The following is a 115,343-nucleotide window of genomic DNA, read 5'->3' as shown; positions in this document are numbered from 1 at the left end:
AAAATTTTATCAAACCGAAAAATTTGTTCGTGTCCTGCCAAAAGGTACTACTGCAAATTTAAAAAATGTGAAATACTCCAATTACTGTGATATTTCACTCCATTTGGATCCCCGTACTAATCGCCTGATTGTAGTTTCTACCATTGACAATATGGTAAAAGGTGCAGCGGGCCAAGCAATCCAAAATATGAACTTATTGATGGGGATACCAGAAAATACTGGATTAGACTTTATCCCACCAGCATTTTAAGAATAGGAGAAAATTATGGATATTAAATTTAGCAACTATCAAGTAATAGAAGGTGGCATTTGTGCTGTAAAAGGATTTCAAGCTGCAGGTGTCCACTGTGGAATCCGGAAAAACAAATCAAAATTAGACCTTGGTGCTGTATTGTCCGATGTCCCATGTCACGCTGCTGGATGTTATACCCAAAATAAAGTAAAAGGCGCCCCAATTATCATTGACCAAAAAAACTTGAAAAACGGGATTGCACAAGCAATTATTGTGAATAGCGGCAATGCCAACACCTGTAATGTAGATGGGGAAGAAAAAGCATGGAAAATGTGTGAACTAGCAGCAGAAGCTATGAAAGTAAAACCAGAAGATGTGATTGTTTCCTCCACTGGTGTCATTGGGGAGATCCTTCCGATCGAACCAATCCAAGAGCATATTCCTGAACTAGTCGATCAATTAGAGGAATCAGGCCATTTAAATGCAGCTAAAGCGATTATGACAACCGATACCATCCCAAAAGAATTTGCTATCGAATTTATGGTTCACGGCGTACCATGCCATATTGGTGGCATGGCAAAAGGAAGCGGTATGATCCATCCTAACATGGCGACCCTTTTATGTTTTCTCTCATCTGATGTCAACATCAGTGTGCCCATGTTGCAAAAAGCACTAAAATATGTAGTAGACCGTACCTATAATATGATTAGTGTTGATGGTGATACTTCCACCAATGATACTTTGACCATTATGACCAACTGCAAAGCTGGTAATCCAGAAATTACAGAGGAAAATGAGGACTACGAAGCGTTTTTAAACGGTTTATACGTTGTATTGCAGCATTTTTCCAAAGTGTTGGCAGCGGATGGAGAAGGCGCTACCAAATTAATAGAATGTGTTGTTACCCATGCCCCTACCGAATCTTTGGCACAAGCAGTAGCAAAATCTGTGATTACATCTAGCCTGTTTAAAGCAGCTGTGTTTGGAGAAGATGCCAACTGGGGACGTATCCTCTGTGCGATCGGCTATACGGAAGGCGATTTTGACATCAATAAAATCAGTGTAAAACTCGCCAACCATACCAAAGATATCCTGGTCTGTAAAAATGGACGTGGGGTAGAATTTATAGAAGAACAAGCAAACTTTATCCTGTCTGGGGATGAAGTGCGGATTATTGTCAACATGCACGATGGCGATCAACAGGCTACTGCTTGGGGATGCGACTTAACCTATGAATATGTAAAAATCAATGGAGAATACAGGAGCTAAAACATGGAACGGATTAAAGATATTTCAAACAGTGCAAAGGCGCAGGTATTAACTGACGCCTTGCCCTATATTCAAAAATATTACAATAAAACCATTGTCATCAAATACGGTGGGAATGCCATGATTGACGAACAGTTAAAAGATTCTGTTATGCGGGACATTGTACTGCTCTCATTAGTTGGTATTCGAGTAGTTGTCGTGCATGGTGGTGGTCCAGAAATCAGCGGTATGTTAAAAAGAGTGGGAAAGGAATCCCGCTTTGTCAATGGTTTAAGGTATACAGATAAAGAAACAGCTGAAATCGTCCAGATGGTTTTGGCAGGCAAAGTAAATAAGGATTTAGTAAGCCTGCTTTCTCAACATGGAGGGAAAGCAATTGGACTATGTGGAATTGATGGTAAAATGTTAGTTGCCAGAAAAGCGGATACGGAAGAGGATTTAGGATACGTAGGTGATATTGTAGAGGTAAATACCGATATTATCAATGATACCTTAAACTGTGGCTATATCCCAATTATTTCTACTGTTGCCACAGATAACGAAGGGAATGTTTATAATGTCAATGCAGATACTGCCGCTTCTAAAATCGCTTCTGCCCTTCATGCTAAAAATCTGATTTTAATGACTGATATTCGTGGCTTATTGCGGGATAAAGATGATGATTCTACCTTAATTCCTGTTGTAAAAGCAAGTGAAGTCCCTTCTTTAACCAAGCAAGGGATTATTTCGGGTGGTATGATTCCAAAAGTGGATTGCTGTGTGGAGGCTGTCCGTCGTGGAGTTGATCGAGTTTTTATTATTGATGGTCGTGTACAACATTCCGCTTTGATAGAAATATTCTCCAATGAAGGAATTGGAACCATGTTAATCGGATAACAAAAGGGGGATTATGATGAATCCAATTGACTTGAAACAAAAAGACAAACAATATATCGCAAACACCTATGGACGGTTTGATCTCTGCATTGAAAAAGGGGCAAACGCAACCTGTAAAGATTATCAAGATAAATTTTATATTGATTTTACCAGTGGAATTGGGGTAAATTCTTTAGGATTCAGCAATCAAAAATGGTATACAGCTGTTGCAAAACAGGCGGAAAATTTAAACCATGTATCCAATTTATACTATTCTGAGCCCTGTATCACATTAGCTGAAAAATTAATCAACCGCACTGGTTTCTCCAAAGTCTTTTTCGGCAATTCTGGAGCGGAGGCAAATGAAGGCGCTATTAAAATAGCAAGAAAATATAGCTATGACAAATATGGATCCGGACGTTCTACCATTATTACATTGGTGAATTCCTTTCATGGTCGTACCATTGCTACTCTAGAAGCAACAGGGCAGGAACATTTCCACCAATATTTCTTCCCTTTTACCGAAGGATTCCGATACGCAAAAGCAAATAATCTTACAGATTTACAGGAAAAGTTAGATGGTTCTGTTTGTGGGATTATGTGCGAATTGATCCAAGGGGAAGGCGGCGTCAACCCAATGGAAAAGGATTATATCAAAGCCGTAGAAAAACTCTGCAAACAAAACGATATTGCTTTTATTGTAGATGAAGTGCAAACCGGAATGGGACGTACTGGCAGTTTATTATGCTGTGAACAATATGATATACATCCCAATATTGTAACTCTGGCAAAGGGTCTTGGTGGAGGTTTACCAATTGGAGCAATTCTCATGGACGAGGCTTATTCTTCTGTTCTAAAACCAGGAGACCATGGCTCCACATTTGGGGGAAACCCGATTGTATGCGCCGGGGCAAATGTAGTAATGGACTATATGACAGATTCCTTATTCCAGCAGGTAAAAGAAAAAGGACATCTTATCCGAAAATCCTTGCAGGATATTCCAGAAGTTGTTGGTATTACAGGAATGGGTCTGATGTTGGGTATTAGCCTGAAAAACAAGAAAGCTGGAGAAGTTGCAGTGGAATGTATGCAAAATGGATTGATGGTATTAACCGCAAAGGAAAAAATCCGTCTGCTTCCTCCATTGACTATAACTGAATCTGAGCTGGAACAAGGTCTAGAAATCTTAATAAAAGTATTAACTGTATCATAAATATCTTCGTATTGCTATCTCAAAACACTTTTATTTTCTACAATACACAAAACAGGTATTCCAACTAGGGATACCTGTTTTGTGTTAAATACCATTAATATTTCTCTAAAGTAATCTTTCCAAGTTGTTATTCTGGGTCTGTAAAATGAAATGGTTTTACGGTATCATCAAGTGCCCGGAACTCATATCCAGCAGCTTGTAAATCCACAATAATACTCTCCAAAGCCTGAGCTGTGTTTCCTTTTGTATCACTGTCATGAAGCAGTACCACAGATTTATTATTCTGCATTACAGCGGAAACTACATTGTCATGGATGGATTGAGGGGTTGCATTTTTCTTAGTATCCCCTGAGTCCACATTCCAATCGTGATAGGTAAAGCCACGGCGCTGCATCTCGGCAATTAACTGGCGATAAATCGTCGTATTATATGAGTTAATACTACCGCCTGGAAAGCGGAATAATGTAGGTTCTTGTCCAGTAACCGTTTTTAAATGTTGGTAAATCGTATTAAAATCCTCTAAATAATCATCGACTGACGCATAAATGGTTTTATATTCATGGGTTGCTGTATGGATTCCCAAACTATGACCACGTTGCACAATATCTTTGTAAAGTTGGGTTGATTGGTCCGAATCATAATTGACGACAAAAAAAGTAGCTTTTACATTGTAACGGTCCAGTAAATCCAACGTTTGGGTGGTATATTTCGATGGCCCATCATCAAAAGTCAGATATACGACTTTTTGGTCCGCATCTTTCTTCTCTTGAACATCCTTCACATAAAGGTCAGGATATTTTGTTTGATAAGGGAAGCCTTCTGACAAATTGGCTTTTGAATACTTTTCCAACTCCTTTTGAGTATCCGATAAATCCACCTGCAATCCAGCTAATTGTTTTGATAAAGACTTGCTATGTAAATTTGACACACAAGAAGTACAAGCCAGTGTAACCACAAGTACAATTAAAATCAAAAATAAAATTAATCTTGTCAAAGCGTACCAGGATATTTTTGTATGTTTTAAATGGATTCCCTGCTTCATTTTATTTTGCAGATTTGTTAATAATTTCATTCTATCTTCACTCCTATTTGGATTGACAATTTTATTATATCATAAATTAGTCGATAAAAAAAGAAATTATTCTCATTTTTTCCAATGAAATTCCTATAATTTTTTTATATGAAATAAAATATTATAACAAATACACAATATTATTATAAAAACAAAAACAAAATCGGTTTGTTTTTCGTTGACGATTATTTCAAAGACTGTTATAATAAAATGAAAAAGAGCCGAAAAAGGAGGTCAAAAACCATGGCAAAATATGCAATTGGTTTAGACTATGGTTCCCTATCTGTACGCACCTTATTGATTGATATCCACACAGGCGAAGAGCTGGCAACCAGTATTTATGATTATGACCATCAAGTAATGGAAACAGAACTTCCATGTGGGGTAAAATTAGGGGAAAGTTGGGCATTACAACATCCCCAGGACTATTTAAACGGTTTGTATGCTACGATTCGGGAAGTAATCACGATTTCCCAGGTCAATCCAAAAGATATTGTAGGGATTGGTGTCGATTTTACTTCTTGTACCATTCTTCCTACTAAAGCAGATGGAACCCCTCTATGTTTCCTTCCAGAATTTGCACAAAATCCTCACGCATATGTAAAGTTATGGAAACACCATGCAGCGCAACCCTATGCTGACCAATTAAATCAAACTGCAGAGAAAATGGAAGAACCATGGCTTCCCCTTTATGGTGGAAAAATTTCCAGTGAATGGATGATTCCAAAAATTATGCAAATTGTCAAAGAGGCGCCAGAAGTGTATGATGCCTGTGACCGTATCTTAGAAGCTGGAGACTGGATTGTATGGCAGTTAACTGGCGTAGAAGCCAGAAGTGCTTGCAACGCAGGATACAAAGGGTTATATCATCATACAAATGGATACCCTTCCCATGACTTTTTCAAATCCCTTGACCCTAAAATGGAATTTGTGGTAGAGGAAAAGCTGAGTACCGATATCCATCCTTTAGGAGGCTGCGCGGGAACAATTACATCAGAAGTTGCTGAAAAGACTGGACTTTCCCCAGATACAGCAGTAGCAATTGGCATTATTGATGCCCACGCATCCGTCCCAGCGTGTAAAATTGATGGACCTGGAACAATGTTAATGATTATGGGCACTTCCACCTGTCATATGTTGCTATCTGAGAAAGAAATGGGGGTACCGGGTACTTGTGGTATTGTAAAAGATGGAATTCTTCCTGGATATTTCGGATATGAAGCTGGCCAAAGCTGTGTAGGTGACCATTTTTCTTGGTTTGTTAAGAATTGCTTGCCTGCTTCTTACTATGAACAGGCAAATAAGCAAGGAATAAATATCCATCAATTTCTGCGTTCTAAGGCAGAAAAATTACGGGTTGGAGAAAGCGGATTAATTGCTCTTGACTGGTGGAACGGCGTCCGTTCTGTATTGATGGACTTTGATTTAAGTGGCCTTATTGTAGGAATGACACTGCTCACCAAACCGGAAGAAATCTATCGCGCCTTAATTGAGGCAACCGCTTATGGAACACGGCAAATTATAGAAGCATTTGAATCCGCTGGCGTTCCAGTGAATCATCTGATTGCAGCTGGTGGTATTGCGGAAAAAGACCCTATGACTATGCAAATATATGCGGATGTCTGTAAGCGTCCTATCCATATTTCTGGCAGCCCACAATCTGGTGCATTGGGTAGTGCTATTTTTGGAATTGCAGCTGCTGATCCAAAACGAACTGGATATGATAATGTTCACCAAATTGCCCATAAACTGGGGAAACTAAAAGATGTTGTTTACCAGCCAATCCTCAAAAATTCTACTATATATGATTCCCTTTTTGCTGAATATCAACAACTTCATGATTATTTCGGCAAAGATGGAAACCAAGTAATGAAACGGCTTAAAAAAATAAAAATGCAATACAAATAATCTCTTCTAACAGGCAGTTTTTCTGCCTGTTTTTTATTATAAATCTATACTATCTGTTAATGTTTAATGTTTATCCCCCTCCTTTCTCCATAATCTATGGATATGGTATCTCGTCCCATTTGATTCCCATCAAAATAAACAAAATTTTAATGTCGATTTTTACTGTAAAATGATTTACCTTTTTCACATAAAATGCTATAATACAACTAGTCGAATGGACCGATTGGTCAAAACATAAAATATTGAAATGAAAGGAATGATTACCATGCCAAATTATTACCAACCTGAGATTGAATGCGCCTCTCGGGAACAAATTACTGCATGGCAAAATGAACGTTTGGTTCAAACCGTTCAACACGTTTATAAAAACGTCCCTTATTATCGGAATTTAATGGAACAAAAAGGAATTACTCCTGATGATATTCAATCAATTAAAGATCTACACAAACTTCCATTTATTACAAAACAAGATTTGCGGGATGCCTATCCATATGGTTTGCTGGCAACCCCATTGGAGGATTGTGTCAGAATTCAATCTACCAGTGGTACTACTGGTAGAAGAGTAGTTGCTTTTTACACACAACATGATATTGACCTTTGGGAAGACTGCTGTGCCCGTGCCATTATGGCTGCCGGAGGCACAAAAGAGGATGTTGTCCATGTATGTTACGGATATGGGTTATTTACAGGTGGCCCTGGATTAAATGGAGGTTCCCATAAAGTAGGTTCCTTAACTCTACCAATGTCTTCTGGCAATACCGAACGCCAGATTCAGTTTATGTGTGATTTGGGTTCTACTATTTTGTGTTGTACTCCATCTTATGCCGCTTATCTGGCAGAAAGCATTTGTGAAAGGGGCTTACAGGATCAAATTAAATTAAAAGCAGGTATTTTTGGCGCGGAAGCATGGACAGAAGAAATGCGCCGTGATATTGAGCAAAAATTACATATTAAAGCATATGATATTTATGGTTTAACAGAAATTTCTGGACCTGGAGTTTCATTTGAATGTGAAGCCCAAACCGGTATGCATATTAATGAGGACCATTTTATCGCAGAAGTAATTGATCCTAATACAGGAGAAGTCCTGCCAGATGGTGAAAAAGGGGAACTTGTATTTACCAGTATTACCAAACAAGCATTTCCATTGATCCGTTACCGCACTCGTGATATTTGTGTATTGTCCCATGAAAAATGTCCTTGCGGCAGAACCCATGTAAAAATGACCAAGCCAATGGGCCGCAGCGATGATATGTTGATTGTAAAAGGCGTGAATGTATTCCCATCCCAGATCGAAACTGTATTGTTGAATAGAGGATATCCAGCAAACTACCAAATTATAGTAAGCCGGGAAAATAACAGCGATAAACTGGAAGTCTTGGTGGAAATGACACCAGAAATGTTCTCCGATGCCCTTTCAGAAGTATCCGCAAGGGAAAAAGAATTGATAGATGCATTAAAAGCAATGTTAGGCATTTACGCCATCGTAAAACTGGTTGCTCCAAAAACAATTACCCGTAGTGAGGGAAAAGCGGTACGTGTAATTGACAAACGTAACTTATATTAAAATGAAAAAGGAGAGAGACCGTTATGACAGCGAAACAAATCTCTGTATTTTTGGAAAATAAACCTGGACAGCTTTCCGAATTTACCAAGTTATTAAATGAAAATAATATTAATATGTGTGCCCTATCTCTGGCAGATGCAGAGGACTTTGGGATCTTGCGTATTATTGTTGATGATATGCACAAAACAGCCTGTGTTTTAAAAGAATCCGGCTATGTATTCTCCATCACTCCAGTATTGGCAGTTGAAATGTCCAACAAACCGGGAAGTCTGATGAAAATACTCGAAATTTTAGGAGAAAACCAAATTAATTTGGAATATTCCTATTCCTTTACTATCAAAAAAGCGGATAAAGCTTATATGATCTTCCGCGTTAACGATACCGACGGGGCCGCTAAAATTTTAACCCAAAATGGCGTCAAATTAATCTGCCAACATGAACTAGCTGAATTGGTATAATTTTTCAGCTATTATTAAATAGAATCACAAAACGAGAACTGTGGCTCCACAGTTCTCGTTTCCTATAAACTACAACTTTATAATAATACACCAAAATAACTTCTTTTAAAGAATATAGCAAGATATATGAATAACTTCTCGCAATTGTAAAAGGATTAATATTTATCGAATTGAAAGCTCGGATAAGTATGGGCAAAAAGTTTATCAACTATATCTTTTACACCACCAGCACCATTGTCCGTTCCATCTAACAACAAATAACTTGGTTGCTGATTTGGCTTGTTTTGCCCAAGAAAACCATAAAGTAGTTTCAATTGAACTATTGGAAAGTGGGAATTATGATATCCAAGGCTTTATCTCAGAAATAAAGGATACTATTATTACAGTGGAACAATTAGATGATTACGGAAAAAAGGATGGAATAAGCATAATATCATTCAGTGATATCACTAGCATTTCTTGTGACTCTAATGAAGAAATCGCTTTAACATTATTAGCTGAAAAACAATAATATCCCTTACGATGCAAAAAAGATGAAGAAGGAGTCTCCTTCTTCATCTTTTATTTCTTAAAGTAATGCGGCATCATGGTGTAAAATATGTTCTAGCAAGCAAGTACACCCTTCATACACATCATCATAGGTAACATCAAAATTTCCTGTGTACCAAGGGTCTGCAATATCTCCACCCCGCTGTGTAAAATCCAGTAATTTGTGGATTTTTTGTTGTGGATCGGATGGAATAATACGGGTAATATTAATCATGTTGTATTCATCCATCACAATTAGGTAATCATAATTTTGATAATCACTATACCGCAGCTGAACAGCATATTTTCCACTGGTGTCAATCCCATAATCCCGCAATTTTTTCCTAGTTCCAGGATGCACTGGGTTTCCGATTTCTTCTGTACTGGTTGCGGAAGAAGCTATGAAAAAAGAGGATGCTAACCCTTTTTTCTCCACCATATCACGAAACACAAACTCGGCCATTGGGGAACGACAAATATTGCCGTGACAAATAAACATTACCCTTACCACTTTTATTCCTCCTTAATTGACTGTATTTTTAGTCATCCTGTTTTTTTATTTGAATACTTCTTTTCAATGATTCATGTGAACAAAAATAAATTTGTTTATAAACTTAATTATCTTATCTTCAAGTAACACGAATTATTATTGTAATTTCGTTTTATTATAGCATATTTTACGCTCTGTTTCTACTATACAATTAGATTCAATTTCGATTACTGATATAGCTGTTCAATAAATCCTGCTTTAAAATTTTTCTTCTTTGAGAAGCAATCTTTGATAAGTAAAGTCCATCCCCAACGCTCCAAGTGGCGCTGTAATCAAAATTGCCAAAACAGCCACAGAAAGAACTATCTTCCCACAAGGCAATCCCATCGCAAGCGGAACAGAACCAATTGCAGCCTGTACCGTTGCTTTTGGCAAATACGCAATTATGCAGAAAAGGCGTTCTTTTCCATTTAACTGTGTTTTTAACAGGCAGATAAATACTCCGATCGACCGAAAAACAAGCGCAATCAATATCATTCCAATAGCAACAACACCTGCTTCCATGGTATAACGGATGTCAACCGCAGCCCCTACCAACACAAATAATATCACTTCTGCTGCAATCCACAGTTTTCCAAATTTTTCAGACAACCTATTGGAAACAGAAGCAATACTCTTTATTTTCACTACGCATGCCATATTGACGATTGCCAGTAATCCAGAAATAGAAACAATCCCTTTTGTCCAGGTTTCAATCGCCATCAATAAAAACGATATCCCTAATACAATGATAACTTTCATGCTGTTCCTCACACAATGTTTATGGGCATATGCGGTTTCAAAAAACAAGCTAAGAAGAAATCCAACGATAGCACCTAAGATAATACCGAGTACAATCGAAATTGGAATACTCAAAAAATCCATTAGGTGCGCACTTCCCCCTTGTGCCATACTCACAAATGTTGAAAACAATACAATTACAAAAATATCATCGCAAGACGCACCGGCCATCACTAGTTGAGGAATACTTTTTGAAGTACCGTACTTCGTATCCATAAGCTGGACCATACGTGGTACAACCACCGCTGGGGATACCGCGGCAAGGACAGAGCCCATAACAGCAGCTTCCATCCTTGTAACTCCAAGGAGATATGGAGCAAACAAGAAAAAAGCGAGTATCTCAAAACTAGCTGGTACAAACGACATCATAACAGCAGGACGCCCCACTTTTTTAAGGTCTGCCAAATCCAAAGAAAGCCCTGCTTTCAGCAAAATAATGATAAGTGCCATTTGCCGCAGTTCTGATGATATAGAGAGAATAGATGGGTCCAGTAAATCCAAAACATATGGTCCCAAAACAATACCAGTAACCAACATCCCGATGATACGGGGCAATTTTATTTTTTGGCAGATCGCAGCCATCGATAAGCCTACCAGAAAAATAAGTGCGAGTGATGTTAACATAATCATTTCCTCCTTTAGGCGCAAAAAGCTGATGCCTCCTGCGACCAATAAAATCACAGAAGTCATCAGCCTGATCAGCGGTTTTGGTTTCCCAAGGGAGAACTTCATTCCCGAAGTTTATTATACAGGATCACTAAAAATTTGTAAACCTTTTTTGGTTGATCAAAATTTATTGTAGAAAAGGCATGATTTAAATAGATTCTAACTCTATAAAAACCGATTACTTTTAATGATTATTTTTCAGCATCCAGATAGGATAAAATCTCAGTGGCATTTTGGTCAGGTTTTACCTTATTCCATACCTGTTGAATCATTCCCTGCTCATCAATCAAATAGGTAGTACGGACAACCCCCATACTTACTTTACCATACAATTTCTTTTCCTGCCACACATCATAATCTTGAATCGCCTTTAAATCTGGGTCGGACAACAAAATAAATGGAAGCTGGTATTTTTCTATAAAACGGACATGGGACTTTTGGCTATCCTTACTGATTCCAATCAGGACAATATCACGTTTTCGGTATTCCTCAAATTGTTCCGCAAAAGCTACCGCCTGTTTGGAACATCCAGGGGTATTGTCTTTTGGATAAAAATATACCACTACTTTTTTCCCTAAAAAATCAGATAACTTTACTTCTATCCCATTTTGATCTGGTAAAACAATTTCTGGGGCTTTCACACCTGTATTTAACATCCTTATTCCTCCTATTTCAAAAATATAAAATGGTCTTTTTGAGATAAATCAGGCTGATATTGGTACCCTAAACGGTCAAATTTCTGGATACCTTCTACATCTTCCAGATTGTGTTCCGCCATAAAACGCACCATCTGCCCTCTTGCCATCTTTACATAAACACCCTTCTCCTTAATTTTTCCATCAACCCACTCTCCAAACGTGCAGTCAATCCATCTTATTCTAGGGGAAAGGTATTTTTTAACAATTTTACTGTATTCTTTCGATGCCAAGTTTAATATGGTATCATCTTTGTGGGCTAAAGTTTGATACAAAGAATCTCCCCAATATTCATATAAATTATGACAGCCATCTATTTTTAGCTTAGCCTGCATCTCCAACCGATAAGGTACTACCCCATCAAACGGTTTTAGAATCCCATAAAATCCAGATAAAATACGTAGGTGCTCCTGGATATACTGAAAATAATCCGTTTCAAACACTTGAGGCGCCATATATTGATATTGAATCCCCTCATAGGCCAGGATTGCCGGCGTCAATTGATGAAACAAATCCATATTTTGATAACGCTGAAAATTCTGCTGCGCTATTTGATCATTACAACTTAAAAGCTGTTTTAAATCTTGGTAGGATAGGGATTGTAAATATTCCTTTAACCGTTCTGTTTTTTCCAAATATTTTGGCAATCCGTTAGGAGGTAAAAAATCCAAATCCCGCTTCATTTTTTTGGCTGGAGAAATTATAATCTTCATTGATCTGCCCCCTATTCTGGAATCAGTATAACACAAATAAGAGCGGAATGACAAGTACATAAAAACAAGTATCCTATTAGGAACCGTCGGCAATACCAGTATCTGAAAAATTATCCAGTATCTTTGATATCACTTGCACTACAAACTCCTATTCTTTACCTTTTTCACGTTGCAAATATATCGTTCTTTCTTCTCTCAACATGCGCAACAAAAAGTTTTTGCTTTCCTTGATAAAAGCAGGCATTTTGTTTTATGAAAGCAGATAAAAATGGCAGTAGTAAACACTACTGCCATTTTTGATTCAATTAGTTTATTTGCGTTTTTGGAAAGCTGCTACTGTAATTCCAGCTAACCCCAACAGAATCAGTCCAGCAATTGGGGATACATCCCCTGTGTTCGCCGCTTCTATTGGTTTTGTTTCTTGACTATTTTCGTTGGATGGGGTAATATCTACAAATTCCGTAGAATCTGTTTGTTTACCAATTAATCCTTTGTAAGCGGATTTTAAATTGGATACTTGCTGATCCACAATCTGCTGATCCTCTATACTGATATTGTCATCAGACAGTATTGTTTTTGCCTCCGCTAAAACAATTTGGAATGCCGCTACACTTTCTTCTGTATATTGGCTGAAATCCATTTCTTCTAATTCAGCAATTAAATTCTGTAGCAGAGATTTATCTGCTTTAAACCGCAATTGCAGCATGCCGCTTAAAAGTTCATCCACTGCTGCATTGATTTCTTCCTGTGTTGCATTGGCATTGTCATAGACTTCCTGAGCTTTCTTCTGGATTCCTTCGAATACTTCCCACGTTACCGGGGTGTATTCTTCTTTTTGGTATCCTGCACATTCGTCCAGCAGCGCTTTTAGCTGGCTCTTGTCGGCCAATTTTTCCAATGCTTCATACGCTGATTTCAGATCGTTGTACGCTTTGTCTATTTCATTTTGTAATGCGTTTTCATCCGCTAATACAGTTTCTGCGTTTACCAATGCTGTTTTGAAGTTCTCTTTCGCTGCACCGTCACGGTACTGGCTCAGATCGATGTCTTTTACTTGATAATACAGTTCCTGTAAGGCCGTCTTATCACCTTTTTGGAATCCTAGTTTGTGAATTTCTTCCATCAGGTTCATCCATGCGGTATCCACTTCTTTCTGGGTTGCAGATGGATTGTCATACACAGCCTGCGCATCTGCCAACACTTTATCAAAGCTTTCTTTTACTGCTGGGATGGCATTGGTATATTCTTCTGTCTCTTTCAGACGGTTTGCTTCTGTAATTACTTTATCCAAGATGGTTTTATTAGCATCGCCAACTGGTGGTTCTGGTGTTCCTTCGGTTACATAGCCATCATTAAGAGCTACTGTCAATCCATTATTTTCAACTGAGAATTGGTATCCACCAGCTACTAATTGGAATACCGCTACAGAATTTCCATATCTGGTATCCCATCCAGTAAAGGAAACACCTTCTGGCAGATCTCCAATCACAGTGTTCTGATCCATTGGCAGATACAGAGTTGCTGTAGTATTTGCTGGAACTTCCGCTTCATATGCAGTCAATTTACCTTGATTCACTTTCCAATTGGAAGTAATATGCCCATAAATGGAATCATATCCACCATTGACATAGGTGAAATCTCCACCCAGTGTTGGCTGTAAAATAAACTGTTGGAATCCAGGATGTTCTTCATCACTAGTAATTCCCACATGGTCGTTCATCATCCATGCGCCAACCGCACCGGCTGCATAGTGGTTAAAGGAATTCATATAGTTTAATCCACTAAATCCATTTTCAATGGTATAGCCGTTCCAACGTTCCCAAATAGAGGTTGCTCCTTGGGTAACTGGATACAACCAGGAAGCAAATTCTGTTTGTTCAAACATTTTATAGGCAGTGTCCACTTTACCCACATCAGTTAATGCTGGCAACAATGGTGCTGTTCCAATAAATCCGGTTGTAATGGTATATGGAACATTATTGTAACCACGTTCACAAGCCTGATCCAATAATTCTGCTGCTCGATCACGGTTTTCATCGCTGATTACGTTGTATTCAATCGCTAAAGCATAAGAAGCCTGGGTATCCTGGATACCTCCACTGGAATTCTGAGTTTGTCCAGTTGCGGCATTAATAAATACCTGATTCCATTCTTCTTTTACTTTTACGCTTAAATCACCATAATGCTGTGCAAGTTCATCTTCTCCAATTGCCGCAGCCATTTTGGAGAAAAGCCCTAACATATAGGCATAGAGCACATTGGAACATAGAGGGGAATCTGTTCCAACTAAGGCCAGATGTTCGGTTAATGCGGTGCCCTTGGTTAAATAACTATCTGGCGCGAATTTATCATTTCCAATAGAATCCAAAAATGCTTTCATCGCATCCAAATTGCTTTCAATTACACGGGTGTTGCCATATTGTTTATAGATTTCCCAGGTTGGGATAACAATTGCTGCTGGCCAGGCTACCTCCACACTTGCTCCCCAACCAAGGTTTGGAGCTGTTTGAGGAATTGTACCAGATGCTGTTTGAGCATCACGGATGGTACCTTCCCATCCTTCATACAACAGATTCATATCGCCATAATAGGTAGCTGTTCTGGAAAACACTTGAGCGTCCCCTGTCCATCCCATACGTTCATCACGCTGTGGGCAGTCTGTTGGAATGCTGACATGGTTCCCCAGCAAAGAACGTTGGATATTTTTGTGTAGTTGGTTGGTTAACTCATTGGAAGATTCGTAGGTAGAAGTTGTACCTTCAATCGAGCTTAATACAATCCCTTTGATATTTTCTTCCGGTAATGGTTCCTCTAACCCACTGATTTCAATATAGCGATAACCATGGAAAGTAAAGCTTGGACGATAGGTTTCCCCGCCTTTTGTTCCTTTCGCAATATAGGTATCAGTACACAAGGCAGCTCTCAGGTTTTCTGTCAACAGTTTACCTGACATTTCCCCATAGTAATAAGGATTGCTTGGATCCAGTTCAGGATAATAAATTTCCGAATACCGGATGGTAATTTCGGTACCTGCCGGCATTTCTGGGAAGGTGATTTCAGGAACACCTACCATGTTGGTTCCCATATCATATATATAAATATTGGGGTCAGGTTCTTTATCAAATTTTGCGGAGAGTGTTTCCACATGGCGTACCGGTTCATCTACCCGGGCAATGATATGAGGATTTGCGTTTTCTGGCAATGGAACGATAACGGAAGCATTATACCAGTTTTCCCCTGTATATCCTGGCTGGTTCCATCCTTCAATCGTTGCTTCTTTCCGTGCGTCATACACCTCACCATTGAAGAATCCCGCATAGATAATTGGACTATCCGTATTGTTATAGCTCCAACTTTCATCCGTTACAATTGTATCTTTGGTACCATCGGCATAGGTAACAACTACTTTTGCCAACAAGGATGGTTTGTTGCCCCAATAATTGTATTTGGACAAGTCAAATGTCATTTCATCATGCCACCAGCCAGATGCCAGGCGTACACCAATCGCGTTGGTTCCCTGTTGTAATTGGTCTGTAATATCATAAGTAGAATAGGTAATGGTTTTATTGTATTGGGTAAAACCAGGGTTAAACCAATCTTCCCCAATCCTTTCGCCATTGACATATGGTTCATAAATGCCACGAGAAGTAATATATAAACGTGCTGACTGTATTGGTTGGTCCGCATTAAATTCTTTCCGTAATAACTGATTGGATTTATAATCAGGCTCTGCTAAAATTTTTACCTGTTTTGCCTGGTCCCCTACCATAATAAAATGATCTTGTACCGAAACACCATCCTGCCCTTCAAAAATAGAATAGGTTGCCCCTGTTGTTTTATCAAACATCACGGCATGAGCAGTATCCCAAGTACGGATTTCATAATTTTGGAATTCTGCCTGCTGGCCTGGCTCTGTCAAAAATCCAATGGAATTCAGGTAGGTATAGCAAGGCTGGTCCTGTGTCCCACCGGTAGGATTGATGACAACTTCACCATAATTTTGGTCGTTGACATAAATCCGGAAACCGCCGCCATAGCAGGTTAAAGAAAACCGGATTGGTGTTGTATAAAGGTTCTCTGCAGTTACCCCGATATTATCCAGGGAAAAACTTCTCATTAATGTAGTAGCGTCTGGATTCTTATAATCGTCAGAACAGAACCCTTTCCGGTACAAGTTTAAAACTGGTGAACCTCCAGCAGATACATTAGAAGCGTCCAGCTCAAAGGAAAGATAGCTTTCCCCTTCCACACGATAGTTATTTTTTGTTTTGTCCATTAAGCGATAGTCGTTTCCGCAAACCAAAGCAGCCGCTTTGGTGCTTCCTTCTACTAACTGCAAATCATAATACAGGTTATAGACAGGAATTTTTCCGGAATCTACCGAGATTTCCGGGGAGCCAATCCATTGTGCTCCACTCCATCCCAACACTTCTTCAGTTTCATTTTGGAAAAACAGCCCATTTTCCGCACAGAACCAGCCATCTTCTGTAATGGAACCGGAAGGAAATGTAGTGTTATATGGGGAAGAAAAATCATCCTCCAATAAGATACTGCCATTTTCTCCAACGATTTTTAGATTGTCAATCAGTCCAACCTCATTGGATACATGGTCTTTCATCTGACGGAATCCAAATTTCCCCACACTAAAAGGGGATAATTGGATGGTATCAATCAATTGTGGTTGTTCGCCAATTTTATTCAAATACGTTTTTACCTCGCCATTATTGGCTTGGATTGTCATATGAAATGGTACACCTTCAATTGGCTGTCCTTCCCCGAACACAGGGTCAAGGCTTACTTGTTTTAAAGTAGTAATATTTCCACCACTCCATTGATGTGGTTTAAAAACACGTTCTGCAGCGTTAATCTGCCACATATAAAAGTTGCTGTTATCCTGCCCGCCAATCAATGGCCCCAAAGCAGTATTTACTACCTGGCCATCAAAATCAATAGTAAATGTTGTATTTTCCAGTTCGGTGTCTTTCTGGAACACTAAATTGGTGCTATTCATTTTCAACTGTCCATTTTCAACGGTACCACCATCAAATGGATTCGAAGTTTGATCAGAGAAATCCTCCTCAAACACAACCTGTCCGTCCTGATCTTTTACAGTAATCTGGTCAATATCAACGCTTTCATTGACAGCTTGACGGAAACCAATCCGCCCCAATTTTACTTGACCAATGGAAAGGGGTTCCCCAATCTGGACATCATTAATCCAACTAGTCACAGTTCCTTCTTCCATTTTCATGGTTAAATGCAGCGGAGTTTCCAAAATGGAATCCACTCCTAAAGCATCTTTAATGCTGGGATGTGGAAAGTTCGTATTAATTCCCCCATTGCTCCATTGATGAGGATTAATAGAAAGATCTCCGGCATTAATCTGCCACATATAAAAATTATTGCTATCCTGTACCCCAAACAATAACCCCATACATCCGCTGTGAATGACAAAGTCGGTATCAATCGTATAGCTGGTTAAATCTTGAATGGATGGTTGTTCTTCCGGAATCAAACGGTCAGCCATTAATCCGGTAGTAAAGGTTGCTGTATCGGACAAATAGGCTTTTCCATTGCTGTCATACACGGTTACATTCCAATTATAATCCGATTCCGGGCTTAATTCTTTTCCAGCATATTCAATATACTGGGAAACATTGCCTTCTACTTTACCGCTGTCCCACATTGTTTCGCCAGAAAATTTTTCTGTTACTATAACATGGTATGCAGTTTGTTTTTGCCCAACTAAATTAGAATCCATCCTCCAGCCAAAAGATGGAGTGTCATCATCCAATCCCTGTGGATTGGTACGATTGTTTACAGTAAGGTCCAAAATCTCCATGGTATAAAGGGTTTGATCCGTTGCTGATACTGTAAACGCCATCGTAAACAACATACATACTGCCAAAATAGCGGCAATGGATCGATAAAACTTCTTCATTTTTTCCTCCTTACGCTTTTTAATATCAATGATTTTTTATATTTTAAATCGTATCTTGAATTACTTCCTATTTTCCCCCCTTATTCTATGTATTAAGATACGGATTTTAAATATCCATTTATATATTGCACTCTTTTAAAATTCCCCCTAACTTTTATTTAAAAATAATGCTAGGGGAATTTATAAGAAAAACAGAAAGAGAAACACTTGATTAATTTTATATTTTTCACAATCAAGCAATTATTTCACAAATTGATTATATATCATTAAATTAAATATATCAACCACATAAATGATTTTTGTGTAATTATACAAACAAAAAGGCATATCCCTTAATTTGTCATTCATATATATTTTTTTATAATATAGAAGTCTATAACTTTTTTCTTCTTATATATTAAAAATTTTGAACGAAAAAGTAAGTTTAATCGTGCGAATTAAAATAAAAATACTTATATAATTATTAATCATTAACAAATATATCCATAAATTAATGTGTTTTTTGTGATAGAGAAAAGGAAAAAAACTGAGAATGTAAAAATTTCGATATCTAATCTATTTTTATATTGATTGAGTTAAAAAAATCAGTACATTGGTAATTGTATTTTAATCTAAACAATTAATGATAGAAAAGTTGCCCATTACAAAAAAATGAGCCTGAACATCCTTGTGTTCAGGCTCATTTTGGAGCTGGAAGTGGGACTCGAACCCATGACCTGCTCATTACGAATGAGCTGCTCTACCGACTGAGCTATACCAGCATTGATTGTTTGATAAACAAACATTATTTAATAGTATAACAAAAATCTCCAGATAAGTCAATCACCATTCTGACTATCCAAAATGATTTGAAATTCCGTCATATATTTCCAATAACGTTTTGGCATATGATTACGGCGGCAAACTGGATTATACCGTTCTTCGATTCCAATCGTATCATAGTATTGTTTCCATAGTTTCTGATATTGTTTTTCCTCAGAAGCTGTAGAAAATAATTTCAAGGAGTCCAAAGGGAAAATATTGGTCCGATTTGGTTTATGCACCAATGCCATATGGTGGGACTCATCAAAAATCAAAAAAGACTCGTTTGGGTAACGGTTACAAAAATGCCGCTGGATCATTGGCAAAACAATATTATTGGGATGTACCTTGCTTACTAGCATGCCATCATAATCTGAAAAACGGATAAACTCTTTCATAAAATGGCTTTCATTTTTTAAATATTTCACTGCCTTATGCAACTCTCCTACAACAGGATGAGTTAGCAAAGACAACACTTTTTCCCGATACTGGAATCCCATTTGCACATAGCACAGCATCAGCCATTCCTTTTTTGGATGGCAGGTTAAAAAACTCATATGGAAAAACGTTTGGCATTTCCTTGTAAAATTTTTTTGTATCCCTTTGACCACCCGTTTTGCTTTTTCCAAATCAGTCGCAATCCATCTGGAAGGCGTTAAGGACATTTGAAAATTTTCTTCCACCACTATGTCAACTGGGGTTTCTTTCCGCTGAAAACTTTCAAAGATACAGCACAATAGTGCCTCAAAACTGCCATCATATTGATAAATTATGTTGTGGTTGGGAAACATTTTTGCAACTCCTCTACGGTAAGTCGGTTATTTCGGAACAAACTCAACTGTTCGTATTGCTGTACGTCACATTCTTTGGAAAGATAATTTAATCCCTGTTCTGAGATTAAACTGCGTATCATTCCATCCTGAGTAATCCATAATCCTTCATTCTTTTTTCCACTACAGGTAATAAAATATTGAGCACGTTTTAATACCACTCCTAATTTTTTTAATCCCGCAAAATTTAAAGGTCCCATACGTCGTGCAACAACAATCCGTTTGGCACTTGTCACACCAATACCGGGGACACGTAATAAACTGTTATAATCCGCCTGGTTCACATCTATGGGGAATAAGTCCAAATGGTTTAATGCCCAATTGCATTTGGGGTCTACTAATGGGTTAAAGCTTTGGTGTTGCTCGTCCAATAGCTCACTTGCTTTAAAACCATAAAAACGCAATAACCAATCAGCTTGATACAATCGATGCTCCCGCAGTAAAGGCGGTTTGGTATCCAACGCTGGTAACAAAGAATCCTGTACCACAGGAAGATAAGCGGAAAAATACACCCGTTTTAACCCATAATTCCGATAAAGTCCTTCGGTCAAATTTAAAATTTGGAAATCGCTTTCCGGTGTAGCGCCAATGATCATCTGAGTACTTTGTCCAGCTGGTGCAAATTTGGGAGCATGACGGTATTGAACCAAATCAGTGGCATTCTGCTGAATCCGTTTATGAATTAAGGACATAGGTTTTAAAATGGATACTTTGCTTTTATCCGGCGCTAGTTTTTCCAAACTTTGTTGAGTTGGCATCTCAATATTCACACTCATTCTATCCACCAGCAAGCCCAGTTGTTCAATCAGTTTTCCATCCGCCCCAGGAATTGCTTTAGCATGAATATATCCATAAAACCGGTATTCATTCCGCAGTATCTCCACACATTGAATCATTTGTTCGCAGGTATAGTCTGGATTTTTAAACACTCCGGAGCTCAAAAACAGCCCTTCAATATAGTTTCGGCGATAGAATTGTATTGTTAAATCTGCCAGTTCGCGGGGGGTAAATGTAGCCCGCTTGATCTGGTTAGAACGGCGGTTAATACAATATTTACAATCGTAAATACAAGCGTTACTCATCAATACTTTTAATAAGGAAACACAGCGTCCATCCGAGGCAAACGTATGGCAGATGCCACAGGAAACAGCGCTCCCGATTCCATCCTTTGGCGAATCACGGTCTACCCCGCTGGATGCACAGGATACATCGTATTTGGCGGAAGCAGCCAATACTTTTAATTTATCAAACAGATCCACAATATCCCCCCTTATTCTAATCTTATTATATAAAAGAACATATGTTCTTGTCAAGAATAATTTTTTATAAAGCTATAAAACTATACAGAAACAGCACTATTTCTGTTGTATCCATTTACGAAAATACAAAACTAATGATGCCTATTAGTACAAATTCTATCACAGTATTGTACACTTAACTCCTCTTTTTATTGTAGATCTAAGCATAATTTCTAATAAATCAAAATAGTTGGAGTTTCCTTTTGGAAAATCTCATGCTTAACAAGAAGATTTATCTGGTTTTACTAGTATTATTGCCATTAAAATTATAAAAAAACGGTACTGCCATTGAGAAAACAGTACCGGTATATTTCCTTTATTTTCCTAAATCTCTTAAGTAACGGATGGCAGCAGTACCTGCCAGTGCGCCATCACTAACCGCTTTGGAAACTTGTAATAATCCACCAACGCAATCCCCTGCGGCATACAGTCCGGGTATATTGGTTTCCATATTCTCATTAACGATAATCTTATTGCCTTCAGTCATGGCACCAATTTTCCGCGCCAGATCACTGCTTCCTGCCACCCCTTGTGCAACAAAAAATCCGGATATTGTCAAAGCTGTTCCATCCTCCAACAATACCTGTTCTAAAGCTTCATTACCGATTAACTCGCTGATTTTTGCCTGGTTAATCTGCACTTCTTCTGGGAACACAACTTTAGGTTGACTTCCATTAGTCAGTAAAGTAACAGAACCCACAATAGGAAGCAGTTCTTTTACTTCGTGAAGGGCATACTCCCCATCCCCTAAAACAGCCACATGCTGTCCACGGTAGAAAAAAGCATCACATATGGCACAATAGCTGACGCCCATTCCTTCAAACTCTGTTAAGCCTTTGACTTTAGGCCGTACCCTTTGGGAACCAGTAGATAACAAAACACTATCCGCTTTGTATTCCCCATTTGCAGTTTGTACTACAAATTTACCATCAAATGAAAGTCCCACTACTTCATCTTCCACAAAATGCGCTCCCAAGCGTTTAGCGTGTTCCACTCCATTCTGAATCAACTGTTTCCCAGAAATCGGCTGTGGAAAGCCATAGAAATTATCAATGGATTCCGCTTTTTCCAATGCGCCGCCATCCTTCGCAATAATGGTAGTTTCAATCCCCGCACGCAAAATATATAACGAAGCTGAAATTCCAGCTGGTCCTTTTCCGATAATAATCATATTTGCCATTTATCATCCCTCCATTTGCTTTTATCATACCATATTTTATGGATACAATCAAACAAGAAAAAAGGCCAACATCACCCTAAAAATGACGTCAACCTTTTCAACAACTCACCTGTAAGCTGTTCAAAAACTATTCGTAATGTCCATTTAACATAATTTTTGCAGCTTTATAAATATCACCGCAGCCTAACGTAATCACCAAATCACCTGCTTTGGCATGTTGCAATACATAATCCGCTACTTCCTGTTGAGTTGGAAACCAAACGCAGCCATCAATTTTATCCGCCAAATCTTTTGCGTAAATATGGTAGGTATTTTTTTCACGGGAACCCATAATCTCGGTTAACACAGTGTGATCTGCAATCGATAGGGCTTCCGCAAAATCATCCAATAACATTTTGGTTCTGGAGTAGGTAAATGGTTGATGTACTGCCCATACCTGGTTAAATTTTAAAGATTTCGCCGCCTTAAGGGTTGCGGCAATCTCCGCAGGATGGTGGGCATAATCATCGACAATGGTAACGCCGTTTACTTTACCCAATAATTCAAACCGTCTGCCAGCACCCTTAAATGCATCCAATCCTTTTGCCAGTTTTTCTACTGGGGTACCTGCTTCCAAAGAAGCAGCACATGCGGCCACGGAATTTCCAATATTATGGTCTCCTGGTACATGGATGTCCAGTGTAGTTAAAAACTCCCCTTGATGATATAAATCATACCTAGTATGAAGCCCATCAATATGGGTAATATTTTTTGGATAATACTCATTGGTATCCATAATCCCATAAGAAATTTTCTTTTTTCCCTGGATGCGTTTTACTACTTCAACTGTATTTTCATTATCCCCATTATAAATAATTGCCTTGGACGCCTTATTGCAGAACTTTTCAAAAGATAATTTTAAATTATCCATGGTTTTAAAATAATCCATATGGTCACAGTCAATATTAAGTACCACTGCAATATCTGGAGAAAGATGCAAGAAAGTGTCTACGAATTCGCAAGCTTCACAGGTCATAATCTCAGAATCACCAGAACGCCCATAGCTGTTGATGGATTTTAATTTTCCTCCAATCACTGCGGAAGGGTCCATGTCAGCATCTAATAAAATTTGAGTCAGCATAGCGGTTGTAGTGGTTTTCCCGTGGGTACCGCTGACACAAATACAATCTGAATAACGCTCCGTAATGATCCCCAATAATACACTGCGCTCAATGGTAGGAACGCCACTGGCCTTTGCGGCAATCAGTTCCGGATTATCCTCCATAATAGCAGCTGTATGGACAATTAAATCTGCGCCTTCAATATTTTCCGCTTTCTGTCCCATGGTAACCGGAATACCTAAGGCGCGAACCATCTTTAAAATATCGGATTCGTTGTTGTCCGACCCTGTTAAATAGTAGCCCTCTTTGTGCAAAATCTGCGCCAAAGGGAACATTCCAGAACCACCAATCCCAATAAAATGTATATGTTTTTTTCCTTGCAATAAATTGGATTTTTCAGCCATTGTGCTTCACTCCCTATTATGAATACCATTCTACCAATTATGATAACTATAAAAATAGATTTCTATTATAACACATATTTTATATTATATTGCAAATGGACAAAAAAATAAACCTATAAAGCCGAAACTTTTTGTTTTTTTTAAATATTTTTTAGAAAAACAGGAAAACATGGTTAAATTTTCTACTTCTGCCCATACTACTGTTACAAAACACCCTTTTGATAAGACAGGAGGAAATACAAATGACCATAACAGACGTAAAAATTAGAAGAACCTTTACAGAAGGCAGATTAAAAGCGATCGTATCCGTTACCATCGACCAATTGTTGGCAATTCATGAAATTAAGGTGATACAAGGTCCAGAACGGTTGTTTATTGCCATGCCTAGTAAAAAGGATGGAACGGTATTCCGGGATATTGTACACCCAATTTCACCAGAATTCCGTTCTATCTTGGAAACAACTATATTACAGGAATATCAAAAACATATGAATGGCGATTCTTCTGAATCATCCTCCTCCGGAAAAACAGCATAATGCTGGGATTCCTCCATTTGAAACAGCCCAAAGAATGGGCTGTTTTTTTGTTGTAGAACGCATCATTTCTACCAGTAGGGATATCCTATAAAAACTTTCCTTTAAAATATCAAGTATAACAAGCTGCAAATAGCAATCGAATAGCATCGATTCGAACAACAATCCCCAGGCTTATGAGTTGTGAAGTGAGTAATTATAAAAAAGAACATTAAAAAATTGGCAATGAACTTACAGAAAAACAAGCTTGATACATATAAATGTTCACAATATAAAACCTGTTTTATGAATCAAAAATTTCTTTCTATGGGGTTACATAGGAAAGATAAAAAATGCTCCCTTTTATCTAAACATTTTTACATTTATTATCTAATAGAAAAATACCGGTAAGATCTTATTCCTACCGGTATCGTATGTTCAACAAGAAGAGTCCCACAACACTAGTTTCCCCTGTTTTCTAGTCTGGTTTAAATCAATAATCCGTTGGTTTTCTGAACCACGAAACTTTAATTTTAAATTCCGCAATTCCAGTACAAATTGGCCGTCCACCAATACATCCACATACTGGATAATTTCTTTTTGGAAAGGATTCAGATCTTCATACCGGTACCCAGTCCACATCCAAATCGTTTTTCCTGTCTCCTGTTTAATTCTTCTTACAAGGTGAAGCATATCCTCATCCTGTTGGAGGGGTTCCCCGCCTAAGATACTGGCGCCAACTATATTTTCGTTTTTTAAATAGGTCAAAAATTCTTCTTCTGCTTGTTCACTCCAAGGCTGACCAGCAGAAAAATCCTGATATTCTTCATTAAAACATCCTTTACAGTGAAAGCGGCATCCTGTTACAAACAGCGTAGAACGGATACCAACACCGTTTGCCACATCATATTTCCGTATCTGTGCGTAACGAATTTTAAGCTTCCCCCTTTTTTGAATTATAAATGTAGTACCCTTTGTTTCATCTCTTTGGTTTTGCCTTCATTCCAGAAATGGAGCCCTAAATAACCGCAAGTACGCCGTACTACTGTCAATTTGTTTTGGTCACGATTTCCACAATTTGGACATTCCCACTGGTTATCATCATTGATTTTAATCTCCCCATCATAACCACAAACATGGCAGTAATCTGATTTGGTATTAAATTCAGCATACTGAATATTATCATAAATAAATTTTACCAATTGTTCCAGTGCTTCTAAATTATCCTGCATATTTGGAATCTCAATATAAGAAATGCAGCCACCTGTACTAATTTTCTGGAACTGGCTCTCAAACGCCAATTTAGAAAATGCATCAATTGGTTCCCGTACATCTACATGATAAGAATTAGTATAGTAACCTTTGTCAGTAACATCCTTAATATTTCCAAACTTTTCTTTATCAATTTTAGCAAAACGGTAGCAAAGATTTTCTGCAGGAGTGCCGTATAGCCCAAAACCAATGCCTGTTTCCGCCTTCCATCTGTCCACAGTATCTTTTAAGTGGTGCATTACTTTTAGCGCAAATTCCTGGCCTTTTTCACTGGTATGGCTTTCTCCAATCATCAGCTTCGTCATTTCATAAACACCAATGTACCCTAATGACATGGTACAGTATCCATTTTCCAATAATGGGTCAATGGTATCTTCTGCATCCAAACGGGCGATTGCACCATCCTGCCAATGAATTGGAGAAACCGCTGCTTTTGTCCCCTTTAGTAGTTTGTGTCGACATAATAAAGCTTCATAACAAAGGTCTAAACGGCGATCCAATAAACGCCAAAATTTCTTTTCATCTCCGTGGGAAATGATAGCAATTTGAGGCAGATTTAAAGAAACAACACCTGCGTTAAAGCGCCCTTCAAATTTCACATCACCATTTTCGTCCGTCCAAGGAGATAGGAAAGAACGGCACCCCATGCAACTGAATACATTTCCATCATAAATCTGCCGCATTTGTTTCGCGGAAATATAATCAGGATACATCCGTTTTGCACTACATGGAATCGCATAATCACGGGTAATATAGTCATATTTTCCACCTTGTAAACAGTTGTTTTCATCCAATACATAAACTAACTTTGGAAAAGCTGGGGTTACAACTACTCCCTGACGGTTTTTTATTCCCAGAAGGCGTTGACGAAGAATTTCCTTAATAATCAAAGCAACTTCCCGTTCATATTCATAGCCTTCTTCAATATGCATGAATATCGTTACAAATGGTGCCTGACCATTGGATGTTTGTAATGTATTAATTTGATATTGGATGGTTTGCACCCCAGATTTTAACTCATCCATCATTTTATCTTCCGCCAACTCTTTACACAAAGCTTCATCATAGCCTTTTTCTTTAAAATGGCGGTATGCTTTATCATGAGTACGGCGAAGATATTTCCCTAAATGCTTGATATTTACCGATTGCCCACCATATTGACAGGATGCAACCTGTGCCATAATCTGCGTCATAACAGTACAAGCAGTTTGAAAACAGGTTGGAGACTCAATCATAGCATCGTTGATAACAGTTCCATTATCCAACATATCCTCAATATTAATTAAACAGCAGTTAAACATTGGACTCATGGAATAATCCAGATCATGGTAGTGTAAAATACCGTTTTGATGCGCCTGTACAATTTTAGTTGGCAACAAAATCCTTTGTGTAATATCTTTGGAAACCTCACCGGCAATCAAATCACGCAAAGTAGAATTCAGTACAGGATTTTTGTTGGAATTGTCCATTGCTACCAGATAGTTTGTGCCTTTTAATAAACCTAAAATTTCGTCGTCTGTCGTGTTAATAGAACGCTTATATTCCTGGATTGCACGGTAACCTTCGTAGCTTTTCGCAGTTAATTCCTGCCCTTTTTGAATCAACTTGCTATAAACGGCATTTTCAATTTCCCGAATCGTAATATCATCAATCCTATTTGCTGCTTGCAGTTCAATTTCATCTGCAATAATAGCAGCGGAATCCTCATCAATAATACCGCTCCCATAGCTCATAGCTTTCATAATTGCATTATAAATTTTTTGTTTGTCAAACGCAACAACTCTGCCATCCCGTTTAATTACTTGCGTGTTCATGAGTTTAACCCTCCTACTTTGTATTTTTTAATCGTACCCTATATTGCCATTTATTAGCGCTTGATTGCCCAATCTGGTCGCCAATAAATGGCACAAAAAAAGCATACCCTGAAAAAGGCATGCCTACAGAAAATATTTCATACCAGCATACCTGTTGCCATGACCCGTAGCAACTGGATGATACAGACGGATATTCTGACTTAAGGTTTCATACAAATATAACGCCTTCCCAGAAAACCAGTGGCAAATGCTATATTTAACCCTATCACAGCGGCGGCACCGTTCAGGAATTTCACCTGAATTCCCCGTTATACTCTGTATACAGATTTATAACACCACAATATGTAGTTGTTTTATAAAATTATTACAATATATATTGTAACACTATTTTATCTTCTGTCAATAGCAAAAAAGTTTTTCAGCATTTCGCACCATAATAAGTATAAACCTAGGGTAAGATTTGGCCAAAGGTTAGGAATTTATTTTTATATATACAAAAGGCTAAAATTTGACAATCAAAAAAACAAATACTCCTTGTTGATTTATTTATATATACCTTTCTTCCAAACAATTAAATATTTACAAATAATTTGCTGCTAGTTTCACTTATATCATTTTCTATATATAATAAAACAACTAGTGTTGTAAAAATAAAATGTGTAGTTATCCAATGCTATACCCGATTATAAAAAATATAGAAAAAAGGCCCAGTAAATTACTGAGCCTTTTGGTTTTAAAATTCGATTTTCAAATTAAGAAATATCAAATTTATTTGTTGTGTTTTTTGCGCAGTGCAATTACAGATGCACCTGCGATACTTAACAGAGCCAAACCAGCAATTGGAGCAACATCGCCTGTTTTTGCTGCGTTTGCTTTCGTTGTTGTACTTTCTTGACCTGTTTGGGTTGTATTATCAACAGTATTATCTTCTGCTGTGTTGTTATCCACTGCTACCAGTCCGCTCATTGCAGCCTGTACGTTTGCTACTGCTGTATCTACTTCTTCCTGAGTTGCATTTTCATTTGCCAATACATCATTTGCTTCTGCAACTGCTGCTGACAATACTGCATAGCTTTCTGCTGTATATGCGTTTGCATCTACATCATTTGCTTTTGCCACAACTTCTTCCAGGATAGATTTATCCGCTTTGTATCTCAGGTTTAACATTGCGTTCAACAGATTAGTTTCTGCTGTTTCGATTTCTGCTTGCATTGCGTTATCTTTATCCGCAATCAATGCTTCTGCCGCTGCCAATGCTTCTTTAAATTCTGCTTGGCCAGCTTCTACATATTTGCTTAAATCAAATTCTTTTGCTGTAGCTACCAACTGTTCCAAAGAAGTAATATCGCCTTTTACAAAGCCTAATTTATGGATTTCTGTCATCAATGCTTTCCATGCTGCATCTACTTCTTCCTGGGTTGCCGCATTGTTTTCTGCTACTTTCTGTGCTGCTGCCAATGCTTCATTGAAAGATTCCTGTACATCTTTAATCACATTGTTAAATTCTTCACTGTTTGCTGCATTTTCCGCATATGCGATTACTTTGTTCAGGATATCTTTATTGGATTCTACTGGTGGTTTTGGAGTTTCTACATTTGGAGAGTTGTAAACTTCCATTTCGGATAATTGCAGGTAGTAATAACCAAAGTCTGTTACTTTTGGATTCAAGTTATATGCGTACAGTTTTACATATTTTGCATCAACTTCATCAAAACTGAATACGATTGGACCATAACTTGGAACTGGATAATCTTTTTCAGATGCTACAGTTGTCCAGTCTTGTCCATTGGTGGATACCTGGATATCAAATGTTTTTGGGAAACCATAGCAAGTTCCAGGAGTGGATGGGGATTGTGTTGGAGCGTAGAATACAACAGAGTTGATTTTTTGTACTTCGCCTAAATCTACGCTTACCCATTCCTCATGGTCTTTGGTACGAACTTCACCAACATCACTGGAGTAACCAGTATATTCGCCTTTTTCAGTCAGATTTTTACGGTCGCCATCTACTAAGAAGGCTTTACCCCAACCCCAATCTGGGCTTTCATAAGTAGAACGAGCATCTACTGCTCCGTTCTGAGCATAGTTTTCATATTTATTGGCATCTAAGTCAGCAATTGCTTTTTCCAAATTCGCTTTTAATTGATCCAACTCTTCATTGGTTTTATTAATATCACCACAAGCTTCTTCTGCTGCTGCCAAAGCGTTATTGAATGCATCAATATATTCTTGTGGATGAGCAACTGGGTTTGGACTTTCTGCATTTGCTACCAATTCTTTCAAAGCTTGTCTGCTTTGATTAATATGAGTTTTTACTTCTTCAATCGCAGCTAAAACTTTTTCAGTCATAGTATCAATTGCAGTTTGATCTGCTGTTGAGTCGTTTACTAAAGCTTCTGCTTCATCAATAACAGCTCTGAATGTTGCCCAAGCATCTGCATCATAATCAATTTGGTCTAATCCATTTGCCTGGTTGATTGCAATCTTCAAATCCAAAGTATCAACAGCATTTTCATCTTTCACTACAGAAGTAGAGAACTGATAGGAGCCTGAAGTTACTGTCAAATAAGTTTTACCGTCTTTTGCTTCAGAATTCAAAATACCTTCTACACCTTTGCCTACTGCTACTTTATCAACAGAATCAGATGGTAAAATAACAGTTGCTGTAGAACCTACTGGAACTGTGATATCAAAGGTAGCATTGTTGCCATCCCAAGTCCAATTACTAGTGATAGTACCACGAACAGTATCAACAGAAACATTTGCGTAATCTTGTGTACCGCCTACCATTGGTTCAATAGTAAAGGTCTTGTAGCCATCTTTCATATCTTTGATACCACCAATGCCTTTAAACAGCCATTCGTCATAGGTACCTAAGAAATAGTGGCCCAAAGAACGGGAAGTATCTTCCCACATTTCCCACAGGGAAGTTCCGCCTTTATGGTTTGCCATATAACCCCAGCTTGGATAAGAAGTTTGTTCTAAAATCTTGTAAGCTACATCAGCATAGCCGTTTTCGCTTAAGACTGGCAAAATCAGTTCTGTACCAACACAACCGGTATCCAAGTGATAATTTTTATCTCTAATATCTTTTACCAGATTGAGCAATACACCTTCTTTGTATTCTTCTGGAACCAAACCAAATGCCAGAGGAACCAAGTTAGAAGTTTGACGGTATTTGCTTCTGTGTGGACCAATATTGCTCCAAGTTGTTGTCTCATAAATTTGCTGTTCTGGACGATAGAATTTAGCGTTGAATGCTTCATAAATATTAGCCATTGCTTCACGGTATTCAGCAGCATCTTCCGGTTTATTTAATTTATCTGCCAAGTCAGCCATAACACTTAATAGGCGGTAAGCAAAACCGGTACCAGCGATACCACTACCTTCATTTGGACTCTCACTATATTGTAAGCCAGAGTTTTCATCGCCTTGACCCATTGGGGATACCCAGTCAGCCAGCTGCCCATCACTCCATGTCCATCCATTGCTCTTGCTATATTCAATATCTTTTAGCGCCAATTCTCTCATTGCTGGATATTGTTCTTCAATGTAGCTTTCAATACCATAAGTATCCCACATTTGGTCTACACCAAACACAAAGATGGAATTCCATACAACAGTATTGTCATTTCCCCATCCCTGTGTTGGAACCATGTTTGGAACATTGCCCAGTTCATCCTGGCAGTCTTCCATGGTTTCAATAAATTGGGTTAACATATTTTCATAGCCATAGTTATAGGCCATTGTTTGTAAAGCAACGTTAGCATCACCAAGCCAACCATTTTTCTCCCATACTGGAGTATCAGTTGGTTTGCCCTGCATATTGTTTGACATGGTTGTCATCATCATATCATGCAGATGGTTAATCAGTTCATTAGAACTTTCAAAATGACCTGTGATTTCCATATCATTGCTAGTACGATAGCAAATAATATCTTCTGCTTTTAGTTCTCCTGGATAGTTATCAATCTGAACATATTGGTAACCTTTATAACTAAATTTTGGTTCAAAGGTTTCGGTTTCTCCACCTTTACAGATATAGTTATCCTGTTGGTTGTAAGCTTTTGGCCACCAACCGGAGTTAACGCCATCTTTACCACCTAATTTTTGAACAGTTCCATCTTCATTTAATTTTTCACCATATGTAATGGTAACTTTTTGGCCTGGTTCCGCATTGTGCATGTTCAGTTTAATCCAACCGGCCAACATTTCAGGAACATATAAAACATAGGAGCCATTATCCAGTTTCTTCACTTGATCCTGGGATAATGTAATTGACTTAGTACGACGGATTGGTTCCATCACCTGAGCGGTCAGTTCACCTGTTGGAGCTTCCATCTCCTGAGCCGGAGCCCAATCTTCTTCATTATAGTTTGCTTGATCATAACCTGTTAGTTCTTTACGGGCATCATAAGTTTCACCATAGTAAATACTATTTGTTGTAATTGGACCATCTTTGGTAGCTTTCCAGCTCTCATTATCAGTAGCAATTGTTTGATGGGTGCCATCGGTGTATTCAATATCCAGTTCCATTCGAAGTTTTGGATCATCTCTCCAGGCAGCATCTTGCCAGTTCCATACAGAACAGGTTTCATTATAGAAGCTATTCCCTAATTCAACACCAATTGCATTATTACCTTCCTTCAATAGGTTGGTTACATCAAATGTACGATACAAAACAGTTTGAGTGTATTGGGTATTTGCTGGATTCAGAACAGAATCGTCTGGTAGCTGGCCATTGATCTTCATTTCAAAGAAACCTAAACCAGCAACATATGCCCGAGCATTTTTGATTTCTTTGCCTTCAGTTGTAGAAAATTCTTCACGTAGTACCGTTGCAGCAAAAGCATCTTCTGGGCTTGGTTCTACACCTGTACCCCAAGGAGACTCACCATATTTTACAACCTGGTCAGGAACTAATCACTGGCTATCATCAAAATCAGCGGAAGTCCATCCTTCTACTGGTTCGGTCTCGCTTACTTTCCAACTGTCATCCGTTACAAAAGTATCTTTTGTGCCATCGGTATAAGATACTTCTACTTTAGAAAGTGCCCCTGCATAGCCGTTGGTGCTGTTAAATGCGTCAATCGCAATTACGTTGTTACCATCTTTATTAATTTGTTTACCAATCTCAAACAGCTTACCATTTTTCCAGGAGTCAGTACCACCATTTTCACCAACTTTTTCTCCATTTACATATAGAGAATACTCATCATCAGCAGTTACACCAACATATACGCTGCTAATCTCTTTTTCAGTATTCACAGTAAATGTTTTTCTAAAATACTGGTGCCCTGCTGGAACTCCTGAAAAACCGGAACCATTTCTTCTCCAAATCCAGTTCGCCCCATCAAAGGTCATGTCAGTACCGTTAATACCAATCCATTCCCCTTTCCATTCGTCCTGGTTCAGAATACCGGTCTCAAAGGTGGATACATCACTCCAACCAATACTGTTTTTGTCTTCGTCCCAAACTTCTACAGCCCAATAATATTTTGTCTTAGAATCCAATGCAGGACCAGCGTAAAGGACATCGTAATTATCTTCACTTTGGATTTGTTCAGAGTCCCATACATCCCCTTTGTGGGCTTTTGCATTCTCTTCTGTAGAAGCCACAATAATACGGTAAGCGGATTGTCCTTTACCATATTCATTGGAACCTAACTGCCAACTAAAAGTTGGTGTTTTATCGATTCCTAATGGTTGATTCAAACTGCTTACCTGCAAACTATCAATATCCATTTCTCCATTTGTTGCCGCAAAAGCATTTAGTGGGGTTAATGTAGTTGCAGTAATAGCAGCTGCCAGTAAAACAGCCAGCAAACGTCTGCTTTTTTTCACTGTTTCTCTTCCTCCTTTGTAATAACATCACTGCCACTCTTTCTCTTGAGTGATAGATAAAATGAAATAATGATGTAAATAAAAAAGGAGGCTGTAAAAATGGAAATTTCCTTTCTAATATGTAACAGCATCCTCCCTTGTATCATCGTGAATAATCATAACACTTTGAGCTTTTAAAGTCAATAAAAAAACCTCCATTTTTCACAATTATTATAATAATAAGATGATTTTTATGGAATATTAAACAAAACACAATTACACTTATTGGTGATAGTGCCAAGATATTGCAGTTGTCAACTATAAAAAGCTTTTTATCCCCAATACATACTATATTTTTAAAATAAAACGTTTATTTTTCAATTGTATTTTTATATATAATATAAGTCTATCGCTTTTCTATTGGGGTTATCAAAACATTTGTAATTTGGTGTTATACATATAAAAAATCAGCACTAACGCTCAAAGTCAGTGCTGATCAATAGCTTTTTATTCTGTTGCGCCATCAGTAGAAGCCGCGGCATTTGCATCAAGGTAGCTTCTTAAGTCTGGTATTTCTAGCTGAACTTCATCCCCATATTGTTCAATACTGTAGCTTACCCGATATTCCGCATGTAACGTTTCCCCTTCTGCAGTCATGTCAGTTTCCAATTCATAACGGAAAGATTTTGGTTCACCATTTTCTCCTACTGTAACCGTACAAACCAGTGAATCTACATCAAAATCAACCGGTACCTGTTCTGTATCTATATAGGAAATAGATTCCATTAACCATGTTGCGAGATTTACCGCATTTTTTCGATTTAATGTAATTTCATAACTGGTATTTCCTTCATCATTTTTAGTGGATACACTTTTAATATCCTCTGCTTTAAAATCTGTCCCGATTTTACCATAACCAGTCATCTGTTGAAATTGTTCCTGAGTAAGCTCCTGTACAGTGTTCCCTGTACTAGTTCCATCTGCTGAACTAGAACTGCTTCCACTTTCATCAATAACACAATAGTTTGTTCCGTCAGACTCTAAAATCGTGCTAGTTGGTTCTTGAGTAGTGGTACTAAAGGACAAATAACTTTCTACCAACTGTTTTCCATCCTGATTTTTTGTAGTATACCGTGAACTAATTCCCTGCATGGAAGAGTTGTCGTTATATTCAGTTGTTAAAGAACCAAATAGACTAAATACATATCCTGAAGATTCATTAATTGTTTTTGCTGCATCTTGGAATGTTTGATATGCTCCTTGTTTTTCTTCTTCGCTTGTTCCACAGGCAGTACAACACCCTACTAATAATGTACCTGCCAATAATACTGCTAATACTTTTTTAAACATGATTTTTTCCATCCTTTATTTGTGATGATAAAGCATTATAATGCCAAATAAAATAGTTCCCAAATAAGCAATTCAGCTTATAGCTAAAGTCTATTTTTATTAAGGGGTATTTTATTTTTGTAATTTATTATAACATATCAAAACGAGATTGACTATGTTTTTATATGATATTTTTGAATGATTTTTATGACATATTCTATGGATAGAGCCAAAACAATTATATATTTTACACAAAAAATAAGCAAAAATTTTTCTAAGATAAATTTTGTTACTACTTTGATTCATCATTTTTATATCCATTATAAGGAAGAAATCGTCTTTTCACTATATTAAATAATACTCCATTTTTATAAAAAGAACGTATTTTAAAATAGTTTAATTGTTTTTTATTTTGTAAATGCTACTAAGCCGGCCTGATATGGATGATCCAGGTAAAGGATATCCTCAGCTCTATTCTGAAAGCGCAATAATTTAAAAATAATAGCTAAATCTCCTCCGCCAGCAAATATCATCACAATACCAATGATAAATGTTAAAGCAGAGCCTATGAAAATTGAAATAATGGAAGGAAAAATTCCTAAAAGTATGGTAGGCATTATAGCTCCAATGATATATTCTACTTTATTCAGTGGTTGGCTACAAGAACAGTAAGGAGTTAGGTATTGGAGGATAAAACCAAATGATATGGATTTCCAATGATTTTTTGCAAATATACCCCAGAAAATTCCATGAATAAGCTCATGGATGACAATTAACAGAACTAACAAAACAAATGCCAAAAACGCCTTATCAATTTGTAATAGAATGGAACTGACTGGATGTTTTATGAAAAACCAGGCTGTTAATAATAAAGCGATAGGCATCCCTAATACTATTGCCATAACATTAGCATAAACCAGCCCGATTGTTAGGTTATGAGAAACATAACCGTTGGACTCCAACTCTTCTTTTACTACTTGAAATTTTTCTTTTCGTTGTTGTTCAGATTTTGTCAGTTTCCTTTGGCGTTCTTTTTGGTATTGGTTTTTCAATTAGATACCTCTTGTAGTAGTTTAAAACAAAACAACAAATTAATAATGCCCTTCATTTGTCTTTTGTTTAATCAAACCGTCTCGATAAGCATTGAGTAACAGGGATAAATCGTATATTTTATCGCTTAACTCGGTACCAATATCTGTATCCATTACCTTCATGCGTTCTTTGATTGTTTCAAAAACTGTAGAGTTGGATTGAATGTCCAGGTTATTTTTAATTGCTTTATCTACGCTTTCAAAAGGCTGATGGGACATAAGCCGCATTCCATAGGAATTGTAAATCAGTGTATATCCCGCAATCCCAGTTGTTGGCTGGTATGCCCGACAAAAACCACCATCAATTACAATCAAGCGGCCATTTGCACGGATTGGATTTTCCCCATCAATCGCTTTGACAGGGACATGTCCGTTGATAATATGGGATACCCGTTCGTTTAAGCCAAATTCACGGATAATTTTAACAGCGAATTCCTCTTGTTTGCTTACCACATAATAGGGATTTTTTGCTTCTGTCCAAGTGGATTTATCTTCAATAAACAGGCGTTCAAAGGTAGTCATTTTAGAACGTCCAAATAATGGAGAGCGTTTTCCACACCATAAATACCACATAAAATCACAACAAGAGCGTTTATATTTGGTTTCTTCCATGTGGAAATATGCCTGGCGTGCAGTAGAATCTGCTAAGTCCATCAGGGCTTTTCCTTTTGCCACAGTGCCGTTGACGTTTACTTCCATGAAATCACCATTTTCTTCCATAGGCAAACAGCCATGAAACAATAAATTTTGGTTGAAACAGGAATAGATGCTCCCATGGGAATATAAAAAGCGCACGTGTTCGTTTAGATGAGTACTTTCCCGAAAAGACTGCTTTAGGTCTTTCATTAATTCTTTTTCTTCTGATGTTAAAGCGTAAGGGTCAGCCTCATTAATCGTAGGGAAGAAGGTGTCATTCATAGGATAGGATTTTCCCTCAATGATAACAGTACCTTTTGAGAAATCAATTTTATCCAGAAGCAAACGATTTTCCATATCATATTCTGGATGGCGTTTAATGACAGCTCCCTCTAATTTAAATAAAATAATCGCAATTGCCTTATGCATTTTAGCAACTAGCTTTAAATCCTTTTGTGCAGTATGTTCAGAACGGATTGCACGGGGGGCAAAGTTCTCACAGTTTAAATAGTGATTTTCCGCAAACAATGCTAATGGTCGCAGATTAATCCCATACCCCTGCTCTAATACTTCTAAACGATTGAACGCAGCACAGTTGTTGATTACGGTTGCGATACAGGCAGAACTTCCTGCTGCTGCCCCCATCCATAAAATATCATGATTACCCCATTGGATATCCACAGAGTGGTGGTCCATTAACATGTCCATAATCAGGTCAGGGCGAGGACCACGGTCAAAGATATCCCCTACAATATGTAAGCGGTCTACTGCCAAGCGCTTAATTAAGGAAGATAATGCAATAATAAACGCATCCGCATTATGTAAATTGATAATGGTATCCATAATTTTGGTATAATACATGGTTTGGCTTTCTTCGCCATATTCCGCATGAAGAAGTTCATCAATAATATATTGGAACTCTTTTGGCATTGCTTTACGCACTTTAGAACGTGTGTATTTTGATGCTACTTTTTTACAAATTTTTAGTAAACGCTGCAATGTAATCATATACCAATTGTCAGTATTGGCTTTTTCTTTTTTAATCATTTGCAACTTTTGTTCAGGATAATAGATTAAAGTACAAATTTCGGACCGGGTTTCTTCGTCCAAAGTATCGCCATATAACATATCTACTTTTTCGCGTATTACACCAGAACAATTATTTAAAATATGCTTAAATGCTTCATGTTCCCCATGTAAATCACTCATAAAATGCTCGGTACCTTTTGGTAGATTGATGATAGCACGCAGATTGATGATCTCGGTACAAACACTTTGAATTGTTGGATATTCTTTGGACAAAAGATCAAGATATTTGCGGTTTTTTTTCACTTCATCCGTTAAATAGCTCATTATTCCCCTCCTGCGAATCGATTAAGTTAGGTTTAGTATACTATAAAATTATGAATATTATGTAAATAGATGGATGTTATTTAGCAATTCAGACTAAAAAATGAAAGAAAAAGATTGTTATTTTTATAACATTATATTGTTGCTGAATCAAACAACGCATTCTATTGTATCTTAGATAATTGAAATAATTTGTCATATAAAATAGGAAAGCAACTTAAAATAATAGAGAAATAGCAGCCTATTTAGAATCATAAGCTGCTTAGAAAGATGAAACGATAGATTCTTGACACATCTTCCGGTATTGCCTTGGGGTTAAGCCAAATTTTTCTTTAAATAACTTAGAAAAATATTGGCTATCTTGGAAACCGGATTCTTCCGCCACCTCTACAATGCTAGTATCCGTAGTTTTGAGGATTTCCCGGGCGTGTTGGAGTTTAGCATTCTGGACTAGCTGTGTAAAGCTTTGTCCGCAATGTTGCTTAATCATCCTGGAAATATAACCGGAGGAATAGGAAAATCTTTCCTCTAAAACAGATAAGTTGACAGTGTTGCTATTTTGATTGATATAGCTAATAATATCCAGTAATGATGCTATTTTAGGCTGCGTTTCCGCATTGATATTATTTTCTTCCGCATGTATTCTTGCCAATAGGGTAAACAATACAGCAAGAAGATATTGTATTACATTTCCATTCCCAGAAGAGGAACGTTCACGGACTTCATAGATTAAATTTGTTACAATATCATCCACTTGGCCATCTTGTTGAGCAGGAAAATATAAAAATTCCTGGCTGGTATTGATTTGATACATATAGCTGACAATAAAATTACTGAATAATTTATTATCTGATAAAAGAAGCAACATTGATTCTTCAAAAAGGGAACGGCTAAGCATAATATTAAAGACACAATCCTGCTCATGTAAAGTATGTAAACAATGTAATACATTAGGGTTTAATAGAAGGATGTCTCCTTGTGACAGAATAACTTCATGGTCACGGAAGGTATTGACGCATCCTCCACGGTAAACATAAACCATTTCGTAGTAATCATGGTTATGGAATACTGGAGAATGTTTTGTTTTGATAGGAGGACCATGCAGAATAATGGATAATCCATTGTTCATGGGATTTTGCTCATTTTCAATGGATACCGTAAAAAATCCATATTCATTCAGTTGCTGTCTATGCTTTTTTATAACAGAATCGCTAAAACTTAAATGGAGTACTTTTTCTCGTTCTGATGCAATTAAATGGTCAATATACATAAAAACTTTCCTTCTTAATTTACTATATTACACATAGTTGGTATTCTTATTCCCTGTTTTCGTGTTGTCTATTCTCTTGTTTCCAAAATAGATGTTCTGCTACAATTATTATAACACAGAAAAAGAGATTCGGTAACTTGATATGAAATATTATTGATGCTATTTTTGTGTAATTGAAACCATTTCAGAGAGGGAAATGGGTAGTAGGTTATTTTAGGTATAGGAGGCATGATTGCCAATAATACCTGTATTGAAAGGAGAACAATGGAATGAAAAAAACAAAACGCTACGCAGCGGCTTTATTGGCAGCTGTTATGGTTTTATCCCAAGGGGCTGTTGTAAACGCTGCAACATTTACAGGGGAAACAAATAATTTAACTGCTTTTGAGCAGGAATTCCTTTCCCCGGATAAGGATGCGAAACCATTTATGCGGTGGTGGATTGCACCAGGACGTATGAACGAAGAGGAAATTCGCAGGGAAGTAAAGGAATTTGCAGATGGGGGCTATTCTGGCGTAGAATTACAATGTTTGGAACTTGCAAAGAATTGTTCAATCAATGATGAAACATGGAACCAGACAATGAAGTGGATTTTACAGGCTGGATTAGATTACGGCGTACAGATTGACTGTACCATTGGGCAGATGTGGCCAATCGCTACCCCAGAAATTACAGATGTAGACGATATCCGTGCAGAACAGTTATTACTGAATGCAAGTGCTGATTTTACTGCTACTGCCGATGCAATGATTTATACGACAGAAAGCTATGTATTTCCAAAGAATTTAGATCAAAACCGCGATTATGAACTGATTGCGGTGACAGCAGCGAAGAAATTAGCGGATGGAAGTTACGATTCTTCTACAGCATTAAATTTATTGGATGGAAATCAGGAAATAGATTTTAACCAGGAAACTGGTAAAATGTCTTGGACAGCTCCTTCTGAAGGGGATTGGACTGTATTCTATTTTTATCGCCAGTCTGCTAACCATACAGTTGGGTTTGGGGTAGAACAATATGTAATCGACCACATGAGTGCAGATGCTACCCGTGCTGTTACACAAAACTGGGAAAACGCAATGAACAGCGATCCAGAATTGAAACGCCTTTATGAAGAAAATGCTGGAAGCTTATTTGGTGATTCCTTTGAATTAAAGAGCAATTTGTGGACACCAAAAATGCTAGAAGAATTCCAAGCCCGACGTGGTTATGATTTAACCCCATATTTACCTGCGATCAACAGTAATTTTAGTGAAATTGGAGACCGTGTACGGGATGACCTTTATACTACTATGACAGAACTTTTGGCGGAAAACCATATGGGCGTCTTCAATGAATGGGCGGATTCTCACAACATGACTTTGCGCTATCAGGCATACAGCAGTAAGGGGAGTAGTCCATTTGAATTGACTGATCCAGCACTTTATACCGATATTGTAGAAGTAGAATCTTATGCGTTGAGTGGAACCAATCCAGATTCTTATCGCCAGCTTAGTGCCGTACCAAACATGAGAGGGGATAAAATCTTTTCCGCAGAAGCAGCGGAGATTGGAAACGACTCTTGGCGTGAAACCTGGACGGATACTCAATTGCAGAGCGGAAGCGATAACCGTCATTTAGGATTTATGCACTATGCTTATCGGCTTTTCTCAGCTGGTGTAAATAAGGTGGTATTCCATGGTTCTACCTATAAATTTACCGATACAGAAAATATGTTTTTCCCAGTCCAAGTGACTTGGCCAGGATATTCTGCAATGTCCGCTTTAAGTTATGGTAACGAATGGGACGATAAAACTCCAATGTGGGAAAATGTAGATATAATGACAGATGCACTTTCTCGTACTCAAATGGTACTGCAACAGGGACAAGGAGATGTTGACTTGGCAGTATACCGCTGTATGTATGGAAAAGGGAATATCCAATCCGATATTACACCAATTGAACAGGCTGGATATACCTATGACTATGTGACCCAAGCAATTTTGAATATGGACAATGCTGTTGTTGGAACTGAAGATGGTAAAACAGTTCTTGCAGCAGATGGCCCATCCTATAAAGCGTTAGTAATTGAGCCAATGGGGGATGGCACTGTACCTGAAATGTCATTGGATGTTGCAGAAAAAATCCTAAATTACGCAAAAGCAGGATTGCCAGTTGTCATTGTAGGGGAAGCGCCAAGCAAAGTAAATTCTTATCCAGGAAGTAACGAAAATGTAGGTTCCTCCGAACTACTTGCGGATGCTGACGCACAGCTGGTTGCTTATATGGATGAATTAAAAGGCCTTGATAATGTAAAAACAGTTGCAGACCGTGCGGAATTAGTTACTGCGCTTTCTCAACTGGAAGTTTCACCGGATGCTCAGCCGGAAACACCTTCTAATATGTATTATAACCATCGCACCACAGAGGATGCGGAATTATACTTTATGTATAATGATTATGAGAATGAATTAGCTGAAACTGTAACCTTAAAAGGAGAAGGAACTCCTTATTTACTTGATCCGTGGAGCGGTGAAATTACACCAATTGCAGAGTTTATCTCCAGCAATGGAATGGTTACCATTAATGTTGATTTGGATTCCCAGGACGCAATGATGGTTGCCATTGCCAAAGATGGTTGGAGCAGTAAAACATTAGAAAATACAGTACAACAGACCAACGCAGATAATGCAGTATACAATGTGGATACTGACAGTTTGGCATTGCGTTCCACTCAAGGAGGAAATTTGGATGCAGTTTTGAATGATGGAACGTCTGTTCATGTAACAGCAGAAGCTGCAGAAAATCCAATGGACTTAACCAACTGGACAATGGTATTAAATCAGTGGACAGAAGGGGAAAACGTCCATGATACAAATATTGTTCAGAGTGATACCTATGATTTATCTGAAACAGGCCTGGTACCTTGGTATGAAATTGATTCCAATCTGAAAAACGTAGCAGGTGTAGCGGAATATACTACCTCATTTGAATTGGAAAAAGGATGGGAACAAGGACAGGGTGCGTATCTCGACTTTACCGATGTTTCTGACGTTGGACGTCTGTTCGTTAATGGAACAGAAGTGCCAATGAACCAAATTTCTCTCCATACCGATATTGGTCAATATCTGGTTGCTGGGAAAAATACAATTGTCGTAGAAGTTTCCAGCAATATGTCCAATGTCATGTTTGGCAAAACACCTGATAATACCTATAATTTCGGCATTATTGGAAATGTTACCTTAACACCATATACACAAACAGAAATAGTTGTTTCTAAAGCAGATAAAGGTATCTTAAATTCTGTGATTGCTTATGCGGAACAGGCCAAAACAAGCGGGGAATATGACAATGCTATTGAAAGTGTACAAAAAACATTTGATGCAGCATTGGAAAATGCCAAGGCAGTAGCAAATAACGCAGCAGCAACCCAGGAAGAAGTAAATGCAGCATGGAAAACCTTAATGAACGAAATTCATAAACTGGGGTTTGTAGCTGGAGATAAAACAGCGTTAGCTTCTTTGATTGAAGCAGCCAATGGAATCAATGCGGAACTTGACCGTTATGTAGAAGCGGGAAAAGCGGAATTTACCGCAGCATTAGAAGCAGCGCAGAATACTTACAATAATGGAGACGCTATGCAGGCGGAAATCAATGAAGTAGCGGATAATCTGTTAAACGCAATGCTGAATTTACGATTCAAAGCAGATAAGTCTGTTTTAGAAGATGTTCTGGCGGAAGCAGACAAAGTGGACGCAAACGCATACACAGCCGAGAGCTATGCAGCATTACAAGCGGCAGTAGCGGAAGCAAACGATGTGTACAACAATGAAAACGCAACCCAGGAAGAAGTAGACGCAGCAGTAACAAACGTACAAGCTGCAATGGATCAGTTAGTAGCAGTAGATGGAAGTGTTTCAGAAGAAATAACACCGTCCACTGATGATACAGCTACTCAAACTGGACAGGAATCTACAACAAAAGCAAATGCAGCGAAAACAGGGGATGCTACACCACTGGCTGGAGCTGTTGCAGCAGTGATAGCAGGTGCAGTATTGTTCACCTTACGTAAGAAAAAATAGTTAAAATATCATAGTGTGTAAAAACTGGCTTGGATATTGATCCAGGCCAGTTTTTATAATTTAAAGGAGCTTTTATTATATTTAATAACTACTTTATTAATAAAATAAATTGAAAAAGAAGAATAAAAACATACGTATAAATTCCTTGTTTTAACAGACACTACAGTTATCTACTATATAGAATAATTACCAATACTGTTAAATGGAGGAATCATTATATGAAAGCCACAGGAATTGTGAGAAGAATTGATGACTTAGGTCGTGTTGTTATTCCAAAAGAAATCCGTAGAACCTTACGGATCCGAGAAGGTGCACCATTGGAGATTTACACAGGATCAAATGGGGAAATTATTTTTAAAAAATATTCCCCTATGGAAGAAATTTCAATTGCTGCAGCACAGTATGCAGAAGTACTCTACAAAACAATAGAGCTTCCTGTGCTGATTTGTGACCACGAACAGGTAATTGCTGCAGCTGGAATTTCGAAAAAAGAAGTTTTGGAGCGCCGCATTTCTTCTGAATGGGAAGAAATGTTGACCCAACGCCAAACATACCAAAAAACAAACCAGTCCACTGGAATGCAGCCAGTAGACGGTGTTAGTCGGAGTGCCTTAATAGGAATTCCCATTTTATCAAATGGAGATTTAAGTGGAAGTATTTTATTTTTAGAAGATGATCATTGCCATCAAGCGGATGATACTTTACTAAAATTGGCTACTACCGCTGCTTTATTCTTTGGAAAACAGATGGAGCCATAAATCAAGATAGCAAAAATGGCTTGAAACTAGGTTTCAAGCCATTTTTATACATATCATAAAAAATCAAATTCAGTTAATTATTTATCAGTATTTTTTCGTAATGATATAATTTAATTGTAATCGTATTTTTAGATAAAATAAGGATAGATTGATTCTATTTAAATGGTTTATAGTATTAAATTCATTTTAACACAAAACAGATTTTAATAAAACACCAACGATTTTTGATAATATCATTGTGTATTAGCAAATTTTTGGTGTTTTATTATTTGACAAAATAATATAAAAAATTTAATATCTTGCTAACTAGACAGCTAATCCACAAAAAGTGTCTCCTGAAAGATTTTTCTATAGTATAGCCCTTTCCTTATAGCATTCAATAAAAGCCTATCAAATCAGTTTAGCTTTATTTTTAATTTCTTGAATACTTACCAAAAAACAACCCTCGTATAAGTAAAAAGATACCAGTAATTACAATAAGAAGAGGAACCCCCATTAATATTCCCATTACACGAAATGCTTCTGGGATGGAAAATGAGCCTGTAGCCATATAAAGGAACCCCACCCCTCCGGCACCAAAAGCCAAACCAAGCACAACCTCAATCCAATTGATGTTTCCTATCTTGATATGCCCTTGAATCACCAAAAAAGCGAAGATAAAAAACAATGGAACTACAGTAAAGATCACTCCAACACCAATCATGATACTATTGCTATTTGTCCCTTTAACAACAGCTTCTTCTGGATCATTGGGGTTGTACAAAATCTTTTTGGTACTTCCCTGATTAGGAAGATTCCCTACACCATAATCCGTAGAAACGGTGTATTCTTTTCCATCAACGGTATAGGAATAGGTCAATTGATATGAATTTTGATTGTATATCCTAAAGGTATGTTTACGGGCAGGCTTGTATTTGTCAGTAGTATAGACACGATAGCTTACATAATAGCCTACCGTTTCCTTATAGTTTTTTGTCCTATTATTCCATTCAACTGACCCTTTCACACCAAAAAACAGAAAGAAAACACCGGCTATTAGGCTTATTGCTACTAATACAGAGGTTATAATTTTCTTTACCATTCTTTCTCACATCCCCGTTTTAATATACACAGATACTATCTGTTAGTTTTCCTTTAAAATCAATCCAACTGGGCAATGGTCGCTTCCCATAATATCAGAATAAATAACTGCATCTTCTATCCGTTCCTTTAATTCCTCCGAAGCCAGAAAATAATCAATTCTCCACCCCGCGTTTTTTGCCCGGGCTTGAAACATATAGGACCACCAGGAGTATGCCCCTTCCTTATCTGGGTACAAATAACGGAATGTATCAATAAAACCGCTATTTAACAGTTGGCTCATCTTTCCCCGCTCTTCATCTGTAAACCCTGCATTCCCACGGTTTGTTTTAAAGTTTTTCAAGTCAATTTCCTGATGTGCTACATTCATATCACCGCACACGATAACTGGTTTTTTCGATTTCAACTGTAGCAAATAATCGCGGAAAGCATCCTCCCAACTCATACGGTAATCCAAACGGGTCAGTTCTCTTTGCGCATTTGGCGTATACACAGTAACCAAATAAAAGCCCGGATATTCCGCAGTAATAGCACGTCCTTCTCCTGTGTGCTCTTCTACCCCAATATCATAACTCACTGACAAGGGTTCCTCTTTGCTGAACAACGCAGTGCCAGAATAGCCCTTTTTCACCGCACTGTTCCAATATTGGTGGTATCCCTCAAACGGATAATCTGTTTGTCCGGGCTGCATTTTTGTTTCCTGAACACAAAAAACATCCGCATCCTGTTCACGAAAAAATGTATCAAATCCTTTATTTAAGCAGGCACGTAACCCATTTACATTCCAAGAAATTAGTTTCATCTCATTACCCTCCATAAGGTTGATATTTTTGAATAATAGCGGAAGCAATGCGGATTCCATCCACAGCCGCACTCATAATTCCACCAGCATATCCAGCACCTTCTCCACAGGGATATAAACCCGATTTTCCCACAGCGCAAAAATCCTCTCCTCGAGTAATTCGTACTGGAGAACTTGTCCTGGTTTCTGGACCAGTTAATACAGCATCACTTGCATCAAAGCCTGGAATCTTCCTTCCAAACCTCTCTAGTCCTTCCCGCATCATTTGGGTGACGATATTGGGAAATAACCGGTCAAAATCCACTGGATTCACGCCCAGAGCATAAGAAGGATGTACCCGCTTTTCCTGTAACCCTACACGGTGATTTAAAAATTCTCCTACTGTAGCTGCTGGAGCCCGATAATCTTTTCCACCAAGCTGGAACGCCTGTTGTTCCAACCGTTGTTGGAACTTTATCCCATCCAATGGGGAGGAACCGAAATCCTCTGGTCCTACTCCCACAACCAAAGCGGAATTGGCGTTTTTCTGATCCCGTGCAAACTCACTCATCCCATTGGTCACCACAGTCCCTTCACAGGAACTGGAAGGAACTACCATACCACCGGGACACATGCAAAAGGTATATACCCCCCTACCATTCTTCCGATAAGAAAGCTGATATTCCCCTTTCGGTAATAAAGGATGACCAGCATACTTTCCATACAGCCCTTTATCAATTTCCGATTGCAGATGCTCAATACGCGCTCCAACCGAAAAAGCTTTTGGTTCCAAATAAACGCCAGATTCCAACAACATAGAGAAAGTATCCCGTGCACTGTGTCCTATTGCTAAAATCAATATAGAGGCTGGTATTTCTTCCCCATTTACCCGAATGGATTTTAACTGGTTATTTTGAAAAGTAACCCCTTCTAACTGGGAACAAAACCGAATCTCCCCTCCCAGGGACTGAATTTCTTCTCGGATCGATTTAACTACCTGTCGAAGTTTATCTGTACCAATATGTGGTTTTGCCTTTTTTAAAATTTCCTCTGGTGCTCCATGATTCACAAAATCTTTCAATACAAGGTCACAAAAAGGGTCAGAAATACGGGTTGTTAATTTTCCATCAGAAAAAGTGCCTGCTCCACCTTCTCCAAATTGTACATTCGCCTTTGAGTCAAAAACTCCTTGTTTCCAAAACCGGTTTACCCCTATTACCCGTTGATCCACATCGGTACCACGTTCTAACACAATTGGGCGGTATCCCTGTCGGGCTAAGGTTAAGGCAGCAAACATTCCAGCTGGCCCAAACCCCGCAATTACGATGGGGGATTCTAATTTTTCTAATCCAGGTGTAAAACAAATGCTACGTTTTTCCCGATAAACAACCGAAGAGTCGGAAGCTGCCTGCACAGCTTCTAACTCTCCTTCTGTTAATTCAACACATACTGTATTCACAAGGGTAATCTGGTTCTGGCGCCTTGCATCTAAAGATACCTTATTTACATAGGCTTCTTTGACAAGGTTATGGGAAATTTTTAATTTTTTAATTGCTTTCCGGATTGCCTGTTCTTCTGTTTGATCTAAGCCAATCCGGATTCCAGATACAACAATCGGCATTTTGTCCTCCCTTAGCTTATGGATTTTTTTGTGCTACAACAATACAGTCATAGCTGCCTACTACCCAAACATTTTCTTTGGAAACTACCTCAATGGTTACTTGAACTGTTTGGGAACCTTCTTTAATGGGTTGACTGGTATAATCCACGGTTGCCACTAAATCATTTGGCATTAATGTTCCAATTACCGATTGGTCTCCCACAATCTTTACGTTTTGGATGCTGGAATTTTGCACTGTAATGGTATACCCCGAAGGGATATTGCTTTGACGGATATCCGTTACATCAAGTAATTTGGAGCTCCAGTTAGTATCCGTAAATGTAACCGTTACTTGGGTTACGTTACTGATATTTTTAAATCCAGACGGGACAGAAATATTAAACTGAAATGTCTTTCCAACATCCAATTCCCGAATATCAATGTAACCTAAATTAATTTCTGATATGTTTTGCACAGCATCTTCTGAGCCTGCAATATTAATCTGATTAACCGACATTGAATATTCTAATTTACTGGTGTCTAAGTTTGCTGGAACATTTTTGTATTTAAATGTTAAAGGAACTGTAGCTTGTTTGTAGACCGGAATTACAACTTCAAAAGTCTCACGATCAAAGGTAAACCAGCTGTTATCCAATTGGTTTCCATCCACATCATATAACAACAACGTTCCCTTTTTTGTTGTAGTCTGGGTTAAAGTTTCACTGGCATCTGTCATAATAATGCCATGGTCTAGCCGGTCAATATACTGCTCTGGACCTTTTACTTCCAACTTATCTGGTGTTGGCACAGGATTTTCTAAAATAAAGTCATCTTCCACTTTAATATTAGGTGCCTGTGCTGTTAACGTAATGGTTTTACTGGATACTTTATCAAAAGTAACATTAACAGTAGAAGGGGAAATATTTGCTACTTGGAACTCGGAACTGTTCTCTTTCGAAGAAGCACGCAGTTCTAAAGTATAGCTTCCAGCTCCTTGTATTGATACTGCGGAAAATTCCACCTTAAAATCCGCTTGGGTCAATTTGCTCACCTGATAACGTTTCCCCTCTACTGTAATAGAAACATTAGCAGGCTCTATCTTAATTACTTCTAAACCCAGTTTATCTGCTTGTGTATCAGCTAAATCATACGTCACAGGAATATCACGGATTACCTTTTTTTGCATTGGATCCAGTTGGATTACAACAACTAGCCACGCAATCACAGCAATTAAAATGGAAAACACCATAGTAAACCGTTTATTTTCAATTAATCGTCCAAAAGAGAATTTTTTCATTGCTTCTTTTCCCTCCTGGTTCTGGATTTTTTATGTTCTACAGGTTGTTCTGGAATTATCCTGCTTGTTAAATAGTCCACTAATTGTTCTTTGGTTAAGTGGCGGATAATCTCACCATTTTCCGCAACAGAAATCGCTCCTGTTTCTTCTGAAACAACCAGAATAACAGCATCGGAATTCTCACTCATCCCAATCGCAGCACGATGACGGGACCCCAATTCCCTTGCAATTAATTCTTCTTTTTCCGGCTTGGGCAAAAAGCAGGAAGCCGCTAAAATCCTAGCATCCCGAATAATCATTGCCCCATCATGCAACGGAGAATTTTTAAAGAAGATATTACCAATTAATTCTTCACTAATATCCGCATTAATTTCCACACCAGTTGCAATCTGTTCCCCTAATTTACTTTGCCGTTCAAATACAATTAAAGCTCCTGTTTTGGTTTTGGATAGGGATTCTGCAGCGGAAGCAATCGTATTGATCGCTTTCTCCCAACGACGAATATTCTGTTCCTCTTCAGATTTCCCACTAAACAGGTTACTTAGCCTACGTCCGCTTACCTTTGTCCGGCCAACCCGTTCCAACGCACGCCGAAGTTCTGGTTGAAATAGTACCACAATCGCAACCAAACCAAAATTAAAGATATAGTTTAATAAAATATTAATCGTTTTTAAATCTAAAAGATTAGAAACTACCAATACAACACACAGCAATAAAATCCCTTTTAACAGCTGTGCCGCACGGGTTTCCTTTACCAATTGGATACCTTTATAAACCAAAAATGCTACTAATAGAATATCCAGCAAATCATTGATGCGAAAAGAGGCTATTACACCTCCAATTACTTCACCCACTGCACTAAAAAACTGTGCAACAGACTGTAAAAACTGCATACAGCAAAGTCCTTTCCCTCTGAATTATCTATACCTATTCTATTGTACCATACAATGGGTGAATTTCAAGCAATGGAGGTGATTTTTTTCATTATAGAAACAGTATTTTTATGAAAATGAAAATTATATTTTACAAAACAGAATGCGTATAAAAATTATAACTATATGATCGTTTTATTAGTTGGTGATGTTTTCTATGATTCAATTGTATTTTTTCCAGTATCCGCATAAATACAATAAAAAAACAGGGAGATACCCCCTGTTTTTTTATTTTGATATTTTTTGCATCGTTGACAGAAACTTTTGGATCTCTTCCCTCTTATTAAAAACGGAAACCGATAACCTTACTCCTCCAATTTCTTCAGTCCCTAGAGCTTGATGAATCAGCGGAGCGCAGTGTAAACCACCTCTTAAAGCAAACCCTGCGTCATTTAATTGATCCACGACTTCCATCGAGGTTCTTCCTTTTACATTAAAAATAAATACAGGGAGATAGCTTCCTTCTGCACAATCAGGGGTATATAACTGAATATTCCGCATCCCTTTTAACCCCAAAAATGCCATTCTGCATAAAGAAATTTCATGTTGATAAATCCGTCGCAATCCTTTTTGCTTTAAAAATTGAATTCCTGCTCCCAATCCACAAATTCCAGCTGTATTTACAGTTCCGGATTCCATTCGTTCTGGATAAAATTCCGGCTGTTCCATACGAAAAGAATTAGTACCAGTCCCACCTTCCATAATTGTTTCTAATAAGATTTTATTTCCCAATACCAATAGACCTGTTCCAGACGGCCCATATAAACTTTTGTGGCCAGCAGTACAAAAAAGGTCAATCCCCATATTGCGCACTTGAACTGGTAATACCCCTGCGGATTGAGCCCCATCAACTGCAAATAAAATGTTATGTTCTTTGCATAGTTTCGCAATCCGTTCAATGGGCAAACGCTGTCCTGTCACATTAGAACCATGGGTACAAATAATCAATTTTGTATCTGACCGGATTGCTTTTTTTATCATAGCTAAAATCGTCTCTTCGCTTTGATTATAAACATCCATAATGGTATAAGAAACGTTATTGTGTTTTGCAAGGGAAGCAATTGGGCGCAGAACAGAATTGTGTTCTAGATTGGTCGTAATCACATGGCCACCATTTAGCAGAATCCCCTTAATCGCAAAATTCAATGCTTGAGTACAATTACAGGTAAAAATTACGTTCTCCACCTCAGCATCAAAAAAATCCGCTGCTAAGTTACGCACTTGGTAGACTTTTTCAGCGGTACGCATGGAAATTGAATGCCCGCTTCTGCCGGGGTTTCCTCCATAACGCAACATTCCTTGTTGTACCGCTTGAATTACCTGATTTGGTTTTGGATAGGTTGTTGCCGCATTATCAAAATATATCATAAACAATCCCCCTCTTTTCTCTATTCCTATGTAGTTCTTCTTTTCGTTATAACTCACAATAGAAAAAAGGCCGTTGCCTTTTGAAACAACGGCCCGGCATTAATCCAACAATTCAAATCCCGCTTGCTGTAGTAAAGAAGCCGCCTGCCCGCCATCTTGGTTCACACGTAGGCTATAACCACAGCCACGTTTTCGCAAGCTTTTTGGCGTCTTAATTACAGTTGATTGAATACCGTATTGTGCAAGATAGGATTTTGCTTTGTTGGCATAGGTGATCGAGGGTAAAGATATTAATTGACTTGGCATTCGTTTCACCTTCCTATCTCTCTCTATTTTATGCATAATTAAAAAAAAGGTGACGAATCCAAATTAGAAATTATAGTAAAGCAATTTTTTATTTTAATCTATACTTTTATTCGGGTAACGAACTATTAAATTTACCCTGCTAAACGATTAGAGTTTTTTCATTATTCTTAGACCATAATTTCTAATTAGCCTAAAAGATTAAATAATCATTGAAAGATATAAGAAAAATTTTCTCTACTTACATTTATTGTCCTATCATCCTGAAAAAAGTCTCCAAAAAACACATTTTCATTTTATTCTTGATAGTATTGCTTTTTTAAATCATTTCCTTTACTCAAAATTTGATGTGGAAGTTTTTTATCAGATAGCTCTCTTGGTAAAACAGGAAGTTCCCATGACATTCATAACCATTAATTTAACCGACGGATTGATTTGTCCTTATTGTGTCCTATTATCGGCCAACCTATCAAGGATCCTCTGAACGTTATTCCTCTTGCATCACTTGCCTTACAGCACGTAAACGATAAACCACCGTTCTAACAGCAACTTTCTGTTATCACAAGACTGTCATTATCGGCTTGCTTCAATCGATATTGGTCACGAAAGCTTTTTTACAAGATACCCAACAGAGCCAATGGTTTTCCCTAACCAATAAAAAAGTTCTGGTAGAAGCATTTCCACCAGAACTTTTAATAAAAGGAGTATTCAATCTATTATTTTATTTATTTTTTCTTTTTTTCAATACCACTGCACAACCAGCTGCAACCAAAGCAACTGTTACGCCAGCCATAGCGGTAACATCACCAGTTTGTGGAGAAGTTTCACTGGAAGTAGAAGAGTTGGAAGAGGTTGTATCAGAAGGGGTAGAGGATGGGGTTTCAGAAGGAGTAGTTGGTTGTTCTGGAACGCCACCAACACGATCAACAGAGTAATTTGGCATCACATTGTTTTCCAAAACAGATGGCACAAATTCACCTTCGCCACCTTCCGCAATAAATTGTTCCAATTCAGTTACAATACTAAACGCAACTGCATAAGTATCTTGTGCAATCAATTTTCCAAGTTCAGTTGCTTTTTCCTGTGCCAATGTAGGGTCAATTTCATACAGTTTTGTCATATCTGCATCCACTTGTTCCTGCTGCTCAATCAAAGCTGCCTGATATTGGTCTAAATATTTATGAATATTTTTTCCGTATAATTCCCTATCATCTTCTGCCAGATCATTTAATTTATTAAATACCCAATACATAGAATCTGTCGTGTATTCCAGATCCTCTGGATGATAACCTTCCCAAGTTTCTGTAATCATACCGCCATAGTAAGGGAGATACAGAGAAAATTCTGCACGGGACATTGCCAGCCATTCAACACCTACAATACCACTGTACATACCATCACGCATTTCCAATACATGGCATTCTGCTTGACGATCATTTCCGATTGCTTTAATAGAAGAATCCACATTGGAATCGTATTTTGTTCCTTCACCGCGGTATCCTAAATATTTCATTACTTCTTGGGTAGATAGTTTATGGTCAGGTTCAAAGAACAAGTCAAATGAACCGCCTTCAGCAGATTCAATATCTAAACTATTCCCTTTTTCTACATTCATATAATAAGTTCCCTGCCATAAACGTGTTAAATTACTTCTGCTAGCAGTGGATGGTCCATAGGTTTTAGCAACATGGATTTGTCCATCTACAGTTTGTAAAAATCCATTTTCTTCTGCCAAACTTACTAAACCATCAGAAACAATTACATTCTCTGTATCTGTTACATCAATAGTACCCAACATCATCATATTTGGGAATACAGCAACTTTATCTTCTGGCATTTTAACTGCTGCATATTGGTGCCCAGATACAATTTCCATGTACCAAGCTTCATTTGGATCACTAAACATCATGGTATTGCATTCACCAGCCCCATGCTCAGCTACAATTTTACCCAGCAGTTCAACAGCTTCCCGAGCGGTTGTTGCTTGTCCCAAAATAACACTGGTCATAGAAACTTCACGAATACCGCCTTTTCTAACCAGTGGGTCCACTTTTGCAGCATCTCCATTATAACTAGTAGAAACAGTGGCAGTCATGGCAACGTCTTTTTCGTTGATACCCACCTCAGCAAATGCTTCATCACCATCTCCTTCCAAAGGGGAATCCTTTGCCAAAGAATAACGATAAGTATGTGCTGGATATTCTATAGAAAAACCATAACCATCTGTAAACATATCTCCAGCTTGATGATCTTCTGCTGGATGTACGGTAAAGATTTTATTGTGGTTTTTCGCAATATCCTCAGAACGTCCAATGAAAGAGGAACCATTTTGCGATACTCCTTTTCCTACATAAACGCCCATACAAGCGGAAGCACTAATACTGCTTCCCAATGCGATTGCACCGGACAAAGCCAATGCAACAATTACTTTTGTCCATTTTAATTTCATTTTTATTTCTTCCTTCTTACTTAAAATTATTCATAAAATGAATATTTATTCATTTGTGTTGTATATATTATAAGTTAAATAAATTAAAATGTCAATAAAAATGGAAATAAAATTGGATTTTATTAGCAATTTTGTAGTGATATATAAATAAAATATTTATAAAACAAAAAAAATAAACAATTTTTCTAAATTGATTTCATATTGAGCAGCTAAACTCTGATTGAATATGATGTATATTCATCCTTTATTAAGATTTCTTCTATTGTATAAAAACAAATCTTATGTAAAGACAATCTTTTATACTGACATATAATCTATTTTTTAACGAACGCAAAAATGCCTGTGAAAGAAAACTTTCACAGGCATTTTAAAACGATAATAGGAGACCTAAAAAATTAGCCTAATCTTTCTTTTAAAGCTTTCAATTGGTTAGACAATTCTTCTGGCAGTCTGTCACCAAACTGTTGATAGAATTCTTCGATGCCAGCAGCTTCTTCTCTCCACAGATCTTTATCAACATCCAGCAGACCTTTCACGGTATCCAAATCGATATCCAAGCCTTCGATATTGATATCTTCTGGTTTTGGTTCATAACCGATTGGAGTTTCAACAGCATCAACTTTATTTTCGCAGCGGTCTAAGATCCACATCAGGACACGCATGTTGTCACCAAATCCAGGCCAAATGAAGTGACCTTCATCGTCTGTTCTGAACCAGTTAACATTGAAGATTTTAGGAGCTTTATCACCCAATTTTTCGCCCATTTCGATCCAGTGAGCAAAGTAGTCACCCATATGGTAACCGCAGAATGGACGCATAGCCATTGGGTCACGACGAACAACACCAACTGCACCAGTAGCAGCAGCAGTTGTTTCAGAAGCCATCGTAGAACCTACAAATACACCATGGTTCCAGTCAAAAGATTGGTATACCAGTGGAGCTGTTTTTGCACGACGTCCACCGAAGATCATAGCAGAAATTGGAACACCCTGTGGATTGTTAAATTCTGGGCTGATGCAAGGACAGTTTACAGCTGGAGCTGTAAATCTGGAGTTTGGATGAGCACCTTTTTCAGTGGATTCTTTTCCATTCCAAGGATTACCTTTCCAGTCAATTGCATTTTCTGGTGGATTTTTATCTAAGCCTTCCCACCAAACAGTGTTGTCATCCATGTTATGAGCAACGTTTGTAAAGATAGTGTTCTTTTTGGTGGATTCCAAAGCATTAAAGTTAGATTTTGCGTTAGTACCAGGAGCAACGCCAAAGAAGCCGTTTTCTGGGTTGATTGCGTACAATCTGCCATCTTCACCTGGTTTCAACCATGCAATATCGTCACCAACTGTCCATACTTTATAGCCAGCTTTTTTGTATACTTCTGGTGGAATCAACATAGCCAGGTTTGTTTTACCACAAGCGGATGGGAATGCAGCGGAGATATATTTTACTTCGCCTTGTGGGTTTTCAATTCCCAAAATCAGCATATGTTCAGCCATCCAGCCTTCGTTCTTACCTTGATAAGAAGCAATTCTCAATGCAAAACATTTTTTACCCAGCAATACGTTTCCGCCGTAACCAGAGTTAATGGACCAGATAGTATTATCTTCTGGGAAATGAACAATATAACGTTTTTCAGGGTCGATATCTGCTTTAGAGTGCAAACCACGAACAAAGTCATTAGAGGTTTCGCCCAGGTTTTCAAAAGCATCTTTACCCATTCTTGTCATGATATCCATGTTCAATACAACATAGATGGAGTCTGTCAGCTCAACGCCAACTTTAGCCAAAGGAGAACCGATTGGACCCATGGAATAAGGGATAACGTACATAGTACGGCCTTTCATAACACCATCGTACATAGGTGTTAATTTAGCGTACATTTCTTTTGGATCACACCAGTTGTTGATTGGACCAGCATCTTCTTCTTTTCTAGTACAGATGAAGGTTCTATCTTCTACACGAGCAACGTCAGTTGGATCTGTTCTATGCAGGTAACAACCTGGCAATTTCTCCTGATTTAAAGGAATCATTTCTTTTGTCTCGGTAGCTTGTGCTCTCAATTCATTTAATTGAGCTTCACTGCCGTCAATCCAAACAACTTGGTCAGGTTTACAGAGGGCAACCATTTCGTCAACCCATTTTAACACATTTTGGTTATTTGTTAACATATTAGTTCTCCTTTATCTTATAATTTGTATCTTAGTGAAAACACTAATTTTCTACAATTACAATCTTACCATATATCGGAATATTCTGCAACAGTTAAACGTAAAATAAATGTTAATAAAATGCAGGAATTATATTTCATTTATGCAAATATGCTTAAATTTTGATTGATATGGAATGAATTGTAAAAATTTATGAATGTGAAAGGAATCACACTGCAAAAATATTACCAGAATATTGTAATAAAACTAAATTATTAACAGTTAATCTATAATTTATTTCTTATAAAAACGCCTTATCCAATAGTAGTATTCCCAAAATTATTATAATTCATTGCAAAAACCTGGATAAACCACTTTTATCCTTTCATTAAAAAACCCACGGAAAAATTCCGTGGGTTTTGATTTATCAGTAATTATTCAGCTTCGTTGCCGTATAATTCTTGTAATTTTAACAAATGAGCATATTTGTCAGCAGCTTGTTTTTCAGCTTTTGCAAACATAACTTCTGCTTTTTCAGGGTTAGAACGGGACAGAGCACTGTAGCGAACTTCGTTCATAATAAAGTCTCTGTAAGCAGCAGTTGGAGCTTTGCTATCAACTGTCAATGGATTTTTGCCTTCTGCTTTTGCTTGTGGGTTAAAGCGGAACATATTCCAGTAACCAGCAGCAACAGCGTTCTTTTCTTCTGTCTGAGCTTTGCTCATACCGCCTTTAATACCATGGTTAATACATGGAGCATAAGCGATAATCAAAGAAGGACCGTTATAAGCTTCTGCTTCGGAGATTGCTTTTAAGGTCTGGTTGTAATCAGCACCCATAGCAACCTGAGCAACATATACGTAGCCATAGCTCATAGCAATTTGAGCCAGGTCTTTTTTCTTCACTTCTTTACCGCCAGCAGCGAATTGAGCAATCGCACCTGTTGGAGTAGATTTCGAGGACTGACCACCTGTATTGGAGTAAACTTCGGTATCAAATACCATGATGTTTACATCTTCACCAGAAGCCAGAACGTGGTCAACACCGCCGAAGCCAATATCGTAAGCCCAGCCGTCACCACCAAAGATCCACATGGATTTTTTGCCCAAGTAATCTTTGTCTTTCAGGATATCTTCGCCAACATTTGCTTTTTCCAAAGCAGCTACCAATGCGTCTGTTGCAGCAGCGTTATCTTTGGAGTTGTTTTTGGTTGCTAAATAAGCTTCACAAGCAGCTTTTACATCACCGTCAGCAGTTTCAGCCAAAGCTTCTACTTTTTCGATCAAACGGTTTCTCAAAGCTTTTTGAGCCAGGTGCATACCAAAACCAAATTCAGCGTTATCTTCAAACAAGGAGTTTGCCCAAGCAGGACCTTTGCCTTCTTTATTTGTAGTATAAGGAGTTGCTGGGTAAGAACCACCCCAGATGGAAGAACATCCAGTAGCGTTTGCGATGTACATTCTGTCACCAAACAGCTGAGTAACCGCTTTCGCATATGGTGTTTCACCACAACCAGCACAAGCACCGGAGAATTCCAGCAGAGGCTGTTTGAACTGGCTGCCTTTTACAGTTGTTTCTTTAAATTTATCCACAACTTCTTGTTTTGCTGGCAGTTCTTGGCCATAAGCAAAGGTGTTCTGTTGAGCCAGCTGGCTTTCCAGACCGGACATTGTCAGAGCTTTTTCGCCTTTGAAGCCAGGACATACGTTTGCGCAAGAACCACAACCTGTACAGTCTAATACAGATACAGTCATAGCAAATTTATAGCCAGGCATACCTTTCATATCCACTACTTTTGTTCCTTCTGGAGCGTTAGCAGCTTCTTCTTCTGTCATAGCAACAGGACGGATAACAGCGTGTGGACATACATAAGAACAGAAGTTACATTGGATACAGTTATCTGGATTCCAAACAGGAACGTCAACCGCTACACCACGTTTTTCGTAAGCAGCAGAACCCTGTGGAACTGTACCATCTTCACGGCCTTTAAACGCAGATACTGGCAGTTTGTCACCAATCTGACCATTTACTGGTTCCAGGATGTTGTTTACGAAATCAACCAGGTTTTTGTTTTCACCTTCTACAGTATGGGTCAATACTTCACTTTCAGCATTTGCCCATTCAGCTGGTACTTTTACTTCTTTTACAGCGGTAGCGCCTTTGTCAATCGCGTCGTGGTTCATCTTAACGATTTTTTCACCTTTTTTGCCGTAAGAAGCGGTAGCAGCGTCTTTCATATATTTAATAGCATCTTCTTCTGGAATGATGTTAGCCAGTTTGAAGAATGCGGACTGGAGAACGGTATTGATACGTCCGCCTAAGCCAATTTCTTTACCAATTGCTACACCGTCGATGGTATAGAATTTGATGTTGTTTTTCGCAATATATGCTTTTACTTGACCTGGCAGGTGTTTTTCCAAACCTTCCATATCCCAGCTACAGTTCAACAGGAAAGTACCGCCTGGTTTAACATCCTGAACGATTTCATATTTGTTCATGTAGGATGGGTTATGGCATGCAACAAAGTCAGCCTGAGAAATCAAATAAGTGGATTTGATTGGCTGTTTACCAAAACGCAGGTGGGAAACAGTAACACCACCGGATTTTTTGGAGTCATATGCAAAGTAAGCCTGAGCATACATATCAGTGTGGTCACCGATAATTTTGATGGAGTTTTTGTTTGCACCAACTGTACCGTCAGCACCCAAGCCCCAGAATTTACAGCTATGTGTACCTTCAGCGGAAGTATCCAGAGGATCGCCTACTGGCAGGGACAAGTAAGTTACATCGTCGTTGATACCGATTGTGAAACGTGGTTTTTCGGTATTTTCGTATACAGCTTTGATTTGTGCTGGTGTTGTATCTTTGGAAGCCAAACCATAACGACCGCCAAATACAGTAACGTTTTCAAATTTTGTGCCTTTCAGAGCAGCAACTACATCCAGGTACAATGGTTCACCAATAGAACCTGGTTCTTTTGTACGGTCTAATACAGAAATCTGTTTTACAGTTTCTGGAATAACATCTAACAAGTATTTGGTGCTGAATGGACGGTACAGGTGAACTTTTACTACACCGTATTTGTTGCCAGCAGCATTTAATACATTGATGGTTTCTTCGATTGTATCACAAACAGAACCCATAGCAACAATAACGTGTTCTGCATCTGGAGCACCATAATAGTTGAATGGTTTGTAGTCTGTACCGATTTTTTCGTTTACTTTGTTCATGTATTTTACAACGATATCTGGCAGAGCGTCATAATAGGTGTTGCCAGCTTCAAAGTTCTGGAAGTAAACGTCGGAGTTTTGAGCAGAACCTTTTAATACAGGGTGGTTTGGATTTAAAGCGTTACGACGGAATTCGTCAACCAAATCCATATCCAGCATGTCTTTCAGGTCTTCATAGTCCCACATTTCGATTTTCTGAAGTTCATGAGAGGTTCTAAAACCATCAAAGAAGTTTACAAAAGGAACTTTACCTTCTAAAGCAGCCAGATGGGCAACAGGGGTTAAGTCCATAACTTCCTGTACAGAACCTTCTGCCAACATAGCATAACCAGTTTGACGGCAAGCATATACGTCAGAGTGGTCGCCGAAGATGGACAGAGCGTGAGTAGAAATACAACGTGCGGAAACGTTGATTACGCCTGGCAATTTTTCACCAGCCATTTTATACATATTTGGAATCATCAGCAGCAAGCCTTGGGAAGCAGTGAAAGTAGTAGTTAAAGCACCAGCAGCCAAAGAACCATGTACTGCACCAGCAGCACCTGCTTCAGATTGCATTTCAGTAATTTTTACTGTTTGTCCAAAAACATTTTTTCTTCCTTCAGTAGCCCATTTATCAGCTACTTCAGCCATTGTGGAAGAAGGGGTAATTGGATAGATAGCAGCTACATCTGTATACGCGTAGGAAACGTGTGCAGCAGCATTGTTACCATCCATGGTTTTCATTTTTCTAGCCATGTTGTATCCTCCTAAAATTAGCCTTTTTATAGTATCCTTGGTCAGAATACCCGTACGTTAGTATTTTATCACTAATCACACCTGCTGTAAATAGCAATAATCAAATATTATTATGGAATTCTCCGTTTTTTTTTAGCGAATTATCGCAAAATACAAAAAACCTTTTGAAAAAACAGTTATTTCATGTAAAATTATCCTTCTTACTAGAAAGTATTCTTTTACAATACTATATTGTATCTCATGAAATTGAAATATAAGGATAAAAATTATAATACAACTTAATGAATCAACTTTTATTACAATCTATTAAGAACAAGTTGATTTTTAAACAATCATTTCATACAAGTTTAACTAAAACAAATTGACTTTTCCACTAAAATAGGGTATGATAATAAACAAATAAATGGATTAAAAATAGCAATTTTAGCAATAAAGGAGTTAAGGAAATACTATGGACGCAGACGGGCGCTCGACAAAATCAAGTGGCAATTCTTTTTTTTCCAAACTATTTGGTGGTTCCAAATCCCAGTATGAAAATGTAACAGAAGAAGAAATTCTAATGATGGTGGATGCTGGCCAGGAGGAAGGGGTCATTGAAAAAAGCCAAAAAGAAATGATTAACAACGTATTGGAGTTTGGTGATACTACAGTAGAAGATGTCATGACCCATCGTGTAGATCTGATAGCACTGGAAGAAAACGATAGTATCCACGATGTGGTGTTCCACGCTTTAAACGACGGTTTTTCCCGTATCCCAATTTATAAAAATGATATTGACAACATCGTTGGTATTATTTATGTAAAAGACCTGTTGGCGCTGGTTGGCTGTGAAGATATTGAACAGTACACCATTAAGCAGTTTATCCGGGAAGTGCTCTATGTACCGGAAACGGCAAAATGCCGGGATTTATTTACCCAATTTACCCAGAAAAAGCAACACCTTGCCGTTGTGGTAGATGAGTATGGCGGTACTGCCGGTATTGTAACCATGGAAGATTTGGTAGAATCTATTTTCGGCGATATTCAGGACGAATATGATGACGAAGAAGAGGAAATCAAAAAAGTAAACGAAACCACCTATATCATTGAAGGCTCCGCTGACCTGGATGATGTGGCAGAAGTGTTAGGCCTTCATGTGGAGGAAAATCCGGATTACGATACATTGGGTGGCTTTATTGTAGACCAGTTGGGACGTATCCCGAATGAAGGGGAGCATCCTGTTTTACAGATAGAACAGGTGGAATTTACAGTACTAGTGGTGGAAGAACGACATATTGCCAAAGTGCGTGCAGTAAAATTATCCACATCTTCCGAAAACAATAATTCATTATAATCGCCTATCAACCAGGAAGTATTTTTATAAAGATACTTCCTGGTTTTTTCTATTTCACCGATAACCCCGCTTTAGAGATAAATCCTCTGAAAAATATTCCTTTCCAAGGCAAATGCTGTTCATTTAGTTCATCAGTGGTTTATTAAAAAGAGAGTTCCCCTATTTAGAATCTCAAATATAGTATGTACAATATAGAGAAAACACAGAGTTTCCTCTTTTTCCAATAAAAGAAATCTCTATTTTCGAATGCTGTTTCGGAACAATATATATCCCTGAAAAATAATTTTATCTAAATTTTGTATGGATACCAAATACAGCTGATACTTTTTGATAAGATAATAAGGTATATAGCAGGCTTTATCTTTTATTTATTACATCTGCTAACCATCCATCGAATTTTATAACATCTATTTTTTATCATACTCATATTTTTTGATTCACTCCTTTTCAGAAATCCTTCTAACCAAAATTTGACTACTTAATAGCAGTAAAATAAACGTCTATAAAACATATCAAAGTTTCATGTTAATTTTTGATAAATAAAAATTTTGTATAAAAAAGAAGCCGGAAAAATCTCTCCAGCTTCTTTTTACCTATTTTTTCTCCATTTATGCAGCAATTGACCAAAGATAAATCGGCGTTTTTTAGTTTCTTGGGTGATTGGAACCGACACATTCTGTATTGCATAATCCATCAATAATTGTTGGCTATCCACCATTTCTTGCATTGTTGATTTTTTTACGTAATTTCCATCCGCCATTAATACACGTGCTTTCTGGTTATCATACTCTTGCGCCTCTATGATTTCATGGATTTTTGCCCTCACCTTTTCATCATAGATCGGACAAGCAACCTCTACCCTTCTTTCGGTATTCCTTGTCATAAAATCCGCAGAGGAAATATACATTTGTTCTTGTGTACCGTATCCAAAACAATAAATCCTGGCATGTTCCAGATATCTTCCGACAATGCTGCAAACCTGGATATTTTCTGTTTTTCCTGGTATTCCGGGAATAATACAACAAATGCCACGTATTATCATTTTAACCTGCACCCCAGCACAAGAAGCTTCCGCCAATTTTTCAATGATTTGGGCATCTGTCAAGGAATTGATTTTAATAAAAATTCTACCATTCTGCCCTTTGGAAATTTCCTGATCTATAAGCTGAAGCACTGTGGACTTCAAAGAAACTGGCGCAACTAACAGATCATGGTACTCACCCTGCAAATTAGCAATTGACATATTTTTAAAAAACTCCGCTGCATCCTCTCCTATCTTTTGATTATAAGTTAAAAGGGAAAGGTCAGTATATAATTTGGCTGTTTTTTCATTGTAGTTTCCAGTACCCACCTGTGTAAGATACCGGATTCCATTCCGTCCTTTCTTTGTAATCAGGCATATTTTAGAGTGGACTTTATAAAAATCAAACCCATAAATAATATTACAACCTGCATCCTCTAAACGTTCCGACCAGTCAATATTATTCTGTTCATCAAACCTTGCTCGCAATTCGATTAAAACAGTAACACTTTTACCATTCTCCGCTGCCGCACAAAGATACTCCACCAATTTAGCTTTGCTTGCCAAACGATATATTGTAATTTTAATGGATATTACAGAAGGGTCATTTGCCGCTTCTTTTAATAGTTTTAAAAATGGTTCCATGCTTTCGTATGGATAAGACAATAACAAATCTGACTTTTCTACTTGCTGAATCATACTTTCTGTCTGTTTGATATTGCCTGGCCACACAGGCGTAAACTCTTGATAAACAAGAGGCTTTCTTTTTGATTCTGGTAATTTTGAAATTAACTCATATACATAAGCCATTTTTAATGGAGATGTTGTAGTATAAATTTGTTTTTCGTTGATTTTGAGTTTTTCCATCAAATAGGCAGAAATTTTTTCGCTCTCAAAATTGGATAGTTCCAGCCTTACAGGCGCCAACCTTCTACGCTGCCCTAATACTTTTTGCATTCTTTTTCGGAAATCTGGTTCATCTGCGAACACTTCATCATCTGGATTGACATCCGCGTTCCGGGTAACACAAAATACAGTCTTTTCTACTACGATATATGGCTCAAAAATTTTATCGGCAAATTCTAATATTATATTTTCTACCCCAATATATCTGGTGTCACTGCCAGGCAGGTAAAAAATATCTGGTAAAATGCTGGGAACAGGAATCACTCCAAACACTTCTTTTTTCTTGTGTCTGAGCATTACACCGATATAGATAATATTATTTGCTAAATGAGGAAATGGATGGTGGGTATCAATGATTTGAGGGGAAAGGATAGGGGCAATGGATAGTTTAAAGGATTGTTTTATCTGTTTCTTTTCGTTTTCTTCCAATTCTTTATATTTCAAGTAAAAAACCCCATGTAGACGGAGTTGGCTTTCTACTTCATAAAAAAGTTGTTCCCGTTTTTGGTAGAGTGGCTTCACATCTTCAAAAATCCTGCTCAATTGTTCTTTTGGCGTTAAACCGGATTTATTGTCTATATTTTTCTTTTCTAGATTTGCCAAATCAAACAAACTACCAACACGGATCATAAAAAACTCATCTAAATTACTGGTAAAAATAGAGATAAACTTTAGACGTTCCAAAATTGGGACTGTTTCATCCATTGCTTCGCTTAATACCCTGTCATTAAACTTTAACCAGGAAAGTTCCCTATTTTGAGTAAACCCTCTTTCATATAATTTACCCAACTAAAATACCCCTTTCTTTTAACATAGAAAGCATATAGCCCTCCCGAACACCGCATTTGCTGGTAACAAATTGTGTGCTGCCATAGTATTTTGCGATTGTATCAAAAATAACAATTCCTGGAATTAAAGTATGGATTCGTTCTGGGGCAACAGCAAGAATATTTTTTACCATATAAGATGGATTATCCAACAAATTGGAAAGTACATGCCGTAGCTCTTTTTTGGAGTATTCCATTGTTTTTATCTGATTATTTTCTGTTCTGCGAATTAATTTTAACGCAGCACGAGCAGTGCCACCTACACTGTATATAGTAGGACTTTCGATATTGCCCTGTGGGTTTTCTAATGTTTTTAGTTGTTTTTTTACTTCTTTCCTTATCTGTTTCATTTCCTTTTCTGTTGGAAGAACCTGCTCTACAAAACGGCTGTACAGGCTTAACGAACCAATTGGCAGAGATTGCGCCGAAACCACCTGTTTGTTTTGAAAAAATGTCAATTCTGTACTTCCACCTCCAACATCAACTAAAAGCCCTTCCTCTTTAATGCCACTATGTAAAATACTATTATAATCAAAAATCGCTTCTTCTTCCCCTGTTAAAATACGGACATCAAACCCGCTCTGTTCTTTTATCTTACAAAGGATTTCATTTACGTTGTTGCGTCCACGTAAAGACGCTGTTGCAAATGGGAAAATTTCTTCTATTTCAATTTGGGAAAGGATTTCTTTTAATTCTCCTAAAATCCGAAGCAGTTTTGTAATGCCCTCTTCGTTCATATTGGAATTATCATCAATATATCCAGCTAGTCCTGCTGTGTATTTTTTGTTAATCATAGGATAAAGCTGATTATTTTTAATCGAATATAAGACCATCCGGATGGTATTGGAACCGATATCAATTGTTCCGTACATAGTAAAGTTTCCTCCATTGTACTATAATTATACATCGTTAGTTTTATCATAACACTTTTTCTGCCACGCTCTACCTTATTCAGGTTAAATGTTTGTAAATTGCAACTTTTTTATGGATACTTATTAAAAATAAAAAACGCTTTACGATGGCTAATAAAATATCCATCGTAAAGCGTTAATAAATTACATGCTCTCTGGAGCATCAATCTTTAACATTGTCAATACATTTTCCAATACAATATTTACCGCAGCACACAAATTTAACCTCGCCTGGGTTAAATCAGGGTTTTCATTTCCCCTTACCTTGCATGCGTTATAGAATTTATGGAATAAAGTAGCCAGATCCAATACATACCGGGTAATACGGGCTGGATCATATGCTTTTGCAGCTTCCACAATATCTCCTGGCAGTTTTGCCAGATGGCGGATCAATTCAATTTCTTCTGGAGCGACCAAAAGGCTATAACCCTCTGTATTTGAAGTTGGTACAAATCCATCCTCTTTTAAATTTGCTAAAATCGAACAGATTCTTGCATGGGCATACTGTACATAATAAACTGGGTTACTGGAATTTTGTGCCACAGCCAAATCCAAGTCAAAGTCCAAGTGGGAGTTGCTCTCTCTCAAATTAAAGAAGAAACGAGCTGCGTCAATTGGAATTTCATCCAACAGGTTCACTAAAGTAATGGATTTTCCAGTACGTTTGCTGACCTTAACCGGTTCTCCATCCCGCATCAAACGTACCATCTGCATCAACACAACATCTAGCTTATTTCCATCCAGACCAACAGCATTCATTGCACCTTTCAACCGGGCTACGTGTCCGTGATGATCAGCCCCCCAAATATTGATAACTTTATCAAAATGGCGGATCGCAAATTTATTATAATGGTAAGCAATATCAGCGGCAAAATAAGTCGGGATCCCATTGGCACGAACCAGCACATCATCTTTTTCTGCACCAAATTCAGTTGCCTTGTACCACAAAGCCCCATCTTTTTCATAGGTTAAACCATTATCTTTTAAAATAGTAATAACTTTATCTACTAAGCCGTCTGCATATAAACTGCTTTCTTTAAACCAAACATCATATTCGATCCGGTATTTTCCTAAATCTGTTTTCAGGTTCGCAATATTAAGAGGTAGCGCATAATCTACCAATGCTTTCTTACGGGTTTCCTCATCTACATCCATGAATTTATTGCCATATATGCCAGCAAAATTCTTTGCATGTTCGATGATGTCAACGCCATGATAAGCGTTTTCTGGAAGTTCTACAGCATCTTCCCCTTTATAAATCTGCTGGTAGCGGACACTTAATGACATCCCAAATTTTTCAATCTGGTTTCCTGCATCGTTGATATAGAATTCTTTTGTGACATCATAGCCAGCCCAATCCAGTACAGCTGCTAGACAATCCCCAATTGCGCCACCACGAGCGTTCCCAATGTGCATTGGCCCTGTTGGATTGGCAGAAACAAATTCCACCATCACCTTTTTATGGTTTCCAAAATCACTTTTTCCATAGTGTTCTTTTTCTTCTAAAATGGATTGTACTACAGTTCCAAACCAATTCTGGTTTAAGAAAAAGTTAATAAAACCAGGACCCGCTATTTCAAACCGTTCAAAACAGGTTCCAGTTAAATCAATCTGTCCACAAATAATCTCCGCAATTTTTCGTGGCGCCATCTTAAAACTACGAGCGGATACCATTGCTACATTGGTGGCAAAATCACCATGTGAGGTATCCCCCGGAATTTCAATCTGGAATGCTGGGATTGGCTCCGCAGGCAGTTCTCCCTCTGCCACTGCCTGTCCTATCGCTTTTAAAAGCACTTCATGCAAACTATCGCTTGCAGATTTCATTGGATTTGACATAGTTACCTCCGTTTTACTGTCCTAATTTTTTGGGCGCACCTGAATCTGAATCGTATTTTCAGATAGGATTTCCCCCTCGTTCAAAATATAGTATTTCATCAATATACTGCCATGGCCATTCTCGGCAAGCTCACAGCAAATTCGGTTGGGCTGAACCCCTAACATCATTTCCAGCCCACCAAAAGAAACCAAATTGGTAGAACGAACATTCTCCTCCAAAGATAAGGAGTAGGATGTATCTCCACTGTTCTTTAATGTAATTTTATTGGTATGATGAGCAATTAAAGTAGTTTTTATGGTGTTGCCGTCATCATAAACAGTATCATAAATCAAATAGTATTTTCCATTTTTTAATGCAAGAATCCCCTCGGTAAAAAATTCGGAGGAATCATCTCCTTCATCGGTATGGAAACTGCTATTGACTGTAATCAGTACTGGTTGTTTCATCTTAAATCATTTCCCTTTATTTTTGTTACCAGACATGATGTTCCACAGAACCTGTTATTTCTTCATTTAAAAAGATAGTCGCATTTTCAGTAAATGTTTCTATGCTATCGCTGACATAAAAAGAACGGTTTCCTGGTTGTTCTGAGTTCAGCAGCATATTCTCCCGGCTCAACATCGCGGCAGCTGTCCTGGCTGTTTCATACCCTGAATCAATTAATTTAACGCCTTTTCCTAAAATATCGCCAATAATTTCTTTGATAATCGGAAAATGGGTACACCCTAAAATCAAGGTATCCAAATCCGTCCCGATAATCGGCTTTAAATAATCTTCCGCTACCATACGGGTTACCTGATTATCACGGTTGATATATCCATTTTCTACAAGTGGCACAAACAGTGGGCAAGCAATACCAGTTACCACTGCTTTTGGCAAAATAGTACGGATCGCCTTTCCATATGCCCCGCTGCGAATTGTGGCTGAAGTCCCTAAAACACCGATATGCCCTGTCTTTGTTTTGGCACAGGCTGCCTGGGCAGAAGGAATAACAACTCCTGTATAAGGCTGCTGCAGATGGGAAGAATATTCCTTAGGCAGTACAGCACTTACCGTACCACAGGCTGCAATAATCATTTTTACCTGATGATGCTGCAAAAACTGGATATCCTGTTTGGCATATTCGATAATGGTTTCCTTTCCACGGGTTCCATAAGGTACTCTACCGGTATCCCCAAAATACACAATATTTTCATGAGGCAGTATTTTCATTAGTTCTTTTACTACCGTCAGGCCACCAAGACCTGAATCAAAAACACCTATTGGTTGTTGGTTCATAGCAATAACCCCCTTTTTTGAATTGATTTTTCACCGAGGATTAAGCGCGTTCTATGGCCAATTCAATTAACTGGCTCAATAATTCCCCATAAGGTAAACCAGTTGCTTCCCACATTTTTGGGTACATACTAATCGAAGTAAATCCTGGCAATGTATTGGGTTCGTTCAAATAAATTTCGTTTTGATCAGTGACAAAGAAGTCCACTCTTGCCATCCCGCTGCAACCCCAAGCTTTATATGCTTTTACAGCGATCTCCCGTAATCTATTCGTGGTATCTTCATCTAAATCCGCTGGAATCTGTAGTTTAGAATCCGCAATATATTTTGCCTCATAATCATAAAAATCATTGCAGGAGATAATTTCTCCAGGGATAGAGGCTTGCGGGGTTTCATTTCCCAGCACAGCACATTCCACCTCTTTTCCCACTATCATTTCTTCTACTACAATTTTTTTATCATGGGTAAATGCCAGTTTAATTCCATCCCTTAAAGACTGATAATCTGTTGCTTTGGTAATCCCAACAGAAGATCCTGCGTTTGCCGGCTTCACAAAAACAGGAAATCCTAATTGATCGATTACCCTTGTACAAAATTCATCTAATTGAGGAAGTTGGGATGCTAACATATAATTCCATTTGGCATTTTTAATCCCTGCGTTATCCATAATAGTATGGGTCATCGCTTTATCCATACAAACAGCGGAACTTAATGTATCACATCCTACAAAAGGGATTCCGGACAAAGCAAATAGCCCCTGAATAGTACCATCCTCTCCATTTTTTCCATGTAAAACAGGAAATACACAGTCCAACTTCAATAAGCTGGTAGACCCATCCTGCATGATTTTAATAATTCCATGGTGCATGCGGTCAGGGCTAATGATCGCAGGACAACAATCCGGATGGTCTTTCCATTTTCCTGTGGCGATTTCCTCTACTGGTCCTGGATAAAAAAGCCAACGCCCGCTTTTGGTAATACCGATACAAACTACCTCATAACGGTCCTGAGGAATATTTTGAATCACAGAGGTAGCGGACATCAGGGATACTTCATATTCCGAAGAAACCCCGCCAAAAACAACAGCTACTCGCAATTTTTTTGACATTTTCATAAACTCCTATCGTTACGCCTTCCCAAATAAAAAGGCTTTTTCACTTTTCATTCACATATCCAATTTGGTTCTATTTATAACAGTTTAATACTATGATATCATAACATATTCAAAACACAAAAACAATATCCATCCTATTTTTTATTATCAAAAGAACCTCTCCCTTGTGTTGCGAACATATACTGCAAATTTTCTAACTTACTTACGAAATAAACTATAATTTTCTTTCTTCCTTTTAATATGGGAATGTTTTTTCTCTTTTTACAAAAAGTGTTGCTAACAAATAGTGATTCTAACACAAAATAGGAAAAAAGCTTTGTTTTTCTTAGAAAACGCTTGCAACATTTACAAAAAAGCGGTATGATAAATCTGTATCCATTGGTGATAGTGATAATATTGTAAGAATACAAAAAAACCGCCGGAATACGGTTGACGGTTTGCGTTTTCTGTGGTATTATAGTAATCACCTCTAAAAGGGTTTATTTTTTTGTGCAAAAATTTATGGACGTTCCTTTTAGAGGGAGGCAGAAATTGTCCGATTATCCAGGAGGTGCCGATATGAGAGTAAAAATTACCTTAGCTTGCACAGAGTGCAAACAACGTAATTACAACACAATGAAGAACAAGAAAAACGACCCAGACAGACTTGAAATGAACAAGTATTGCCGTTTTTGTCGTAAACACACTCTTCATAAGGAAACAAAGTAAGCGAAAGGCGGATGTACCATGGCAAAAGCTGAGACAAAGAAAAAGCCAAACTTTTTCAAACGCATTATCGCATACTTTAAAGATCTGAAGAGTGAGATCAAAAAAGTTGTATGGCCAACTAAACAAGCTACACTTCGCAATACAATTGTTGTATTAGTTACAATTGTTGTATTAGGCTTATTTATTGTATTGCTGGACTTAGGGTTTACCAGTCTGCTTGGTTTATTGCTTGGCAACGCATAATTTGATTTTGATCGTAAAACCACAGAGGGGCTGATGATCCGCTTGTAAACGGACTTGACCTTTTTAAAGGTGCCGCGCAGTGGAAAAAACCGCATTGCCTTTTTATTGGGGCAGCACGGTGCTGAAAAAAATGGAGGGTTATTCATGTCAGATGCCGCAAAATGGTATGTAATCCACACCTATTCTGGCTACGAAAACAAAGTAGCACAAAACATTGAGAAAGCGGTGGAGAACCGCCAGCTCCATGACCTGATTCACGAGGTAAAAATCCCAACTGAAACAGTTGTTGAATTAAAAGACAACAAAAAACGGGAAGTAGAACGCAAGCTGTTTCCAAGCTATGTGTTGGTGAAAATGGTTATGACGGATGATTCATGGTATGTTGTACGCAATATCCGTGGAGTTACCGGATTTGTGGGGCCGTCCTCAAAGCCAATTCCTCTCAGTAAAGCAGAAGTAGAGAAATTAGGCGTGGAAGAGAAAAAGGTGGAAGTAGATTACAAAGTCGGTGATACTGTTAAAGTAATCGACGGTGCAATGGAAGGTTTTGTTGGAATCGTACAAGAACTTGATATCGATAACAATCAGGTAAAAGTGGCGGTTTCAATGTTCGGCCGTGAAACACCAGTTGAGCTGGAGCTCAGCCAGGTTGTTTTGATGGACGAGTAGTCCTGTATTTTTTTGAAACAGGAAAAATGTAAAATTTATATTTAAAAATTGACGTTGCTGTATTTTACAGCTCGTAACCGCTTTCTGTTTTAGAAAGTGGGGCGTTTGGAATACAAAATAGGAAAAACGCTTGTGGGAGGAACAACCACAAAACCGTGGGCACAAACACGGCAAATTGTGAAAAATCATTGTTCCGCCTTACCACAATTTTTGGAGGTGCAATTTTAATGGCTCAAAAGGTAGTAGGCTTAATTAAGCTTCAAATCCCAGCAGGAAAGGCAACACCGGCTCCACCGGTAGGTCCTGCATTAGGTCAGCATGGTGTTAACATCATGTCCTTTACAAAAGAATTCAACGAGCGCACAAAGAATGATGCAGGTATGATTATTCCTGTTGTCATTACTGTTTATGCCGATCGTTCCTTTACCTTTATTACAAAAACACCACCAGCTGCTGTGCTGATTAAAAAAGCTTGTAATATTCAAAGCGGTTCTGGTGTACCAAACAAAACAAAGGTAGCAAACATCACTAAGGAGCAGGTTAAACAAATCGCCGAAACAAAAATGCCAGATTTAAATGCTGCTAACCTGGAATCTGCTATGAGCATGATTGCTGGTACCGCACGTTCTATGGGCATTGTAGTAGTAGATTAGTTGCCCGCTGGTGGGAGGAAAATTCCGCTAATTACCACTCATGAGGGAGGATAATAAGTAATGAAACATGGTAAAAAGTATGTAGATAGCTTAAAAGCTTTTGACCGCAATGTAAACTATGACGGAAAAGAAGCTCTTGAGCTGGTTGCAAAAAATGCAAAAGCAAAATTTGATGAAACAGTTGAACTGCATGTAAGATTGGGCGTTGACTCCCGTCACGCTGATCAACAGGTTCGTGGCGCTGTTGTTTTACCAAACGGAACCGGTAGAAGCGTTCGTGTATTGGTATTTACAAAAGGCGATAAAGTACAGGCTGCTTTGGATGCTGGTGCGGAATACATCGGTGACGAAGAAATGGTAGCGAAAATCACAAAAGAAAACTTCATGGATTTTGATGTAGTAATCGCTTCCCCAGATATGATGGGTGTTGTTGGTCGTCTTGGTAAAATCCTGGGGCCTCGTGGTTTAATGCCAAACCCAAAAGCTGGTACAGTTACTCCTGATGTTGCAAAAGCTGTTACCGAAGCAAAAGCTGGTAAAATTGAGTACAGATTGGATAAAACTAATATCATCCACTGCCCTATTGGTAAAGTTTCTTTTGGTGCTGATAAACTCAGCGAAAACTTTGAAACTTTAATGGATGCTATTGTAAAAGCAAGACCATCTGCATTAAAAGGTCAGTACATCAAATCCTGCGTAGTTTCTTCTACAATGGGCCCTGGTGTAAGAATCAACATTGGTAGATTCGGTGGCTAAGTTTTAGCTTGACTTTTGACCCAAAATAAGATATAATAAAATAGTTGTTGAAATCCAATAACTTTAGCTGTTTTTCTTAAGACAGCAGGTACGCAAGTGTAAAAGGGAGTTCCCTTGCCTGCCGAGGAGAAGTGCTTATTAATACTTGTGTATTATGCCCTTTCTTCGCGGTAGTGCGTAGAAAGGGCTTTTTGTTTACAAAATGCAAAGATGTGAAATCTGGGAGGTGAATCACTTGCCAAGCGAAAAGATTCTTCAAACAAAACAACAACTGGTTGCTGAATTAACTGAAAAAATCAAAGGCGCAGTTGCTGGTGTTATCGTGGACTACAAAGGTATCAATGTAGAACAGGATACTAAAATGAGAAAAGAGCTGAGAGAGGCTGGCGTTGAATATTTCGTTGTAAAAAATACAATGTTACGTTTTGCTATCAATGCTTGTGGCTACGAAGCTTTAGACGAACACTTAGAAGGTACTACTGCGATTGCAATTAGCACAGAAGATGTTGTTGCACCTGCAAAAGTAATTTCTAAATACGTGAAAGAATTAGGTGACACAACTGATTTTGCTGTAAAAGGCGGCTTCATGGAAGGTAATGTTATTGATGCTGCTACTGTAAAAGAGTTGGGCAACCTGCCAACAAAAGAACAACTGGTTGGTCAGTTACTGTCCGTTCTGGTTGCACCTGTACGTGGTTTGGCTGTTGCGCTTAACGCAATCGCTGAAAAAGAACCTGCATAATCCAAGCAGGAATCATTTTAAAAAATTCATTCCCATTACGGGAAAAATAAAATCTTAGGAGGATTTATATCATGGCTGATATCGCAAAATTTATTGAAGATATTAAAGCTCTGTCTGTTCTTGAGCTGAATGAATTAGTAAAAGCAATTGAAGAAGAATTTGGTGTTTCTGCTGCTGCTCCAGTAATGATGGCTGGCGCTGCTGCTGGTGGCGAAGCTGCTGCTGAAAAAACTGAATTTGACGTTGTTCTGGTTGACGCTGGTTCTTCCAAAATGGGCGTTATCAAAGCAGTAAAAGAAATTACTGGTTTGGGCCTGAAAGAAGCAAAAGAAATCGTTGACAATGCTCCAAAAGCAATCAAAGAAGGTATTGCAAAAGCGGAAGCTGACGAAATCGCTGCTAAACTGGGCGACGCTGGAGCTAAAGTTGAAGTTAAATAATTTCAGTTTTACTGATAAAAACCGTGGTAACTTTTTACCACGGTTTTTTTATTGCAGCGGAAGCAAAATAAAAAGTTTTCACCTTCCGCTTAGCACAGTTGTAGTGTATTTTTTAGTATCTTTTAAGAGGCGAGCTAGTATGATTTCCTTCTGTGGTTGGTCATACTATATTGAATTATGATATGATAAGCCAGAGCCTTCCTATTGGTGATATCATCCTATTCCTTACTCATAGTTGGACCCTACCCTTTTGAAACGATCCATATAACTTTTCTAGCTTATTTAACTAAAAAGATTTCTTAAAAAATAGTTTGTATCATTTTTTACACCATTTTATATCATCCCCTTACGTTAATCAACTTGATTGAAATAATAAAATCAATATCTTGATATAAACACAGAATAATCCTGATTTTTTCTTTCTTTTTTCATAATTCTATTATATAATCAAAACAGACTTATTCATAGGAGGACTGTATGGGTGAACTAACAAAACTAATTGAAACTTATTGCAAGAATAAAATAACTCGTTTTCATATGCCTGGACATAAAGGAAATGCCCCTATATTGAAAAAGCTGGGGGCACCTTATGATATTACAGAAATCAAAGATGCTGATGTATTATTTTATGCAGAAGGCGTTTTGGCAAGGCTAGAAGATCGTTATTCTGATTTATACCAATCCACTACTGTATTATCCGCGGGAGGTTCTACCCTCTGCATCCAAGCTATGTTGGCATTGGCAAAACAACAAGGCGATACTATTTTAGCGGCACGGAATTCCCATGTGGCATTCATCAATACTTGCGCCTTATTAGATTTAAAGCCAATTTGGATTACACCAAATTACGATTCATCTACAGGGCTACTACAACAGCCAACCGCAAACCAGATTGAACTGGCCTTACAGCAAAATCCACAGGTACATACTGTTTATATTACTTCCCCAGATTATATGGGGTTGATGGCTGATATTTCAGCTATATCAAAGGTTTGCCATCAGCACCAAGCCAAACTAATTGTGGATTCCGCTCACGGCGCCCATTTAAAATTTACTTCAGAGGATTTACACCCTATTACATTGGGGGCCGACCTTTGCTGCTGTAGCGCACACAAGACATTACCCGTCCTGACAGGAGGAGCATTATTACACGCAAAAGGATATTCTTCTACAGAACTTAAAAGCAAAATGGCTTTATTTGGTTCTACTAGCCCTTCCTATCTCATCTTACAATCTTTAGATTATTGTGCGGATTATTTGGAACAACAGGCAAAAGAAGATTTTCAACAATTAGAGGAAGAACGGGATTATATTTCGTCAATTTGTCAACAAAACAACCTAAAATTGTTGGGACAGGATCCTACCAAATGGACATTGGACGGATTTGCTGTGGGGCAAACTGGTGAAAAATTGACAGAACATTTCAGGGAATACAAAATAGAGCCAGAATATACCAACTATGACCACACAGTATTCATGGTATCCCCTTTCAATTCTTCCACAGATTTTGCAAGGTTGGACGCTGCGATAAATAGTGTAACAAAAAAAACACCATTACAACATGCTACTTTTTCTTTTCCAGAATCCATACAGTTACTCACCCCACGGGAAGCGGTCTTTTCCGCAACAGAATCCCTTTCTATTTTTGATGCAATAGGAAAGGTTTGTGCCGAAAATAAAATTACCTGCCCTCCTGGAATCCCGATTATTACTGCTGGAGAACAGCTAACCTACCAGCATTGCGATCTTTTAAAAAATAGTGGCATTCTCACGATAAACGTGGTAAAATAAAAATGATCCCTTGACTGATAAGCAAGGCTTGACGAAGGAGTGAATCTATTATGAAACTGATTTATGCGATTATCAGCAGTGATGATAGCTCAATTGTATCTTCTGCCCTATCAAAAGCAGGGTTCTTTTCTACAAAATTAGCTTCTACGGGCGGTTTTTTAATGTCTGGCAACACCACTTTTATCTGTGCTACAGAGGACGAAAAGGTGCAGGAAGCAATCGATATTATCAAAAAACACAGTAAAAAAAGAAAACAGATGGTTCCATCTTCCGCTGCTTATGGAGCTGGTATGTATGCGCCATTCCCTGTAGAAGTAACAATAGGCGGCGCTACCATCTTTGTTACCAATATTGAACATTTTGAAAAAGCATAGCCTATGAGTTTTCATTTTTACGGAAATACAAAAGCATTGCAGGTGTTACAACAGTCTATTCAAACAGGGCATTTATCCCACGCCTATCTTTTTTATGGTCCTGCTGGAGTTGGAAAACAAACATTGGCCAAGCAATTTGCCCAAGCGATCTTTTGCCAGGGTGAAAATATTCCTTGTGGTCATTGTATTCCCTGCCAAAAAATGCTCAAAAATATCCATCCAGATTTTCAGGAACTGGGTGGACAAAATACCAAAAACAGTTTTCATGTTAAAGAGGTTCGGGCAATCCGTTCAGATGCTTACATCCGGCCAAATGACGGCGAAGCAAAGGTGTATTTATTAAATGGTGTGGATAATATGTCCAAAGAGGCAGCAAACAGTTTGTTAAAAGTACTAGAAGAACCTCCGGACAACGTGGTTTTTCTTTTAACTTGCCCTTCCCGTTCCGCTGTCCTCCCTACTTTAGTTTCCCGCTGTGTTCCAATTGAAATTTTTCCTGTTACACAACCGGAATGTATCCAGGCTTTACAGGAACTTTCACCAGACACAACATTGGAGGAAATCACAAGGGCTTCTCAGCTTTGTGACGGCATTATTGGAAAAGGGCTAGAACTGCTATCCGATCCAGAGGAAATCAAAGCATCTCAAACCGCTTTTCAGATTTTAGAAAGTCTTTCCAAAGGCAATGAACTCGCTGTTGTAGTAGCCCTTTCCCCTTTGGAAAACAGCCGCCCGTTCACTAAAAAAGTATTACTTTTTTTAAGTAACTTATTGCGTTTGGCATTACAGGCAAAAATTAAGAAAATATCAATTTTGGGATTGGATGATTTTATCCAAAAACAATCTATCCAATCCATTTTAAAAATGGCTGACACAGTAGAAACTTGTATTGGTATGTTAGAACAAAACGCCAATCTAAAATTGTGTGTAACATGGCTGTCAGCAAATTTACCTTATTCTATCTAATCATCCATATAAGGAGGTATCCATGGCTGAAATTATCGGTGTACGTTTTAAAACGGTAGGAAAAGTATATTATTTTGACCCAAACGGGCTTGAATTGAAAACAGGGGAAAAAGTAATTGTAGAAACCGCCCGAGGAGTTGAGTGCGGTGAAGTAGCCCTTTCTAATCGGGAAGTAGATGACTCTGAACTAGTTTCCCCATTAAAGCCTATTATACGAACAGCTACCCAAGAGGATTTGGCAATTGTTGCGCAAAACCGCAAAAAGGAAAAAGAAGCATTCCAAATCTGTGAAGAAAAAATTGCGAAACATCAACTGGAAATGAAACTGGTAGATGTGGAATATACCTTTGATAACAATAAAATCCTGTTCTATTTTACGGCCGATGGGAGAGTGGATTTCCGTGAGCTGGTAAAAGACCTGGCCTCTGTTTTCCGCACCAGAATTGAATTAAGGCAGATTGGTGTACGGGATGAATCCAAACTATTGGGTGGATTAGGCATTTGTGGTAGACCATTTTGCTGTTCTTCCTTTTTAGGGGATTTCCAACCTGTTTCCATCAAAATGGCAAAGGAACAAGGACTCTCTTTAAATCCAACCAAAATTTCAGGTACCTGTGGCCGATTAATGTGCTGTTTAAAATACGAACAAAATGTATATGAACAGCTCTTAAAAAATTCCCCTAAAATGGGTGCTTTTGTAAAAACACCGGACGGCACTGGTCATGTAATCGACTTAAACCTGCTGACAGATAGTTATACTGTCCGATTGAAAGATAACCCGGACGCTGCCCCACGCACTTATTCGAAAAAAGACCTTGTTATTATTAAAGATAATCAAATCCGTGTCAATAAACAGGAAATTGAAGAGTTAAAACAATTAGAGGATAAATAATTTTTTCGGATATTTTCCTCTCGATTTTATCAGATAATATTCACAGAATTTCCACTATTTTTTCTGTAGATTTTCTTGCTCAGAACTTGATATTTTTGCAGAATATGATAAAATATAGGTGTTATAACTTTTAGTTATAAAAATCAATAAGGAGGTAACGATCCATGGCTTATAAAATTTCTGACGAATGCATTAGCTGCGGCGCTTGCGAAGCTGAATGCCCTGTAAGTGCAATCTCTGCTGGTGATGGCAAATACTGCATCGATGCTGATACTTGTATCGATTGCGGTTCCTGCGCATCTGTATGTCCAGTAGGCGCTCCACAAGCTGAATAGTGGAATCGTTTTATTACATGAAAGCAGTCCAATTAAATTGGACTGCTTTTTTCTACTTATAAATACAACTTTTTATCTATTATTTTTTTAATTTTTACAAAAAATTAGTATCATTTGCCAAACAAATGTGTTATAATAATAAAAACAATGGTATTTGTCCACTGTTTTAATCCAAAAGTATAGAAAGGATGCAGCAACATGAAACATACAATTATTACAATAGGAAGACAATTTGGAAGTGGTGGCCGAGAAATCGCACAAAAATTATCCCGCTTGCTGGAGATTCCTTTTTATGATAAAGAATTGATCGAAGTGGCGGCAAAGGAGAGCGGGATGCACCAGGATGTGGTCAAAAATATTGACGAAACCGCTTCCCACAGCTTGCTTTATTCGCTATCAACCGGTTCCTTTATTTTGGGAGGCCGCTATTCTCCGTTAACAGATGCACCAATTAATGATAAACTGTATTTTATCCAATCCGACATCATTCGTCACATTGCAGATGAAGGAAGCTGTATTATTGTAGGACGTTGTGCGGATTATATCCTTCGGGAACGTCCAGAGCTATTAAGCCTATTTATTTACGCGCCACTGGAAGAACGGATAAAACGTATCTCTGACCTTTACGATCTCACTCCAAACAAAGCAAAAGAGAGAATCATGAAAACAGACAAACGCCGTAATACCTATTATCATTATTACTCTGACCGGAAATGGGGAGATCTAGAGAATTATCACTGTTCTGTAGATAGCAGTATGCTGGGTGTTGACGGCACCGTAAAATTTTTGGCGGAACTGGCAAAACAAAAAGAGGCATCACTGGAAAAATAATAGATTCTATTTTATTCAACTATAATATTTCCCCTACTTTTATTATAAAAAGGAACTCTTATCATGATAAGGGTTCCTTTTTATACATATTCTAAGTAATCTTCTCTAGAACATAAAAAATATTGGTTATATTATGCATTTTACTGCTTTTATCTTGAAATAGTGTAGGTTATTAGGATATAATGATAGATAGGTTTTTGTACCTAAAACAATTATCGGTACTGTAAAATAAATTTCAATAGTTAGGAATCTAAATCAGCCAATCTTACAAAACAGCGAGTAAAACTTTCTTATCTATATTTTTGGCATCGCTGGAGGATAATCCTGCATCCTAGCAAGATTGTTTATGGTAAAAATAAAGGTTGACTATTTTCCATACAATTTGCAGTCCGAAAACAAACACTGGGAGGTTTTTTATGTTAGTTAATACAAAAGCAAAAGTTGGGGTATTTTCCATTGCGTTAGGTGCATATCTTCCTCAATTCCCATCACTGGTACCAGAATTTGAAGCACAATATGATGCATTCAAAAAGACTATTCCGGATTCAGTAGAAATTATTGATGGTGGAATGGTGACAACAAAAGAACAGTCACAGGCTGCTGGGGACCTGTTCCGTGCAGCAGATGTTGATTTAGTATTTTTACAGCTTTTAACTTATGCTACATCTTACAACATGTTACCTGCTGTAAAAGATCTGGATGTACCTGTTGTTCTTGTAAATGTTCAAAAGTTGAAAGCATTGGATTATGACCACACAGATATTGCTTCATGGCTTGGTGAAGGTTATGCATGTGGAGCTGTTGGTGAAATGGTAGCTGACCTGGAACGTTTTGGCAAGAGACATGCTGTAATTACAGGTGTTGTAGAAGGTGGAGATTCTTCCGTTCAATCAGAAATCGAAGAATGGTGCCAAGCAGCTCAGGTGCGTAGAAGATTCCGTGATACAAATATCGCACAAATCGGAAGACCATACCCTGGCATGATGGACCTCTATATTGATGAATCCAACCTGTACAGAAGAATGGACTTATACACCAAACAGTTTGACTGGGAAAAAATGTGGGTTATTGCGGATAATATTACAGATGAAGATGCCATCCGCGCTAAAGCACAAGATATTCTGGATACCTTTGATATTGAAGGTGGCGGAAGTATTGAAGAAGTATGGGAAATGGCAAAATACGTTGTTGCGTTTGAACAATGGGTAAAAGACGAAAAACTCGGCTTGATCGCATCCCATTATGATGGTTTTGCTCAGGGAAAAGCAGGCGTACTGGATAGTATGCTGATTCCAGCTTTCTCTATGCTGATCAAACAAGGAGTTGCCTGTGCCGTTGAAGGTGATATGAAAGTTGCGATGGCAATGAGCATTTTGAAAACAATTTCAGGTACTGGACAACTTGCTGAAATGTATTCTGTTGACTTTAACGATGATATTGTAATTATTGGCCATAGTGGTTCCGGTGATGCGGATATCTCCAGCAAAAAACCAACCATGAAAATTGTAAAAGTATTCCATGGTAAAACAGGTGGCGGATACCTCACACAATTCTATCCACATCTTGGCCCAGTTACTTATTTGGCAATCACACAGGATGGAAATGGCAACTTTAAATTTATTGTTGCAGAAGGTATAAATGAAGAAGGAAAAATCCTCTCCTTCGGTGATACAAATATGAGAACCCGTTTTGAATGTGGGGCAAGAGAATTTATTAACCGTTGGAGTGAATGTGGTCCTACACATCACTTTGCTGCAGCTTCTGGCAGACATATTGAAAAAATCCTGAAAGTTGCAAAAATATTCAACGTGCCTGTTGAAATTGTAACCAGATAAAAATCGGAAAATTTTAGTGTATCCTTCCGCTAAATAGAAGTATGAGACTATAACTTCTATGAGCTACTATGAAGCAATATCGAGTTAATACACTCTTTACGCTTTTTCGTTATCTTTCAGTTCAGGGATAGATTCTATTCTGAGAGAAATAAGGTAATCGGCCTAATACGGATATCTAATATTTTCTATTATAGTTATGAAAAGAACCTTTGCATAATACAAAGGTTCTTTTTTATAAAACAGTATCAGCATTATGAACTATAATATATAAAAATAATTAGTTATAATATATGTTTTGCTGATTTAAACTTGAAATAATGCACAAATTTGATATATAATGGTAAATAGGTTTTTGTGCCTAAAATTATATAATCTGAAAGGAGAAAAGAACATGAAGACCAAAAGCAAAATCAGGTCCATACTTGCTGCGGTATTAGCAGTATGCCTGATGTTACAGATGGTTGTTGGATTAAATATTACTGCGTTTGCGGCAGATCCAGCTCTTTCTGTAACCAATCTGGAGGTAGAGTCCTCCGTCAACCCATTAGGGATTGACAACACTACACCAAATTTCAGTTGGAAAATTGATTCTTCTGAGCGCGGTGTAACGCAAAAATCCTATCATATTCAGGTCGCAACCAGCCAAGAAAACCTGAAAAATGGCCCTTATGTATGGGATTCCAATGTAGTAGAATCCGATCAATCCGTTAATATTGTTTATAATGGTGAGGCATTACAGCCTACTACCCGCTATTTCTGGCAGGTAACTGTTACAGACAATAAAGGTAACACCGCAACCTCTAGTGAGGAAGCTTACTGGGAAACTGGTTTAATGGAGACAAATTGGTCTGCAAAATGGATTGAACTAGATGAGGGAGCACAACCATCTCCAGCAAATTATTCTGTTGAAATGGATTTCCGTATCCTCAAAGATGATATTGGTATTATCTTTGCGGCAAAAGACACTTCCAATTTCTTAATGTGGCAGGTAAACACATTTGAAAAGAAATTTAATGGAAAAACTAGCTTCCGCCCACACCAATGGGTTAACAATGCAGCAAGCTGTATTGATGAAAAATCTATTGATGATGTTATTCCAGTAGAAGACCAACAAAAACAGCATCATATCAAAATTCAAGTGGAAGGCAACCAAATCACCACTTGGATTGATGATATACAAATTGATCAACGCACTAGCGACTTAGCTGCTTACGGAAAAATTGGTTTCCGTCAAGTAACCAATGCAGGTGACTGTGATGAACACGGAAGCTTTGACAATATCGTTGTAAAAGACACAGATACAGATGATATTCTGTTCTCTGAAAATTTTGATAACGGCAATAGAAGCTTCAATTTTGGTACTGTAAATAATGGAGAATTAGAAGTTTATAATACTTTGGGATTACAAAAAGATTCCATGAGCTCCGCTCCAATGTACCGTAAAGAATTTGATGTCAACAAAGAAATCAAAAAAGCAACTATTCATGCTTCCGCTTTGGGTATTTACGAATTGGAAGTAAATGGCCAAAAAGTAAGCGACGATTACTTTAACCCAGGCTGGACAAACTATGAACTGAACCAGGACGACAACAACTATGTCATGTATCAAACATTTGATGTAACAGATTTGTTGCAACAAGGCAAAAACGTCATTGGTGCAATGACTGGACACGGTTGGTATTCTGGTAAATTGTTTGTAGGCGGTAATAACCGTTACGGTACAGGCTCCAAACTGCTCTGCCAAGTAGAAGTAGAATATGCAGATGGAGAAAAGGCAATTGTTGCCGCAACTGATTCTTCTTGGAAAATCAACGGAAATGGACCAATTATTGAGGATGACTTCCAGGGCGGTGAAAGCTATGATGCTAATCTGGAAATCCCAGGCTGGTCCACAACAGCATACACGGAGGATTCTTCCTGGTATTCTGCAAAAGAATCCAGCTATAATGGTGACATTGTTGCTCAAATGGGACCAACCGTAAAAGCAATCCAAGAATTTAAACCAATTGAAGTAACCAATCCTTCCGAAGGTACTTATATCTTTGACCTTGGACAAAACATTGCTGGTTTTGCCCGCTTACATGTAAAAGGTGAAGCTGGAACAACAGTAAAACTCCGTTTTGGTGAAATGCTGAACCAGGATGGTACTCTATATACAGACAACCTCCGTTCCGCAAAAGCCACCGACTACTACACCTTAAAAGGTGATGAAAACGGTGAAACTTATGAACCACGTTTTACCTTCCACGGTTTCCGTTACATTGAAGTAACCGGTTATCCTGGAGTTCCTACTGCAGAAGATATTACAGGGATTGCATTAAGCTCCTTGCAAGAAACAACTGGTACATTTACTACTTCTAACGAATGGGTAAACCAGTTACAAAGCAATATTACTTGGGGCCAGAGAGATAACTTTATCAGCGTTCCTACCGATTGCCCACAGCGTGATGAACGTTTAGGCTATACTGGTGACGGACAGGTATTTGTTCGCACCGCTTCCATGAACATGGATGTAAACCAATTCTTTGTAAAATTTATGGAAGATGTTATTTCCAACCAACGTGCAGATGGTGCAGTTGCTGACTGGACTCCAAACTATGTAACACCTGGTGATGGCATGAGTGGTTCCTTTGGTAACTCCGGTTGGGGCGATGCCGTTGTAATCATCCCATGGACCATGTACACCACTTATGGTAATACAGATATTATCAGACAATCCTATGACGGAATGAAAAAATGGGTAGACCGTTACAACACTATGGGCGGAGATTCTCATATCTTACCTTCCAGCTGTAGTGCTTATGGGGACTGGTTATCCATTAACGCCGATACTCCAAAAGAGGTTATTGGTACTGGTTATTTCGCATACTGCGCTAACCTGTTATCCAAAATGGCAGAAGTTATTGGAGAAACAGAAGACGCAACATATTATCACAACTTATTCCTTGAAGTACGCGACGCATTCAATAAAGAATTCGTTGATGCAGAAGGTCATGTGAAAGGCCAAACACAAACCAGCTATCTGGTTGCTTTAAAATTTGACTTATTACCAACAGAAGAAGCGAGACAAAAAGCAGCTGACTACTTAGTAGCAGATATCAAAGCAAAAGATTGGCATCTGTCCACAGGCTTTATCGGCGTTGCTTACCTCTGCCCAATGCTGACAGAAATGGGTTACTCTGATGTCGCTTACCGTCTATTATTACAAGACACTTACCCATCTTGGCTGTACAGTGTAAAAGCTGGTGCAACAACCATTTGGGAACGTTGGAACTCTTATATCGCAGAAACCGGACAATTCGGTGATGTTGGCATGAACTCCTTCAACCACTACTCTTTAGGTTCTATTGGTGAATGGTTCTACAACTATGTAGGCGGTATTATGTATGATGAAACAAATCCTGGTTACAAAAATGTAACTATCAATCCATATCAGGGTGGGGACTTAGAATTTGCGAATACTTCTTATGAAACTCCATATGGTACAATTATCAGTAATTGGAAATATGTAGACAACAATACCTTACAAATGGATGTACAGGTTCCTGCAAACTCCACAGCTACTATCTATGTTCCAACAGAAGATGGCGGTATCGATAATATTACAGAAAACGGTGCAGCAATTGCCGAATCCGAAGGCGTAGAATTTGTTGGCATGGATGACAATAAAGCAATGTTTAAAGTAGGTTCCGGTAATTACACCATTCAAACAAAAGTAACCCGTGAATACTTATTAAACATCGCCGATTCCAACACAGCGGCTGCTAGCTATGTGTCCATCAATGGTGGTGAAATGCAGAAACTACCAATCTCTGAACCCGTAAAAGCAGGCGATGAAATCACATTAAAAGTAACACCTGTAAACGATGTTGACTATCAATTCTCCAGCATCTCCGGTGCAGTAGAATCTGATAAAAATGAAGTAACCTTTACCATCGAAGGTACTACAAACGTAACAGTTACCAACTCAGAAATTGAGCGTGTGGACCTAGCATTAAATAAAACCGTTAATTCCAGTCCATCTATCAATAACACAGATTGGAATAACAAATATTTAACAGATGGCAATAAAATTTCTACCACAGGTAGTATGGGATACACCTCAACTTCTACCACTACTCCAGATGTAAACCACTGGGTAGAAATTGATTTGGGTGCTAACACCGAATTTAACCGCATTCATATCTATCCAAGAACTGATGTGAAAACAGCGGATGGAAAAACACCATCCTTCCCAAAAGACTTTACCATACAGGTAAAAGCGGATGGCGCTTCTGAATACACTACAATCGGAACCTATAACGATTATACTGCTCCAGAAGGAAAACCAGCTGTATTGACATTTGATGAACTGCAAAATGCACGTTATATACGCTTAAATGTTACACGTGTAGGAGATCCTCCAGCAGGAGAACCTTACTATCTACAGTTGGCTGAAATGGGCATTTACAATGAAGTTGAAACCCCAGAACCACCAGAAGTAGATAAAACAGCATTAGAAACCCTCTACAACCAGGTAAAAGATACTGATTTGAACCAGTATGTAGATGGAGAAGCAAAAAATACCTTTGTAGCAGAACTGGAAAAAGCGAAAAACCTGATTGCGAATGAAGAAGCAACCCAGGAACAAGTTAACGAAGCAGTAACAGCACTGCAGAATGCTTATGACGCACTGGAAAAGAAACCAGTAGAACCAGTGGAAACCAATAAAGATATCCTAAACAAAGTAATCGTATACGCAGAAGAACAAAAAACATCTGATGACTTTAACAATGTTATCGCAGATGTACAGGAATCCTTCAACGCAGCATTGGATGCAGCAAAAGAAATTGCGGCAGATCCAGCAGCAAGTCAGGATGCAGTAGATGCAGCATGGAAAGCATTAATGACCGAAATCCATAAACTGGGCTTTGTCAAAGGAGATATTACTTCCTTAGAAGCTCTGGTATCCTTGGCAGAAGGCTATGACATGAATGACTATGTAGAAGCAGGTCAGGCAGAATTCTTAGAAGCATTGAAAACAGCGCAAGATTTATTAGCGGATAAAGACAATGCAATGCAGGTAGAAATCGAAACAGCAGAAAGCAATCTGTTGAATGCGATGCTGAACCTGAGATACAAAGCAGATAAATCCATCCTGGAAAAAGTAATTGCGGAAGCCAACGGCAAAGATGCGAACGCATATACAGCGGAAAGCTACGCAGTACTGCAAGCAGCAGTAGCAGAAGCAAACGCAGTAATGGCGAACGAAGATGCAACCCAGGAAGAAGTAGACGCAGCAGTAGAAAGAGTACAAGAAGCAATGAAAGGTCTGGTAGCAGTAGAAAAACCATCTACCGAAACACCAGATGACAACAAAGCGGATGGTACACAAACAGGACAAGAATCTACCATAACAAAAGCAAACGCAGCCAAAACAGGTGACGTTGCTCCAATTGCTGGTATTATGGTTCTTGCATTGGCTGGTACAGCTGTAACCTTACTGAAAAAACGGAAATAATTCTGTTTTATCGTAACAAAAAGGGTAGTAGAAAATTTCTACTACCCTTTTTCTATTATCTACTATAGAAAATATCGAAAACAAATGTTATTTATCTACTTTACAGACGATGAGAATGGAATTCCTCTATCTTTTTCCATTCTATACAGAAATAAGATGTTTTCTTATCTTAAATAAACCACTAATTCCATTGAAAACAACATCTTTTATAGGTAAATAATATCGTACCATAAACTTCGTGATTTCATGTCTCACTCTTATTGACTCATAACAATCCCAAATCAATGTTAAATCCATTCTATTGTTCTTTCTTTTTATAAAATATCTATTTATCATTGGATAAAACAGTTATAAGATTTTTGCAAGAAACATGTGGTTTACGGACACATTTATTATTTCTATCCTATTTCGATAGTTCCTTTCCCTGATAATTGTATCCTAACAAAAATGCCTGTTTATTCTTCTCCAATAAATGTGCTTTTTTGGGTGGAACAGTATGTTCAATGGCATTTTCCAACGATTCTTTGGAAGTAAAGCCAGTTAATTGCAATACATAACCTAAGCAGATCATATTTGCAAGACCCTTTAATTGATTATCATCAGCCATCTTAGTAGCCGGAATCCCATATTGGTGGATTCCCTTTTGATATACAGCATCTGTAATCAGACTACTATCAAATACGGTAATTCCATCCATCTGCACTGTCTGTATAAACCGATGATAGGAAGGTCCATTCATTGCTAGTAACAGGTTTGGATTTACCACCAAGGGACTCCCAATAGTTTCCTCACTCAAACAAACCGAACAGTTGGCTGTACCGCCTCTCATCTCTGGACCATAAGAAGGTAACCAGGTAACCTGTTTTTCATCCAACAAACCAGTATATGCAGCCACTTTTCCTGCAAACAGTATTCCCTGCCCACCAAAACCTGCAAATAACATATTCATTGTCATGGAGTAAACACCCCTTTCTCTGTACGGTCTTGATAGACGCCCAAAGGATAGTAAGGTATCATTTCCGTTTCTACCCTTTTTAATGCTTCTATTGGCGTTTGTCCCCAGTTCGTTGGACAGGTAGAAAGAACCTCAACAATCGAAAATCCTTTTCCTTCTTTTTGGGTTTGAAATGCTTTTTGAATCGCCTTTTTGGTTTGAAGAATATGTTTTACATCATGGACAGATACACGTTCCGCATAGGCAACCCCATCTAATGTGGACAACATTTCACACATACGGATTGGGAAGCCTGCTTGTTCTACGTGGCGTCCTGTAGGAGTCGTTTGTGTCACCTGTCCCGGTAGCGTAGTAGGAGCCATTTGCCCTCCCGTCATACCATAAATGGTATTATTTACAAATATAATAGTAATATTTTCACCTCGAGTTGCTGCATGTACTGTTTCAGCAGTCCCAATCGCCGCTAAATCTCCGTCTCCTTGATAGGTAAAAATAATGCTGTCTTTTCCTAAAACACGCTTTAAACCAGTCGCAACAGCTGGGGCGCGTCCATGAGGTGCCTGTACCATATCACAACTAAAATAATCATAGGCCATGACAGAGCATCCAACGGAAGCCACACCTACTGTCTGTCCCAATACATCCATATCTTCTAATACTTCCGCAACCAATCGATGGATAATTCCATGGGTACACCCAGGACAATAATGGGTTGTAACCTCTGTTAAACCTTTTGGTCTTTCCATTACTCCAGCCATTGTTATCCCTCCTTCGCCATTTTTTGCAGTTGTTCTAGTATTTCAGCTGGTTTTGGAATAATTCCTCCCACACGTCCATAAAATTCCACTGGGCAACGGCATTCAATCGCTAAGCGCACATCATCCACCATCTGGCCCATATTCATTTCAACTGTTAAAAATTTTTTTGCATGACACCGTTTTAATGCTTGGACCGGGAATGGCCATAGTGTAATTGGCCGGATTAATCCAGCTTTTATTCCCTGCTCTCGAGCAGCGCGTACTGCGGATTTTGCAATACGGGATGTCGCTCCAAAAGCTACCACTACAATATCTGCATCTTCAGTTAGGTATTCTTCTGCCATCTGCTCCTTTTGTTTCACCATTTCATAGCGTTGAAAACGCTCTAAATTGGATTTTTCTAATTCAGAAGGCTGTAAAAATAAGGAATTGATAATATTATGTTCCCTTTGATTTTGATGACCATTAGCAGCCCAAGGTTTTTCTGGTAAATCTGTCCGAATATCATGACGGAATTCAATTGGCTCCATCATCTGCCCTAAGGTACCATCTCCTAAAATCATGGCTGGCATACGATATTGGTCTGCTTTATCAAAAGCATGTTCCACTAAGTCCACCATTTCCTGCACGCTATTTGGAGCAAATACTAATAAATGAAAATCTCCATGTCCGTTATGGGTAGCCTGCCAATAATCGGATTGGGAAGGTTGGATTCCTCCTAATCCTGGACCAGCACGCTGAATATTCACAATTAGGCATGGTAAATCACTTGCCGCTAAATAAGAAATTGCCTCACTTTTTAAGCTAATTCCTGGAGAAGAAGAGGAAGTCATCGCCCGAAAGCCAGCAGAAGCAGCTCCTAGCACCATGTTTGCCGCCGCAATTTCAGATTCTGCTTGTAAATATACTCCACCATCAATCTGTGGCATCCGTTTTGCCATATAAGCGGCAATTTCTGTTTGAGGGGTAATAGGATAGCCAAAAAAACATTTGCATCCAGAACGGATTGCGGATTCTGCTAGAGCCTCATTCCCTTTCATTAAATATCTTTGTCCCATATGTCCCTCCTAATTGTTTGTTTGTACTACTTCTTTTAATAAAATGGCACAATCTGGACAGATAATCGTACACATCCCACAATGAATGCAAGCGTCATCATCAATCAATTCCACTGTATGATAGCCTTTTTGGTTAAACCGATGATTAGATAATTTTAAAATTTGCTTTGGACAGGCAGTTGTACATAAACCGCATCCTTTACATTGTTCGTGGTCAATCCAAATTTTAGTCATAGAATTCCTCCTATCAAAATAATTTGTTCTATTAAAATGATAATTTTATCAAGTAAATGTTATTTTAATAATCATTGTTAGAATAACATTATTCTATTTAACCACAATCCTATTGCGATTTTATTATGATATTATGAACAAAAAAACCTTCCATTTATACTGCAATATTACCAAAGAAATGGATGTTTTACCAATGGAAAAATATTATGTTGTTGAAAACTTGGCATTGCTGTAGTACCCCAAAATGTAATACCAAGCTGTTTTGCCATTTCTTTTGCTGGTAAGATACTATTCTCAATCTCCTGCCAGGTTGTTTCTTCCCCTAAATTAGAATTGTTTACAAAATGAGTGATATTTAGTCTGCTTTCTCTTTCAATCTGATGAACTTGTTCCAGATAATCTGGAATCAGACGGTATTGATTAAATAGCACAAATGCCATATGAGGACGGCTTCTGATAAACTCCGCATATCCTCCAATTGGCTTTGCTCCAACATCATCTCCTCCCATATCAATCACAATGTATCGCTCTATATCCTGTAAACAGGATACTAATCCACCAGAAATAGATGGGATATCCAAATTTGTCCCTGCAAAATTGGTAGATATCAACTGAATATTATTATCTTCCAACCAGCTTTTATAATCGTGACTTCTAAAATAAGGATTTACTGTATCAAAGTCAACCAATGTAACGTTTTTTTCCCGCTTCGCAATTTCTAAAGCTAAGCTGACAGCAAAAGTGGTCTTTCCAGAGCCATACGGTCCCATTACTAGATTAATCGGTTGATATTGTATCATCATAAATGATTCCCCCTCACTAAGATTTTACCTTACTGTATTTTTCTGAAACAATATTGAAAACAAATTGCAGAGCATGCCTTTTCCTTATTTCCGTATTATTCATTTTTTCCTTACTAATAATGAAAATTTTTCTACCACACTATCATAAATCCCTCTCTATTAAACTGTCAAGTTTAAAGTGAAAATAGTTTCTTATTCGTAACGTAGAATAGTGCAAAAGTCTTTCTTCCCTAAAAGTAACATACGATACGATAAATTTTGCAAAATTACAAGTAAATCTATATCCTAATCATCTTAGACCTTTTTTTATAAAAATAAATAACGTATTATTGTGTTATTTTTATGATTGTTGTTTTAATTTACTACTTAGTTTCTGTCTCTAATACTTCAATTGCTTTTTGGAGTTGAGTATCACTCTCATCTGTCAGGCTACCAGAAGCATAAAGTTTTTGACTCTCTTCGGACAATTTTACTTCAAAATCTGGAGTGATTCCCACGCCATTAAAGTTTTCCGTTTTAGCTGGGTCAAAATAGCAAGAAGTAATATTAACAGCACTCCCATCCTGTAATGTATATAAGGTTTGGCAAACCCCTTTACCATATGTAGTTGTTCCCACCAATTTTGCTTTATCATAGTCTTTTAAATCTGCAATAAACAACTCAGAAGCACTGGCTGTTTCATTGTTTGCAATCATTACCATTGGGAGGTCAATACTAGTGGCATCGGAATACCCTAATTCCTCTGTACTTCCATCTTTATAACGGTAGTTTCCCAAAGTTCCTTCTGGCAAAATCTGATCCAAAATTTTGGTTACACTATCAATTGTACCACCTGTGTTATCCCGTAGGTCAAAAATCAATCCTTGGGCTCCTTGTGCCTGTAAATCTTCTATCGCTGTTTTAAATTGATCCACTGTGTTCCCCTTAAAGGAAGATATTTTAACATATCCTTTATCGTCAATCATGCGATAAGAAACAGTAGGAATAGACATTTTCTGTCGGGTTAATTCCAATTCATTATCCTGTCCATTATGACGCACAGTCAATTTTACAACAGTACCTGCTTCCCCTTGTAGCTGTTTCATTGCTACACTATAACCGGAAGTTTTTACATCGTTCCCCTCAATTGCAACAATCAAATCGCCGGATTCTATTCCAGCTGCACTAGCAGGAGAACCCTCATAAATCGTCAATACTTTAATATATCCGCTTTCATCTTGGCTACCGGTAATGCCAATGCCGGTAACATAACCTTGTTGATCCTGCTGTAATGTTTTCAGGTCTTCTGCAGAATAATAAGTAGCATAATCATCCCCCGTGCCTGCTACATAGCCACGGGCAATATAGTTTTGCAAGGTTGTTTCATCTAAGTCCCCAATATAATGGGTACGTACTGTTTTATCAATTTCATCTAATTTCTGGTAAATTGCATCCCTTTGAGATACATTTGACATTAACCCATCAAATACATTGCTGGACGCAATCCAAGTAATGATAAAGGTAATTGCAGCAACAATGGCTGAGAACGCAATTGCCCCACCTAATGAAATTTTTTTATTCATACCTTAAACACCTTTCCGATTTCGGGTTTGCAGATTAATAAGAACAGTTCAATCTGATTTTTTATGATAAACTCAAGAAGGAGAAACAAAATTAAGCGGATTTAATTTCCTTGCAGTCTTAGGCTCTTTTGTTCTATCCCGTACTTCAAAATGCAAATGGTTTCCATAAGCCTGACCTGAATGTCCTACTTTAGCAATTACCTGACCTTGTTCTACTCTTTGGCCTTCATATGCTAAAAGTGCAGAGGCATGTGCATATAAAGTATAATAGCCGTCGTCATGTTGAATAACAACAACACTACCATATCCACCATATCCTGATCCTTGTTTATTGAACTCTTCATCTAAACTTACTACAACGGTACCACTTTTAGCAGCGCAAATATTGGTACCAAGTGGAGCTGGAATATCTATACCCCAATGATTTACCACTTTCCCGTTCAATACACGAGAACCATATCCATCACCCATAGCTCTGCCAGGAACTGGCCACATATAACCACTGCCACTGATTGTTCCAGTTTCTATTTGGTTGGTTCCATTGGGTTGACCAGCATTTTCATATTGTTCTTCTATTTCTTGGATTTCTTGTTGAATATCCCCTTGGTATTGAATGCTTTGCTGTTTTTTTGCGTTTAAATCAGCCTGAGCCGCTTCTTTGCTCGCACGGACAGAAGATGCTTCATCATATTGGATACGTACTTCATCCAACTGAGCTTCTAAATCAGATTTTTGTGTTTCCAATTCTGATAATTTTGTTTCTACTTCTTTTTTATTCTGATTAATCTCCTCTACTTGTTGAGTTAAAGTTTCAACTAAATCCTGGTCATGTTTGGCAATACGTTTGATATATTCCATACTTGCCATAAATTCACCAAAATCATCGGCGGTCAACAGTAAATCCAAAGTAGTAGTTTGTCCTGCTTTATAGTCCGCAACCATTCTTTCTTTTAATTGATCGATTGTTTTCTGTTTTTCCTGTTCCTTCTGCTCAATCTCAGCATTTTTTTCATCAACTTCTCTCTGAGTATCCAATAGCTGAGAATTTAATTGACTAATTTGAGCTTCTTTTGCTGAAATTTCTGAGTTCAAATTGTCTTCTTGGGATTGATAGATATCAATCTCTTGCTGCATGACAACAATTTGCTCATCCAAAGCAGCCTGGTATTCAGCAGACTCTTTATTTTTTCCCTGCAAATCATCTAACTTTTCTGCTAACTGCTGTTTTTTGTTTTGAACCTGATCCAAAGAACTTGTTGCAGAAACAGTAATCGGTAAAACACCAACTGACATAGTAGCTGCTAAAACAATCGCAAGCAGCTTTGTCAAATGACGTTTTTTCATATTGTAATTCCTCCTTGATCATTGCCTTTTATTCTATTTTTTAATAAAATCCATCTTTTGACCTTCCATTTTGATGGTAGAACAATGACTGCCAAGCGCAAAACAGAATGGCAGCCATATTTTATTAGGATGGGGATACAAAATTTAACGGATTTAATTTGTTTGCATTCCGATCGCGGACTTCAAAGTGTAAGTGGTTTCCTGTGGAATCCCCTGTAGATCCAACTTTTGCAATAACCTGTCCTTGTTCTACTCTCTGTCCTACTGATACTAAACGGGAAGAAGCGTGCGCATATAAGGTGAGATATCCATCATCATGCTGAATGACAACTACATTTCCATAGCCGCCAAATCCGCTTCCAGAATAACCCATCATAGAAACAATAACTGTCCCAGATTTTGCCGCCCGGATATCAGTTCCATATGGTGCTGGGATATCAATGCCCCAATGATATCCAGAACCATAATCACGCGGACCATAACCGTCTCCCATTGCTCTACCTGGAATTGGCCACATATAACCACTAGAACTTACAGAACCACTGTTGTTGCTTCCAGTATTCCCTGTATTTCCATTTGTATCCGTATTCCCACTACTATTGTTGGAATTATTGGCATTATTATTTTTTTCTGCTTCTTTTTGGGCCTCTAAGATTGCTTGTGTCGCATCTTCCAGCTCCTCACGTGTCTCTTGGATTTGCTGCTGCACTTCATTGCTATGCTTTATACTTTTCTGTTTATCGGAATTTAACTCATCCTGTTTAGCCTGTTTGTTCGCACGGATAGCAGTAATTTCGTCTCGTTCATTTTGTGCTTCCGTCAACTTTGTTTCCATATCGGATTTTTGGGTTTGTAAGCTAGAAAGTTTTGTTTCCCTTTCCTGCTTGCTCCCCTGAATTTCATTTACTTGTTGTTCCAATGTATCGGTTAATTCTTTATCATGTTTAGCAATCCGTTGTATGTACTCCATACCTGCCATAAATTCACCAAAATCACTGGCACTTAACAGCAAATCTAAGGAAGAAGTTTGTCCTGTTTTATAATCAGCAATCATTCTCTCCTTTAGCTGATCAATCGTTTTCTGCTTCTCCTGTTCTTTCTGTTCAATCTCAGCATTTAATTGATCAATTTCCGTTTGGGTTTGTAAAACCTGATCGTTGATTTTACCAATTTCAACTTCTTTAGCTGTAATATCTGCATTTTTGGCGTCTTCTTTTGCCTGAGCATCATCAATTTCTTGTTGAAGCAAGGATATTTTTTGATCTAAAGCGGCTTGGTATTCGCTGGTATTTACTTGGTCATCCCCCAAATACGCCAGCTTCCGATTTAAATCATCAATTGTGCTTTGATCCGTTTTTGCAAAAACAGAAGTTGGTAATATACACGCTGACATTGTAACTGCCAGTGCTAGAGAAATAAATTTTGTTAAACGGTGTTTTTTCATGTCACTTCTCCTCTCAAACAACTATACTTTTAAGTGGGTACGCAAACTAATAACACTGCCCAATGCGCCTGTTGCACAACCTGCAAGGAAAAACGCAATGGCAATTTTCCAACCAATATTACCAAATGGAATAATGCTATCATACATAGATTGTAAAAATGCTGATGAGTTATCCTTTATAATATGGATAATTGCTTCATAACCACCCCAAATTAGCAGGAATGCAACAATAGCGGAAACAATCCCTAAACAGATCCCTTCAAATAAAAATGGAACCCGAATAAAGTTGTTGGTTGCACCCACCTGCTTCATAATGCCAATCTCTTTTCTTCTGGCAAAAACAGTGGCACGGATGGTATTTGAAATAATCACCAGCGATACAACTACCAGAGCAGCAACGATCACTACTCCAAACCAGGTAACTGTTTGTTTTAAATCGGTAATTGTTTTGGCAACATTAGTAGGAATTTTATAGCTGTCATATGCAGGAGATTGTTCTGCCAGTTTCGTAATATCCTCCATATGAGTTAAATCAGAAACCGAAACCCTTAAAGAGGCTGGCAAAAAATTATCATTTACAATGCTGTCATATAACTCTTTATTGTTCAAGCGGTCCGCGTAATCCCGAAGCGCCTGTTCTTTTGATATATATGTAGTACTTTCCACAAACTCAAGGCTATCCAACTCATTTGTTAGCTGATCGACATCTTCTTGAGTAGCATCATCTTTTAAAAAGATTTCGATGGTACTTTGTTCTTCCACAAATCCAATCATACTGTCCATATTTGCTGTAAGTAGTACAGCTAGTCCAACCAGCATTAAACAAGCGGTTAGCACACCAATGGAAGCGAAAGACATCAAACGGTTAATCCATACATTTCGGATGCCTTCTTTGGCTAAATATTTAATACTGCTTCCTCTCATTCGTTACCTCCTATGAATTCATCGAAGGCAATCTGACCATCTTCAATGCTTACTACCCGACCGCCAAAATGACGCACTAATTCATGTTCGTGGGTTACCATCATAATGGTAGTGCCACAATATTTATTAATATCCATTAACAATTCTACAATTTGCAAAGAAAGCCCTGGGTCAACATTACCAGTGGGCTCGTCCGCTATAATAAACGGAGGATCGCTTGCCAAAGCACGAGCAATTGCTACCCTTTGTTGTTCCCCACCAGATAATTCATTTGGGTAAGATTTCATTTTATCTGCCAAATCCACTAGGTTCAGCACATAAGGTACCCTTTTACGGATGTAACGGTTCGAGTGGTTGGTAACACGCAGCACAAACGCTACATTGTCAAACACTGTCATATTAGGAATCAACCGGAAATCCTGGAATACCATCCCCAACGAACGGCGAAAATATGGCACTTGTTTTTTTGTTAATGCACTTAAATCATAACCATTTACAACTACTTTTCCCGATGTTGCTACATTTTCCCTTGTCAGCAACTTTAGTAAGGAACTTTTTCCTGCTCCGGAATGGCCAACTACAAACACAAATTCACCTTTATCTATGTTTAAGTTGATGCCATTTAAAGCAGGATTTCCATTTGAATATTCAAAATAGACATCTTGCAATTCTATCATGAAAAATACTCCTTCTCTCACAATACAAATCAATTGACAGGATGTCTCTTTCCCTTATAAAATGGAACAAAGCAAAATCCACCATTCTAAAAAATGGCGCAATTCTGCTTTGCTGGTAGTATCACATCAAAACAGGAAAACAAACGCTATCCTGCTCATTTGTTTTACAGTTTAGCTGGGTTAGAAATCAAGTATTTCTTTACCATCAGAGCAATTTTAAAGACAATTGCATGATCAAATTCCCGAAGGTCAAGACCTGTCAATTTTTTAATTTTTTCAAGGCGATATACTAATGTGTTACGGTGTACAAATAATTTACGGGATGTTTCAGATACATTCAGGTTATTTTCAAAGAATTTTTGGATCGTAAACAAAGTTTCTTGATCCAAAGATTCAATCGAACCGCGTTTAAATACCTCTCTTAAAAAGGTTTCGCACAAAGTTGTTGGCAATTGGTAAATTAAACGCGCAATACCCAAATTATCATAGCTTACAATTACTTTGTCGGTATCAAAAACTTTTCCAACTTCCAAAGCAACCTGAGCTTCTTTAAAAGAACGGGCCAAATCTTTTACCCCAACAACAGCAGTACCAATCCCTACTGTGGCACGGGTATAAAATTCGCCACTTAACGTATCAACAATAGAACGGGCCAATTTTTCCAGGTCTTTTGAGTCAATGCCGCTACGGATTTCTTTAATTAATACAATATCATTTTCGCTGATATTAAATACAAAATCTTTTTGCTTATCCGGGAACAGGTTTTGAATGACATCGTACGCAGACACATCATTCGAAGATAAAATACGGATTAATAATGCAACACGGCTAACATCTGTATTAAAGTGAAGTTCACGTGCTTTAATATAAATATCCCCTGGTAAAATATTATCCAGTACTACATTTTTAATAAAATTATTGCGGTCATACTTTTCATCGTAGTATTGTTTGATACTGGAAAGGGTAATCGCCAAAATTTGTGTGTATTTAGAGGCTGTTTCATCTACCCCTTCTACAAACACAGCATACTCTGGCTTCATTGCGGAACCAAATGGTTTGTAAGTAAATCCATCACGTACAAATACCTCATGAGAATCCGCAAGGTCTAATGAGATAAACTCATTGTATGTTCCAATTTTAGACAACTCACTACAAGCAATAATGGTAGCAGAATCATCTACTACACCAATTACCCGGTCAATTGTATCTCTCATTTGATGAACTACACCCTGGAAAAGCCGATTTGACATAAGTATTCTCCTTTGTTTTAAAATGATCTCTGTTGGATGGTAAAAATAGTTTTGCCCAAACGACAGCTACAATTTTATTACAATTGGTATAGCATCAAACTATTACAAATTGTAACATATTCTGCAGCTTCTATTGTTAAGAAAATATGAAATGACATGAGGAAAAAAATAGAATTTTTATGTTGCGCTAAAATTTGTCAGTTATTGTGTTTTATCTGATACTAGCATCTTATCATACAAAACAGCAAAAACAAGCTATTTTTTTCGTATTATTTGAATGTTTTTTTCTACTCATCTTGTCAATATCATCAAATTTTTATTAACAAATCTGTGTAACAGTCACATAATACCACGTTTTCGACGATTTGTCAACTATTTGATGTGTCTTTTGTCTATCAAATTTATATTTTAAGCAGTTTTTTTGGTATAAACGCTATAGATACCAAAAAAACAAGAGATTATCACCTATTTTTTTGGTAACTCATTTATCTAATTTCGCCAAAAAAAATGCACCTTTTTCTTATTTTCAGAAAACAAGAAAAAGGTACACGCTTCGTAATTTGAATTGTATTTGGATATCTTTTATTTTAAAAAATATTTACAATTTTATTTTAATATCTGTTACAATTTGTAATTCTTTCAAGTTCTTCCACAGATATTTCTCGACATTGCCCTTCTGGTAAATTTGGATCTAACGCTAAACCTCCAATCTTTATTCTTTTCAGTTCCAAAACTTTTTTTCCAACAGCGCCAAACATCCGTTTAATTTGATGGTAACGCCCTTCTTGGATGATTACTTCTAATGTTGGCGTCTCTCCTGGAAAAATCACTGTGAACTTTGCCTTCATACATTGTGTACCATCTTTTAATACTATTCCATTTTCCAGCTGTTTGATTTCTAATTCTGCAATTGGTTGGTCAATTACCGCATGATAGGTTTTTGGCACGTGGTGGCGAGGAGACAATATATTATGGGCAAACTCTCCATCTTCCGTTAATAATACAAATCCTGTTGTATCTTTATCCAAACGTCCTGCCGGAAACATGCCCTGCCGGAAAAGTTCTTTTGGCACGAGATCCAATACTGTAGTATGGCGTGTATCATCCGTTGCGCTGACAACACCTTTAGGTTTATTTAGCATTAAATAAATATGTTCTTGATAATTCTGCAATGCTCCATCTATTTCAATCCGGTCTACTTGTGGGTCAATCTTAATATCCCCTTTTAACACTGGTATCCCATTTACAGAAACTCGTCCTGCTTTCAAAAAAGATTTGGATTCTTTTCTGCTGGCAATCCCTTGGTTCGATAAAAACTTATCAATTCGCATTTTCAAAATGAAATCCCCTCCTATAGGTCTATTGTAGCCTATAGGAGGGGAATCCGTCAACTATCCCCTTTTTTCAATAAAGGCTGTGTGAAGCCACCTTCACTTGTAGAAGATAAATCGCCACCTATAATAATACCATCGCAAACCAACAAGGTTGCTTGCACCGTCGAATCTGCTTCATAATTGGTTACTTGATAGCAAAACTGCTGGCAGGTTTTCCCCTTATATGGAGCAAGGTCAAATCCCTGCTGTTTTTGTACAGCATTGTATAATTCAAACACTTGATCAAATTCATTTGGAATAATAACCTCTTTGGTCGAAATTGGTTCTTGCTGTACTTCCCATCCCAACGAATTGAGATATGCTACCCTCTCTTCATTTGTCCCCCCTGGTACGGAGGCAGAAACTGGCTCTACATTCCGTCCTAACGCGATAATCACTGCTAAAATAGCAATTATTACAATGACGCAGCAAACCGCTAGCACTTTCTTTTTGGATGTCCGAACGGAAACTACAAACATCATTTCACCCCCGTATGAAATTATTTTCTTTACTACCATACATATGAAATAATCGTTCTATTTTATGCACAGATGGAATAAAAAGAAAAATTTTTCTTGATGTAATCAAGTAAAAAGGGCAGCAAAATATGCTGCCCTTTTTACTGAAAGAAAGTGAAATGAGATTAACTAGTTATCAAATATTAAGCTTCCTCCATTACAGCTTTCGCCTTGCTAATTACCTCAACATGGAGCTGTTCTGGAAGCTGTTCATAACGCGCAAATTCCATACTAAAAGAACCCGCTCCCTGGGTCATCTGGCGAAGCAGCATTGCAAAATCCTGCATTTCAGCCTCTGGAACTTCGGCTTCAATCATTGTCATATTATCTTCTTCTGGATTCATTCCCAATACGCGGCCACGACGTTTATTTAATTCACCCATCATATCGCCTGTATTAGCATCTGGAACCAAAACTTTTAATGTATCAATTGGTTCTAACAACACTGGGGAAGCTTGTGGAATTCCTTCACGATAAGCAATAGATGCCGCCATTTTAAACGCCATTTCGGAGGAATCCACTGGATGATAAGAACCATCTACTAAACGTGCTTTTAAACCAACCATTGGATAGCCTGCCAGAATACCCTTTTGGGCACTTTCCCGCAACCCTTTTTCAACTGCTGGGAAAAATCCTTTTGGAACAGCACCACCAAAAATTTTCTCTTCAAATACTAGGTCTTCACTGACACATGGTTCAAATTCAATCCATACATGGCCAAATTGTCCATGCCCACCTGTTTGTTTTTTGTGTTTTCCTTCTACTTTTACTTTTTTACGGATTGTTTCACGATAAGGTACACGCACTTCACCTAAGGTAACATCTACACCAAATTTGGATTTTAGTTTTGCCAAAGCAACATCCAAATGTTGTTCTCCTAAACCACTAATGATCTGTTGTTTTGTCTCTGTATTTACATTAAATCCTAAGGTTGGATCTTCCTGCAATAATTTTGTTACCGCACCCGAGACTTTGCTTTCATCTCCTTTTGCTGAGGTAATCATAGCACGGCTATAGCATGGTGCAGGGTATGTAATCGGTTCTACTATAACGTCGGTGCCATCACATAAAGTATCCCCTGTATTAACAGTCAACTTTGTAGCCGCACCAATATCCCCGGCTGTTAATTCTTTGGTATCTTCCTGTTTTTTCCCACAGAGGAACATCAATTTACCAATGCGTTCCAATTCTCCAGTAGTCCTGTTTTTTGGTGTAACATCCGCGGATAATTTACCGGATAACACTTTAAAGAAAGATAATTTTCCAAAGAATGGATCCGCAATCGTCTTAAAGACATAGGCACACAATGGCCCATTTGGATCGCATGGGATAATAGAATCTACTTCAGAAGCACTTGGCAACAATTTCGTCATACCTTCCATCAAAACGGTAATCCCTTCCAAAGTAGTAGCGGATCCTGCAAATACTGGAATAATACCACCAGATTTAATTCCATTGTGGATTCCTTCCGAAATCTCTTCCATTGTAAACTGTTCCCCAGAAAAGAACTTTTCAAATAATGCTTCATCTGTTTCGGCTACTGCTTCACTAATCGCTGCCAATAACCCTTCCAATCTATGTGCCATATCTGGCATCTCTACTTCTTTACGGCTTCCGCTCCCATCATAAGAATATGCTTTTAGATGGATTAAGTCCACATAACAATCTACTTTATCATCTTTATAAACAGGAACCATCAATGGGCAGATTGCAGGTCCAAAATTTGCCTTTAAGTCCTCTAATACTTTATAAAAATCAGCGTGTTCTGTATCCAGTTTGCTGACAAATACCATAACAGGTTTATTTTGTTGTTTCGCAAGTTTATATGCTTTTTTTGTTCCTACGTTTACCCCTGATTTACCTGAAACGCAAATCAAAACACTATCCGCTGCGGAAATACCTTCATACATTCCAACAGCAAAATCGAATAATCCAGGGGTATCCAATAAATTTACTTTATACCCACTATATTCTAATGGGAGAACAGAGAGTGTTAATGAAGCTTTCCGTTTAATCTCCTCAGGGTCACAATCGCTAACAGTTGTTCCATCAGCAATTTTTCCTAAACGGTCGGTCGCACCAGAACGAAATAGCAAAGCCTCTGCTAAAGAAGTTTTACCACAGCCGCCGTGCCCAACGATAGCAATGTTTTTAATTTTATCCGGTGAATAGCTTTTCATTTGTTTTCTCTCCATTCTGTGTAAAATTTTTTAATAAGATTTAGTATAATATATGTTGCTGACATGATGTCAATCCCAGAAAATATTATCTCTATCTCCTGTTCTCAGTATGATTTTACTATAGCCAATCTTTAATTGGTTAATTATTATAGTATCATCTATCTGTTACTTAAAAATTATATCATTTTTAACGATTATTTTCAAGATTTTTCTGATATATCAAGCGTAAAAAATTCCAATCTATCTTTGTATCTATTCACGATAAAATCGATTTGTTTTGTGAGATTCTTATATTTTTCGAGAAAATTTTGATGATTTTAACAAACACAAAATAAAAATCTGTTCCAACAGCTATAACAACTTGCCAAAGCGAGTTTTGTATTTTTTCATTTTATTAGCCAAACTATTTTCAGGGATACCATTATGAACCATTATGGTATTGTCATATTCCAGCGGAAAACTGTTTTAACTCTTGAAAAATCTCCTGGTAATGTTCTGTAAAAATACTGTTTTTTCGCCAGATAACGTTAAACTCATGAGAAAGTGGAAAATCAGGTAGATAAATCTGTTGCAACTGCCCTTGAAGTAATTCTTGCTGTACTGTAATTTGATACAAAAAAGTAATTCCTTGTCCTTCCATTACAAAATGTTTGATTGCCTGAATATTATTGGTTTGTAACAGTAAGCGAAAATCTTTAAAAGAAAAATTTTTACTCTCCAAATACCGTTCTAAAATTTCCCTTGTTCCAGAACCTTGTTCCCGTAAAATTAATTTTTCATTAAATAACTGTTCTAAACTTTGTTCTTTATCCGAAAAAGGATATTTTGGGCTGCATACCGCAATATAATTCTCTTTGGAAAACATCCGGGAATCATATTCCCTTTTATCAAAATATCCCTCTACTAAAGCAAAATCAATTTCTCCACGATCAATTTTCTCCAACAATTGTTGGGTGTTGGCAATTTGCAAATCAATTGATACGGTTGGATATTTTTGCAGATATCGGGATAACAGTTGGGGCATCATAAATTCCCCAATTGTTAATGTAGCACCCAAAACCATATGCCTTGCTTCTCCATGTTGCTGCCTCATATTTTTTCTTAAAAAAATCTCATCGTGTTTCATTGTAGTTGCTGCATTTAATAGTAATTTTCCAGAAGGGGTCAAAAATAATTTTTTCCCTTTATATTCAAATAATTTTGTCTGGTATTCTCGCTCTAAATAGTGGATATGTTGGGAAACAGCTGGTTGTGTAATATTTAATTCTTCCGATGCTTTTGTAAAGTTCATATACTTACATACTGCCAAAAAACTATCTATACGAAAATCTAACATATCAATCCCTCCTGTATTTTATCATAACATATTCTTATTGATTAATAAATAATTATATATTTATTTTATTAATAGATTATGGTATGATTATCCATGTAAAGAAACAGTGCGCAAAAATATAACTTTAAGTATAAAAAGGAGGATTTTTCATGGAATTTATCAAAAAAAGCTGGAAAGGATTTCTGCTTTGCTTATGTATTGCAATTCCAGCTTGGTTTTTAGGTCAATTACTTCCCGTGATTGGTGGACCTGTTTTTGCCATCCTAGCTGGTATGGTGATTACTTTATTCTGGAAAAATAAAGATAATGTACAGCCAGGTATTACTTTTACCTCGAAAAAGATTTTGCAATACGCAGTTATTTTGCTTGGTTTTGGCATGAATTTAACCGATATTTTAATGAAAGGGAAACAATCACTTCCAATTATTATATCCACCATCTCTACATCTTTAATTATTGCGTTTATTTTACATAAAGTAATGAGAGTTCCATCCAAAATTTCTACTTTGGTAGGGGTTGGGTCTTCTATTTGTGGAGGCTCTGCTATTGCAGCCACTGCACCTGTAATTGATGCAGATGACGAGGAAATTGCCCAATCTATCTCTGTTATCTTTTTATTTAATGTGATTGCTGCCTTAATCTTCCCTGCTTTAGGTAGTTTGTTGGGATTGAGCAATGAAGGATTCGGTTTATTTGCAGGTACAGCAATCAATGATACTTCTTCTGTTACAGCGGCAGCAGCAGCTTGGGATGGTATGCACGGAAGCAACACATTGGATGCAGCTACCATCGTAAAATTAACCCGTACTTTGGCTATCATCCCAATTACTCTGGTATTGGCGTTTGTACGCACAAAAAAAGAAAAAAGTTCTTCTGGTACTAAGGTAGACTTTAAAAAAATCTTTCCATTTTTTATCTTGTTCTTTGTACTGGCTTCTGTAATTACAACAGTATTTAATCTACCCGCTGTTGTAACTTCCCCAATCAAAGAATTAAGCAAGTTTTTAATTGTAATGGCAATGGCAGCAATCGGTTTAAATACCAACATTGTAAAGCTGGTAAAAACCGGTGGAAAACCAATCTTTATGGGATTGTGCTGCTGGATTGGCATCGCAGCAGTAAGCCTCGGTATGCAACATGTTTTGGGAATTTGGTAAACAATATAAGATTAATAAAATACCTCCTGTGATAAGATAAAATCACAGGAGGTATTTTTTCGACTAAACCCTTAGCAAAGGATTGGTATATATTTTAGTAATACTCCTCACAATAAACTAACTTTAAGAGAATAGGTTGGTAGCTCAAAATGCAGATATTCAAACTAATGTAGGGTTTACACCGATTTACACTACTAATCATTTTCAAAAAACAGATCCATTTATTTTTTGAAACATAAAAAAGTGATGCCATAAATTATTTGTGTTGGCAGAAAAAATAAGAACACAAAAATAGATAAAAACTTTGGTAAAATTTATGCCCAAATTTTTTTCGATTAGCACTCTATTATTTAACAAAAAATAGCTCTATTACTAAGAATAGAGCTATTCACGTATTTTACTAGTACAATTAAGCTGCATTTCCTTGCATAGTTTCTGCTGATGGCTGAGAAGAAGGTTCTTCTGGTTGGCTGGATTCAGGAACAGAAGGAGTTTCTGGTTCACTGGAAACTGGCGGTTCAGAAGAAACAGGCGGCTGGGAAGATTCTACTGGAGCAGAAGAAGTTGGAGCCTGTGTTGTGCTAGAAGAGTTATTGGAATAAGATGGCTTAGATGTGTTGCGGTCTGTGCTATAATTGCTGTCATCCTCAGAATCATCAGAACCACTATTTTTAGAATCATCATCAGAAACATCAATTCCACCTAAAAGGTCTGCAGTCATAACTGGAGGATATTGTTCCATATAAGATTCAGGGGAAATATCATCATAGATAAACGCTTTTAGCAAATCAGAAGCATACCCTAAATTGAATAAAACAGTGGATTTTGAATGGTAGTAATAATCAGCATTAATCACATATTCCTCTAATGGGAGGCGGGTTTGTACAAACTCTATATTTGGCTTTGTAAAAATACCAGCTAAATTTAAAATTTGATTGATATCTAAAGACGTTTCTACATAAGGAAGCAACTCTTTTGCAAACTTTGGATACTGGCTAACATCCATTGTCAATGCTTTTTGGAACAATTGTTCCATAACAGCACGCTGACGGTCAGTACGACCAAAATCACCATAAGTCCCATTTGGATTACTTACTTTACGAATTCTGGCATAGCCAACTGCCTGCATTCCATTTAATGTTTGCAGCCCTGCATGCTCAATAAAAGTTGGCTCAATCCCCAACACGAATGCCTGCTCATTAATACTGCCATTTGCATTGATTACTTCATCTTCTGAGACATCTATTTCAACGCCTCCTACAGCGTCTACTATTTTTGCCATCCCTTCAAAATTTACAGTTGCATAGTCACGAATATTCAAATTAAAATTCTGGTTCAATGTCTTAATTGCCAACACAGCACCGCCCATACCATAGGCTTCTGTAATTTTTGTAATGCCATGGTCTGGAACCTTTACCAAAGTATCCCGCATAATAGAAATTACCTTTATTTTGCTGTGCAGTTTATCAATACTAATAATCATCATCGCATCGGAATTGCCTGCATTTCCAGTATTTCGTCCATCTACACCAAATAAAGCAATATTTGTAATATCCTGACCATTATCTACAGGAATTTCCTCTGAAATACCCAGGTCCTCATCGCTATCTGTAATATCTACATGGTTATAGTCTTTTAAAAAATCTGCTACATAAATTCCACAAGAAGAAACAACGGATAATACAGTAGCTAAAATTACCACAAGAATTTTTTTTAATTTTGTGAGCTCTGAAAGCACAGCGTCATCAACCTTTCAAACATCTTTTCCTATTTTACATCTTACAAAAGAATACTCCTGCTTTTCTTCCTTTTAATTAAAAAAACAGGAATATTTTGTATCCATTCAATTTTATCTAAAAATCAACTTTTTTAAAAGATATGTGATTATTATATCATAAAATAGCGAAAAAATATCTAAATAATTCCTGAACGATTACAAATTAAATGATAAATATCATACTTATATTTTGCTATATTTTATGAACTAATACAAAAATAAAAAAATATTAACTTATTATTTCTATATATAAACATTTTTCTTTATTTTTGCAAAAACAATGTTTTTAATCCGGAAAAAATTTTACTAAATATACCAAAAGAATGCCTCTATCTAATTGATAAAGGCATTCTTTTTTATAGAACTATTATTTTTTCTTTTTTAAGACAATTGCTGTTCCCGCTGCAATTGCCAATGCTACAGCCCCAGCAATTGGAGTAGTGTCACCTGTTTTGGCTGCGTTTGCTTTTGTTGTGGTAGATTCTTGTCCTGTTTGTGTACCGTCTGCTTTGTTGTCATCTGGTGTTTCGGTAGATGGTTTTTCTACTGCTACCAGACCTTTCATTGCTTCTTGTACACTTGTTACTGCTGCATCTACTTCTTCCTGGGTTGCATCTTCATTCGCCATTACTGCATTTGCTTCTGCTACTGCTGCTTGCAGTACTGCATAGCTTTCCGCTGTATATGTGTTTGCATCTTTGTCGTTGGCTTCCGCAATTACTTTTTCCAGGATGGATTTATCCGCTTTGTATCTCAGGTTCAGCATCGCATTCAACAGATTGCTTTCTGCTGTTTCAATTTCTGTCTGCATTGCATTGTCTTTATCCGCTAATAAATCTTGTGCTGCTTTCAATGCTTCTAAGAATTCTGCTTGACCTGCTTCTACATAGTCATTCATGTCATAGCCTTCTGCCAAGGATACCAGAGCCTCTAAGGAAGTAATATCTCCTTTCACAAAGCCCAGTTTATGAATTTCTGTCATTAATGCTTTCCATGCTGCATCTACTGCATCCTGACTTGCTGCTGGATCTGCCGCAATTTCTTTTGCTGCATCCAATGCTGCATTGAAGGATTCCTGTACATCTGCGATGACATTGTTAAAGTCATCAGATGTTTTTTGTTCTTCTGCGTATACGATTACTTTGTTTAGGATATCTTTATTGGTTTCCACTGGTTCTACTGGTTTCTTTTCCAGTGCGTCATAAGCATTCTGCAGTGCTGTTACTGCTTCGTTAACTTGTTCCTGGGTTGCTTCTTCATTCGCAATCAGGTTTTTCGCTTTTTCCAGTTCTGCTACAAAGGTATCTTTTGCTTCTCCATCTATATACTGGTTCAAATCAGTATCTTTTACCTGGTTGTAGAGGGTTTCCAGTGCCGTTTTATCTACAGATGGAATCGGTTTTAAGTTATCTATTGCTTGCTGTAAATTCTCCTTTGCTAGATTGATAGAATCAACTGTAGCAGCAGGATCATTTAAAGCTACATTGGCCTGTGCTAAAGCTGATTGGAATTCTTCTTGTCCCTCAGGCAAACATTGACTTAAATCAATATTTTCCGCCTGTTTGATCAGATTGGATAATTCTTGTTTTGCCTGCCCTAATTCAGGATTCGTTGTTTCATTAAAACTAGGTAGACCGTTATCTCCCTGTTTCCAAACCGCCACTTCCTCAACTGCAATTCCTAAAGCTTGTGCTGCTTCAGCTTGTTTACTGTTCATCAGTATAGTAAAATCAGCCTGTTGCATTTCAGCAAGCGTTTTACCAGCTGCTTGGAAATCAGTTCCTTCTCCAGAATTGGATTCTCTTTGTACACCTTTCCCCTGTGTGATACCATTCTCCCCATCTGTTACCCAATAACAGTTGTGAATACTGGATTTTACACTGGAATGTTCACCGATAATACCACCAATATAACTTCCTGTTGTTCCAAAACCAGCAGTTACTTTCCCGGTATTATAACAGCTAATCATTTGGCTTTCCCCAGAAATATGCCCTCCAATACCACCGATTCCACGATTTGTGGCGGCATCCGCATTTGGAGCGGAAACTGTTCCAGCATTATAACAGTTAGCGATTACTTCTGTAGACTGATCCACTGCATGGCCAAATATACCACCTGTCATTTGATAATGATTATTTGCCAAATTAGTAACATTAGCGAAGTTGACACAATTATATAATTTACTGTTAGTCATTCTTCCCACAATTGCACCGACCTCTTGGGCTGTTACTGTAATATCCCCGTCAGCAATGGTTAAATTTTTTATAGTAGCGTCTTTTACTACACCAAAAAAGCCTGCCCCTTCACCGGTAGAATTTACTTGATTTGTTGTTATTTTTAATCCAGAAATAGTATGGTTTCCACCATTATAATTTCCTGTAAACGGATTCGAAGTATTTCCAATTGGAACCCATTCTTGATTCTTCAGATCAATATCCGCAGTTTGTAAGAAATATGCACTACTATTGGAATAATTTGACGCAAACAACTGTAAATCTTCCACTGTTTGAATTAAATAAGGACTTTCTGCAGTACCTTCCCCCTGCAGTTCCCGATCCAACTCCATGGTTTTGTCAATCCATTCGTATCGTTTTTGTAGATAATTTTTTATAAAATCTATTTCTCCTTGGAAGGTTGTTGCCGTATTAGGAGTATCCCATTGATGAGGTGTATTTAAAATATCCCAACGGATAAAGTTCATGTCGGCAGACTCTTTTATTTCATCTACATACTGTTGAGATAAATCAGGTAATCTTTCCAGATATGGCCCAACCTCTTCATCATAAATTTGTTTGGACAGTTTACGATAATCTTCATGTTTGAATAAAGCATATTGGAAGCCGCGTCCACCATTTGGATTGCGCAGCCACCATCCTTCTGGTACACGCAAATTATTTTGCTGTTCAATTCCTGGTGAACCAGCATTTACACAAGCATTAGCAATGGCAATATCAAAGTCCCAAACAGGTCCTCCATACATAAGGCTAGTACCATCAGAGGGATCTTTATCCTTATACATGTAGGTGCTTCCCATACCATAATCGCCATTTTTAAATATTTCATTGATCCAATATAATTTATTAAAAGAAGCTAAATCCATATAGTCAGTATAGTGTTTTCCCTTGCTATTGATGCCATTGGAACTATAAATCGCTTCTTCCATTTCATTAACATAATTGGATATATATTCTTTTTGTTTTGCTGTTGCTTCTTCCGGACTTTTAATAGTTACATCCAAATTTGTATGATTGGCATGGAACCAAGAAGGTTCTCCCTGTGCTAAACGATCATATTCCAGTAAATAGCCACCTGTTACATCATGATCTGCTTCTTCTGGCGGAACATCTTCCAAGTCCGTAATATCCACCCTTGAGGACCCAACTTCTACTTTTTCTGCTAATAAATAGTTACCCAAATACTCTCCATTTAAGAATACATCTACAAATTCACATTTTGGGGTGCCTTCCATTCCAAGTTCATCTGCCATGTCATAAGCCAACTTATTTCTAATTAGCGACCGATCGCCATAATTAGCTAATAATACCCATTTTTTCGCTTTACCCATTCCTAAAATATCTTGTTTGGAATCTAATTTAATCTGATATGGTTTTTTTGGTAATCCCCAAGTAGTGTTTCCTCTTCCTTTCATGGACATATCTGTATCTATATAGGTGGTTTCCCAACCGTTTTCTTCTGCCAATTTTTCAGGAACACTTAATGTCATAGCACCAAAACATTCTGTATCATGGTTTGGATCATTATTCATATCTTCAATTGATCCTTTGCTTTCATCCATATTTAATTGTACAGCAGGTAATTCAGATTGCATTCCCACAACTACATAAGTTTGACCACTTAATTTTACAGAAACAGGCTGGCTAACATCCAATTGTTCTATACTAGAATCAGAAAAAGAAACAGTTAATTTTGTTAGATCCACAGTACTTGGGGTAAATAAATATAAATAATTTGTATTATCCTTATTTACCGGATAGCCTTTTATGTCATACGCTAGACCTTCATTTAAGGCTGCTTGAACAGTTAAATCTGAACTAACATTTGGTTTATCAATAGAAGTTTGTCTTATTTCTGCGCTGGAAACACTTGGTGCCTCCAATCTTAATTGAGATAAAACGCCCGCATAGACTGTAGATGACATCCCTACTGTCATACACCCCGCCAACATAAGGCCAACTGCTTTTGTTGCTATTTTTCTTTTTTTCATTTCATTCACCTTTTCCTCTAATTTAAATAAGATATTCTTATTATTCAAATTATATATTTTATTTTTATATTTGTCAATCTAATCTGTATTATAATAATACTTTTACGATAACATTTTAATTTCACAACTTTAATGTAAGGTTCTTAAAAGTAAACAATATATTTGCAAATTCAGAATAGGTCTATATTTATCTATCAATAGGAATCCACTACCGAAACACAATAAGGGGAATTACAAATATAAAATATTACAACTAGATTGAAGTATTTCAATCTATAAAAAATAATATATAACAAAAAAACAGATAGGTAAATATTTCTTTACCTATCTGTTTCTGTTATTGGCTCCCCAAGTTGGACTCGAACCAACGACCCTGCGGTTAACAGCCGCATGCTCTACCGACTGAGCTATTGAGGAATATATGAAAGAAAAGTAGATTGCTCTACTTTTCTTCCTTCGTGACGGCATTTTTCTATTTTCCCAGGCCGTCTCCAGCCAAGTATCTTCGACGTTGATGAGCTTAACTACTGTGTTCGGTATGGGAACAGGTGGATCCTCATCGCCATTAACACCGTCTATTTCTTTTGAAGGTTCAGTACCCTCAAAACTGAATAAGTATCACGATTTTAGAACATATCATTGGTCAAGCCCTCGACCGATTAGTACTCGCTAGCTTAACGCCTCACGACGCTTACACTTTGAGCCTATCAACCTCGTAGTCTACAAGGGGTCTTACCTGGTTAACCCAGTGGGATATCTTATCTTAAGGACGGCTTCACGCTTAGATGCCTTCAGCGTTTATCCGATCCGCACATAGCTGCCCTGCCGTGCCATTGGCATGACAACAGGTACACCAGAGGTGCGTCCATCCCGGTCCTCTCGTACTAGGGACAGCTCCTTTCAAATATCCTACGCCCACGACAGATAGGGACCGAACTGTCTCACGACGTTCTGAACCCAGCTCGCGTACCGCTTTAATTGGCGAACAGCCAAACCCTTGGGACCGAATCCAGCCCCAGGATGCGATGAGCCGACATCGAGGTGCCAAACCTCCCCGTCGATGTGGACTCTTGGGGGAGATCAGCCTGTTATCCCCAGGGTAGCTTTTATCCGTTGAGCGACGGCATTTCCACTCACATACCGCCGGATCACTAACTCCAACTTTCGTTACTGCTCGACTTGTCAGTCTCGCAGTTAGGCTCGCTTATGCGTTTACACTCTAATGCACGGTTTCCGTCCGTACTGAGCGAACCTTTGAGCGCCTCCGTTACCTTTTAGGAGGCGACCGCCCCAGTCAAACTGCCCACCTAACAATGTCCCCCGACCAGATTCATGGCCGCAGGTTAGAATTTCAGCACTCCAAGAGTGGTATCCCAACGATGGCTCCACAAAAGCTGACGCCTTTGCTTCCTAGCCTCCCACCTATCCTGTACATGAAATACCAAAATCCAATATTAGGCTACAGTAAAGCTCCATGGGGTCTTTCCGTCTAGTCGCGGGTAACCGGCATCTTCACCGGTACTACAATTTCGCCGGGTGGATTGTTGAGACAGTGCCCAGATCGTTACACCATTCGTGCGGGTCAGAACTTACCTGACAAGGAATTTCGCTACCTTAGGACCGTTATAGTTACGGCCGCCGTTCACTGGGGCTTCAATTCAGAGCTCTCACTCCTCCTCTTAACCTTCCAGCACTGGGCAGGTGTCAGCCCCTATACGTCATCTTTCGATTTAGCAGAGACCTGTGTTTTTGATAAACAGTCGCCCGGGCCTATTCTCTGCGGCTCTATTGCTAGAGCACCCCTTATCCCTAAGTTACGGGGTCAACTTGCCGAGTTCCTTAACAACCCTTCTCCCGTTGGCCTTAGAATCCTCTTCCTACCTACCTGTGTCGGTTTGCGGTACGGGCTCCGAAGATATCCACAAAGCTTTTCTCGCCTTCATCCAAGTGTACTTCCTTACTCTAATTTCAGTCCCTTACGACCGGGTCTACCAACGCCCGGCTTACACCCTTCTAAAGTGTCCCTTTGCTTAAATCTTTTGGAGGCTACGGAATATCAACCGTATGTGCATCGGCTACGCCTTTCGGCCTCACCTTAGCTCCCGGCTTACTAGGAGCGGACGAACCTTCCTCCTAAAACCTTAGGCTTTCGGCCATTATGATTCTCACATAATTCTCGCTACTCATTCCGGCATTCTCACTCGTATACAGTCCACCACCGCTTCCGCTATGACTTCTCTCCGTATACGACGCTCCCCTACCCCTGATACTTACGTATCAAGCCCAAGCTTCGGTGTACATTTTAGCCCCGTTAAATTTTCGGCGCAGGACCACTCGACCAGTGAGCTATTACGCACTCTTTAAATGTGTGGCTGCTTCTAAGCCAACATCCTGGTTGTTTTCGCAATCCTACATCCTTTTCCACTTAAATGTACTTTGGGACCTTAGCTGTGGGTCTGGGCTCTTTCCCTTTTGACTATGAGACTTATCTCACACAGTCTGACTGCTGCCCATGATTATCCGGCATTCAGAGTTTGATAAGTTTCGGTAGCCTCTCGGCCCCTAGACTATTCAGTGCTTTACCTCCGGTAATCTTTATGGCAACGCTAGCCCTAAAGCTATTTCGGGGAGAACCAGCTATATCCAAGTTCGATTGGAATTTCTCCGCTATCCACATCTCATCCCCTACCATTTCAACGGGAGTGGGTTCGGTCCTCCATGACGTGTTACCGTCACTTCAACCTGGACATGGATAGGTCACCTGGTTTCGGGTCATACGCATGAAACTAAACGCCCCATTCAGACTCGCTCTCGCTTCGGCTCCGAACCTGAAGTTCTTAACCTTGCTACATACGTATACTCGCCGGACCATTCTACAATAGGTACGATATCACACTTTGACGTGCTCTATCTGCTTGTAAGCACAGAGTTTCAGGTTCTATTTCACTCCCCTCCCGGGGTTCTTTTCACCTTTCCTTCACAGTACTTTTCGCTATCGGTCATTAGGTAGTATTTAGGCTTAGAGGGTGGTCCCCCTATCTTCCCACGGGGTTTCACGTGTCCCGCGGTACTCTGGATACTGCTAGCTCTGATCTGTTTTCGGATACAAGACTTTCACTTCCTTTGGTGTGCCTTCCCATGCACTTCTCCTAACTCGTCAGATACACATTGCAGTCCGAACCCCAAAGATATTGCTACCTTTGGTTTGGCCTCTTTCCCGTTCGCTCGCCACTACTAGGAAAATCTCGGTTGATTTCTCTTCCTCGCCCTACTTAGATGTTTCAGTTCAGGCGGTTCCCCTCATATACCTATGGATTCAGTATATGATGACAGTGCATAACCACTGCCGGATTCCTCCATTCGGAATTCTACGGATCGATGTCTGCTTGCGACTCCCCGTAGCATATCGTTGCTTACCACGTCCTTCATCGGCTCCTAATGCCAAGGCATTCTCTCTGCGCTCTTTGTAGCTTGACCATTTGAATTATGTTCTCCAACTTTTTCAAATTGTAGTAGTATTTTTACCCTTTTTTAAAAAAGATATTTGTCTTAACTACTTTTATCGCTTTACTTATTCAGTTTTCAAGGTACTTCTTCTTTGTTACTTTTTCAAGTAACTTGGTGGGCTCAAGTGGACTCGAACCACCGACCTCACGCTTATCAGGCGTGCGCTCTAACCACCTGAGCTATGAGCCCATGTTAGATTCGGCTGTCGGTCTCTCTTTTCCCTGTTCAACCTTTCGGTTGTGGTGGAGATGAGGAGGATCGAACTCCTGACCCCCTGCGTGCAAGGCAGGTGCTCTCCCAGCTGAGCTACACCCCCATTTTCCAGGGTTTCTAGGTTGCCGCTTTTCCCATCAATTATTTTTCTGAAGACTCAGGGCCTTCAAAATTAAACAATATAGCTCCTAACACTTACCATCCTGTCAGTTCTCCATAGAAAGGAGGTGATCCAGCCGCACCTTCCGATACGGCTACCTTGTTACGACTTCACCCTAATCATCAACCCCACCTTCGACAGCGCCCTCCTTGCGGTTAGGCTACTGGCTTCGGGTGTTGCCAACTCTCATGGTGTGACGGGCGGTGTGTACAAGGCCCGGGAACGTATTCACCGCGGCATGCTGATCCGCGATTACTAGCAATTCCGGCTTCATGCAGGCGGGTTGCAGCCTGCAATCCGAACTGAGACTATTTTTAGGGGTTTGCTCCTCCTCGCGGTATTGCTTCCCTCTGTTAATAGCCATTGTAGTACGTGTGTGGCCCAGGTCATAAGGGGCATGATGATTTGACGTCATCCCCACCTTCCTCCGTTTTGTCAACGGCAGTCCCATTAGAGTGCTCTTGCGTAGCAACTAATGGTAAGGGTTGCGCTCGTTGCGGGACTTAACCCAACATCTCACGACACGAGCTGACGACAACCATGCACCACCTGTCTCAACTTTCCCCGAAGGGCACCTAACATATCTCTATCTCGTTAGTTGGATGTCAAGACCTGGTAAGGTTCTTCGCGTTGCTTCGAATTAAACCACATACTCCACTGCTTGTGCGGGCCCCCGTCAATTCCTTTGAGTTTCAACCTTGCGGTCGTACTCCCCAGGTGGATTACTTATTGTGTTAACTCCGGCACGGAAGGTTGACCCCCCCACACCTAGTAATCATCGTTTACAGCGTGGACTACCAGGGTATCTAATCCTGTTTGCTACCCACGCTTTCGAGCCTCAGCGTCAGTTAAAGCCCAGTAGGCCGCCTTCGCCACTGGTGTTCCTCCTAATATCTACGCATTTCACCGCTACACTAGGAATTCCGCCTACCTCTACTTCACTCAAGAACAACAGTTTTGAACGCAGTTTATGGGTTGAGCCCATAGATTTCACATTCAACTTGCTGTCCCGCCTACGCTCCCTTTACACCCAGTAATTCCGGACAACGCTCGCTCCCTACGTATTACCGCGGCTGCTGGCACGTAGTTAGCCGGAGCTTCCTCCTCAGGTACCGTCACTATCGTCCCTGAAGACAGAGGTTTACAATCCGAAAACCTTCTTCCCTCACGCGGCGTCGCTGCATCAGGGTTTCCCCCATTGTGCAATATTCCCCACTGCTGCCTCCCGTAGGAGTCTGGGCCGTGTCTCAGTCCCAATGTGGCCGTTCAACCTCTCAGTCCGGCTACTGATCGTCGACTTGGTGAGCCGTTACCTCACCAACTATCTAATCAGACGCGAGCCCATCTTACAGCGAATTTCTTTGATTATCTTACCATGCGATAAGTTAATGTTATGCGGTATTAGCGTTCGTTTCCAAACGTTATCCCACTCTGTAAGGCAGGTTGCTCACGTGTTACTCACCCGTCCGCCACTAAGATAGTCCATCGTCACCCCGAAGGGATCTAACAGGTATCTCCGTTCGACTTGCATGTGTTAGGCGCGCCGCCAGCGTTCGTCCTGAGCCAGGATCAAACTCTTAATTTAATCATATCAAAACATCCTCTCGAATGATTTAATCTAGCTCGTATTACTCGAATACGCTAACGTCATTTTTTCTAAAATAACTAAAACTCTTGAATTAACAAGGATTGGTTCGTTTTCGTTACTTACTATATTGTTTAATTTTCAAGGTCCTGTTTTTGTCGTTTCTTGACCGCTGCCCTCAAGCAGCTTTACTATTTTATCACATCTCTGTGATTTTGTCAAGCTTTTTTTGAAAGTTTTTTGTTTCTTTCGTTTCGCTTGCCTCAGAAGCGACTTATTTATTATATCATATCGCTTCCTCTTTGTCAAGATGTTTTTTCATCTTTTTTCGTTTCTTCCTTTTTGCTCAACGGCGCCTCTTGCCCTCCCGGCCGCTCTTCCGTTGCAGCTTTAATAATATATCACACCTTCTCCCTTTTGTCAACTACTTTTTCCTTTTTTCT

General features: G+C 38.3%; 79 protein-coding genes, 4 tRNA genes, 3 rRNA genes, 2 riboswitches and 1 other annotated feature (1 of these 89 running past the window's edge). Of the genes, 28 read left to right on the top strand and 58 right to left on the bottom strand.

The window, feature by feature from the left end; genetic code table 11:
• The 4 genes in view from argC to BQ2683_RS06000 are tightly spaced (at most 16 nt apart) and all read left to right on the top strand, a layout consistent with a single transcriptional unit that may run on beyond the window.
• Positions 1-250, top strand: partial view of an N-acetyl-gamma-glutamyl-phosphate reductase gene (argC, locus tag BQ2683_RS06015; protein WP_069989452.1) — the 3' end only. Its footprint begins 782 nt before the window's first position; 250 of the gene's 1,032 nt are visible here — the last part of the coding sequence; its start codon lies beyond the left edge, outside the window; it ends in the stop codon at positions 248-250.
• 15 nt (positions 251-265) lie between these two features.
• Positions 266-1,501, top strand: a complete 1,236-nt coding sequence (gene argJ, locus BQ2683_RS06010) for a bifunctional ornithine acetyltransferase/N-acetylglutamate synthase (protein WP_069988122.1) — start codon at positions 266-268, stop codon at positions 1,499-1,501.
• 3 nt (positions 1,502-1,504) lie between these two features.
• Entirely contained in the window at positions 1,505-2,377 is an 873-nt protein-coding gene (argB, locus tag BQ2683_RS06005; RefSeq protein ID WP_069988121.1) for an acetylglutamate kinase, read from the top strand.
• Between the two features lie 16 nt (positions 2,378-2,393).
• Positions 2,394-3,569, top strand: coding sequence for an aspartate aminotransferase family protein (locus tag BQ2683_RS06000; RefSeq protein WP_069988120.1), 1,176 nt, complete (start codon positions 2,394-2,396; stop codon positions 3,567-3,569).
• Positions 3,570-3,696: 127 nt separating this feature from the next.
• Here the strand turns inward: BQ2683_RS06000 and BQ2683_RS05995 are convergent, their stop codons facing one another.
• Positions 3,697-4,641, bottom strand: coding sequence for a polysaccharide deacetylase family protein (locus tag BQ2683_RS05995; protein ID WP_083256400.1), 945 nt, complete (start codon positions 4,639-4,641; stop codon positions 3,697-3,699).
• A 243-nt stretch (positions 4,642-4,884) separates the two neighbouring features.
• Here BQ2683_RS05995 and BQ2683_RS05990 point away from each other — a divergent pair, with 243 nt between their 5' ends.
• The 4 genes from BQ2683_RS05990 to BQ2683_RS05975 all read left to right on the top strand — a co-directional run bounded on the left by BQ2683_RS05990 (position 4,885) and on the right by BQ2683_RS05975 (position 9,085).
• Complete coding sequence (locus BQ2683_RS05990) at positions 4,885-6,549, top strand: ribulokinase (protein WP_069988119.1); 1,665 nt, start codon at positions 4,885-4,887, stop codon at positions 6,547-6,549.
• Between the two features lie 265 nt (positions 6,550-6,814).
• Positions 6,815-8,116, top strand: a complete 1,302-nt coding sequence (locus tag BQ2683_RS05985; protein WP_069988118.1) for a phenylacetate--CoA ligase family protein — start codon at positions 6,815-6,817, stop codon at positions 8,114-8,116.
• A 23-nt stretch (positions 8,117-8,139) separates the two neighbouring features.
• Positions 8,140-8,574: an ACT domain-containing protein gene (locus BQ2683_RS05980; protein WP_069988117.1), complete on the top strand. Its 435-nt coding sequence runs from the start codon at positions 8,140-8,142 to the stop codon at positions 8,572-8,574.
• Between the two features lie 274 nt (positions 8,575-8,848).
• On the top strand, positions 8,849-9,085 hold the full coding sequence (locus BQ2683_RS05975; RefSeq protein ID WP_069988116.1) for a hypothetical protein: 237 nt from the start codon (positions 8,849-8,851) through the stop codon (positions 9,083-9,085).
• Positions 9,086-9,142: 57 nt separating this feature from the next.
• Here BQ2683_RS05975 and BQ2683_RS05970 read toward each other — a convergent pair whose 3' ends face one another.
• From BQ2683_RS05970 to murC, 10 genes are all read right to left on the bottom strand, one after another.
• Entirely contained in the window at positions 9,143-9,613 is a 471-nt protein-coding gene (locus BQ2683_RS05970; RefSeq protein ID WP_069988115.1) for a low molecular weight protein-tyrosine-phosphatase, read from the bottom strand.
• 237 nt (positions 9,614-9,850) lie between these two features.
• On the bottom strand, positions 9,851-11,056 hold the full coding sequence (locus tag BQ2683_RS05965) for a cation:proton antiporter (RefSeq protein ID WP_069988114.1): 1,206 nt from the start codon (positions 11,054-11,056) through the stop codon (positions 9,851-9,853).
• A gap of 49 nt (positions 11,057-11,105) precedes the next feature.
• Positions 11,106-11,177: riboswitch (Fluoride riboswitch) on the bottom strand.
• 112 nt (positions 11,178-11,289) lie between these two features.
• On the bottom strand, positions 11,290-11,754 hold the full coding sequence (gene bcp, locus BQ2683_RS05960) for a thioredoxin-dependent thiol peroxidase (protein ID WP_069988113.1): 465 nt from the start codon (positions 11,752-11,754) through the stop codon (positions 11,290-11,292).
• A gap of 11 nt (positions 11,755-11,765) precedes the next feature.
• On the bottom strand, positions 11,766-12,506 hold the full coding sequence (yaaA, locus tag BQ2683_RS05955; RefSeq protein ID WP_069988112.1) for a peroxide stress protein YaaA: 741 nt from the start codon (positions 12,504-12,506) through the stop codon (positions 11,766-11,768).
• A 310-nt stretch (positions 12,507-12,816) separates the two neighbouring features.
• Positions 12,817-18,447, bottom strand: a complete 5,631-nt coding sequence (locus BQ2683_RS05950; RefSeq protein ID WP_069988111.1) for a family 78 glycoside hydrolase catalytic domain — start codon at positions 18,445-18,447, stop codon at positions 12,817-12,819.
• 685 nt (positions 18,448-19,132) lie between these two features.
• Positions 19,133-19,208: transfer RNA gene (locus tag BQ2683_RS05945), tRNA-Thr, on the bottom strand.
• Between the two features lie 57 nt (positions 19,209-19,265).
• The gene (locus BQ2683_RS05940; protein ID WP_069988110.1) at positions 19,266-20,039 is read right to left on the bottom strand and encodes a TIGR03915 family putative DNA repair protein; all 774 of its coding nucleotides are present in this window, start codon (positions 20,037-20,039) and stop codon (positions 19,266-19,268) included.
• On the bottom strand, positions 20,018-21,337 hold the full coding sequence (locus tag BQ2683_RS05935; RefSeq protein WP_069988109.1) for a putative DNA modification/repair radical SAM protein: 1,320 nt from the start codon (positions 21,335-21,337) through the stop codon (positions 20,018-20,020). Before BQ2683_RS05935 ends, BQ2683_RS05940 begins: the two co-directional genes overlap by 22 nt.
• Positions 21,338-21,692: 355 nt before the next feature.
• Positions 21,693-22,556 (bottom strand): NAD(P)/FAD-dependent oxidoreductase, encoded by an 864-nt coding sequence (locus tag BQ2683_RS05930; protein ID WP_069988108.1) that lies wholly within the window; start codon positions 22,554-22,556, stop codon positions 21,693-21,695.
• A gap of 127 nt (positions 22,557-22,683) precedes the next feature.
• Complete coding sequence (gene murC, locus BQ2683_RS05925; RefSeq protein WP_069988107.1) at positions 22,684-24,060, bottom strand: UDP-N-acetylmuramate--L-alanine ligase; 1,377 nt, start codon at positions 24,058-24,060, stop codon at positions 22,684-22,686.
• 242 nt (positions 24,061-24,302) lie between these two features.
• On the opposite strand from murC, the gene BQ2683_RS05920 reads away from it, so the two are divergent.
• On the top strand, positions 24,303-24,596 hold the full coding sequence (locus BQ2683_RS05920) for a SpoVG family protein (RefSeq protein ID WP_069988106.1): 294 nt from the start codon (positions 24,303-24,305) through the stop codon (positions 24,594-24,596).
• Positions 24,597-25,010: 414 nt separating this feature from the next.
• On the opposite strand, the gene nrdG is transcribed toward BQ2683_RS05920, so the two are convergent.
• The 8 genes from nrdG to BQ2683_RS05880 all read right to left on the bottom strand — a co-directional run bounded on the left by nrdG (position 25,011) and on the right by BQ2683_RS05880 (position 39,157).
• Entirely contained in the window at positions 25,011-25,490 is a 480-nt protein-coding gene (gene nrdG / locus BQ2683_RS05915) for an anaerobic ribonucleoside-triphosphate reductase activating protein (RefSeq protein ID WP_338061271.1), read from the bottom strand.
• Positions 25,491-25,528: 38 nt separating this feature from the next.
• Positions 25,529-27,658: an anaerobic ribonucleoside-triphosphate reductase gene (nrdD, locus tag BQ2683_RS05910; RefSeq protein WP_069988104.1), complete on the bottom strand. Its 2,130-nt coding sequence runs from the start codon at positions 27,656-27,658 to the stop codon at positions 25,529-25,531.
• A 168-nt stretch (positions 27,659-27,826) separates the two neighbouring features.
• Positions 27,827-28,004: riboswitch (cobalamin riboswitch) on the bottom strand.
• A gap of 422 nt (positions 28,005-28,426) precedes the next feature.
• Positions 28,427-32,455: a family 78 glycoside hydrolase catalytic domain gene (locus tag BQ2683_RS05905; RefSeq protein ID WP_268873779.1), complete on the bottom strand. Its 4,029-nt coding sequence runs from the start codon at positions 32,453-32,455 to the stop codon at positions 28,427-28,429.
• Positions 32,456-32,581: 126 nt separating this feature from the next.
• Positions 32,582-33,502, bottom strand: coding sequence for a glycoside hydrolase family 78 protein (locus BQ2683_RS05900; protein WP_069988102.1), 921 nt, complete (start codon positions 33,500-33,502; stop codon positions 32,582-32,584).
• A gap of 486 nt (positions 33,503-33,988) precedes the next feature.
• The gene (locus BQ2683_RS05895; RefSeq protein ID WP_069988101.1) at positions 33,989-34,831 is read right to left on the bottom strand and encodes a hypothetical protein; all 843 of its coding nucleotides are present in this window, start codon (positions 34,829-34,831) and stop codon (positions 33,989-33,991) included.
• Between the two features lie 386 nt (positions 34,832-35,217).
• Positions 35,218-35,862: a DUF3267 domain-containing protein gene (locus BQ2683_RS05890; protein ID WP_069988100.1), complete on the bottom strand. Its 645-nt coding sequence runs from the start codon at positions 35,860-35,862 to the stop codon at positions 35,218-35,220.
• A gap of 39 nt (positions 35,863-35,901) precedes the next feature.
• Positions 35,902-37,890, bottom strand: coding sequence for a fructose-bisphosphatase class III (locus tag BQ2683_RS05885; RefSeq protein ID WP_069988099.1), 1,989 nt, complete (start codon positions 37,888-37,890; stop codon positions 35,902-35,904).
• Positions 37,891-38,149: 259 nt separating this feature from the next.
• Positions 38,150-39,157 carry an AraC family transcriptional regulator gene (locus tag BQ2683_RS05880; RefSeq protein ID WP_069988098.1) on the bottom strand — a complete coding sequence of 336 codons (1,008 nt, stop codon included), beginning with the start codon at positions 39,155-39,157 and terminating at the stop codon, positions 38,150-38,152.
• A 269-nt stretch (positions 39,158-39,426) separates the two neighbouring features.
• Between BQ2683_RS05880 and BQ2683_RS05875 the strand changes: the two genes are divergently transcribed.
• Positions 39,427-43,218: a glycosyl hydrolase gene (locus tag BQ2683_RS05875; RefSeq protein ID WP_069988097.1), complete on the top strand. Its 3,792-nt coding sequence runs from the start codon at positions 39,427-39,429 to the stop codon at positions 43,216-43,218.
• 218 nt (positions 43,219-43,436) lie between these two features.
• Positions 43,437-43,976: a stage V sporulation T C-terminal domain-containing protein gene (locus BQ2683_RS05870; protein ID WP_069988096.1), complete on the top strand. Its 540-nt coding sequence runs from the start codon at positions 43,437-43,439 to the stop codon at positions 43,974-43,976.
• Positions 43,977-44,388: 412 nt separating this feature from the next.
• On the opposite strand, the gene BQ2683_RS05865 is transcribed toward BQ2683_RS05870, so the two are convergent.
• The 10 genes from BQ2683_RS05865 to nifJ all read right to left on the bottom strand — a co-directional run bounded on the left by BQ2683_RS05865 (position 44,389) and on the right by nifJ (position 59,898).
• Positions 44,389-45,057: a DUF3592 domain-containing protein gene (locus tag BQ2683_RS05865; RefSeq protein WP_069988095.1), complete on the bottom strand. Its 669-nt coding sequence runs from the start codon at positions 45,055-45,057 to the stop codon at positions 44,389-44,391.
• 42 nt (positions 45,058-45,099) lie between these two features.
• Positions 45,100-45,858, bottom strand: a complete 759-nt coding sequence (locus BQ2683_RS05860; RefSeq protein ID WP_069988094.1) for an exodeoxyribonuclease III — start codon at positions 45,856-45,858, stop codon at positions 45,100-45,102.
• Positions 45,859-45,862: 4 nt separating this feature from the next.
• Positions 45,863-47,458, bottom strand: coding sequence for an NAD(P)/FAD-dependent oxidoreductase (locus BQ2683_RS05855; protein ID WP_069988093.1), 1,596 nt, complete (start codon positions 47,456-47,458; stop codon positions 45,863-45,865).
• A 16-nt stretch (positions 47,459-47,474) separates the two neighbouring features.
• Positions 47,475-48,734 carry a CdaR family protein gene (locus BQ2683_RS05850; RefSeq protein WP_069988092.1) on the bottom strand — a complete coding sequence of 420 codons (1,260 nt, stop codon included), beginning with the start codon at positions 48,732-48,734 and terminating at the stop codon, positions 47,475-47,477.
• Complete coding sequence (cdaA, locus tag BQ2683_RS05845; protein ID WP_069988091.1) at positions 48,731-49,627, bottom strand: diadenylate cyclase CdaA; 897 nt, start codon at positions 49,625-49,627, stop codon at positions 48,731-48,733. Before cdaA ends, BQ2683_RS05850 begins: the two co-directional genes overlap by 4 nt.
• A 267-nt stretch (positions 49,628-49,894) precedes the next feature.
• Positions 49,895-51,034, bottom strand: coding sequence for an aminotransferase class V-fold PLP-dependent enzyme (locus BQ2683_RS05840; protein ID WP_069988090.1), 1,140 nt, complete (start codon positions 51,032-51,034; stop codon positions 49,895-49,897).
• A 99-nt stretch (positions 51,035-51,133) separates the two neighbouring features.
• On the bottom strand, positions 51,134-51,340 hold the full coding sequence (locus BQ2683_RS05835; protein ID WP_069988089.1) for a putative Se/S carrier protein: 207 nt from the start codon (positions 51,338-51,340) through the stop codon (positions 51,134-51,136).
• Between the two features lie 718 nt (positions 51,341-52,058).
• Entirely contained in the window at positions 52,059-53,786 is a 1,728-nt protein-coding gene (locus BQ2683_RS05830) for a C69 family dipeptidase (protein ID WP_069988088.1), read from the bottom strand.
• A 395-nt stretch (positions 53,787-54,181) separates the two neighbouring features.
• Positions 54,182-55,951 carry a phosphoenolpyruvate carboxykinase (GTP) gene (locus tag BQ2683_RS05825; protein WP_069988087.1) on the bottom strand — a complete coding sequence of 590 codons (1,770 nt, stop codon included), beginning with the start codon at positions 55,949-55,951 and terminating at the stop codon, positions 54,182-54,184.
• 413 nt (positions 55,952-56,364) lie between these two features.
• Complete coding sequence (gene nifJ / locus BQ2683_RS05820; RefSeq protein ID WP_069988086.1) at positions 56,365-59,898, bottom strand: pyruvate:ferredoxin (flavodoxin) oxidoreductase; 3,534 nt, start codon at positions 59,896-59,898, stop codon at positions 56,365-56,367.
• 451 nt (positions 59,899-60,349) lie between these two features.
• Here nifJ and BQ2683_RS05815 point away from each other — a divergent pair, with 451 nt between their 5' ends.
• On the top strand, positions 60,350-61,231 hold the full coding sequence (locus BQ2683_RS05815; RefSeq protein WP_069988085.1) for a hemolysin family protein: 882 nt from the start codon (positions 60,350-60,352) through the stop codon (positions 61,229-61,231).
• 589 nt (positions 61,232-61,820) lie between these two features.
• On the opposite strand, the gene ppk1 is transcribed toward BQ2683_RS05815, so the two are convergent.
• The 6 genes from ppk1 to BQ2683_RS05785 all read right to left on the bottom strand — a co-directional run bounded on the left by ppk1 (position 61,821) and on the right by BQ2683_RS05785 (position 69,119).
• Positions 61,821-63,947, bottom strand: a complete 2,127-nt coding sequence (ppk1, locus tag BQ2683_RS05810; protein ID WP_069988084.1) for a polyphosphate kinase 1 — start codon at positions 63,945-63,947, stop codon at positions 61,821-61,823.
• Positions 63,940-64,857, bottom strand: a complete 918-nt coding sequence (locus BQ2683_RS05805; protein WP_069988083.1) for a Ppx/GppA phosphatase family protein — start codon at positions 64,855-64,857, stop codon at positions 63,940-63,942. Before BQ2683_RS05805 ends, ppk1 begins: the two co-directional genes overlap by 8 nt.
• A 183-nt stretch (positions 64,858-65,040) precedes the next feature.
• Positions 65,041-66,735, bottom strand: coding sequence for an arginine--tRNA ligase (gene argS / locus BQ2683_RS05800; protein ID WP_069988082.1), 1,695 nt, complete (start codon positions 66,733-66,735; stop codon positions 65,041-65,043).
• A gap of 21 nt (positions 66,736-66,756) precedes the next feature.
• Positions 66,757-67,182 carry a YwiB family protein gene (locus BQ2683_RS05795; RefSeq protein WP_069988081.1) on the bottom strand — a complete coding sequence of 142 codons (426 nt, stop codon included), beginning with the start codon at positions 67,180-67,182 and terminating at the stop codon, positions 66,757-66,759.
• A gap of 25 nt (positions 67,183-67,207) precedes the next feature.
• Complete coding sequence (murI, locus tag BQ2683_RS05790; protein WP_069988080.1) at positions 67,208-68,014, bottom strand: glutamate racemase; 807 nt, start codon at positions 68,012-68,014, stop codon at positions 67,208-67,210.
• A gap of 40 nt (positions 68,015-68,054) precedes the next feature.
• Positions 68,055-69,119 (bottom strand): D-alanine--D-alanine ligase family protein, encoded by a 1,065-nt coding sequence (locus BQ2683_RS05785; RefSeq protein ID WP_069988079.1) that lies wholly within the window; start codon positions 69,117-69,119, stop codon positions 68,055-68,057.
• 564 nt (positions 69,120-69,683) lie between these two features.
• Here BQ2683_RS05785 and rpmG point away from each other — a divergent pair.
• The 15 genes from rpmG to BQ2683_RS05710 all read left to right on the top strand — a co-directional run bounded on the left by rpmG (position 69,684) and on the right by BQ2683_RS05710 (position 85,860).
• On the top strand, positions 69,684-69,833 hold the full coding sequence (rpmG, locus tag BQ2683_RS05780) for a 50S ribosomal protein L33 (RefSeq protein WP_069988078.1): 150 nt from the start codon (positions 69,684-69,686) through the stop codon (positions 69,831-69,833).
• Between the two features lie 18 nt (positions 69,834-69,851).
• Positions 69,852-70,076, top strand: coding sequence for a preprotein translocase subunit SecE (secE, locus tag BQ2683_RS05775; protein ID WP_069988077.1), 225 nt, complete (start codon positions 69,852-69,854; stop codon positions 70,074-70,076).
• Between the two features lie 144 nt (positions 70,077-70,220).
• A complete protein-coding gene (nusG, locus tag BQ2683_RS05770; RefSeq protein WP_069988076.1) occupies positions 70,221-70,745 on the top strand; it encodes a transcription termination/antitermination protein NusG in 525 nt (174 codons plus the stop codon).
• Positions 70,746-70,972: 227 nt separating this feature from the next.
• Entirely contained in the window at positions 70,973-71,398 is a 426-nt protein-coding gene (rplK, locus tag BQ2683_RS05765; RefSeq protein ID WP_069989450.1) for a 50S ribosomal protein L11, read from the top strand.
• A gap of 60 nt (positions 71,399-71,458) precedes the next feature.
• Positions 71,459-72,154 carry a 50S ribosomal protein L1 gene (gene rplA, locus BQ2683_RS05760; protein WP_069988075.1) on the top strand — a complete coding sequence of 232 codons (696 nt, stop codon included), beginning with the start codon at positions 71,459-71,461 and terminating at the stop codon, positions 72,152-72,154.
• 57 nt (positions 72,155-72,211) lie between these two features.
• Positions 72,212-72,357 (top strand) — a sequence feature (ribosomal protein L10 leader region).
• 23 nt (positions 72,358-72,380) lie between these two features.
• Positions 72,381-72,896, top strand: a complete 516-nt coding sequence (gene rplJ, locus BQ2683_RS05755; protein ID WP_333724067.1) for a 50S ribosomal protein L10 — start codon at positions 72,381-72,383, stop codon at positions 72,894-72,896.
• A gap of 71 nt (positions 72,897-72,967) precedes the next feature.
• A complete protein-coding gene (rplL, locus tag BQ2683_RS05750) occupies positions 72,968-73,336 on the top strand; it encodes a 50S ribosomal protein L7/L12 (protein WP_069988073.1) in 369 nt (122 codons plus the stop codon).
• Between the two features lie 477 nt (positions 73,337-73,813).
• Complete coding sequence (locus tag BQ2683_RS05745) at positions 73,814-75,127, top strand: aminotransferase class I/II-fold pyridoxal phosphate-dependent enzyme (RefSeq protein ID WP_069988072.1); 1,314 nt, start codon at positions 73,814-73,816, stop codon at positions 75,125-75,127.
• A gap of 50 nt (positions 75,128-75,177) precedes the next feature.
• The gene (locus BQ2683_RS05740) at positions 75,178-75,501 is read left to right on the top strand and encodes a cyclic-di-AMP receptor (RefSeq protein WP_069988071.1); all 324 of its coding nucleotides are present in this window, start codon (positions 75,178-75,180) and stop codon (positions 75,499-75,501) included.
• A gap of 3 nt (positions 75,502-75,504) precedes the next feature.
• Positions 75,505-76,467 carry a DNA polymerase III subunit gene (locus tag BQ2683_RS05735; RefSeq protein ID WP_069988070.1) on the top strand — a complete coding sequence of 321 codons (963 nt, stop codon included), beginning with the start codon at positions 75,505-75,507 and terminating at the stop codon, positions 76,465-76,467.
• A 22-nt stretch (positions 76,468-76,489) separates the two neighbouring features.
• Positions 76,490-77,359: a PSP1 domain-containing protein gene (locus tag BQ2683_RS05730; RefSeq protein WP_069988069.1), complete on the top strand. Its 870-nt coding sequence runs from the start codon at positions 76,490-76,492 to the stop codon at positions 77,357-77,359.
• A gap of 164 nt (positions 77,360-77,523) precedes the next feature.
• Positions 77,524-77,694, top strand: a complete 171-nt coding sequence (locus BQ2683_RS05725) for a DUF362 domain-containing protein (protein WP_069988068.1) — start codon at positions 77,524-77,526, stop codon at positions 77,692-77,694.
• Between the two features lie 198 nt (positions 77,695-77,892).
• Positions 77,893-78,525, top strand: a complete 633-nt coding sequence (locus tag BQ2683_RS05720) for a cytidylate kinase-like family protein (protein ID WP_069988067.1) — start codon at positions 77,893-77,895, stop codon at positions 78,523-78,525.
• A gap of 416 nt (positions 78,526-78,941) precedes the next feature.
• Positions 78,942-80,360 (top strand): arabinose isomerase, encoded by a 1,419-nt coding sequence (locus BQ2683_RS05715; RefSeq protein WP_069988066.1) that lies wholly within the window; start codon positions 78,942-78,944, stop codon positions 80,358-80,360.
• 391 nt (positions 80,361-80,751) lie between these two features.
• Positions 80,752-85,860 carry a family 78 glycoside hydrolase catalytic domain gene (locus BQ2683_RS05710; RefSeq protein ID WP_069988065.1) on the top strand — a complete coding sequence of 1,703 codons (5,109 nt, stop codon included), beginning with the start codon at positions 80,752-80,754 and terminating at the stop codon, positions 85,858-85,860.
• A 403-nt stretch (positions 85,861-86,263) separates the two neighbouring features.
• Here BQ2683_RS05710 and BQ2683_RS05705 read toward each other — a convergent pair whose 3' ends face one another.
• From BQ2683_RS05705 to BQ2683_RS05635, 15 genes are all read right to left on the bottom strand, one after another.
• The gene (locus BQ2683_RS05705) at positions 86,264-86,815 is read right to left on the bottom strand and encodes a 2-oxoacid:acceptor oxidoreductase family protein (protein WP_069988064.1); all 552 of its coding nucleotides are present in this window, start codon (positions 86,813-86,815) and stop codon (positions 86,264-86,266) included.
• Positions 86,812-87,573: a thiamine pyrophosphate-dependent enzyme gene (locus tag BQ2683_RS05700; RefSeq protein WP_069988063.1), complete on the bottom strand. Its 762-nt coding sequence runs from the start codon at positions 87,571-87,573 to the stop codon at positions 86,812-86,814. The genes BQ2683_RS05705 and BQ2683_RS05700 overlap by 4 nt, the downstream gene beginning before the upstream one ends.
• A gap of 2 nt (positions 87,574-87,575) precedes the next feature.
• Positions 87,576-88,631: a 3-methyl-2-oxobutanoate dehydrogenase subunit VorB gene (locus tag BQ2683_RS05695; RefSeq protein WP_069988062.1), complete on the bottom strand. Its 1,056-nt coding sequence runs from the start codon at positions 88,629-88,631 to the stop codon at positions 87,576-87,578.
• Between the two features lie 9 nt (positions 88,632-88,640).
• Positions 88,641-88,865 (bottom strand): 4Fe-4S dicluster domain-containing protein, encoded by a 225-nt coding sequence (locus tag BQ2683_RS05690; protein ID WP_069988061.1) that lies wholly within the window; start codon positions 88,863-88,865, stop codon positions 88,641-88,643.
• Positions 88,866-89,032: 167 nt separating this feature from the next.
• Positions 89,033-89,668, bottom strand: coding sequence for a nucleotide-binding protein (locus tag BQ2683_RS05685; protein WP_069988060.1), 636 nt, complete (start codon positions 89,666-89,668; stop codon positions 89,033-89,035).
• 362 nt (positions 89,669-90,030) lie between these two features.
• Positions 90,031-91,230 (bottom strand): S41 family peptidase, encoded by a 1,200-nt coding sequence (locus BQ2683_RS05680; RefSeq protein ID WP_069988059.1) that lies wholly within the window; start codon positions 91,228-91,230, stop codon positions 90,031-90,033.
• A 72-nt stretch (positions 91,231-91,302) separates the two neighbouring features.
• The gene (locus BQ2683_RS05675; RefSeq protein ID WP_069988058.1) at positions 91,303-92,574 is read right to left on the bottom strand and encodes a murein hydrolase activator EnvC family protein; all 1,272 of its coding nucleotides are present in this window, start codon (positions 92,572-92,574) and stop codon (positions 91,303-91,305) included.
• Between the two features lie 124 nt (positions 92,575-92,698).
• A complete protein-coding gene (locus tag BQ2683_RS05670) occupies positions 92,699-94,018 on the bottom strand; it encodes a murein hydrolase activator EnvC family protein (protein ID WP_069988057.1) in 1,320 nt (439 codons plus the stop codon).
• 21 nt (positions 94,019-94,039) lie between these two features.
• Positions 94,040-94,942, bottom strand: a complete 903-nt coding sequence (ftsX, locus tag BQ2683_RS05665; RefSeq protein ID WP_069988056.1) for a permease-like cell division protein FtsX — start codon at positions 94,940-94,942, stop codon at positions 94,040-94,042.
• Positions 94,939-95,619, bottom strand: a complete 681-nt coding sequence (gene ftsE / locus BQ2683_RS05660; protein ID WP_069988055.1) for a cell division ATP-binding protein FtsE — start codon at positions 95,617-95,619, stop codon at positions 94,939-94,941. The genes ftsX and ftsE overlap by 4 nt, the downstream gene beginning before the upstream one ends.
• Before the next feature lie 164 nt (positions 95,620-95,783).
• Positions 95,784-96,869, bottom strand: a complete 1,086-nt coding sequence (locus BQ2683_RS05655) for a PucR family transcriptional regulator (RefSeq protein WP_069988054.1) — start codon at positions 96,867-96,869, stop codon at positions 95,784-95,786.
• 611 nt (positions 96,870-97,480) lie between these two features.
• Positions 97,481-98,200 carry a pseudouridine synthase gene (locus BQ2683_RS05650; RefSeq protein ID WP_186997069.1) on the bottom strand — a complete coding sequence of 240 codons (720 nt, stop codon included), beginning with the start codon at positions 98,198-98,200 and terminating at the stop codon, positions 97,481-97,483.
• Positions 98,201-98,256: 56 nt separating this feature from the next.
• A complete protein-coding gene (locus BQ2683_RS05645) occupies positions 98,257-98,721 on the bottom strand; it encodes a DUF4830 domain-containing protein (RefSeq protein ID WP_069988053.1) in 465 nt (154 codons plus the stop codon).
• A gap of 182 nt (positions 98,722-98,903) precedes the next feature.
• Positions 98,904-100,940 (bottom strand): elongation factor G, encoded by a 2,037-nt coding sequence (locus BQ2683_RS05640; protein ID WP_069988051.1) that lies wholly within the window; start codon positions 100,938-100,940, stop codon positions 98,904-98,906.
• Between the two features lie 442 nt (positions 100,941-101,382).
• Positions 101,383-102,276 carry a LysR family transcriptional regulator gene (locus BQ2683_RS05635; protein ID WP_069988049.1) on the bottom strand — a complete coding sequence of 298 codons (894 nt, stop codon included), beginning with the start codon at positions 102,274-102,276 and terminating at the stop codon, positions 101,383-101,385.
• 149 nt (positions 102,277-102,425) lie between these two features.
• Here BQ2683_RS05635 and BQ2683_RS05630 point away from each other — a divergent pair, with 149 nt between their 5' ends.
• Positions 102,426-103,433, top strand: coding sequence for a YeiH family protein (locus BQ2683_RS05630; protein WP_069988047.1), 1,008 nt, complete (start codon positions 102,426-102,428; stop codon positions 103,431-103,433).
• 409 nt (positions 103,434-103,842) lie between these two features.
• Here BQ2683_RS05630 and BQ2683_RS05625 read toward each other — a convergent pair whose 3' ends face one another.
• The 8 genes from BQ2683_RS05625 to BQ2683_RS05590 all read right to left on the bottom strand — a co-directional run bounded on the left by BQ2683_RS05625 (position 103,843) and on the right by BQ2683_RS05590 (position 114,900).
• Positions 103,843-105,171: an LCP family protein gene (locus BQ2683_RS05625; RefSeq protein WP_069988044.1), complete on the bottom strand. Its 1,329-nt coding sequence runs from the start codon at positions 105,169-105,171 to the stop codon at positions 103,843-103,845.
• A gap of 406 nt (positions 105,172-105,577) precedes the next feature.
• Positions 105,578-109,435, bottom strand: coding sequence for a CotH kinase family protein (locus BQ2683_RS05620; protein ID WP_069988042.1), 3,858 nt, complete (start codon positions 109,433-109,435; stop codon positions 105,578-105,580).
• Between the two features lie 341 nt (positions 109,436-109,776).
• A tRNA-Asn gene (locus BQ2683_RS05615) sits at positions 109,777-109,852 on the bottom strand.
• Between the two features lie 42 nt (positions 109,853-109,894).
• Positions 109,895-110,011: ribosomal RNA gene (rrf, locus tag BQ2683_RS05610) — 5S ribosomal RNA — on the bottom strand.
• Positions 110,012-110,074: 63 nt separating this feature from the next.
• Positions 110,075-112,912: ribosomal RNA gene (locus BQ2683_RS05605) — 23S ribosomal RNA — on the bottom strand.
• A 142-nt stretch (positions 112,913-113,054) separates the two neighbouring features.
• A tRNA-Ile gene (locus BQ2683_RS05600) sits at positions 113,055-113,131 on the bottom strand.
• A 51-nt stretch (positions 113,132-113,182) separates the two neighbouring features.
• Positions 113,183-113,258, bottom strand: a tRNA-Ala gene (locus BQ2683_RS05595).
• 117 nt (positions 113,259-113,375) lie between these two features.
• Positions 113,376-114,900 (bottom strand): 16S ribosomal RNA (locus BQ2683_RS05590).
• Together the 16S, 23S and 5S rRNA genes with 3 tRNA genes alongside form the textbook arrangement of a ribosomal RNA operon.
• Between the last annotated feature and the right edge of the window lie 443 nt (positions 114,901-115,343).

Source organism: Massilioclostridium coli (assembly GCF_900095865.1).
Classification (GTDB): Bacteria; Bacillota; Clostridia; order Oscillospirales; family Ruminococcaceae; genus Massilioclostridium; species Massilioclostridium facile.
This window is presented reverse-complemented; position numbering and strand designations above follow the sequence as displayed.

Coding starts and splice junctions, on each gene's coding strand:
- argJ (WP_069988122.1), top strand. CDS start 266: ATGGATATTAAATTTAGCAACTATCAAGTAATAGAAGGTGGCATTTGT.
- argB (WP_069988121.1), top strand. CDS start 1,505: ATGGAACGGATTAAAGATATTTCAAACAGTGCAAAGGCGCAGGTATTA.
- BQ2683_RS06000 (WP_069988120.1), top strand. CDS start 2,394: ATGAATCCAATTGACTTGAAACAAAAAGACAAACAATATATCGCAAAC.
- BQ2683_RS05995 (WP_083256400.1), bottom strand. CDS start 4,641: ATGAAATTATTAACAAATCTGCAAAATAAAATGAAGCAGGGAATCCAT.
- BQ2683_RS05990 (WP_069988119.1), top strand. CDS start 4,885: ATGGCAAAATATGCAATTGGTTTAGACTATGGTTCCCTATCTGTACGC.
- BQ2683_RS05985 (WP_069988118.1), top strand. CDS start 6,815: ATGCCAAATTATTACCAACCTGAGATTGAATGCGCCTCTCGGGAACAA.
- BQ2683_RS05980 (WP_069988117.1), top strand. CDS start 8,140: ATGACAGCGAAACAAATCTCTGTATTTTTGGAAAATAAACCTGGACAG.
- BQ2683_RS05965 (WP_069988114.1), bottom strand. CDS start 11,056: ATGTTAACATCACTCGCACTTATTTTTCTGGTAGGCTTATCGATGGCT.
- bcp (WP_069988113.1), bottom strand. CDS start 11,754: ATGTTAAATACAGGTGTGAAAGCCCCAGAAATTGTTTTACCAGATCAA.
- yaaA (WP_069988112.1), bottom strand. CDS start 12,506: ATGAAGATTATAATTTCTCCAGCCAAAAAAATGAAGCGGGATTTGGAT.
- BQ2683_RS05950 (WP_069988111.1), bottom strand. CDS start 18,447: ATGAAGAAGTTTTATCGATCCATTGCCGCTATTTTGGCAGTATGTATG.
- BQ2683_RS05940 (WP_069988110.1), bottom strand. CDS start 20,039: ATGTTTCCCAACCACAACATAATTTATCAATATGATGGCAGTTTTGAG.
- BQ2683_RS05930 (WP_069988108.1), bottom strand. CDS start 22,556: ATGGCAAATATGATTATTATCGGAAAAGGACCAGCTGGAATTTCAGCT.
- murC (WP_069988107.1), bottom strand. CDS start 24,060: ATGGCTGAAAAATCCAATTTATTGCAAGGAAAAAAACATATACATTTT.
- BQ2683_RS05920 (WP_069988106.1), top strand. CDS start 24,303: ATGACCATAACAGACGTAAAAATTAGAAGAACCTTTACAGAAGGCAGA.
- nrdD (WP_069988104.1), bottom strand. CDS start 27,658: ATGAACACGCAAGTAATTAAACGGGATGGCAGAGTTGTTGCGTTTGAC.
- BQ2683_RS05895 (WP_069988101.1), bottom strand. CDS start 34,831: ATGTTTAAAAAAGTATTAGCAGTATTATTGGCAGGTACATTATTAGTA.
- BQ2683_RS05885 (WP_069988099.1), bottom strand. CDS start 37,890: ATGAGCTATTTAACGGATGAAGTGAAAAAAAACCGCAAATATCTTGAT.
- BQ2683_RS05880 (WP_069988098.1), bottom strand. CDS start 39,157: ATGTATATTGACCATTTAATTGCATCAGAACGAGAAAAAGTACTCCAT.
- BQ2683_RS05875 (WP_069988097.1), top strand. CDS start 39,427: ATGAAAAAAACAAAACGCTACGCAGCGGCTTTATTGGCAGCTGTTATG.
- BQ2683_RS05870 (WP_069988096.1), top strand. CDS start 43,437: ATGAAAGCCACAGGAATTGTGAGAAGAATTGATGACTTAGGTCGTGTT.
- BQ2683_RS05865 (WP_069988095.1), bottom strand. CDS start 45,057: ATGGTAAAGAAAATTATAACCTCTGTATTAGTAGCAATAAGCCTAATA.
- BQ2683_RS05860 (WP_069988094.1), bottom strand. CDS start 45,858: ATGAAACTAATTTCTTGGAATGTAAATGGGTTACGTGCCTGCTTAAAT.
- BQ2683_RS05855 (WP_069988093.1), bottom strand. CDS start 47,458: ATGCCGATTGTTGTATCTGGAATCCGGATTGGCTTAGATCAAACAGAA.
- BQ2683_RS05850 (WP_069988092.1), bottom strand. CDS start 48,734: ATGAAAAAATTCTCTTTTGGACGATTAATTGAAAATAAACGGTTTACT.
- cdaA (WP_069988091.1), bottom strand. CDS start 49,627: ATGCAGTTTTTACAGTCTGTTGCACAGTTTTTTAGTGCAGTGGGTGAA.
- BQ2683_RS05840 (WP_069988090.1), bottom strand. CDS start 51,034: ATGATATATTTTGATAATGCGGCAACAACCTATCCAAAACCAAATCAG.
- BQ2683_RS05835 (WP_069988089.1), bottom strand. CDS start 51,340: ATGCCAAGTCAATTAATATCTTTACCCTCGATCACCTATGCCAACAAA.
- BQ2683_RS05830 (WP_069988088.1), bottom strand. CDS start 53,786: ATGAAATTAAAATGGACAAAAGTAATTGTTGCATTGGCTTTGTCCGGT.
- BQ2683_RS05825 (WP_069988087.1), bottom strand. CDS start 55,951: ATGTTAACAAATAACCAAAATGTGTTAAAATGGGTTGACGAAATGGTT.
- nifJ (WP_069988086.1), bottom strand. CDS start 59,898: ATGGCTAGAAAAATGAAAACCATGGATGGTAACAATGCTGCTGCACAC.
- BQ2683_RS05815 (WP_069988085.1), top strand. CDS start 60,350: ATGGACGCAGACGGGCGCTCGACAAAATCAAGTGGCAATTCTTTTTTT.
- BQ2683_RS05805 (WP_069988083.1), bottom strand. CDS start 64,857: ATGTACGGAACAATTGATATCGGTTCCAATACCATCCGGATGGTCTTA.
- argS (WP_069988082.1), bottom strand. CDS start 66,735: ATGTCAAATCCAATGAAATCTGCAAGCGATAGTTTGCATGAAGTGCTT.
- BQ2683_RS05795 (WP_069988081.1), bottom strand. CDS start 67,182: ATGAAACAACCAGTACTGATTACAGTCAATAGCAGTTTCCATACCGAT.
- murI (WP_069988080.1), bottom strand. CDS start 68,014: ATGAACCAACAACCAATAGGTGTTTTTGATTCAGGTCTTGGTGGCCTG.
- BQ2683_RS05785 (WP_069988079.1), bottom strand. CDS start 69,119: ATGTCAAAAAAATTGCGAGTAGCTGTTGTTTTTGGCGGGGTTTCTTCG.
- rpmG (WP_069988078.1), top strand. CDS start 69,684: ATGAGAGTAAAAATTACCTTAGCTTGCACAGAGTGCAAACAACGTAAT.
- secE (WP_069988077.1), top strand. CDS start 69,852: ATGGCAAAAGCTGAGACAAAGAAAAAGCCAAACTTTTTCAAACGCATT.
- nusG (WP_069988076.1), top strand. CDS start 70,221: ATGTCAGATGCCGCAAAATGGTATGTAATCCACACCTATTCTGGCTAC.
- rplK (WP_069989450.1), top strand. CDS start 70,973: ATGGCTCAAAAGGTAGTAGGCTTAATTAAGCTTCAAATCCCAGCAGGA.
- rplA (WP_069988075.1), top strand. CDS start 71,459: ATGAAACATGGTAAAAAGTATGTAGATAGCTTAAAAGCTTTTGACCGC.
- rplL (WP_069988073.1), top strand. CDS start 72,968: ATGGCTGATATCGCAAAATTTATTGAAGATATTAAAGCTCTGTCTGTT.
- BQ2683_RS05745 (WP_069988072.1), top strand. CDS start 73,814: ATGGGTGAACTAACAAAACTAATTGAAACTTATTGCAAGAATAAAATA.
- BQ2683_RS05740 (WP_069988071.1), top strand. CDS start 75,178: ATGAAACTGATTTATGCGATTATCAGCAGTGATGATAGCTCAATTGTA.
- BQ2683_RS05735 (WP_069988070.1), top strand. CDS start 75,505: ATGAGTTTTCATTTTTACGGAAATACAAAAGCATTGCAGGTGTTACAA.
- BQ2683_RS05730 (WP_069988069.1), top strand. CDS start 76,490: ATGGCTGAAATTATCGGTGTACGTTTTAAAACGGTAGGAAAAGTATAT.
- BQ2683_RS05725 (WP_069988068.1), top strand. CDS start 77,524: ATGGCTTATAAAATTTCTGACGAATGCATTAGCTGCGGCGCTTGCGAA.
- BQ2683_RS05720 (WP_069988067.1), top strand. CDS start 77,893: ATGAAACATACAATTATTACAATAGGAAGACAATTTGGAAGTGGTGGC.
- BQ2683_RS05715 (WP_069988066.1), top strand. CDS start 78,942: ATGTTAGTTAATACAAAAGCAAAAGTTGGGGTATTTTCCATTGCGTTA.
- BQ2683_RS05710 (WP_069988065.1), top strand. CDS start 80,752: ATGAAGACCAAAAGCAAAATCAGGTCCATACTTGCTGCGGTATTAGCA.
- BQ2683_RS05705 (WP_069988064.1), bottom strand. CDS start 86,815: ATGACAATGAATATGTTATTTGCAGGTTTTGGTGGGCAGGGAATACTG.
- BQ2683_RS05700 (WP_069988063.1), bottom strand. CDS start 87,573: ATGGCTGGAGTAATGGAAAGACCAAAAGGTTTAACAGAGGTTACAACC.
- BQ2683_RS05695 (WP_069988062.1), bottom strand. CDS start 88,631: ATGGGACAAAGATATTTAATGAAAGGGAATGAGGCTCTAGCAGAATCC.
- BQ2683_RS05690 (WP_069988061.1), bottom strand. CDS start 88,865: ATGACTAAAATTTGGATTGACCACGAACAATGTAAAGGATGCGGTTTA.
- BQ2683_RS05685 (WP_069988060.1), bottom strand. CDS start 89,668: ATGATGATACAATATCAACCGATTAATCTAGTAATGGGACCGTATGGC.
- BQ2683_RS05680 (WP_069988059.1), bottom strand. CDS start 91,230: ATGAATAAAAAAATTTCATTAGGTGGGGCAATTGCGTTCTCAGCCATT.
- BQ2683_RS05675 (WP_069988058.1), bottom strand. CDS start 92,574: ATGAAAAAACGTCATTTGACAAAGCTGCTTGCGATTGTTTTAGCAGCT.
- BQ2683_RS05670 (WP_069988057.1), bottom strand. CDS start 94,018: ATGAAAAAACACCGTTTAACAAAATTTATTTCTCTAGCACTGGCAGTT.
- ftsX (WP_069988056.1), bottom strand. CDS start 94,942: ATGAGAGGAAGCAGTATTAAATATTTAGCCAAAGAAGGCATCCGAAAT.
- ftsE (WP_069988055.1), bottom strand. CDS start 95,619: ATGATAGAATTGCAAGATGTCTATTTTGAATATTCAAATGGAAATCCT.
- BQ2683_RS05655 (WP_069988054.1), bottom strand. CDS start 96,869: ATGTCAAATCGGCTTTTCCAGGGTGTAGTTCATCAAATGAGAGATACA.
- BQ2683_RS05650 (WP_186997069.1), bottom strand. CDS start 98,200: ATGCGAATTGATAAGTTTTTATCGAACCAAGGGATTGCCAGCAGAAAA.
- BQ2683_RS05645 (WP_069988053.1), bottom strand. CDS start 98,721: ATGTTTGTAGTTTCCGTTCGGACATCCAAAAAGAAAGTGCTAGCGGTT.
- BQ2683_RS05640 (WP_069988051.1), bottom strand. CDS start 100,940: ATGAAAAGCTATTCACCGGATAAAATTAAAAACATTGCTATCGTTGGG.
- BQ2683_RS05635 (WP_069988049.1), bottom strand. CDS start 102,276: ATGTTAGATTTTCGTATAGATAGTTTTTTGGCAGTATGTAAGTATATG.
- BQ2683_RS05630 (WP_069988047.1), top strand. CDS start 102,426: ATGGAATTTATCAAAAAAAGCTGGAAAGGATTTCTGCTTTGCTTATGT.
- BQ2683_RS05620 (WP_069988042.1), bottom strand. CDS start 109,435: ATGAAAAAAAGAAAAATAGCAACAAAAGCAGTTGGCCTTATGTTGGCG.